At 58.3% G+C, this 109,232-nt stretch carries 120 protein-coding genes, 2 tRNA genes and 4 pseudogenes (2 of these 126 running past the window's edge); 64 read left to right on the top strand and 62 right to left on the bottom strand.

Annotated elements, in window-relative coordinates; all coding sequences use genetic code 11:
• Positions 1–108 carry the 3' end of a M48 family metallopeptidase gene (locus tag AC0V6U_RS14630; protein WP_472643865.1) on the top strand. 633 nt of this gene lie to the left of the window's left edge, so 108 of the gene's 741 nt are visible here — the last part of the coding sequence; its start codon lies beyond the left edge, outside the window; the stop codon is at positions 106–108.
• Here AC0V6U_RS14630 and AC0V6U_RS14625 read toward each other — a convergent pair.
• The 6 genes from AC0V6U_RS14625 to AC0V6U_RS14600 all read right to left on the bottom strand — a co-directional run bounded on the left by AC0V6U_RS14625 (position 98) and on the right by AC0V6U_RS14600 (position 7,154).
• Positions 98–1,009 (bottom strand): ArdC family protein, encoded by a 912-nt coding sequence (locus tag AC0V6U_RS14625; RefSeq protein WP_472643864.1) that lies wholly within the window; start codon positions 1,007–1,009, stop codon positions 98–100. The genes AC0V6U_RS14630 and AC0V6U_RS14625 overlap by 11 nt on opposite strands.
• Before the next feature lie 222 nt (positions 1,010–1,231).
• Positions 1,232–3,979: a MobF family relaxase gene (mobF, locus tag AC0V6U_RS14620; protein ID WP_472643863.1), complete on the bottom strand. Its 2,748-nt coding sequence runs from the start codon at positions 3,977–3,979 to the stop codon at positions 1,232–1,234.
• The gene (locus tag AC0V6U_RS14615; RefSeq protein ID WP_472643862.1) at positions 3,979–5,832 is read right to left on the bottom strand and encodes a type IV secretion system DNA-binding domain-containing protein; all 1,854 of its coding nucleotides are present in this window, start codon (positions 5,830–5,832) and stop codon (positions 3,979–3,981) included. Before AC0V6U_RS14615 ends, mobF begins: the two co-directional genes overlap by 1 nt.
• Positions 5,829–6,200 carry a hypothetical protein gene (locus AC0V6U_RS14610; RefSeq protein ID WP_298335617.1) on the bottom strand — a complete coding sequence of 124 codons (372 nt, stop codon included), beginning with the start codon at positions 6,198–6,200 and terminating at the stop codon, positions 5,829–5,831. The genes AC0V6U_RS14615 and AC0V6U_RS14610 overlap by 4 nt, the downstream gene beginning before the upstream one ends.
• A gap of 207 nt (positions 6,201–6,407) precedes the next feature.
• Entirely contained in the window at positions 6,408–6,920 is a 513-nt protein-coding gene (locus tag AC0V6U_RS14605; RefSeq protein WP_472643861.1) for a hypothetical protein, read from the bottom strand.
• A gap of 42 nt (positions 6,921–6,962) precedes the next feature.
• Positions 6,963–7,154 carry a helix-turn-helix transcriptional regulator gene (locus tag AC0V6U_RS14600; protein WP_081853374.1) on the bottom strand — a complete coding sequence of 64 codons (192 nt, stop codon included), beginning with the start codon at positions 7,152–7,154 and terminating at the stop codon, positions 6,963–6,965.
• A 378-nt stretch (positions 7,155–7,532) separates the two neighbouring features.
• Here AC0V6U_RS14600 and AC0V6U_RS14595 point away from each other — a divergent pair, with 378 nt between their 5' ends.
• The 4 genes from AC0V6U_RS14595 to AC0V6U_RS14580 all read left to right on the top strand — a co-directional run bounded on the left by AC0V6U_RS14595 (position 7,533) and on the right by AC0V6U_RS14580 (position 10,266).
• Entirely contained in the window at positions 7,533–8,165 is a 633-nt protein-coding gene (locus AC0V6U_RS14595; protein ID WP_472643860.1) for a tyrosine-type recombinase/integrase, read from the top strand.
• Positions 8,166–8,309: 144 nt separating this feature from the next.
• Positions 8,310–8,636, top strand: a complete 327-nt coding sequence (locus tag AC0V6U_RS14590; protein ID WP_472643859.1) for a metalloregulator ArsR/SmtB family transcription factor — start codon at positions 8,310–8,312, stop codon at positions 8,634–8,636.
• 95 nt (positions 8,637–8,731) lie between these two features.
• Positions 8,732–9,289, top strand: coding sequence for an SdpI family protein (locus tag AC0V6U_RS14585; protein WP_486169510.1), 558 nt, complete (start codon positions 8,732–8,734; stop codon positions 9,287–9,289).
• A gap of 32 nt (positions 9,290–9,321) precedes the next feature.
• The gene (locus AC0V6U_RS14580) at positions 9,322–10,266 is read left to right on the top strand and encodes a TraB/GumN family protein (RefSeq protein ID WP_472643857.1); all 945 of its coding nucleotides are present in this window, start codon (positions 9,322–9,324) and stop codon (positions 10,264–10,266) included.
• 238 nt (positions 10,267–10,504) lie between these two features.
• On the opposite strand, the gene AC0V6U_RS14575 is transcribed toward AC0V6U_RS14580, so the two are convergent.
• Both AC0V6U_RS14575 and AC0V6U_RS14570 read right to left on the bottom strand, forming a co-directional pair.
• Complete coding sequence (locus AC0V6U_RS14575) at positions 10,505–11,914, bottom strand: ATP-binding protein (RefSeq protein ID WP_472645783.1); 1,410 nt, start codon at positions 11,912–11,914, stop codon at positions 10,505–10,507.
• Positions 11,914–12,729, bottom strand: a complete 816-nt coding sequence (locus AC0V6U_RS14570; protein WP_472643856.1) for a response regulator — start codon at positions 12,727–12,729, stop codon at positions 11,914–11,916. Before AC0V6U_RS14570 ends, AC0V6U_RS14575 begins: the two co-directional genes overlap by 1 nt.
• Positions 12,730–12,743: 14 nt before the next feature.
• Between AC0V6U_RS14570 and AC0V6U_RS14565 the strand changes: the two genes are divergently transcribed.
• The 6 genes from AC0V6U_RS14565 to AC0V6U_RS14540 all read left to right on the top strand — a co-directional run bounded on the left by AC0V6U_RS14565 (position 12,744) and on the right by AC0V6U_RS14540 (position 19,049).
• On the top strand, positions 12,744–13,694 hold the full coding sequence (locus AC0V6U_RS14565; RefSeq protein ID WP_472643855.1) for an alpha/beta hydrolase: 951 nt from the start codon (positions 12,744–12,746) through the stop codon (positions 13,692–13,694).
• A 19-nt stretch (positions 13,695–13,713) separates the two neighbouring features.
• Complete coding sequence (locus AC0V6U_RS14560) at positions 13,714–14,994, top strand: serine hydrolase domain-containing protein (RefSeq protein ID WP_472643854.1); 1,281 nt, start codon at positions 13,714–13,716, stop codon at positions 14,992–14,994.
• A gap of 404 nt (positions 14,995–15,398) precedes the next feature.
• Positions 15,399–15,971, top strand: a complete 573-nt coding sequence (locus AC0V6U_RS14555) for an alpha/beta hydrolase (protein ID WP_472643853.1) — start codon at positions 15,399–15,401, stop codon at positions 15,969–15,971.
• A 48-nt stretch (positions 15,972–16,019) separates the two neighbouring features.
• The gene (locus tag AC0V6U_RS14550) at positions 16,020–16,994 is read left to right on the top strand and encodes an alpha/beta fold hydrolase (protein WP_472643852.1); all 975 of its coding nucleotides are present in this window, start codon (positions 16,020–16,022) and stop codon (positions 16,992–16,994) included.
• A 22-nt stretch (positions 16,995–17,016) separates the two neighbouring features.
• Positions 17,017–17,943 carry a hypothetical protein gene (locus AC0V6U_RS14545; RefSeq protein ID WP_472643851.1) on the top strand — a complete coding sequence of 309 codons (927 nt, stop codon included), beginning with the start codon at positions 17,017–17,019 and terminating at the stop codon, positions 17,941–17,943.
• Positions 17,940–19,049: a DUF4240 domain-containing protein gene (locus tag AC0V6U_RS14540; protein WP_472643850.1), complete on the top strand. Its 1,110-nt coding sequence runs from the start codon at positions 17,940–17,942 to the stop codon at positions 19,047–19,049. The genes AC0V6U_RS14545 and AC0V6U_RS14540 overlap by 4 nt, the downstream gene beginning before the upstream one ends.
• Positions 19,050–19,313: 264 nt before the next feature.
• On the opposite strand, the gene AC0V6U_RS14535 is transcribed toward AC0V6U_RS14540, so the two are convergent.
• The 6 genes from AC0V6U_RS14535 to AC0V6U_RS14510 form a co-directional block, all read right to left on the bottom strand.
• Positions 19,314–20,408, bottom strand: a complete 1,095-nt coding sequence (locus tag AC0V6U_RS14535; protein ID WP_472643849.1) for an alpha/beta hydrolase family protein — start codon at positions 20,406–20,408, stop codon at positions 19,314–19,316.
• A gap of 156 nt (positions 20,409–20,564) precedes the next feature.
• Positions 20,565–21,188 (bottom strand): GTP cyclohydrolase I FolE, encoded by a 624-nt coding sequence (gene folE / locus AC0V6U_RS14530; protein WP_472643848.1) that lies wholly within the window; start codon positions 21,186–21,188, stop codon positions 20,565–20,567.
• Positions 21,189–21,248: 60 nt separating this feature from the next.
• The gene (locus AC0V6U_RS14525) at positions 21,249–21,740 is read right to left on the bottom strand and encodes a c-type cytochrome (protein WP_472643847.1); all 492 of its coding nucleotides are present in this window, start codon (positions 21,738–21,740) and stop codon (positions 21,249–21,251) included.
• A 32-nt stretch (positions 21,741–21,772) separates the two neighbouring features.
• Positions 21,773–22,357 (bottom strand): ferritin-like domain-containing protein, encoded by a 585-nt coding sequence (locus tag AC0V6U_RS14520; RefSeq protein ID WP_472643846.1) that lies wholly within the window; start codon positions 22,355–22,357, stop codon positions 21,773–21,775.
• The gene (locus tag AC0V6U_RS14515; protein ID WP_472643845.1) at positions 22,354–23,058 is read right to left on the bottom strand and encodes an RNA polymerase sigma factor; all 705 of its coding nucleotides are present in this window, start codon (positions 23,056–23,058) and stop codon (positions 22,354–22,356) included. Before AC0V6U_RS14515 ends, AC0V6U_RS14520 begins: the two co-directional genes overlap by 4 nt.
• Positions 23,059–23,573: 515 nt before the next feature.
• Positions 23,574–23,650, bottom strand: a tRNA-Arg gene (locus AC0V6U_RS14510).
• Between the two features lie 171 nt (positions 23,651–23,821).
• Here AC0V6U_RS14510 and AC0V6U_RS14505 point away from each other — a divergent pair.
• The 15 genes from AC0V6U_RS14505 to AC0V6U_RS14435 all read left to right on the top strand — a co-directional run bounded on the left by AC0V6U_RS14505 (position 23,822) and on the right by AC0V6U_RS14435 (position 37,802).
• Complete coding sequence (locus AC0V6U_RS14505) at positions 23,822–24,196, top strand: hypothetical protein (RefSeq protein WP_486169509.1); 375 nt, start codon at positions 23,822–23,824, stop codon at positions 24,194–24,196.
• Positions 24,197–24,259: 63 nt separating this feature from the next.
• Positions 24,260–24,781 carry an MmcB family DNA repair protein gene (locus tag AC0V6U_RS14500; protein ID WP_486169508.1) on the top strand — a complete coding sequence of 174 codons (522 nt, stop codon included), beginning with the start codon at positions 24,260–24,262 and terminating at the stop codon, positions 24,779–24,781.
• A 78-nt stretch (positions 24,782–24,859) separates the two neighbouring features.
• Entirely contained in the window at positions 24,860–25,621 is a 762-nt protein-coding gene (locus AC0V6U_RS14495) for a sterol desaturase family protein (protein ID WP_472643843.1), read from the top strand.
• Positions 25,622–25,694: 73 nt separating this feature from the next.
• A complete protein-coding gene (locus AC0V6U_RS14490) occupies positions 25,695–26,060 on the top strand; it encodes a DUF2141 domain-containing protein (protein ID WP_472643842.1) in 366 nt (121 codons plus the stop codon).
• A 242-nt stretch (positions 26,061–26,302) separates the two neighbouring features.
• Positions 26,303–28,348 carry a PAS domain-containing protein gene (locus AC0V6U_RS14485; RefSeq protein WP_472643841.1) on the top strand — a complete coding sequence of 682 codons (2,046 nt, stop codon included), beginning with the start codon at positions 26,303–26,305 and terminating at the stop codon, positions 28,346–28,348.
• Between the two features lie 165 nt (positions 28,349–28,513).
• Positions 28,514–29,548 carry an alpha/beta hydrolase gene (locus AC0V6U_RS14480; protein WP_472643840.1) on the top strand — a complete coding sequence of 345 codons (1,035 nt, stop codon included), beginning with the start codon at positions 28,514–28,516 and terminating at the stop codon, positions 29,546–29,548.
• Entirely contained in the window at positions 29,482–30,873 is a 1,392-nt protein-coding gene (locus tag AC0V6U_RS14475; protein WP_472643839.1) for a M48 family metalloprotease, read from the top strand. The genes AC0V6U_RS14480 and AC0V6U_RS14475 overlap by 67 nt, the downstream gene beginning before the upstream one ends.
• A 67-nt stretch (positions 30,874–30,940) precedes the next feature.
• On the top strand, positions 30,941–31,654 hold the full coding sequence (locus AC0V6U_RS14470; protein ID WP_472643838.1) for a DsbA family protein: 714 nt from the start codon (positions 30,941–30,943) through the stop codon (positions 31,652–31,654).
• A gap of 53 nt (positions 31,655–31,707) precedes the next feature.
• Positions 31,708–32,676 (top strand): M48 family metalloprotease, encoded by a 969-nt coding sequence (locus AC0V6U_RS14465; protein ID WP_472643837.1) that lies wholly within the window; start codon positions 31,708–31,710, stop codon positions 32,674–32,676.
• A 228-nt stretch (positions 32,677–32,904) separates the two neighbouring features.
• Entirely contained in the window at positions 32,905–34,164 is a 1,260-nt protein-coding gene (locus AC0V6U_RS14460) for a sensor histidine kinase (RefSeq protein ID WP_472643836.1), read from the top strand.
• Positions 34,161–34,958 carry a LytR/AlgR family response regulator transcription factor gene (locus AC0V6U_RS14455; RefSeq protein WP_472643835.1) on the top strand — a complete coding sequence of 266 codons (798 nt, stop codon included), beginning with the start codon at positions 34,161–34,163 and terminating at the stop codon, positions 34,956–34,958. Before AC0V6U_RS14460 ends, AC0V6U_RS14455 begins: the two co-directional genes overlap by 4 nt.
• Positions 34,959–35,250: 292 nt before the next feature.
• A complete protein-coding gene (gene nadC, locus AC0V6U_RS14450; RefSeq protein WP_472643834.1) occupies positions 35,251–36,111 on the top strand; it encodes a carboxylating nicotinate-nucleotide diphosphorylase in 861 nt (286 codons plus the stop codon).
• A gap of 13 nt (positions 36,112–36,124) precedes the next feature.
• On the top strand, positions 36,125–36,571 hold the full coding sequence (locus tag AC0V6U_RS14445) for a hypothetical protein (protein ID WP_472643833.1): 447 nt from the start codon (positions 36,125–36,127) through the stop codon (positions 36,569–36,571).
• Entirely contained in the window at positions 36,555–37,265 is a 711-nt protein-coding gene (locus tag AC0V6U_RS14440; protein WP_486169507.1) for a ribonuclease T2 family protein, read from the top strand. The genes AC0V6U_RS14445 and AC0V6U_RS14440 overlap by 17 nt, the downstream gene beginning before the upstream one ends.
• A gap of 27 nt (positions 37,266–37,292) precedes the next feature.
• Entirely contained in the window at positions 37,293–37,802 is a 510-nt protein-coding gene (locus AC0V6U_RS14435; RefSeq protein WP_472643831.1) for a SixA phosphatase family protein, read from the top strand.
• 38 nt (positions 37,803–37,840) lie between these two features.
• Here the strand turns inward: AC0V6U_RS14435 and AC0V6U_RS14430 are convergent, their stop codons facing one another.
• The 3 genes from AC0V6U_RS14430 to AC0V6U_RS14420 form a co-directional block, all read right to left on the bottom strand.
• A complete protein-coding gene (locus AC0V6U_RS14430) occupies positions 37,841–38,311 on the bottom strand; it encodes a hypothetical protein (protein ID WP_472643830.1) in 471 nt (156 codons plus the stop codon).
• Between the two features lie 175 nt (positions 38,312–38,486).
• Positions 38,487–38,581 (bottom strand) — tRNA-OTHER (locus tag AC0V6U_RS14425).
• Positions 38,582–38,624: 43 nt separating this feature from the next.
• Positions 38,625–39,080 carry a nucleoside deaminase gene (locus AC0V6U_RS14420; RefSeq protein WP_472643829.1) on the bottom strand — a complete coding sequence of 152 codons (456 nt, stop codon included), beginning with the start codon at positions 39,078–39,080 and terminating at the stop codon, positions 38,625–38,627.
• A gap of 151 nt (positions 39,081–39,231) precedes the next feature.
• Between AC0V6U_RS14420 and rpmB the strand changes: the two genes are divergently transcribed.
• Positions 39,232–39,522, top strand: a complete 291-nt coding sequence (rpmB, locus tag AC0V6U_RS14415) for a 50S ribosomal protein L28 (RefSeq protein WP_472640163.1) — start codon at positions 39,232–39,234, stop codon at positions 39,520–39,522.
• A gap of 85 nt (positions 39,523–39,607) precedes the next feature.
• Here rpmB and AC0V6U_RS14410 read toward each other — a convergent pair whose 3' ends face one another.
• Genes AC0V6U_RS14410 through xseA form a run of 4 tightly spaced genes read right to left on the bottom strand, consistent with a single transcriptional unit; the run spans position 39,608 to position 43,405 of the window.
• Positions 39,608–40,663 (bottom strand): esterase-like activity of phytase family protein, encoded by a 1,056-nt coding sequence (locus AC0V6U_RS14410; protein ID WP_472643828.1) that lies wholly within the window; start codon positions 40,661–40,663, stop codon positions 39,608–39,610.
• 32 nt (positions 40,664–40,695) lie between these two features.
• Complete coding sequence (locus AC0V6U_RS14405; protein ID WP_472643827.1) at positions 40,696–41,670, bottom strand: M23 family metallopeptidase; 975 nt, start codon at positions 41,668–41,670, stop codon at positions 40,696–40,698.
• Complete coding sequence (locus tag AC0V6U_RS14400) at positions 41,667–41,870, bottom strand: DUF2093 domain-containing protein (protein WP_472643826.1); 204 nt, start codon at positions 41,868–41,870, stop codon at positions 41,667–41,669. Before AC0V6U_RS14400 ends, AC0V6U_RS14405 begins: the two co-directional genes overlap by 4 nt.
• 23 nt (positions 41,871–41,893) lie before the next feature.
• A complete protein-coding gene (gene xseA, locus AC0V6U_RS14395) occupies positions 41,894–43,405 on the bottom strand; it encodes an exodeoxyribonuclease VII large subunit (protein WP_472643825.1) in 1,512 nt (503 codons plus the stop codon).
• Between xseA and purD the strand changes: the two genes are divergently transcribed.
• Entirely contained in the window at positions 43,404–44,693 is a 1,290-nt protein-coding gene (gene purD, locus AC0V6U_RS14390) for a phosphoribosylamine--glycine ligase (RefSeq protein WP_472643824.1), read from the top strand. The genes xseA and purD overlap by 2 nt on opposite strands.
• Before the next feature lie 165 nt (positions 44,694–44,858).
• Here purD and AC0V6U_RS14385 read toward each other — a convergent pair whose 3' ends face one another.
• Positions 44,859–45,704 (bottom strand): hypothetical protein, encoded by an 846-nt coding sequence (locus AC0V6U_RS14385; RefSeq protein ID WP_472643823.1) that lies wholly within the window; start codon positions 45,702–45,704, stop codon positions 44,859–44,861.
• Between the two features lie 184 nt (positions 45,705–45,888).
• On the opposite strand from AC0V6U_RS14385, the gene AC0V6U_RS14380 reads away from it, so the two are divergent.
• Positions 45,889–46,284 (top strand): hypothetical protein, encoded by a 396-nt coding sequence (locus tag AC0V6U_RS14380; protein WP_472643822.1) that lies wholly within the window; start codon positions 45,889–45,891, stop codon positions 46,282–46,284.
• Between the two features lie 452 nt (positions 46,285–46,736).
• On the opposite strand, the gene AC0V6U_RS14375 is transcribed toward AC0V6U_RS14380, so the two are convergent.
• The gene (locus AC0V6U_RS14375; protein ID WP_472643821.1) at positions 46,737–47,741 is read right to left on the bottom strand and encodes an adenosine kinase; all 1,005 of its coding nucleotides are present in this window, start codon (positions 47,739–47,741) and stop codon (positions 46,737–46,739) included.
• 141 nt (positions 47,742–47,882) lie between these two features.
• Here AC0V6U_RS14375 and AC0V6U_RS14370 point away from each other — a divergent pair, with 141 nt between their 5' ends.
• The 3 genes from AC0V6U_RS14370 (at position 47,883) to AC0V6U_RS14360 (ending at position 50,070) form a co-directional block, all read left to right on the top strand.
• Positions 47,883–48,611: an EI24 domain-containing protein gene (locus tag AC0V6U_RS14370; protein WP_486169506.1), complete on the top strand. Its 729-nt coding sequence runs from the start codon at positions 47,883–47,885 to the stop codon at positions 48,609–48,611.
• Positions 48,604–49,032, top strand: a complete 429-nt coding sequence (locus AC0V6U_RS14365) for a hypothetical protein (RefSeq protein ID WP_472643819.1) — start codon at positions 48,604–48,606, stop codon at positions 49,030–49,032. The genes AC0V6U_RS14370 and AC0V6U_RS14365 overlap by 8 nt, the downstream gene beginning before the upstream one ends.
• 96 nt (positions 49,033–49,128) lie before the next feature.
• Positions 49,129–50,070 carry a hypothetical protein gene (locus AC0V6U_RS14360; protein ID WP_472643818.1) on the top strand — a complete coding sequence of 314 codons (942 nt, stop codon included), beginning with the start codon at positions 49,129–49,131 and terminating at the stop codon, positions 50,068–50,070.
• A gap of 2 nt (positions 50,071–50,072) precedes the next feature.
• On the opposite strand, the gene AC0V6U_RS14355 is transcribed toward AC0V6U_RS14360, so the two are convergent.
• The 15 genes and pseudogenes from AC0V6U_RS14355 to AC0V6U_RS14285 form a co-directional block, all read right to left on the bottom strand.
• Complete coding sequence (locus AC0V6U_RS14355) at positions 50,073–50,486, bottom strand: hypothetical protein (protein WP_472643817.1); 414 nt, start codon at positions 50,484–50,486, stop codon at positions 50,073–50,075.
• A 50-nt stretch (positions 50,487–50,536) separates the two neighbouring features.
• Complete coding sequence (locus AC0V6U_RS14350) at positions 50,537–50,899, bottom strand: HesB/IscA family protein (protein WP_472643816.1); 363 nt, start codon at positions 50,897–50,899, stop codon at positions 50,537–50,539.
• Positions 50,899–51,411, bottom strand: coding sequence for an SUF system Fe-S cluster assembly protein (locus AC0V6U_RS14345; protein WP_472643815.1), 513 nt, complete (start codon positions 51,409–51,411; stop codon positions 50,899–50,901). The genes AC0V6U_RS14350 and AC0V6U_RS14345 overlap by 1 nt, the downstream gene beginning before the upstream one ends.
• Positions 51,408–52,653: pseudogene (locus AC0V6U_RS14340) on the bottom strand (aminotransferase class V-fold PLP-dependent enzyme). The gene AC0V6U_RS14345 and the pseudogene AC0V6U_RS14340 overlap by 4 nt, the downstream one beginning before the upstream one ends.
• Complete coding sequence (locus AC0V6U_RS14335) at positions 52,650–53,408, bottom strand: SufD family Fe-S cluster assembly protein (protein ID WP_472643813.1); 759 nt, start codon at positions 53,406–53,408, stop codon at positions 52,650–52,652. The pseudogene AC0V6U_RS14340 and the gene AC0V6U_RS14335 overlap by 4 nt, the downstream one beginning before the upstream one ends.
• Positions 53,405–54,181: a Fe-S cluster assembly ATPase SufC gene (gene sufC / locus AC0V6U_RS14330; protein WP_472643812.1), complete on the bottom strand. Its 777-nt coding sequence runs from the start codon at positions 54,179–54,181 to the stop codon at positions 53,405–53,407. The genes AC0V6U_RS14335 and sufC overlap by 4 nt, the downstream gene beginning before the upstream one ends.
• Positions 54,182–54,223: 42 nt before the next feature.
• Entirely contained in the window at positions 54,224–54,733 is a 510-nt protein-coding gene (locus AC0V6U_RS14325; protein ID WP_472643811.1) for a DUF559 domain-containing protein, read from the bottom strand.
• A complete protein-coding gene (locus AC0V6U_RS14320) occupies positions 54,730–55,422 on the bottom strand; it encodes a hypothetical protein (protein ID WP_472643809.1) in 693 nt (230 codons plus the stop codon). The genes AC0V6U_RS14325 and AC0V6U_RS14320 overlap by 4 nt, the downstream gene beginning before the upstream one ends.
• On the bottom strand, positions 55,419–55,541 hold the full coding sequence (locus AC0V6U_RS14315; RefSeq protein ID WP_472643808.1) for a hypothetical protein: 123 nt from the start codon (positions 55,539–55,541) through the stop codon (positions 55,419–55,421). The genes AC0V6U_RS14320 and AC0V6U_RS14315 overlap by 4 nt, the downstream gene beginning before the upstream one ends.
• Positions 55,538–55,975, bottom strand: a complete 438-nt coding sequence (locus tag AC0V6U_RS14310) for a hypothetical protein (RefSeq protein ID WP_472643807.1) — start codon at positions 55,973–55,975, stop codon at positions 55,538–55,540. Before AC0V6U_RS14310 ends, AC0V6U_RS14315 begins: the two co-directional genes overlap by 4 nt.
• Positions 55,976–56,117: 142 nt before the next feature.
• Positions 56,118–57,629 (bottom strand): Fe-S cluster assembly protein SufB, encoded by a 1,512-nt coding sequence (sufB, locus tag AC0V6U_RS14305; protein WP_472643806.1) that lies wholly within the window; start codon positions 57,627–57,629, stop codon positions 56,118–56,120.
• A complete protein-coding gene (locus tag AC0V6U_RS14300) occupies positions 57,626–58,036 on the bottom strand; it encodes an SUF system Fe-S cluster assembly regulator (protein ID WP_472643805.1) in 411 nt (136 codons plus the stop codon). Before AC0V6U_RS14300 ends, sufB begins: the two co-directional genes overlap by 4 nt.
• 150 nt (positions 58,037–58,186) lie before the next feature.
• A complete protein-coding gene (locus AC0V6U_RS14295; RefSeq protein ID WP_472643804.1) occupies positions 58,187–58,558 on the bottom strand; it encodes a DUF885 family protein in 372 nt (123 codons plus the stop codon).
• Positions 58,551–60,038, bottom strand: coding sequence for a DUF885 domain-containing protein (locus AC0V6U_RS14290; RefSeq protein WP_486169505.1), 1,488 nt, complete (start codon positions 60,036–60,038; stop codon positions 58,551–58,553). Before AC0V6U_RS14290 ends, AC0V6U_RS14295 begins: the two co-directional genes overlap by 8 nt.
• A 75-nt stretch (positions 60,039–60,113) precedes the next feature.
• The gene (locus AC0V6U_RS14285; RefSeq protein ID WP_472643802.1) at positions 60,114–61,043 is read right to left on the bottom strand and encodes a helix-turn-helix domain-containing protein; all 930 of its coding nucleotides are present in this window, start codon (positions 61,041–61,043) and stop codon (positions 60,114–60,116) included.
• Positions 61,044–61,312: 269 nt separating this feature from the next.
• Here AC0V6U_RS14285 and AC0V6U_RS14280 point away from each other — a divergent pair, with 269 nt between their 5' ends.
• The 5 genes from AC0V6U_RS14280 (at position 61,313) to AC0V6U_RS14260 (ending at position 66,604) form a co-directional block, all read left to right on the top strand.
• The gene (locus tag AC0V6U_RS14280) at positions 61,313–62,359 is read left to right on the top strand and encodes a quinone-dependent dihydroorotate dehydrogenase (RefSeq protein WP_472643801.1); all 1,047 of its coding nucleotides are present in this window, start codon (positions 61,313–61,315) and stop codon (positions 62,357–62,359) included.
• A 10-nt stretch (positions 62,360–62,369) separates the two neighbouring features.
• Complete coding sequence (locus tag AC0V6U_RS14275) at positions 62,370–62,582, top strand: hypothetical protein (RefSeq protein ID WP_472643800.1); 213 nt, start codon at positions 62,370–62,372, stop codon at positions 62,580–62,582.
• Positions 62,582–64,105: a gamma-glutamyltransferase family protein gene (locus tag AC0V6U_RS14270; RefSeq protein WP_472645781.1), complete on the top strand. Its 1,524-nt coding sequence runs from the start codon at positions 62,582–62,584 to the stop codon at positions 64,103–64,105. Before AC0V6U_RS14275 ends, AC0V6U_RS14270 begins: the two co-directional genes overlap by 1 nt.
• Before the next feature lie 140 nt (positions 64,106–64,245).
• Positions 64,246–66,087 (top strand): AMP-dependent synthetase/ligase, encoded by a 1,842-nt coding sequence (locus AC0V6U_RS14265; protein ID WP_472643799.1) that lies wholly within the window; start codon positions 64,246–64,248, stop codon positions 66,085–66,087.
• 28 nt (positions 66,088–66,115) lie between these two features.
• Complete coding sequence (locus AC0V6U_RS14260; protein WP_472643798.1) at positions 66,116–66,604, top strand: hypothetical protein; 489 nt, start codon at positions 66,116–66,118, stop codon at positions 66,602–66,604.
• Between the two features lie 23 nt (positions 66,605–66,627).
• On the opposite strand, the gene AC0V6U_RS14255 is transcribed toward AC0V6U_RS14260, so the two are convergent.
• From AC0V6U_RS14255 to AC0V6U_RS14245, 3 genes are all read right to left on the bottom strand, one after another.
• Positions 66,628–67,158 carry a hypothetical protein gene (locus AC0V6U_RS14255; RefSeq protein WP_472645780.1) on the bottom strand — a complete coding sequence of 177 codons (531 nt, stop codon included), beginning with the start codon at positions 67,156–67,158 and terminating at the stop codon, positions 66,628–66,630.
• Between the two features lie 335 nt (positions 67,159–67,493).
• Entirely contained in the window at positions 67,494–68,486 is a 993-nt protein-coding gene (thiS, locus tag AC0V6U_RS14250; protein ID WP_472643797.1) for a sulfur carrier protein ThiS, read from the bottom strand.
• 121 nt (positions 68,487–68,607) lie between these two features.
• Positions 68,608–68,979 (bottom strand): MerC domain-containing protein, encoded by a 372-nt coding sequence (locus AC0V6U_RS14245; protein ID WP_472643796.1) that lies wholly within the window; start codon positions 68,977–68,979, stop codon positions 68,608–68,610.
• 194 nt (positions 68,980–69,173) lie between these two features.
• Here AC0V6U_RS14245 and AC0V6U_RS14240 point away from each other — a divergent pair.
• The 5 genes and pseudogenes from AC0V6U_RS14240 (at position 69,174) to rpsI (ending at position 72,676) form a co-directional block, all read left to right on the top strand.
• Positions 69,174–70,254, top strand: a pseudogene (locus AC0V6U_RS14240) (COX15/CtaA family protein).
• Between the two features lie 27 nt (positions 70,255–70,281).
• Entirely contained in the window at positions 70,282–70,632 is a 351-nt protein-coding gene (gene cutA / locus AC0V6U_RS14235; RefSeq protein ID WP_472643795.1) for a divalent-cation tolerance protein CutA, read from the top strand.
• Positions 70,633–70,654: 22 nt separating this feature from the next.
• Positions 70,655–71,377 carry a hypothetical protein gene (locus AC0V6U_RS14230; RefSeq protein ID WP_472643794.1) on the top strand — a complete coding sequence of 241 codons (723 nt, stop codon included), beginning with the start codon at positions 70,655–70,657 and terminating at the stop codon, positions 71,375–71,377.
• 238 nt (positions 71,378–71,615) lie between these two features.
• A complete protein-coding gene (rplM, locus tag AC0V6U_RS14225; RefSeq protein ID WP_472643793.1) occupies positions 71,616–72,095 on the top strand; it encodes a 50S ribosomal protein L13 in 480 nt (159 codons plus the stop codon).
• Entirely contained in the window at positions 72,095–72,676 is a 582-nt protein-coding gene (rpsI, locus tag AC0V6U_RS14220) for a 30S ribosomal protein S9 (protein WP_472643792.1), read from the top strand. Before rplM ends, rpsI begins: the two co-directional genes overlap by 1 nt.
• A gap of 126 nt (positions 72,677–72,802) precedes the next feature.
• Here the strand turns inward: rpsI and AC0V6U_RS14215 are convergent, their stop codons facing one another.
• The 3 genes from AC0V6U_RS14215 to AC0V6U_RS14205 form a co-directional block, all read right to left on the bottom strand.
• Positions 72,803–73,003 carry a hypothetical protein gene (locus AC0V6U_RS14215; RefSeq protein ID WP_472643791.1) on the bottom strand — a complete coding sequence of 67 codons (201 nt, stop codon included), beginning with the start codon at positions 73,001–73,003 and terminating at the stop codon, positions 72,803–72,805.
• A 132-nt stretch (positions 73,004–73,135) separates the two neighbouring features.
• Positions 73,136–73,891: a metallophosphoesterase family protein gene (locus tag AC0V6U_RS14210; RefSeq protein ID WP_472643790.1), complete on the bottom strand. Its 756-nt coding sequence runs from the start codon at positions 73,889–73,891 to the stop codon at positions 73,136–73,138.
• A 63-nt stretch (positions 73,892–73,954) separates the two neighbouring features.
• Positions 73,955–74,143, bottom strand: a complete 189-nt coding sequence (locus AC0V6U_RS14205) for a hypothetical protein (protein ID WP_472643789.1) — start codon at positions 74,141–74,143, stop codon at positions 73,955–73,957.
• A gap of 307 nt (positions 74,144–74,450) precedes the next feature.
• On the opposite strand from AC0V6U_RS14205, the gene AC0V6U_RS14200 reads away from it, so the two are divergent.
• Entirely contained in the window at positions 74,451–74,759 is a 309-nt protein-coding gene (locus tag AC0V6U_RS14200) for a UrcA family protein (RefSeq protein ID WP_486169504.1), read from the top strand.
• Between the two features lie 148 nt (positions 74,760–74,907).
• On the opposite strand, the gene AC0V6U_RS14195 is transcribed toward AC0V6U_RS14200, so the two are convergent.
• The 3 genes from AC0V6U_RS14195 to fumC all read right to left on the bottom strand — a co-directional run bounded on the left by AC0V6U_RS14195 (position 74,908) and on the right by fumC (position 78,421).
• Positions 74,908–75,663 (bottom strand): LytR/AlgR family response regulator transcription factor, encoded by a 756-nt coding sequence (locus AC0V6U_RS14195; protein ID WP_472643786.1) that lies wholly within the window; start codon positions 75,661–75,663, stop codon positions 74,908–74,910.
• On the bottom strand, positions 75,656–76,885 hold the full coding sequence (locus AC0V6U_RS14190; RefSeq protein ID WP_472643785.1) for a sensor histidine kinase: 1,230 nt from the start codon (positions 76,883–76,885) through the stop codon (positions 75,656–75,658). The genes AC0V6U_RS14195 and AC0V6U_RS14190 overlap by 8 nt, the downstream gene beginning before the upstream one ends.
• Positions 76,886–77,014: 129 nt before the next feature.
• The gene (gene fumC / locus AC0V6U_RS14185) at positions 77,015–78,421 is read right to left on the bottom strand and encodes a class II fumarate hydratase (RefSeq protein WP_472643784.1); all 1,407 of its coding nucleotides are present in this window, start codon (positions 78,419–78,421) and stop codon (positions 77,015–77,017) included.
• Positions 78,422–78,588: 167 nt separating this feature from the next.
• Here fumC and AC0V6U_RS14180 point away from each other — a divergent pair, with 167 nt between their 5' ends.
• The 6 genes from AC0V6U_RS14180 (at position 78,589) to AC0V6U_RS14155 (ending at position 83,912) form a co-directional block, all read left to right on the top strand.
• Positions 78,589–79,173: a protein-L-isoaspartate O-methyltransferase family protein gene (locus AC0V6U_RS14180; RefSeq protein WP_472643782.1), complete on the top strand. Its 585-nt coding sequence runs from the start codon at positions 78,589–78,591 to the stop codon at positions 79,171–79,173.
• A gap of 36 nt (positions 79,174–79,209) precedes the next feature.
• Complete coding sequence (locus tag AC0V6U_RS14175; protein ID WP_472645779.1) at positions 79,210–80,673, top strand: TolC family outer membrane protein; 1,464 nt, start codon at positions 79,210–79,212, stop codon at positions 80,671–80,673.
• A gap of 68 nt (positions 80,674–80,741) precedes the next feature.
• Positions 80,742–81,248 carry a DUF2497 domain-containing protein gene (locus tag AC0V6U_RS14170; protein ID WP_472643780.1) on the top strand — a complete coding sequence of 169 codons (507 nt, stop codon included), beginning with the start codon at positions 80,742–80,744 and terminating at the stop codon, positions 81,246–81,248.
• Positions 81,249–81,323: 75 nt separating this feature from the next.
• The gene (locus AC0V6U_RS14165) at positions 81,324–82,688 is read left to right on the top strand and encodes a TolB family protein (protein ID WP_472643779.1); all 1,365 of its coding nucleotides are present in this window, start codon (positions 81,324–81,326) and stop codon (positions 82,686–82,688) included.
• Position 82,689: 1 nt separating this feature from the next.
• A complete protein-coding gene (locus AC0V6U_RS14160) occupies positions 82,690–83,496 on the top strand; it encodes a S9 family peptidase (RefSeq protein WP_472645778.1) in 807 nt (268 codons plus the stop codon).
• A complete protein-coding gene (locus AC0V6U_RS14155; protein WP_472643778.1) occupies positions 83,493–83,912 on the top strand; it encodes a (2Fe-2S) ferredoxin domain-containing protein in 420 nt (139 codons plus the stop codon). The genes AC0V6U_RS14160 and AC0V6U_RS14155 overlap by 4 nt, the downstream gene beginning before the upstream one ends.
• A gap of 16 nt (positions 83,913–83,928) precedes the next feature.
• Here AC0V6U_RS14155 and AC0V6U_RS14150 read toward each other — a convergent pair whose 3' ends face one another.
• A complete protein-coding gene (locus AC0V6U_RS14150; RefSeq protein WP_472643777.1) occupies positions 83,929–84,243 on the bottom strand; it encodes a hypothetical protein in 315 nt (104 codons plus the stop codon).
• Positions 84,244–84,409: 166 nt separating this feature from the next.
• On the opposite strand from AC0V6U_RS14150, the gene AC0V6U_RS14145 reads away from it, so the two are divergent.
• The 3 genes from AC0V6U_RS14145 (at position 84,410) to xth (ending at position 86,091) form a co-directional block, all read left to right on the top strand.
• A complete protein-coding gene (locus tag AC0V6U_RS14145; protein WP_472643776.1) occupies positions 84,410–84,841 on the top strand; it encodes a CBS domain-containing protein in 432 nt (143 codons plus the stop codon).
• 63 nt (positions 84,842–84,904) lie between these two features.
• On the top strand, positions 84,905–85,234 hold the full coding sequence (gene erpA, locus AC0V6U_RS14140; protein WP_472643775.1) for an iron-sulfur cluster insertion protein ErpA: 330 nt from the start codon (positions 84,905–84,907) through the stop codon (positions 85,232–85,234).
• Positions 85,235–85,272: 38 nt separating this feature from the next.
• Positions 85,273–86,091 carry an exodeoxyribonuclease III gene (gene xth, locus AC0V6U_RS14135; RefSeq protein ID WP_472643773.1) on the top strand — a complete coding sequence of 273 codons (819 nt, stop codon included), beginning with the start codon at positions 85,273–85,275 and terminating at the stop codon, positions 86,089–86,091.
• A gap of 145 nt (positions 86,092–86,236) precedes the next feature.
• On the opposite strand, the gene AC0V6U_RS14130 is transcribed toward xth, so the two are convergent.
• From AC0V6U_RS14130 to AC0V6U_RS14085, 10 genes and pseudogenes are all read right to left on the bottom strand, one after another.
• A complete protein-coding gene (locus AC0V6U_RS14130; RefSeq protein WP_472643771.1) occupies positions 86,237–86,899 on the bottom strand; it encodes a cell wall hydrolase in 663 nt (220 codons plus the stop codon).
• A 205-nt stretch (positions 86,900–87,104) separates the two neighbouring features.
• A complete protein-coding gene (locus AC0V6U_RS14125) occupies positions 87,105–87,440 on the bottom strand; it encodes a DUF1491 family protein (protein WP_472643770.1) in 336 nt (111 codons plus the stop codon).
• A 1-nt stretch (position 87,441) separates the two neighbouring features.
• The gene (locus AC0V6U_RS14120) at positions 87,442–87,945 is read right to left on the bottom strand and encodes a PaaI family thioesterase (RefSeq protein ID WP_472643769.1); all 504 of its coding nucleotides are present in this window, start codon (positions 87,943–87,945) and stop codon (positions 87,442–87,444) included.
• A gap of 7 nt (positions 87,946–87,952) precedes the next feature.
• A complete protein-coding gene (locus AC0V6U_RS14115; protein WP_472643768.1) occupies positions 87,953–88,414 on the bottom strand; it encodes a PTS sugar transporter subunit IIA in 462 nt (153 codons plus the stop codon).
• 130 nt (positions 88,415–88,544) lie between these two features.
• Positions 88,545–89,111: a ribosome hibernation-promoting factor, HPF/YfiA family gene (gene hpf / locus AC0V6U_RS14110; protein WP_472643767.1), complete on the bottom strand. Its 567-nt coding sequence runs from the start codon at positions 89,109–89,111 to the stop codon at positions 88,545–88,547.
• Positions 89,112–89,183: 72 nt separating this feature from the next.
• On the bottom strand, positions 89,184–89,897 hold the full coding sequence (gene dnaQ, locus AC0V6U_RS14105; protein WP_472643766.1) for a DNA polymerase III subunit epsilon: 714 nt from the start codon (positions 89,895–89,897) through the stop codon (positions 89,184–89,186).
• Positions 89,898–90,003: 106 nt separating this feature from the next.
• Positions 90,004–90,603: a dephospho-CoA kinase gene (coaE, locus tag AC0V6U_RS14100; protein WP_472643765.1), complete on the bottom strand. Its 600-nt coding sequence runs from the start codon at positions 90,601–90,603 to the stop codon at positions 90,004–90,006.
• Positions 90,600–91,463 (bottom strand): shikimate dehydrogenase, encoded by an 864-nt coding sequence (gene aroE / locus AC0V6U_RS14095; RefSeq protein WP_472643763.1) that lies wholly within the window; start codon positions 91,461–91,463, stop codon positions 90,600–90,602. Before aroE ends, coaE begins: the two co-directional genes overlap by 4 nt.
• Positions 91,460–92,063, bottom strand: a pseudogene (locus AC0V6U_RS14090) (Maf family protein). The gene aroE and the pseudogene AC0V6U_RS14090 overlap by 4 nt, the downstream one beginning before the upstream one ends.
• Positions 92,060–92,905: a pyruvate, water dikinase regulatory protein gene (locus AC0V6U_RS14085; protein ID WP_472643762.1), complete on the bottom strand. Its 846-nt coding sequence runs from the start codon at positions 92,903–92,905 to the stop codon at positions 92,060–92,062. The pseudogene AC0V6U_RS14090 and the gene AC0V6U_RS14085 overlap by 4 nt, the downstream one beginning before the upstream one ends.
• Positions 92,906–93,287: 382 nt before the next feature.
• Between AC0V6U_RS14085 and hemE the strand changes: the two genes are divergently transcribed.
• The 5 genes from hemE (at position 93,288) to AC0V6U_RS14060 (ending at position 97,261) form a co-directional block, all read left to right on the top strand.
• Positions 93,288–94,304 carry a uroporphyrinogen decarboxylase gene (gene hemE / locus AC0V6U_RS14080; protein WP_472643760.1) on the top strand — a complete coding sequence of 339 codons (1,017 nt, stop codon included), beginning with the start codon at positions 93,288–93,290 and terminating at the stop codon, positions 94,302–94,304.
• Between the two features lie 42 nt (positions 94,305–94,346).
• Entirely contained in the window at positions 94,347–94,790 is a 444-nt protein-coding gene (locus AC0V6U_RS14075) for a CopD family protein (RefSeq protein WP_472643759.1), read from the top strand.
• A gap of 270 nt (positions 94,791–95,060) precedes the next feature.
• Positions 95,061–96,326, top strand: coding sequence for a transcription termination factor Rho (gene rho / locus AC0V6U_RS14070; RefSeq protein WP_472643758.1), 1,266 nt, complete (start codon positions 95,061–95,063; stop codon positions 96,324–96,326).
• Positions 96,327–96,341: 15 nt separating this feature from the next.
• Complete coding sequence (locus AC0V6U_RS14065) at positions 96,342–96,734, top strand: BLUF domain-containing protein (RefSeq protein ID WP_472643757.1); 393 nt, start codon at positions 96,342–96,344, stop codon at positions 96,732–96,734.
• Positions 96,735–96,856: 122 nt separating this feature from the next.
• A complete protein-coding gene (locus AC0V6U_RS14060; RefSeq protein ID WP_486169503.1) occupies positions 96,857–97,261 on the top strand; it encodes a BLUF domain-containing protein in 405 nt (134 codons plus the stop codon).
• A gap of 18 nt (positions 97,262–97,279) precedes the next feature.
• Here AC0V6U_RS14060 and AC0V6U_RS14055 read toward each other — a convergent pair whose 3' ends face one another.
• The gene (locus AC0V6U_RS14055) at positions 97,280–97,693 is read right to left on the bottom strand and encodes a nuclear transport factor 2 family protein (protein ID WP_472643754.1); all 414 of its coding nucleotides are present in this window, start codon (positions 97,691–97,693) and stop codon (positions 97,280–97,282) included.
• Between the two features lie 149 nt (positions 97,694–97,842).
• On the opposite strand from AC0V6U_RS14055, the gene AC0V6U_RS14050 reads away from it, so the two are divergent.
• The 6 genes and pseudogenes from AC0V6U_RS14050 to AC0V6U_RS14025 all read left to right on the top strand — a co-directional run bounded on the left by AC0V6U_RS14050 (position 97,843) and on the right by AC0V6U_RS14025 (position 103,973).
• Positions 97,843–98,118 (top strand): DUF6489 family protein, encoded by a 276-nt coding sequence (locus tag AC0V6U_RS14050; protein WP_472643753.1) that lies wholly within the window; start codon positions 97,843–97,845, stop codon positions 98,116–98,118.
• Between the two features lie 37 nt (positions 98,119–98,155).
• Positions 98,156–99,433 carry a tRNA uridine-5-carboxymethylaminomethyl(34) synthesis GTPase MnmE gene (gene mnmE, locus AC0V6U_RS14045; protein WP_472643752.1) on the top strand — a complete coding sequence of 426 codons (1,278 nt, stop codon included), beginning with the start codon at positions 98,156–98,158 and terminating at the stop codon, positions 99,431–99,433.
• A gap of 119 nt (positions 99,434–99,552) precedes the next feature.
• A pseudogene (gene mnmG / locus AC0V6U_RS14040) lies at positions 99,553–101,419 on the top strand (tRNA uridine-5-carboxymethylaminomethyl(34) synthesis enzyme MnmG).
• A complete protein-coding gene (gene rsmG, locus AC0V6U_RS14035; RefSeq protein WP_472643751.1) occupies positions 101,416–102,057 on the top strand; it encodes a 16S rRNA (guanine(527)-N(7))-methyltransferase RsmG in 642 nt (213 codons plus the stop codon). Before mnmG ends, rsmG begins: the two are co-directional and overlap by 4 nt.
• Positions 102,058–102,186: 129 nt before the next feature.
• A complete protein-coding gene (locus AC0V6U_RS14030) occupies positions 102,187–102,963 on the top strand; it encodes a ParA family protein (protein WP_472645777.1) in 777 nt (258 codons plus the stop codon).
• The gene (locus AC0V6U_RS14025; protein ID WP_472643749.1) at positions 102,960–103,973 is read left to right on the top strand and encodes a ParB/RepB/Spo0J family partition protein; all 1,014 of its coding nucleotides are present in this window, start codon (positions 102,960–102,962) and stop codon (positions 103,971–103,973) included. Before AC0V6U_RS14030 ends, AC0V6U_RS14025 begins: the two co-directional genes overlap by 4 nt.
• A 234-nt stretch (positions 103,974–104,207) precedes the next feature.
• Here the strand turns inward: AC0V6U_RS14025 and AC0V6U_RS14020 are convergent, their stop codons facing one another.
• Entirely contained in the window at positions 104,208–105,173 is a 966-nt protein-coding gene (locus tag AC0V6U_RS14020) for a glycine zipper 2TM domain-containing protein (protein ID WP_472643748.1), read from the bottom strand.
• A gap of 191 nt (positions 105,174–105,364) precedes the next feature.
• Complete coding sequence (locus AC0V6U_RS14015) at positions 105,365–105,859, bottom strand: GAF domain-containing protein (protein WP_472643747.1); 495 nt, start codon at positions 105,857–105,859, stop codon at positions 105,365–105,367.
• Between the two features lie 66 nt (positions 105,860–105,925).
• Between AC0V6U_RS14015 and AC0V6U_RS14010 the strand changes: the two genes are divergently transcribed.
• Positions 105,926–107,407, top strand: a complete 1,482-nt coding sequence (locus AC0V6U_RS14010; RefSeq protein ID WP_472643746.1) for a PQQ-dependent sugar dehydrogenase — start codon at positions 105,926–105,928, stop codon at positions 107,405–107,407.
• Positions 107,408–107,480: 73 nt separating this feature from the next.
• Here AC0V6U_RS14010 and AC0V6U_RS14005 read toward each other — a convergent pair whose 3' ends face one another.
• Positions 107,481–109,232: the 3' portion of an acyl-CoA dehydrogenase family protein gene (locus tag AC0V6U_RS14005; RefSeq protein ID WP_472643745.1), read on the bottom strand. The gene runs 21 nt beyond the window's last position; only the last 1,752 of its 1,773 coding nucleotides appear in the window; its start codon lies beyond the right edge, outside the window; its stop codon occupies positions 107,481–107,483.

Here is a 109,232-nt window from a genome sequence, read left to right as displayed (position 1 = left end):
GAGCACAATCACTCAAGGCAATTTTGGCGAATGCTTGAGACGATCATGCCTGACTACGAATTGCGAATTCAGCGCTTAGATGCATTGGGGCATCAGTTTAGCTGGTAGCTGACGTAGACGAGAACTCACGGCCCTTCTCCCGTAGAAACTCAGCCGCCTTCGCCGCTGCACTGGCTGCAGTGAAAATCGCCCGGTTGTCGGCCTTGAGCACCTTCAGCCAACAAGCGAGATAGCTGGCGTGATCTGGACGCGGGCTGGATGACAGACCCAGATCGGCGCAAAGGAAGGCCGAGCCCAACTCGGCTACCAACTCTTCCATCGCATAGGCATCGTCGCCAAAGCGCTTGCCAAACGTGCGGGCAAGGCGGTGCTCGGCACCGGTCCAGTGGGTCAGTTCATGAAGCAGGGTCGCGTACCAGTTCTGTTCGGCTGATCCGGTATCGGTCGCGAAGAACAGTTCCCGCTCGGGCATGGTGATGCGGTCGGCTGAAGGCGTGTAATGCGCGCTCTGTCCATGAATGCGGATGTTGGCACCGGTGGCGGCAACGAACGCCTCGGCGCTCGGGATGGGATCGAAACTCTCGCCGGTCGCGATTTCCGGCAATGCATACCCTTCGACCTGCTCGACATTGAACACATGCGAGCCGCGAGCAAAGATGCGCGAGCCGTCCTCGCGGTCTTCGGCATTCTCATCTTCCTGCCGGTCCAGCACTTTGTAGAACACAATCGGCGCAGCCTTCTCGCCCTTGCGGACCTGAGCCCCCAGCGATTGCCACTGGCGATAGGTGGCCCAGAGGCCGTGTCCAAAGTCCTGCGCTTCGGCGCATGCCCAGAGAGCGAGAACATTGACGCCGCGATAGGCTTTCCTGGTCGCCGCATTGATCGGGCGGGTCAGCGGCGAGGTGCTGCGATGCCAGGGAAGCGAGAACTCACTGGTTCCGGCTTCAAAGGCAGTGATGATCTGGTTGGTGATGGCGTCATAGATGCTGGCTGTTTGTGTGCGGGCCATGGCGATAATCCTTCGTCCTGTCGTTGGGAATGCGGGAAAAAGGACGGGCCGGAATGGCCGTTCGGGTCAGCCGGTTACGCGAAACAGCCAACACGGGAGGGCACAGCCCGAATGGAGCGGGCAGGCTGTTGATCCCGCCCGGCACGGCCTGTCGAAGAGGAGCAGTTCATTCCAACGGCAGGGCAAAGGACGCCATGGTCTGCCACCGCCGGGGCTATTCGATCAGCCCAACCCGGCACCCATCGCCTTTGACTTTCCGGCTTCGGGCGTGCTCGCGGTCATGGCCGTCTGCTTCTCGCCAGCGCGCTCGTAGATTGCCCGGACAAGCTGGGTCTTATCGTCGGTGACAACCACCGCCTCGGCTTTGGCGCGCGATAGCGCTACATAAAGCATCTTCTGGTCGACCAGATTGGTTGACCGGCTGTCCGCGTGAATCAGGACCCGCTCGGCGGTCTGGCCCTGCGCGGCGTGAGCGGTCTGGACGTAGGCGTGACGCAAATGGGTGTCGCGAGGATCAGACAAATCGAGTTTCTGCTCGCGTCCGTTGGCGAGCTTTACCGTTGCCCGGCCACTGTTGGTATCGATGCTGGTGACGGTCCCGCCAAGGCCATTGACCCGCCCGGCCACGCGGTCGTTGCGGGTGAACTGCACGCGGTCGCCGGTGCGCAGCTCCATCGGCTTTGGCTCGAACACCTCGGCATTGCCCGCGCCCCATTGCCGGGGATGCCAATCCAGCAACCGTCCATCGCGACCTTCCAGAGCGATGCGCCCGCGCTCAGGATCGACAGCGGAAATAGCAAAGTTCTCGCCTCGTCGCACGCCCTTGGCAGCATAGTCGCGGCTGAACCTAACGACATCGCCGATGGCATAGCTTGCTGCCTCGCGCGCTTCCGCACGGGTGAGACCTTTCGCTTCAAGCGCATCGAACCGTACCGCCTCTGCCGAAAGCTCGCCGCGCTCGGTCAGTTTCGCGCGTATCATGCCGGTGAGCTGGTCGCGGCCTTCGCGCGATGGCTCGATCACCAGCGTTCTTGCGCGCTCTGAGGGCGACAAGGCCAGATAGTGCCGGGCCATCTTCTCAAGGCGCTCGCCCGGTGTTGCGCCTTCGATCACCTCGCCGCCGCCACGTTCCAGCGCGGCGAGAGCCTTGCCTGCGTGGCCTTCGATCGACGCCATGACGGCTTCGCGGGTGTCGGCATTGGTCTGCCGGACCACATCGGCAAGCTTCGCGGTCGCCATGCCTGCCTGCTGCAACTGGGCAAAGGCAGCGCCTGCACCGACCGATCCCAATTGCTTGACGTCACCGACCAGGACGAGCCGGGCTCCGGCCTTGTCGGAGCGGGTCAAGAGTTTCGCCATGTCGTGCGCCGAAAGCATTGAGGCTTCATCGACAATCCAGACGGCCTCCTTGCCTGTCTTCTTCACTTCCGGTGCGAGCAAGTGTCGCGCCACCGTATCGCCTCGTAAACCGAGTGCTTCGCCCAGAACGGTCGATGCCGATGCGGTTGGCGCAAGCGCGGTCACGGCAAGTCCGTGACGCCGTGCTTCGCGCGCGTAGGTGGCGAGAACTGTGGTGGTTTTGGCGGTCCCGGCATAGCCCTGGACAGCGGCGACGCGATCCCGCGAAGTAAGCAGGTCCGCGGTCGCGCGCTTCTGGTCAGCGGTCCAGGCATAGCCGGATCGCGCTGACTGCCGTGCAGCGCGCTCGATGGTCCGTGCTGCCGCCACCGGACTGGCGAGTGATTGCGCCATGCCGCGCCCCGCTTCCTCCAGGTGCAGCATGGTGCGCTCGGTTGCGATGGCCTGCGGTGTCGTGAAGCCCGCAAATTCCGCGCCGCGCCGGTCAAGGAATGTGCGCGGGACAAGCTCGCCGCGTTCTCCCGCCACGGCAATCGCTACGCTGATTGCGCCATGCCCGGATTTGCCAAAGGTACAGTCTCCGGCCTCGCGCGCCAGCGTGCTGGCCGCAAAAACGGCCTCGCGTTCGGACAGCTTGGCAGCGGCCCAGGCCACGGCCTGCCGTGCCAGCAATTCCGGGCTGGCAGTCTCTTTGCCGGTGTTGGCCCGCTCTCTCGCTTCAACGATCAGCCTGTCTCGCGCTGCCCTGTCGAACCCGTTGGTATCGGCTGTTGCCCGCCAGTCAGCGCGAAGCGTACGGTGATTCGCACTGGTCTTGGCCTCGCGCGTATCGAGTGCGGCGATCTGCTTTTCGGCGGCGCTGGCTTGCTCGCGGTTCGTGCCGCGCTCGGCAAGCCGGGCATCGATTGCTGCGGTGCGCTGGCTGAGCGCTTCGATGGCATTTTCCGGCACGCCCGCAATCTCAAAGAGCGCATCTTTCCCAGCATCAATCCGATAACCCAGCTCGGTAACACCATGGGCTAGCTCCTGCCGGTAGATCGCGCCGATCTCCTTTTGCAGCTGATAGAAGGCACGCGGCTCAAGACTGCGCCAATTACCATCCTTGTCCTGCGTCGCGTTGAGGATGACGCCGTGGGTGTGTAGCTGCGGGTCCTGCGCCCGGCTTGTTGCATGACGGAAAGTGGCGATGGCGAGATTGCCGGTTGCCTCGCGCCGGACCTCGCCGCCCTGCCTGATCCGGGTTGCCGCCATGTGCTTCTCGACATGGGCGAGCGCCACTTTCACCGCTGCACCATGCGCCTTGATCAGCCGCTTGTCTCCGGCAACCTCGGCCATGATCGAGACGGACTTGGGCGCAGAAAAGGTAATGTCCCAGCCTGGCCGGTGCTCGACCTTGCCATCGCGGGTAGTGCCAAGCTGCTGCCCGGCAATCCGGCCTTCAAGCATCTCGCCGAATTGTTTGCGGTCGACCTCTCCAGAAAGGCCAAGCTTCTCAGCAGCCTCACCAAACCACTCTGAGGGAGCCATGCCGCCTTCGGCATAGTAGTCGTCGGCCTCATAGTAGCTCGCAGCCTGAGCTGCGCTTGACAGGGCAGAGACAGTGGCGACCATTACACCGGCCCTTGGTGTTTAGCCCGGCCATTCTCGCTTTCAGCCTTGCCCTCGTCGACCTGTGAGCCTTTGGCGATCTCACTCACCTTGCTCCAAAGCGTGTCCGCAGGATCGCCAGGGATGTAGCCAGGCTGGCGCGCTTCTCCGCGCTGCGTGATGTGGTCAGCGGTAAGACTGATCTTGGCGACCGGCAGGCCATCTGGCAGCAGCAAATAGCCTTTGTAGGGACTAAGCCGCAGATCACTTTCAAGCACCGCTGCACGAAATTGGCGCTGCGTTGCCATGGTTGTTCGCGGACCCTGATTGTTGATTGCCAGCGTATCGGTTGCAACACGCATTTCGATCTCGCACTGGCCGATGGTGGCGCTCGCCCACTTGCGGGTTTCCTGATCGACCGTTTGCAAAAAGAGCTTGGTGTTGCAGCAGGCAAGCATGGCTTCGGCAATGTTCGCACCGTAGCGATTGCGCATCTGGCCGAGCGCCTGGAAGGTCAGCACAATCGCTGCGCCAAACTTGCGGCCCTCTGGCAAAAGACGCGCAAGGTTCTCGACACGGGGCAGGTCAGCCAGCTCGTCGAGCACGAACCAAATGCGCCTGTCAGAGGATGGCGAAAGCCCTAGCACCGCGCTCGCTGCGCATTCGAGCCAGCAGGCCATAAGCGGCTTGGAAGCCTCGAAATAGTCTTCCTTGCGCGGCACAAATATCCAGGGCTTTGCGCCCTTGCATTTGTCCAGATCGACAATGAAATCGCGGAAGGCAAAAGGGTCGCCCTCATCCTGCTTGATCTTCAAAAACTGGATAAGGTTGGCAGCCTTGGCCAACATAAACAGCACGCTGCCGGTGGCCCGATCTGCATCATCAGCAAAGGTGCGGGCTGACGATGTGTTACCCAGCCATTCCTTCAACTGCTCTTTGCTTTTGACCTGTAGGGCTTCCAGCAAGGCTTCGAGGCTGCAGTTCTTTTCCGCCCATAAGGAGCGCATCATATTGGCGACAAGAATACGGCTTGTCTCAAGCCAGACATCATCATCCTCGCTGCCTGTTTCTGCCACCAATTGGCGTGCGATACGGTCCGCATCAGCCGGGTGCGAGATCTCGTCAAAAGGGGACCAATAGGTGCAGCGCGCATCAAAGGGATTGAGGATGATGTCACCGCGCGCAGGGTTGTAATAGTGGGCGATGAACACGCCGCTTGTGTCATAGACAAGAGCGGCTTCGCCGCGCGCTTCTATGCCATCCAGCATTTGCCGCAAGACAGTCGTCTTCCCGCTTCCGGTCGTGCCCAGAAAAGCAAAGTGACGGGTCTCCATGCGCTGCGGGATCGGGACTGGACCGATGCGAAGAGCATCCCTTCCACTAAGCAAAGTGGTCTGAGCAGCCACATCCGCTTCATCCGCCACACGGGTACCACCAATGACCCTGTCGGCGAGCGTATCTTTGCCTTGCTCGGACATGGTGCGCTTGATGAAGTGGGACACCAAAAAGCCCGCGCCGATCCCAGCAAGCGCTCCGCCCATGACCAGTTTTATCGCCTTGCTAAAGGTCGCGGCGACAAGTGGCTCGCTGGCAAAAGCCGATGCGGATACAGTCCAGCTTTGGCCGTCCATCGACACCTTCATCATCATGTCTTTGCCAGACAGATCACCCAAAAGGGTGAGCAAGTTTGCGCCCACGTATTGAGCGGCGACGGCAAGCTCTTCGGGCATCAGACGGAGCTGAGGGACAACTATCGCCCCAGCCAATGCCGAGATGAGAATAAGCTTGGCAAAGAAGCCAAAGCGCTGCTGCCAGTGCGCCATACGCACCCGCCAAAGGGCATGGGCGCGGGTGACAAAATCGGTCCCAAAACTCATGACTCGGCCTCCAGCGCAAGGGAGCGTTGCCGCTCAAAAGCAGCCCGTGCTTCAGCGGCAATAGCCTCATCAGACTGCTTCTTTCCAAGCGCTGCACTTCGCGCATAGGCATAGGCAGCGCAGGAGGTGAACAGAGCGCGGTCAAGCACCCTTTCGGTCTCTGCCAGGCGCTCCGATATCGAACCGATCTCGCCTGCCAGCTCAGCCAGATCGGTCTCTTTGTCGGTGCCGTGCAGCAGCGAAAGCAAGCCCGCTTCCACCACTCTTGCGAGCATAGCATATTGGGTCAGGCCGCGCCGTTTCGCAAAGTCCGCAAGCAGCCTGTGTTGTGACGGATTGAGGCGCACCGTCTGCGCCCGCGCACTCATCGGTTCGCCTCGATGGAGATGCTATCCGCCATCGCGAAGAATGGCGGAATTGCGAAGGTCTGCAACAAGCTATCGTCGCGAGGTGCTATCAGCATCTCACTAAACCCGCAGAAATCCTCGATGCACCCGTGCGTGGGGTGTGTATCCACTTTCTGGGCTCGATGCGTAGCATCGCGGCCCTCTCTCCCTCCTGTCTTTGTGAGGCCATTAGTCATGACGCTCATCCTCCTGATTTGCTTTTGGAGGCGTCGCAGACCGGATCAGATTGCGGGCGACATCGTCGTCGAAATAACGCTCGCGGGACTGGCGGGAAGGCAACTGGCGATCCGCCATATCGGTACACGTGAACCAGCGAAGCAATGCGTGGTCGATCGCCGTTCGAACTTCATCTGCGAGCAGGTTGGTCTCTTCTGGCGTGAGGTCGAGCCACCCGAATTCGGTGCGAAGCTGGCTACCAAGCGGATACCCGGTTCCATCTCTGCTTTGGTAGATTGGTCCCTCGACAGTGAGGCCGCAATCGTGGCCCTCAAACCGATCTAAGACGGGACGCTCATACCAGAGCCAAGGCCCTAGTGTATGCCTCCGGGAGCGCCCATCGGCGTTTTCTTCAACAAGCAGCTCAACAAGTTGGGCAGTGCGCTCCTTGTCATCAATTGGAGCGCGGACGATGATCCAGCCCTGCTTCAGCAAGGCCGTCTTGATCCATGATCGGATAGACATTTGGGAGTATCTTTCTGCGAACCATTGCCCGCATTAGCGGGGTCAATAGCGGCGCAGAGGGAGGGCCTCGATCCAATCGTCGATATCCGTCGACCGCCAGCGGATACGTCCGCCGCCAATATCTATCGGATGAGGAAAGACACCCTTGCGAATGCGTCTCCAAATTGTGGTTCGGCTGCGAATGCCCGTGAGGCGCATGACCTCATGGCAAGTGAGTAGTTCGATATTCGACATGACAGATTCCTTTTCTTGAAGGGTCTGTCACCGTTGCCGCACTCCCCTGCGACGTTGGGTTGGTTCTCAAATTGCTGTTGCGGACCTTGCGATCAGATACTCAACTCAGCGCCACCCTTGGCTTAGGTGACGTCAGGCAACCTACGCGAGTCGCAAAGGTGTAGGAAAGAACAAAAAGAGATCAAACGCCGTTCCAACTATTCACGGAGACGACTTCGAACGCGTTTGGATGCTGTGAGACGCGAAGGAAATTGCGTCTTGCTTTCAATCGCCAGAGAGCGGGTCAGCTTTGCGCTCCAATCCAAGACGTGACCATTCGAGATCTTAGCGCCCGAAAGCAGACATTCTCCGAGGCCATTCCGGCCAAGGAGAACAGCAATGACTTACTCACACTTCGATCCCGCTGCGCAGAACAGGGTGCCTTGGAACTTTGGAGCGAAGATTGGCCCCAAGCGACCATTCAATCAAAAGCAGATCTGGGCGATCCGATTCTTCCTTGATCGCGAGGAGCGCATTCGAGATCGCGCGCTGTTTGACTTGGCAATTGATAGCAAGTTGCGAGGTTGTGATCTCGTCGAGTTGAAGATCGGCGATCTGGTTAGTGGTCCCGAAATTAGAACGCGAGCGACAATTACGCAGCGCAAGACCGGACGACCTGTCCAGTTCGAGATTGCGCCAGACGCGCGTTCAAGTCTTTTCGCCTGGCTGGAGGTCAGAGGTGGTGACGTCGAGGACTTTGTCTTTCCGAGCCGAGTTGATCCCGCTCGCCACTTGAGCACGCGACAATACGCTCGGCTTGTTGATGAGTGGGTTGCGGCCGTCGGCCTGCGACCGGAGGAGTACGGCACCCACTCGCTGCGCCGAACCAAAGCCTCGATCATCTACAAAGCCACAGGGAACATCCGGGCAATCCAGATCTTGCTTGGTCATTCCAAGATTGAGAATACAGTCCGTTACCTAGGAGTCGACATTGAAGACGCTCTTACGCTCGCGGAGAAGACTGAAATCTGACTGGAGTTGGGCGCTGGCCTCGAATGACCCAGCGTCCGCTTCTGCGGGTGGAAACGGACAGTATGCTCCGCCAATTTTTCATCTTTAGATCCGATTTTCTTAATTAGCCTTGACTCTAATTAGTCGTAACCCTAATTAAGGGTCATGAAACTCGCCGAAGTCCTGAAAGCGCTCAACCATCCGATCCGCCGCGATATTATTGCGCGGCTGAAGGATGGTCCTGCCACCGCTGGAGGCCTCGCTAAGGCGTATCAGGTTTCCAAGCCGACCATGTCGACCCATTTCTCCGTTCTTAAAGAAGCTGATCTCATCCGAGGCGAGAGAGATGGGGTGACCATCACATATCATCTGAACGCAACTGTTGCTGAAGAAGCGATGTCCGCTTTGATGGATTTGCTTGGCCACAATGATGCGGCCGCCAGCAAAAGCAGTTCAGCATCCAATTCAAGAAAACCGGAACCAAGCCCATGAGACAATCCCTCTTCACCGCCGCAATCATCGTGGCGCTCACCGCCTGTATCGGCATCACCCTTTGGGCCAATGGATACCCGCCAGAGAAGGTGGGCTTGACTGAAGCTAAGTCACAGATCCGAAGCATTGTAACCTTCCCCCTGTTTTGGGCGGGCTTCGGCCTCTTGCTCACGGGCCTCGCCATTTGGATTAAACGTGAACGCCTTGCTGAGGTATCCGGAAAATCTGCATTGATCCCGGCAATGTCTGTGCAATTTCCGGCCTTGATTGGACTGCTGATGCAAGTTTTGATCCCGCTGGACTTGTACGATTATATCGGATCAGACGGTTCACAAATTGCGTTCTTCTACTTCATCGCGCTCGCATTCGGCCTGATCGGCAATTTTGTCGTAACGGTGCCATTCGGAGGCAAGGTCGGGTTTCGCACTGCCGCTACCCTTTCTGACCATTCGGTTTGGACGAAAACGCATCGCATGCTCGGACGAAGGCTTGTGACAATCGTCCTTGTTACATTGCCGCTGCCGTTTTTGGTCGGCGGGCAAATGGCGCAGTGGATTTTCATCGGACTGGTGTGCGCGCTCAAGGCTGTAACTTGGCTGCAGGCGCGTCAGCTTGCTGCCCGCCAGAGCCTCCGCCGTTCAATAACAAACTGACCCCTTAGCCACCTAACATTTGGAGAATTTTCATGGTGCTCTCACCATACAGGACAGCTGCGCTCAAACTTCTAGCCATACCTCTGCTTGCAGGCGCGCTCACAGCCTGCGCGACCGCACGCCCAAGCGAGCCGGCTTCGGCAGTGGAGGACGCGCCAACCGCGGGTCCCGCGCTTTGGACAATCAGCGATGAAGATACGACCATTCATCTGTTTGGATTTGCGCCGGTTCTTAAACCTGGCACTGATTGGCAAAGCAAACTGATCTCGGATTCCCTCACTGACGCCAATCTGTTTGTGATTGAAACCGATAGCAGCTCTCCTGAAGCGCAGGCCGCTGTCCAGTCACTTATTCCGCAGATAGGCCTTAATACGGACGGGCGCAGCCTCAGCTCGCAACTTGATGAGAATGAGCGCGACGAAATCAACGCCATCTCAACCGCAATTGGAGCACCTCTGTCAGCTCTTGATCAGTTAAGGCCTTGGCTTGCTTCCATTCAACTTGGCGTATTGGCGATCTCACAGGGTGGCTATGATCTGGAGAACGTTCCATCGAACCAACTGCTAGGCTTGGCGAAAGATCGTGCCATCGAGGTTAGATCGCTGGAGGGCCCGGCAGATCTGATGCAAGTCATAGCGAGGTTTTCGGAAGAGGCACAAGTGGGCATGCTCCTGCATAACGCGCGGTCCTTGCGCGACAGGCCGGACCAGCAAGCGATGATCGCTGATGCATGGCTTGGTGGAGATGTCGAACTGATAGGACTGCTCTTGCACGGAGAGGAAGGAGCTTGGTCGAGCGAGGCAATTTACAAGACAATGCTGGTAAGCCGTAATGAAACCTGGCGTGATCGGATCAAGACCCTGATGGCAGAACATGAAGGCACCGTGTTCTTTACCGTCGGGCTTGGTCACCTCGCTGGCGAAGACAGTCTGATTGCCATGCTGGAAGCGGATGGTTTCGATGTGGTGCGAAGATAGCCTCTTTCGAGGGGGCGACGTTTAATCTGCCCAATCGCGTTGAAGCGGACGAGCAGTCTTTCAGGCTTGCAGCTTGCTACAACGGAATTGCTGCTCGTTCCGCTCTCGCCCCAAAAGGAAGTGTTTTGAGAGACTGCACGTCTGACACCAAAGACTATAGATTTGCCATTTTTCGTCTTCGGATTTTAGCTTGAGCTACGGCAAAGCGATGCAACTATTTTCCGAACAAGCGGCTAAGTCATGCAGCGCGGCATCGGTCAAAGGGCAGCAGAATAGCGACCTTCAAGCCCTTTGGCTCATTGCGCTCAAGCTTCAAAAGTCCATCGTGGCCGTCGACGATAGCCTTGGTTATTGCGAGACCGAGGCCAAGACTTCCCTGATCACTTTCTCGTGCTTCTGAAAGACGAGTAAAAGGGTCAAGGACCTTAGCTCTTTGATCGTCTGGAATACCAGGTCCGCTATCTAGGACCCAGATTGCGATGCACTCATCGCCTTTGACCAGTTCTACCTCTGCGCTTCCTGCATATTTCACCGCATTGTCAATCAGGTTTCTAATCGCACGAGCAAGAGCGATGGGGCGACAGTCGTAGTGCATGTCACCTTCGCCTTTGAAGCTAACCTGATGCCCGAGTTCCTCAAACTCGCTGCACTCACTTTCAATGAGCGCCCGTAGATCGACATGCTGCTTGGACTCAGATCTCGACTCGCCACGCACGTAGTCGAGCGCGGACGCAGTGATGCGCTCTATTTTTTCAATGCTGGCGATTATCTCCTCACGCGCTTCCTCATTTTCAATCAGCTCGGCCTTTACCCTCAAAGCCGTAAGCGGTGTACGAATATCATGGCCAACTGACGCTAGCATTTGTGTACGCCGCTTCATCTCGTCACGCACTTCGCGCTGCATCATGTTGAATCTTCTGATCGCATTCCTGATATCGCCCGGCCCGTTTTCCTCAACATCCTCCACTTCCAGATTTGAGCCAAACCGCGACACGGCTTTGGTCAAGCGAGAAAGCGGCTGCGTAAGACGGCGAACGAAGAAGATTGCGATGATGCCGACTAAAAGGAAGAAAAGATCGATCCGTATGGCAGAAAGAATTGTATCTCCACCGAAGTCGAATTTTTGCTCAGTGACGCCCAGATTGAACCATTCTCCTGTTTTGAGCCGAATACTGATCACCACGCCTTCAATCGGAAAGTTGATCTGGTCAGGTTCGCATTTGAAAAAAGCAAAATCGCGCTGGGTGAATGCGGCGTTCGCGACAGAAACGTCGTTCATCGACTTATCCAAGGATATGGACTTCGGCATCTTTCCGAAATTTGCCAGAACAGAACGCCGAATGTCCTTTGCAGCCGCTGTCTCCGACGGGTTCGCGTAGGGCTTATCCGTTACCGTGAAGCCTTCATCGCAGGACGAAGCTGTCTCAACAAATCCCGGTATTTCTTCCGGCCTCATTCGGTCTAAATTGACGACTCTAAATATTATCGTCTTGGCGATGTAATCGCTTTTCGCCCACTCCTCCGCAGAGCGAATTTGGCTGACTTGATAGACAGTAGACGCAATCAATAGGACTACAAAAGCCGACGCAAGAATCACGAGAATCTGGTTCTCAGCCGTGCCCAATGAGAAGCGAGAGCGTTGTTCCATCACGACCAAGCAAGCTCCGCTGCGAACACATAACCGCCGCCCCATTTCGTCTGAATTATCGTTGGATTCTTGGTGTCTTCCTCCAGTTTTCGCCGCAATCGACTGATCTGATTATCAATCCGGCGGTCAAACACAGGTGCGCTGACACCGCGTGTCAGGTCCATAAGCTGATCCCTCGTCAGGGCAGTGCCTGCATGCTCGATAAGAGCCAAAAGGAGGGCATGTTCTCCGGAACTTAGCGGCACCATCAGATTTTGTGGCCCGACAATCTGCTTTTGGGAAAGATCGAAACGCCAGCGATCAAACTCGACTGTACCATTCAGCCGTTCAGACCGCGGAGGGAGCATCTGCGTGCGCCGAAGCACGGTCTTTATTCGTGCCTTAAGCTCTCTTGGATTGAAAGGCTTTGCAACATAATCATCTGCGCCCAGTTCCAGTCCGACAATTCGGTCGGTATCGTCTCGCAATGCCGTCAGCAAAATGATGGGTATGCGAGTGGCGGCTTGCAATCGCTTGCAGATAGAAAATCCGTCTTCGCCTGGCATCATCACATCAAGCACAATCAGATCGATACGCGCCTTGGCCATGATTTTGTCCATTTCGCGCCCGCTCTCGGCATGGCTCACGCGGTAGCCACTCTCGCCCAGATATTTTGCAAGCGGGCGGCGGATGTCTCTCTCATCGTCGATGATTAGGATATGTGGGCTCTGCATCTCGGTCATTGGTTTAAGCCTGGCATTTGCGACGGTATTACTGGAACGAACCGCATCACGGCCAGATCTTTTGTATCCAAATGTCTCAAAATCGAATTTCAAGAAACTCTGAGACAATGTTGGCGTTGGACTGGCAGCGCTCAACCCATAGCCTTGGTGAAACGGGGATCGACAGCATCGTATCCACACATACTTGGCAAGAAGGAAGAGGAAACACCATGCATAAACTCGGCGTATTTGAGCTGAAAACGGCCCTGTATTGCTTGATTTTCGCAATCGCAGCCGTCTCCCCGGCTTCTGCGCAACAAGAATTCAGCATCGAGTCTGAAAGCACTCAGGATACTCGAGAAATTGTCGTTCATTTGCCGACGAATTATGATGCGAACAGCGAGAAGGGTTATGCTGTCATCTATATGCTGGATGCCGGTGCGGCAGATAAGATGACGGCGGAGATGGCCAGCTATTACCATTGGGGTGATTTAATGCCCGAAGTAATCGTGATTGGCCTTGAAAACGTCAATCGCGGACCAGACTTTCTGCCGCATTATTACAGTTTTGAACGTGATGGCGAGCAGGTATCTGGCAACGGTCGCAGATTGTTGTCCTATATTGAAAGCGAACTCATTCCTTTTGTGAACAGTCAGTTCAACACCAATGGCAATGATGTCTTCGCTGGGCATTCATGGGCCGGGCAGTATTTATCTTACGCACTGAGCCAATCGCCGGGTCTGTTCGATGCTTACTTCATAACCAGTCCTGCGTTTGGAGATACTGGCGAATGGAGCGACAAGACTTTTGAGGCGCTGGAAGAGGCCTTGGCACAGAATCAAGATTTTCCGGACCTAATTTATCTCAGCTCCGGCGGAGACGGATCGTCAGGGCCGTTGTCAGACGCGGGATTGCTGCCGTCTTACTATCGTTTAGCCGCCCTGCTAAGACAATATCTGCCTGACGAAGTGAAATTGGTCCATGAGATCCATGATAGTGCCAATCACACAAGTAATAGCGCATTATCCATGGCCAGAGCACTAGAGTTATATTTCGCCACTAGCTCAGAAACAGAGTGAAATAATCCAGGAGAATGGAATGACCATCAGCGAGAATTTCAAGACTCTGCTCATCTACATTCTGTTGAGCGTCGCCTCTGTAGCAAGCGCCGAAGAAGGTAATGGCCTTGAACAAGAGGTTGCTGCTGATCAGGTTCATCATGGTTTTTGGGATAATCCAGATGCAGACTATGTCTCGACAGCGTGGCCAATTGAGGAAGACAGCGATCTATTAGACATCCGAGAGGTGCCCGTACTCGGTAGCGGCTTTTTCGAGGTTGCTCCTCAGGACAGAGACGACGGCATCGCCGTCGGCGAATTGGGCGTAGACGGCGGCGACCGACAGATGGTTTTGGGTCTGGCGGAGGAATTGTCCCTCGGTCAGCATGGTGCAGTCGACAGTTTGCTTATCTCTCACAAAGGCAAGCTTGTTTTTGAGTCCTATTATCAACGGGGGCGGATCAATCTTAGCCACCCACAGGCATCAGCAACGAAAACCTACACCAGCCTCGCGCTGGGGCGCGCGATCCAGCTAGGCTATCTGACCATGGACGATCTGCACAAACCCGTGATCAGCTTCCTAAACGATATTGATCGGTCCGACCTTGTCGAAGGCGCGGACAAAGTCACGTTGCACCAAGCACTGACCATGCGCTCCGGTATTCGCATCGAAGGTGAAAAGGCAGAGGAATTTGAGCGATATCGTGACCTAATCGATGGGCAAAAACTGGTTCAGTCCATACTCGAACAGAGCGATCCGATAACCGATGAGGTGCTGACCGAGTTTGCTTACGGGAACTACAGCAGCATGATCGTGATGCAGGTTATTGATTCCGTTGTGCCCGGCAGTGCCGAGAACTTTATCAAAACCGAACTCCTCCAGAAGATGGGCATTGCGGGTTACGAATGGCGGATTGGTCTGGGCGGCCTACCTGCAGGAGGGTGGAAATCCAGTTTCACTTCGCGCGATATGCTCAAGTTTGGCACCCTCGCGATGAGCAAGGGCCAATGGAACGGTGAGCAGCTGATCGCCGAAGCGTATATCGCCAAAGCAACCAGCAGAATTCTCTATAATGGTGATGATCGTATTTATGGCGGTGGCAAAGATGTCTCTGGTCAGGGTTATGGTTACTTCTGGTGGAGCGGCGACCTGAGAGTTGGCGACAAAACCTATTTCGCGTCATCCGCGCAAGGGGGCGGTGGGCAGTTCATCATTCTGATTGAAGAACTCGATCTAGTCGTTGTGACAACAGCAGGCATGCGAGAGCCAACAGCATTGCAGATAGCGGCGGAAAAGATCGTGCCAGCTTTCGCGGACTGAGATGCCAACGTTGGGTCGCAGTGGGCGATGGTCGCAATGATTTGCACGCGAAGACTGCGGCACTGTTTCAACACAAAGAAAGGCCAAAGGAATGCAACAAAATCCAGGGTCGTATACCGCGATGATTTCCCGATCTTTGCTTGCTATCCGCGCTCTCCCAAGGATGCGTGTTTCACTCATTACAATGTTCGCGGTTTTGATTTCAGCATGTTCAAGTGACTTTTCTGTGGAGCCAACCGACGCGCGTCAGACACGTTTTGCCACTGAGTCGATACATCGGGGCACGCCATGGCACGTTACCGTCACACTTCCTGAAGGCTATGATGCCGCAAGTGAGGGTAGATATGCCCTGCTCGTGCACTTCGCGTTTGATCAGGAAAGCTATGACTGGACGCGCGAAGTGGTTGACGATTTCAACGCCGCACGAAGGTCAGCATGACATCATTCTTGCGTCGCTTGACTATGTTGATGGCTCCGTTGAAGTCGGCGACGAACAGGCGAACGAAAACGCCAACAAGACTCTGGCGCATATTGAAGATGTTGTCATTCCGTTTCTGCGTGAAAAATATCGCGTTGATGGGAACGTAATCTTTGCCGGATGGTCACGCTTTGGTCGCTTCGCCACCCATGCTCTAGCGCGCAAGCCGGAATTATTCGACGCAGCTATCATCAGGAGCAGCGCACCTGATGATAGCGACCTTCATGATCGAGTGCGCGAGATGCTGGAGAACAAGCCCCAACTCGAACTCTTTGTCTATCATTCGATCGGCACCGAAGGGAATGAAGCGGACAGACGACCAATCTTTGAGCGGTTCAAACAAGTCCTACAGGGTGCAGCCCCGAACGGGGTTCGGTGGCAGTCTGAGGTTATTGATGCGGCCGATCACGTGGATACCTTTAAACTAGGTCTGCGCTCCGGTCTCTCAGCCTATTTTGAGGCCTCCGAACAATTGCTCGACCATGACGGCGAACCGTAGACGTGAGGGCTTTCTAAAGTGGGAAGCGTCGTTAGACCCAAGAAAGTAATGCTCGTCCTCGTGATGGCAGTCACACTGTTGCCAGGGGTCGGCACACTCACTCAGTCCCATCTTGAACGCAAAGATGCGGCCCAATATCCAGCGCCAGGTGTTTTGATAGATGTGAATGGCACACGGTTGCACCTTCGTTGCATCGGTGAAGGCAGTCCGACGGCTGTAATGATTGCTGGTGCTGGCGCGCCATCAGTTGTGTCGTATGAATTGCAGGATCGCATTACGCCGCAGACAAGAGTGTGTTCGTATGACCGGACCGGGCTTGGTTGGAGCGAGCCTGCGAACCGCGAACAAGGTGTCGCCGAGGTGACACGCGACCTCCACGATCTGCTTGCCCAAGCCGGAGAAAAAGGTCCCTTCATTCTCATTGCTGAATCATTTGGAGGAATGATCGCTTTGCTAGCTGCATTGGACTGGCAAGATAACGTGGCTGGCCTTGTTTTGATTGATGCCTCAGAACCTGATCTCTGGTTTGAGAAAACAGCAGATACAATGGATGCGCTTGGGCGGCACACAGCCTTGATGAAATTTGGATGGCGTACCGGCATAGTTCGCGTTGGCCTGGAGTTAGGCCAGCCTGATTGGATTGACGAAATGTCGGTCCAGAACAGGGAATGGTTCCAAGCGATCTATTCCCGCGACATGCCCGGTTACGGAGAATACCGATCAGCTTTCAGACTCACGGATCCGACGATCTATGATCGGCTTACATCGGAAGGATTGGGGAGCCTTCCAATCACCGTTCTGGCGCATGGGAAAGTGCCGAGTGGTCTGCCCCCTGAATTTGAGGACGGATGGATGGCTGCGCAAGAAAAGCTGGCAGCATATTCAAACGCGTCCGAGCTGATCATTGCGAAAAATTCAGGTCATGCGATCGCGGGCGAAGACCCGGATCTTGTCGCGGCACAGGTCCTGCTCATGATTGAGCATCTTCGGGACCAAGACACGACAGGGTTCATCAAACAGTAGGATAGAACAGGAGCATGATAGATTGCTGAGACCCACCTTACCTTCAGTTCTGATCTTACTCGGCGCAGTGATCTCGAGTGGCTGCAGCCCAGATCAGAATGACAGCGGAGAGCTTACGGAGCCCTACTTTGGGCAAAAGCCCCCGGGCCTGGTCCCCGAGGTGTTTGCGCCCGGCATTGTATCCCTCCCCGGACGGCACGAAGGCTCCGTCTCTTTTTCTCCAGATCTTGATGAGGTCTATTTCAACGCGAACAACGAAGCCGGAGAAACGAGCATCTACTTTTCGAAGTTTGCAAGCGGCGAATGGTCTACTATTCGCAAGGCGGACTTCACCCGCGGCCGAATTGACGAAGAGATACATCCTTCCGTCACACCTGACGGCAAGAGGCTCTATTTCGCAGCGATCAGCTCAGATCTGACATACAACAAGGTTTGGTATGTTGATCGAAACGAGCGCGGGTGGAGCGAGGCAATGGAGTTGGATTCACTGATCAATGAGGATCAGGTTTTCTTTCCTAATCAATCGGCAAGCGGCGACCTTTATTACTTCAGTCTGTCGAGTTTTCAAAGTTTCCGAGCCTCTGCCCAAGGGAATGGCTTTTCTGGGATTCAACCTGTCGGGCTAGCGTTCGGTGTTCATGCCTTCATGGCGCCATCGGAGGACTATATCGTGCTGAATGCTCGGAACCAGGAAAACGAGGATCGAAACGACAATGATATCTATGTTTCTTTCAAGGCGGGTGATGGTGGATGGACCAGACCGATCAATCTGGGCGACGATATCAACTCTTATGCGGACGAAAGAGTCCCAACTATCTCCCCCGATGGAAATTTGCTCTTCTTCGGGAGAGACGAGGAAGGAGGCGACGGCGACGCTGATATCTACTGGGTCAGTACGCAGATTATCGAAAACCTGAGGCCAATGGCAAACCAAGTCGATCTACCATGATGCTGAGAGATCCGCTTGCTGCATTCTTTGATCTCGACGCGATTAAACCCTTCATCGAGACCCAGGACCCTGAAATTTCTGCAGAGCTGACCGATCTGCGAAGCAAACTGCAGTTTCGTTCATGGAGTCACGATCAAGACGCGTTGTTCGAAGACCTTGATCGAAAGGTCTACAACCAGAAGGGCTGCACGCCCTACGCTATCGCGACCTACATCATGATCGAGGCCTATTACGCAAACAAGGCTTGGGAACCGCTCGCCACAGCCTACCGTGGCCACTACTGGCCCGTGCCTGAGTGGGTGAATGTTTTTGTTGAGCATGCGAGCGCGGACGGCAGATCCGACTTGGTCGAGAAAATCTGGCGCGATGTCGCCGAGAAAACGAAGCTGCAGTTTCTTGAGTCGTACGCGGAGCGAGAAGCGTATCCCAATCTTGAGGATGTTCGAAACGGATCTGAACAGGCGAAGATCAATGCTTTGGCCGCATATGACAACTTGGCAGCGTTCTATCGAGCCACGGGGATTGAGGGCAAGCTTGTCGAGACGGTCGCGGCGCGCGAGGTTCTAAAACGGGAAGCGTTTCGAAAGCCTCTCGCAGAGCCCCTTCATCTTAAGATAGACGAGGTTGCCTTTTGGGAACTTCTTCAAGATGTCCACGCCAACTCTGCCTCTGACGAGCTCGATCCCACAGCATTGTTGGTGCGATTGGAAGAATTCAGCGGGCCAAGCATCCGTAAGTTCTATTCGCTCTACGCCAAGAATATGAAACGCTTATATCACTGGAATGTTTGGGCGCTTGCCTATGCTGCAAGAGGGGGATGCTCTGATGATGCATTTCACGACTTCCGCGTAGCCTTGATAACAAAAGGCAATCCCGATTTAGTCGATCTGGCAATTGAGCACCCAGAGGAGGCCGCAAGATATCTGATCAAAGGCGAAAACATGGTTGAATGGTCGATGTATTCCACATGCTTGGCCGCTTACCTCGCCCGCACCGGGAAAGTGCTTAAAGGCATTACTGCAGATCTATCAAAGCCCAAAGGGCGTGAATGGGATGAGGATGAATTTGAGAAGTCTCACTCAAATCTCCTAGCTGTCTTCGCCTGATTGCCAATGTCGCGAAGGTCAGAAATTAGGTCGCAGGAAGTGATTCAGATCGCATCGAAACCACGTTCGCTTTGATGGCCTTTAGCACAATAGGTAGTCCATCCGCTTCCCATCGCAGCCTAGGCCCTTAGCTTGGCCGCTTTAAAAACAGTTGGGTTGCCCTGCTGGGCAATTAAGAATACCGGAACTCTAAATCGACCGGTAGATCACTCCGATGGGGCAAGTCAGCGGACAAAGTTCGCCAGACTTCATTGTCATGACCCGTCAATTGTCATTCAAAAATCGAACAATCTGGTCTGCAACTGAGTCATGGATGAGCGATCTATCGATTTCCGCTGGATCTGCGCAAATCACGACAAACTTTACTCCCTTCTCGCTACATCGACTTAAGAAAACATAGTGGTGCGCATTAGGGATAGGGATCACTTTTGAGCTGGGAATTCGCTCGCCTAAATATCGTGCATTTGTGTCGAACGGCGCGATGGTATCCTGCTCGCCAGCAACAATCATAATCGGCTGGTCGATCTCTGCCAGCGAAACAGGTGTGAACACCTGACCAATCGCCGGTGCCAGTAGCACAAACTTCTTTATGCGCTCTTCCAAATACGAGTTGCTACTTTGTGATTGTCTAGCCCGCAAATCAGGGTCGGCCTGCAACATCAGTTCGAATTGTTCTTGAGCATCGACGAACTCGGGTTGCGGATCACAAACCGCATCCCTCGATGGACTGTCACAGAAGATGGCCAATTGCTCGAAATCAGAAATTCCTCCGGCAAGGCCAAGCATTGTGTGTCCGCCCAACGAGTAACCAACGCCGAATATGCGTTCCCGATCGATGAGATGCCCATAGACTTCGTGCCTGAAGAGCTCATCTAGCGCTACGCTGATATCTGGCATTCGTTCCCAGACCATACGAAAGCCTCGCGGATCAAATGCGTCCTCAGCAGCTGAATTTCCGTGGTGATCAACTGCGGCGACAATGTAGCCCTGCGCCGCTAGGCGCCGACCAAGCCACATCATCTGAAAAGCGGAGCCACCGGTTCCATGTGACAACAGCACTAGAGGACGCTTTCCAGTAGAATCGGCGATTGGAGCTTCGCGTGCTGCAACTCCACCCAGAAAAATCGGGTCATCCGGGGGAACTGCTATCATTTGCTGCCCAAGAGGTGTTTTTGTGGGGTACCATACTGTGACAGCGACTGGCCTTGAAGCATCGCCAGCCCAGTTACGTCGCGCATGATCTTGCAAATCATGACGCTGCATACCGACCGATGTTTCTGAATGGTCGGCTTTTGTTGGAGATTCACCAACGAGCACTAAGCCTAAAATCAACGCAGTTAGAGCTTTGATGCCTTGCAAAATTCCATCTCCGATAAATGCTACTCTTAGCCTAGACGCATTCATGGCTCTCAACGAGGGTCTCGCGGAAGTCGCTTGCCTTAGTCCTCGCACCAAGTTTCGTGCGCCTACACCTGTCAAGACTATTCTATGCAGCACTTGCAAATACGCAGCCGTCTATCCAATCGAGCTCATGAATCGAGCTCGCAGACCTGCATCAGCCTCGAATGCACCGGTGAACTTGTTCGTTATTGTATCCACCCCATGTTTGTACACACCACGCGTCGACATGCACTGGTGTTCCGCTGAAATCACAACAGCGACACCTCGAGGGCTCAGTATGGTTTCCAGCGCGTTTGCGATCTGAGAAGTCATCTTCTCCTGCACTTGTAGCCTTTTGGCATACAAATCGACCACGCGAACAAGCTTTGATAGACCGACCACTCGAGTGCTCGGTAAATATGCAACATGAGCTGAGCCGATGATCGGTGCCATGTGGTGCTCACAATAGCTTTCGAACCGGATCCCACGAAGCAGGACCATATCATCATACCCGTCGACCTCTTCGAACGTTTTTGCCAGGATTGCCGTTGGGTCGCCACTATAGCCGCTAAACCACTCTTCAAATGCTCGGACGACTCGCGAGGGTGTCTCGATAAGGCCTTCCCGGTCGGGATCATCGCCAATCCAACGGATCAGCTGGCGCACACAAAATTCTGCATCCGCCCGGGAAACAGGCGGCTTGCATTCGTCACCAGGTTCCGTGAGTTGTCTTACCTGCTCAAAAGTAGTCGATTGCATTGTAACCTCAAGCTTCTCTCTCTATGGAGCCGGGATCGGCATTTTCGGTCGGCGCTGTTGTTAGTTGAGATCTTGCGAGACTGATTTGAGGTAAGCGATGATGGCTTCTCGTTCCTTCGCGTCGCTCAAGCGAAAGCCCATTGATGTCCCTGGTGCCAATTGTGAAGGGTTTTGGAGCCAAGCATCAAGGTTTTGGGTGCTCCATTTCAAATCGAGCTCTTGAAGTGCCGCACTGTATCGAAAGCCAGGGACAGTTCCTGCTCGCCGATCATATATATCGCCGTGGCGTGGTCCCACTCGATTTTGATCCAGCGAGTGGCAAGCTCCGCACTTCTCTTGATATAAGGTTTGACCGGCAACTGACTCATCATTGGTGGACACCGTTGGGAGCGGCAACACAACCTGCTCTGGAGGGGTTGAGGTCTTTGGTGCGTTACCCGCCACCTGTCTGGCGATGGCATTATCTTGAAGCGATGAAGCTAGCTTGAGCCCTGCAAGGATTGTTACGGCCAACAGGCCCACGCTAAGCCACGCCTTCGTTCTATTTGTCATGATCGAATACCCGAACCAACTGACTTCCGTTCTCAACCAAACATGAGTGGAGCTTTGGGGATCGGTTCCCCGAGCGCGTTGGCAAGAATCGCCGCATGGAATGCTTCGTCGCCAGCCATTTGGGCAGCTACTTGATGGTAGTCATTGCCCAGCGAAGGGATCAGCCCGAGATATGCGTTGGCCGCACCGCGCTCTAGCTTCAGCGCAAGTCTTAGGACATCTTCCTGGTTCTTCAATGATCCCGCATCAAGCACCTGCGCGTAGTGGTCGAGTGTTTCTTCCTCAACCGCGCTGCCACCAAGTTGCTCAACTGCACTGATGAGCGCATCTCTGTGGCCCTTGTGATGTCCTTGAAATGTGACCCCGATATCGACTGCCGCTGGCTCCAATAGCCCGCTGGTCGCTGCAATCTGATATGCAGCAATACCCTCATGCTCTAGCGCAATAGCTGCGTTCAGAATTTCGATGTCCTGCGCTCCATTATCTGAAGGCGCGGCTTTTTCCTCGGATCGGGAGCAGCCCCCAATAAGCATAGCAATTCCTACTGCTGAAAGCGTCTTTCCAGCACCGCCCAATACGGACCGCCTCGTTGGAATAACCAGTTTTGATGAGCTCATCTTCTCGTCTCCTGCTTGTTGTCACAAATGGCTTCGACAATTCGTGCGGTCATCGCCGCGCAATCTACCCCAGCGAAGGGAATGACGTCCTCAAAGGCATCTCCGAAGCTGGCTTCCAAGTCTTTTCGAAGGAGGCGCCGGGCGCGAAATAGTCGGGATTTCACTGCCGGGGCAGTCAGACCGAGAATTTCTGAAGTTTCCGCGATGGAGATGTTTTCGATGTCCCGTAGGACAAACACCGTCCGATACTCAGACGACAGGCGAGAGATTGCTATCTTCAGCAGCTTGGAAAGTTCTGATAGCTCGATCGCCGCGCTCGGTAAATCACGCCCATCTCCGCTTGAGCTATAGTTGGCGCGGTATGCTTCAATCAGCGCAACGTCTTGGCTTTCTAGCGCGGCCCTTTGCGCGCTCAATGAACGCTTTCGATCGATTGAGGCGTTCAGCACAATCCGCGTGAGCCACGTTGAGATAGAGGACTTGCCTTCGTATTTGGTAATTGATCGGAATGCCTTGATGTAGGCTTCTTGCACGACGTCTTCGGCTTCCGAATGGTTGCGCAGGACGCTCCAAGCCGTTCTGAACATCCGCTGGTTATTCCGGGTCGTAATCAGGGCAACAGCGCGGGCATCTCCGTCCTCTGCGTATCGAGCGAGCTCACGATCTTCCATGTTTTCGTAGTCGACAGCTAGCTTGTTCATCGGCCTATTCTGATCTCTTGTTCAACTGTTTGACGGAACGTGCCGCAAAAAGTTTCAGAGTCAGAGCGTTTTCGTTGCCGTCAATTGTGGATCCTACAGCGATTTCGCGGTGCTAGTGGCTTATGATAATTTTGCGAAAGTCTTCGCAAAGCACTCTATTGCTTCAATCGACCGCCTAGAATGTCCGAATTTGGGTCGTAAGCGGAGCGTCGGCTTTTCAGGCTCTGCCTGCCTAAACCAGACATTCTGCAATCGGCCCAGAAGTTGCCATCTGAAGCCAAGTCGATGGACGAGCCCGAAACGACTGAAACTGAGCCGCTTGCCGAAGGTCTGGAAGTCATCGCACTGTCCAGAGAAGAGCCGATCCGAACAATTTTGGACAGTTGCGAACTTTTATGGACGTACGAGCTCGCAAAACCCGCTGATTTTCTGGGGAAAAATCACGGTTTGCACTTATATTTCACTTACGGGCCTCCTCGGCGAAATTGTGCAGCGCGGCAAGTGCTTGAAAAGGCTGGCGCACCCGACAGGATTCGAACCTGTGACCTCTGCCTTCGGAGGGCAGCGCTCTATCCAGCTGAGCTACGGGTGCCGTGACGCCTCATGGCATCTGGGGCGCGCCTCTAGCAAGCTCCTCAGCGCCGCACCACCCAAAAACGCGTGCTAGCGCGCATTTGGCCGCGCGCGGTTAACCGATCGGCAACTCGCGCAGGCTAGTCCTGATGGCCTTATGTCAGCATTCTATCCCGACCAAGCCCGCGCCATGCGCCGCACCGCCGCCGCGCCCAAGCCACACGCCCAATTTGCGCAAAATTGGCAGCGCCTGCACGATCAGGCTGGCGAAGTGGCGGAGCTTGCCGGAATATCTCGCGAGAAATTTGAGGGCGAGATCGCTGCGTTCCCCGGTCATCTCTGTGATGCTGGTGAAGCAGCCCAAGAACTCGCCTGGCAGGGGATCGAGGACATTGATGCAATGCTGCAGCCGGGGCTAACCGCTCTGCGCACAATCACCGCGCGCGGCCAGGATGCGTCGGTACCGGCGCTGGCGCTGTGGCGGGAATTTCACTGCGCGCGCGGCGCGATCCTGCGTCTGACCGGCGCGGATCACAGCGCCGCTATCGGGCGCAATGCCGCCTGAAAATTGAGCCGAATATGACGCAAGAGGCTTGACCAAGTTCTTGCTATGTTCCAGTTTCACTGAATGACCAGTGAGACCTCCACCGTTATCGATTCGCAGCGCCCCACCGGCGCGGCGGCCAGCCCGCCCCCTGTGACCGCCAAAGAAGCGGCGCGCGGGATCATGCGGCTGTTTGCGCGCAATGGCATTTGGTGCCTGCCGGAAATGCCGCTCAAAAACGGGCGGCGCGCGGATTTAATGGGGGTCGATGCCAAAGGGCAGATCGTGATCGTCGAGATCAAGGTCGCGCGCAGTGATTTGCTCGGCGATAGCAAATGGCCGGATTACCTCGATTTTTGCGACCGCTTTTTCTGGGGCCTGGCCCCGGGATTGGATCGCAGCCCGCTGGACAGTGAGGCCTATCAGCCCGATGTCTGCGGCGTGATCGTTGCCGATGGCTATGACGCAGAAATCCTGCGCCATGCGCCGTTGCAACCGCTCGCCCCGGCGCGCCGCAAAGCTCAAGTTGAGCGCCTGGCCAGAGCGGCGATGCGGCGGCACACGGCGATACTCGATCCTGATTGCAGTGATCTGGCGCTCGGTTAGGTCTGCGAGCAGCCGGGCGCACAAGCCCATGGGCAAAGCGGCCATTCTCAGTCATACTCGGCGCGATGGGCACGGTTTATGATTGAAGGCTACAGCATCCCGGCCACGATTGCGCTGGGCAGTGCGGCGGTGACGGTGATCATCGCCCTGCGCTATCTGCTGACCAGCGGATTGTTTGACCTCATAACCCGCAAGGTGCGGCCCGGATTGTATGACGGGCAAGGCAAGCAGATCGCGCGCGAAATACGCTGGTCGCTGCTGTCCGCTGGCATATTCGGCGTGCCCGCCGCCGCCGCGATTTGGAGCTGGCGGCATCACGGCCTCACATTCCTTTACAGCGATGTGAGCGATTATCCGCTGTGGTATCTGCCGGTGTCGCTGGTGCTGTATCTGCTGGCGCATGACACCTGGTTTTACTGGACCCACCGGCTGATGCACCGCCCGCGCTGGTTCAAGCTGGCGCACCGCGTCCACCATGACAGCCGCCCGCCGACCGCCTGGACCGCGATGAGCTTTCACCCGATTGAAGCGGTGAGCGGCGCGGTGATCATCCCGCTGCTGATGTTTATCATCCCCATTCACGTCGTGACTTTGGGCATTGTCCTGACTGTGATGACGGTGATGGGCGTGACCAATCACATGGGGTGGGAGATATTTCCGCGCTGGGTTGTTCACTCTGCGTTGGGGAATTGGGTGATAACAGCCAGCCACCACGAGCGACATCATGAGGATTATCGATGCAATTTCGGGCTTTATTTCAGAATATGGGACAGAATTTGCAAAACCGACACCGGATTGTCGCGCCGCATAGTCGAACAGGCCGGACGCGCGCCGGGATGAGCCGGATCATCGCCGCCAGCCTGATCGCGGGCACCGCTGCGACCGGCTTGGCTGCGCTTACCAGGCGAGCGAGGTGGAGATTTCGGTCACCAATATTCGCTCGACGAAGGGCGTGGTGCGCGCCTGTCTGACCAAGCAAAAACAAAGCTTTCCCAATTGCCGCAAGGACCCGAACGCCCTGCGCGTGGTCGTGCCCGCCACCAAGAATGCGAAGATCCGCTTCACCGGCGTTGCCCCGGGCAGCTATGCGATTGCGCTGCTGCATGATGAGAATGACAATGGCAAAGCGGACCGCGCGCTTGGCATGATGCCTAAGGAAGGGTTCGGCTTTTCTCGCGACGCCAAGGTTCGCATGGGCCCGCCCAAATATAAGGACGCCGTGTTTGAGCATGGCACCGCCAATCAGGCGATGACGATCAAGATGCGTTATATGCTCTGAATGATTGCAGTGGGCACTTTGGCTGGCTGACGCCAACGCGCCGATGAGCTCTAGACGAGGCGCGTTCTTAACCGCCAGACTAGGTAAAACCCCGCGACGTCAATCCAGCAAAGCGGCGGCGTGCGAGCGCGAAGATGTCAAATTTTATGACGGCACAACTTTCCCGCGCAACTTAACGACATGTTTACCATGCACCTTCAAAACGCTTCCAAGAACCGTTTAACAAGGGGCAAATACGGGCCATGGACAATCTTCGGGGCGCTTTCGATTCTACGGAACCAGCCGACGACAATCAGGATTGGGATACCGGTGAAGAGCAGGACGCACGCGACCTGCCGCCGGATTCGATCGGCCAGGATGAGCGCCGCATGCAAGTGCGCGCCTATAATCACTGGGCCAGCCTGCTGGGCGAGCGCAACTTCCCCGCGATTGATTCGCTAGAACCGGAAAATCTGCCCGATTTCGGGCCCTATTCCGTCGTGCTCGATTTCTCGGGCGGCATTGATGATCCCGCTGTGCGCTTCCTGGGCGGCCTGCTCGCCGAAGAATGCGGCGCAGAAGGCCATATCTCCCAGCTTTCCGATGTTCCGCCGCGCTCTTTGCTGAGCCGGATCACCGATCACTACATGCAAATTCTCGCCAATCAGGCCCCGATTGGTTTTGAAGCAGAGTTTGTGAACCAGCGCGGCATTGCGATCCTCTATCGCGGTATTCTGCTGCCGTTTTCCAGTAATGATGACACCATCGATTTCATCTATGGCGTGATCAATTGGAAGGAAATGGCCGACCAAGTGACAGCCGATGAGCTGCTGCTTGAGATCGATCAGGCGCTGGAAAGCGAAGAAGAAATCGAAGCTGAAGCGGATGAACCGCAAAAGCATGCTGCCGACGCTCTGTCTGAGTGGGCCGATTCGCCTGCGACCGAAATGAGCGAAGCAGCAAACGCCGAAGCTCCTGAGCCAGCAGTGCTGGGGCTGAATGAGACGGCTGAAGAGAAAAAGTCACCGCTCGACCTCGGCGAATTTGCCAGCATGGCCTCCATTGGCGGCGCGGCAGGTTCCACTGACGACTATGACGACGAAGACGAGGATTACGGCGAAGAGGACAGCGAAGATCTGCCTATGCCGACCTTCGGCGATTACGGCCTCGACGAGCCGGACGAAGAGGAAGAGGACGAAGACTCCTCAGCCGATTACAGCTTTGCCTCGCTGACCGATTACATCGAAGCGCCGACCAAAAAGGCCAAAGCGCTGGAAATGGATCCGGACGAGCTTGAAAGCGAAAACGCTGAGATGGGCTCAGGCGAATACAATCCAGCCGATTACGATCCGAGCGATTTCACTCCGGCAGAATACAATGCTGGCAATGATGATGCGGCGGATTACGCCGATGATCACGCAGAGCCAGAGCATGCAGAGCCAGCCAATGACCTGCGCCCGCTCAACCCCGTTCCTGCTGAGCCCATTGTCAGCGAGCCTGAGCCAGTGGCTGAAGAAGCCCCTGTGGAAGAGCCTGTCGCTGACGAACCAGAGATCACTGCGCCTGAGCCAGTTGCCGGGCCTGTGGCCGAAACCCCTGCTCCAGCAGTGGTAGAGGAATCGCCCGCCGTGCCAGCAGTGCCGCAACCCGCCTCGCTCGACGAAGTGGCTGATGCGATCAGCCTTGCTGACGATCTGCCAGAGGACGCAGGCCTTTACGATTGCCTCGCCTCAGCGCGCGAACTCGCTGAGACCGCGAACGCAAGCGAAGATCGCAGCCGTCAAGCGCTCTATGCCGCTGTTGGCCGCGCCTATGACTTTTCGCTCGCCGCCAAGGATGCGCCAGAGGATTATGAGGAACTGATCGCGGAAAGCGGCCTAACCGTCCAAGAACGCGCGCCAATGACCCCGGTTGTGAAACTGGTGTTCGGCAGCGATTACGACAAAACGCGTCTCACCGAATATGCGACCGTCCTGACCCATGCGCACCGCGTTGGTCTGGAGCGGGGCAGCCTCGCTGGCTTCCTGCGCGAAGCGGAAGGCGGCCTTAAAGGCGTCGTCAGCACAGAGCGCCGTCTGCGCCGCGAAGAAGCGGGCAAGCCAGTGGAAGACGCTGGTCAAGTCCGCGCTGAGCTGGCCAATAAGCTGCGCGAGCTTGAAGCTCTCACCTTGGAAGCGTTGGGACATGAAGGGCCAGAATTTGGCCTGGTCATGGTCCGCCGCAATGAGCTCGGCGAAGTCGAACTGCTGGGCGAGATTGAGCAAGACATTCCAATGATCGAGCGCGCTGCTCGCAAGCTGATCGGCTAACACCGCCTCAGCGCATTTACAGCCTCGCGAATTTTTGACGCCTTCGGCCCTATACGCATGGGACCGGAGGCGTTATCGCGCGCGCTCAATTCAATCGAGAACCTCGCGGCGAACGCTGGCACAATTGGGTGTGCCGCGCTGCGCCAGAGGCCTTTGGGGCATGCAATGAAAAGCAAGAAGGTGCGCATTATGCTGTGGGTGCTTGCCGCGATCGTGGCGCTGGTTTTGGCAGGCGGATTGGCGCTGCAATTTGCGATTTCACGCAATGGACCCGCGGTGCTGACTGCGGTCGACCGGCTGACCGGCGGCACGCATAATGTTGCGCTGCTCACCGAGGCCTCTTTCGGCGAGAGCGAGGCGCAAAACCTGTTTGTCTGGGGCCCCGAAAATGCGGGCGATGACGCAGCGAAGCGCCCGGTCCTATTGTTCGTTCACGGAGGCAGCTGGCGCTCCGGCGATCCGGCAGACTATGGGTTTATGGGACGCGCCTTCGTGCCCAAGGGCTTTGTCGTCGTGCTCGCCGGATACCGCATGCACCCGGACGTGGTCTATCCCGCCATGCTGGAAGACGCCGCCGGTGCAATCGCCTGGACCAAGGCGGAGATTGAGCAATTTGGCGGCGATCCAGAGCAGATCTTCGTCGCTGGCCATTCTGCCGGGGCTTACAACGTGATGATGGCGGCGCTGGAAGAGCAATGGCTCGGCGCGCGCGGGCTAGCCATCAGTGACATCGCTGGCGTGGTCGGCCTGTCTGGCCCTTACGATTTTTATCCGTTCGACAGCGATTCGACGATCAACTCGTTCGGCCCGGCTGAAGATCCAGAGGCGACCCAGCCGGTCAATCACATTCGCGGCGATGCCCCGCCGATGCTGCTGATCCACGGCGAGGCGGACACGGTCGTCAACCCGCGCAACACCCGCGAGTTGGAGAAGCGGATTACGGCGGCTGGCGGCAGCGTGCAGACCAAATTCTATCCTGAAATGAACCACACGGACCCGCTGGTTTCGATGGCCGCGCCATGGCGAAATTCACGCGATGTGGACGATACAATCGCGCAATTTGCGAAAGAAGTTGCCGCGCGGGCAAAGACTTCAGTTCCGGTTCAGGACGAGATCGCGCTAGTCCTGCGGGCATGCGCGCGCTTTTGCACCCTTTCGCCCAGCCTTCCTCTCGCCTCGCGGCGGCAGCGTTTGCGCTGATTGCCAGTTTTGCGCTGGCAGTAGAGACTGCCTCTGCGCAATCGATCCTGCGCGATGCGGAGACTGAGGCGCTGCTGGCCGATATGGCCGCGCCGCTGATTGAAGCCTCGGAGCTGGAGCCGGGCAATGTCGATATTGTCCTGATCAATGACCCCTCGATCAACGCCTTCGTTGCAGGCGGCCAAGTGGTCTACATCCATTCCGGCCTGATCGATGCGGCCGACACCGCCAATGAAGTGCAGGGCGTGATCGCGCACGAGCTCGGCCACATCACTGGCGGGCACATCGTGCGCTTTAACGAGGGCACCACCGCTGCCAGCAACATCTCCATCCTCTCGCTGCTGATTGGCGTTGGCGCGGCTCTGGCCGGGGCCGGCGATGCCGCGATCGGCGCGATTATGGCGGGCCAACGCGCGGCACTTGGCCGTTTCCTGGCCTTTAGCCGGGTGCAAGAAAGCGCCGCTGATGCCGCGGGCGCACGTTACCTCTCAGAGGCGGGCATTTCGGGCCGCGGCTCAATCGCATTCTTTGAGAAACTCCAAGGTCAGGCGCGCCGTTATGGCTATGCCCGCGATGACGAAGCCGAGTTCACCCGCACCCACCCGCTTTCAAGCAATCGCATCGCCCGCCTGCGCGAGGTCTACACGGTCGATCCCGCATGGGACGCACCCGATGATGCCGCGCTTCAGGCCCGGTTCGAGCGCGTGAAGGCCAAGCTTTATGGCTTTTTGCAAGATCCCAAGCGCACGCTCAACCGTTTCCCTGAAAGCGACACGAGCGTGGCGGCGCGCTATGCCCGCGCCTATGCCTATCACAAGGATGCGCAGATCGAGCGCGCTCTGGCAGAGGCCGACGGCCTGCTCGCCATCAATGCGGACAATCCGTATTTCCTCGAAGTGAAGGGGCAAATCCTGCTCGAATCCGGCAAGCCGGAAGAGGCGCTGATCCCGCTGCGCCGCGCGACCGATATCACGCTCAACCAGCCGCTGATCGCATCGATGTTTGGCCACGCTCTGATCGCGACCGAGGATGATGCGAACTTTGCCGAGGCAGAGCGCGTGCTGCGCGCCGCCGTCTCGCGCGACCGGCTCAATCCGTTCGCCTGGTATCAACTCGGCGTGGTCTATGCTGCGCGCGGGGACATGCCGCGTGCCCGCCTCGCCAGCGCAGAGCAGCAGGTGATGACCCGGCGATACCCAGAGGCCTTGCGCAGCGCGCAGGCCGCCGAAGCAGGATTACCCGTGGGCACGCCCGATTGGATCAGAGCGCAGGACATTTCACTGCAAGCGCGCAGCGAACTGGAACGGCTGCGCGATAGCCGCTAAAGCTCAGGCAAAAGCAGCCCAGAGCAACCATGCTTTTGCTGGCCGCACAAAAATTGGGAACAGCATTTTGATCAAGACATTCGCAACCGCGTTTCTGGCGCTCGTCTTTGGCTTTTTGGGCGCGGCGACCTGGTCCTACACCGGCCTTGCCGACAATCGCACCCGCGCATTCATGATGGAAAACCCTGAAATGCTGCCCGAAATGGTCGAGGCGCTGCGCAATAAGGAATCCGCTGAGCAATTGGCCGATGTCCGCGAGGAAGTGGTCACCCCCTTCCCCGGCGCAGTGATTGGCAATCCCAATGGCAGCAAGATCTTGGTCGAATTTACCGATTACAATTGCCCCTATTGCGAGGCGAGCCTTGAGGATGTGAACCGTTTGGTCGCGGAAGACCCCGAATTGAAGGTGGTCGTGCGCGAATGGTCGATCTTTGACGGCAGCGAAGGCGCCGCGCGCATGGCGCTGGCCGCTGCGATGCAAGGCAAATACGCCGCTTTTCACGAGGCGATGTTCCGTCTGGGCCCAGCAACCCCTGAAACGGTTGAGGCCGCCGCGCGCGAAGCAGGCCTCGACTGGGAAAAGGCGCAGGCAGACGCCGTGTCCGATCCGGTTAGCGTAGAGCTGGCCCGCAACCTCTCGCTCGCTCAGCAGCTTGGCTTTTCCGGCACGCCTGCATGGGTCACTGGCAATCAAGTGATCGGCGGCGCGGTTGGTTATGACGGGCTGAAAGAAGCGTTGAGCGAGGCTGGCGCAGAAGCGCAATATACCTCTGGCGCCTAATGCTTAGGCAGGGTCAATTTCGGCGCCGCGCGCTGGCTGGCTTGGCTGCCTGTTTGATAGGCACGCCGGGCTTCGCGCAGACCGAGGCCGCATCTTTCGAGCTGAAGCCTTCTGCAAAACTGACCGCACTCCAAGAATATCACGCGCTCGACCAAAGGCTCCAGGATGTCGGTTGGAAATTGGTGCGCGGCAATGCCGATTACTGCCCAAAAACGGTGCAATCGATCGGCCTGCAATTGCAGGATATGGTCGCCTTTAAAGAGCCAAGCGAGCCGCGCGCCACCCTTGGCCTCATCGACGATTTTGCGGTTCAAACGGTCGCCCATGGATCGCCCGCCTCAAATGCAGGCGGCCTCAGCTTTGGACGCGAGATTGAGCGGCTGAACGCTGAAAAGATCAATCAATGGCCCGCCGAGGAGCGCTCTCATTGGCAGCGCCTGACCCGCGCGCATGATTACATCGATGCTGCGCTGGCTCAGGATGGCCGGATCATGATCGGGCTGGCAAGCGGCGGCGACCTGCTGGTCCCCTCGGTAAAAGCCTGCGCCACCCGCTTTGAACTTGCAGGCGGTAGCAAGCGCGCCCTGGCAGAGGGATCGCGCGTGGTGATCGGCTCGAAATTTGTCGGCTTTGACTACCCAGAGGACGAATTCGCCGCCGCGATTGCGCATGAACTGGCGCACAATCTGCTGGGTCACCGGGCGTGGCTTGATGCCAATGGCCGCACGCGCAAAAACGTGCGCCTGACCGAGCGGGAGGCCGACCGGCTGATGCCGTGGCTGCTCGCCAATGCGGGCTATGAGCCGAGCGCGGCGCACCGGTTTATGCTGCGATGGGGACCAAAGCATGATGGCGGCCTGTTTCGCGGGCGCACGCACGACGGCTGGGACGAGCGCGCCGAATTCATTCAGGCCGAGGTTGAATTGATCGAAGCATTGCAAAAATCGCCCACATTTGCAGGCGCCGATTGGCGCACGGGGTTTCGCCGCGAGATCGATCCCGGTGCTGCGCCTAAGAAATAGGCAGGGCGCGAAGCCCTGAAACTCGCAGCTCACGGCGTGCTCAAATTTGAGGCAGCACCCGCATCAAGACAGCTCGCTAGCGACTAACTGACTAACCTTTAAGCAGGCCAAACCGCTCAATTCTCTACGCAATCGGCGGTTTTCCGGGGCAGAAAGTGCGGCCCACGCGATCACCCGCAGGCAAAACTAGCTGCCATCCACCGCACAATTCGTCTACAAGGGTCGGCCATGGTCATGCTACCTATTCAGCCTACGCCGTTCTTTGCCAGTAAGAACAGAGCGTTCTGGACTCTCCAGCTCTCCGGCTGGGGCGGGTATTTTCTGCTGAGGACCGTCGTCGCGGTGGCCAATGATCAGCCGCTCGATCTGGTGGTCTTGCTGCTGCTCACGACCATTACCGGCTTTTCCATCACGCTCGTTCTGTCGGTGATCTATCGCCAATTGATTGGCCGCCAACCGATTGTAACCTGGGGAACGACAGCTGCGGTGGTGCTTGCGGCGGTCATCATCCACGCCTCGATCGATGCCTGGGTGCAGAGCCTCTATATCGGCGGCGCGAACGAGACGAGCTTCGTCCAGCGCTTTATCGGTATTTCCTTCATCCCGCTGACCCTGCTCGGCGGGTGGAGCGCACTGTATTACGCGATCAGCTACTTCCTCACCGTTGAAGAACAGGCCGACCGGCTTGAGCGGCTCGAAGCACAAGCGACCAGCGCTCAGCTGGCGATGCTACGTTATCAGCTGAACCCGCATTTCCTGTTCAACACATTGAACTCGATCAGCACTTTGGTGCTGCTCAAACAGACCGAGCCCGCCAATGCGATGCTCACCCGCCTCTCCAGCTTCCTGCGCCACACTCTGGTCAGCGAGCCCGGCAGTCAGGTGACCCTAGCGCAAGAGGTCGAAACGCTGCAGCTCTATCTCGATATTGAGCGGATGCGGTTTGAAGAGCGGCTGCGCACCAAATTCGCCATCGAAGACGACGCGATGGATGCGCGCCTGCCCTCCATGCTGCTTCAGCCCTTGGTCGAAAACGCGGTGAAATACGCCGTTTCCACTCAGGAAGAGGGCGCGCAGATCACGCTGGCCGCCCGGATCATGGCCGGACGCCTGCGTATCACCGTGGAAGACACCGGCCCCGGCGCGAATGCCCCCGTGCGGCACGAATTGCTCGATTATGAGCAAGACAAAGCGAACCAGCCGGTCTCCACCGGCGTTGGCCTCGCTAATATTCGCAACCGCCTGATGCAGGCGTACGGCCCGGATCATAAGTTTGAGACTCGCTCTGATCCGGGCGGCGGTTTTGCCGTCACGATTGAAATCCCCTTCCAGATGGAAGACGAATTTGCACTTGGCCCAGATGCTCAAGCTGCAAGCGCAACCGGCTCCGACCCCGCGGATGCCAATTCTGCCGCCCCCGGCACCAACCCCCAGCCAGCGTCGGTGATTACTCTTAATCCCAGACGCGCCATTGGACCTGCTGCATGACCATACGCACAATCCTAGTCGACGATGAAAAACTGGCCATTCAAGGCCTGCAACTGAGGCTCGAGGCGTTTGACGATGTCGAAATTATCGACACCTGCTCAAACGGCCGCGAAGCCATTCGCAAAATCAAGACGCAAAAGCCCGATCTGGTGTTTCTCGACATCCAAATGCCCGGCTTCGACGGATTTTCTGTCGTCAAAGGCGTGATGGAAATCGAACCGCCCCTGTTCGTGTTCGTCACCGCCTTTGAAGAGCACGCAATCCGCGCGTTCGAAACCAATGCGGTGAATTACCTGATGAAGCCGGTCGACGAGGACAAACTCGCCGATACGCTGGAGCGGGTGCGCCAACGCATCACAGAGAAGAAATCGGCGGAAGAGGCCGAGAAGCTCAAAGACGTGCTGGCCGAAGTTGCGCCGGATAAGGCCGATGAGTTCTGCGAGGCTGCTGGTGAAACGTCTGAGCGGTTTGAGAAGCTGATCAATGTGAAGGATCGCGGACAAATCTTCCGCGTGGAGGTCGAATCGATCGAACATATCGAGGCAGCTGGCGATTACATGTGCATCTACACCGGCGACAATTCGCTGATCCTGCGCGAGACGATGAAGGATCTGGAACGCCGCCTTGACCCGCGCAAGTTCCAGCGCGTGCACCGCTCGACCATCGTCAACCTTGACCAGGTGCGCCAAGTGAAGCCGCACACCAATGGCGAATGCTTCCTGGTGCTGGATTCAGGCGCTGAGGTGAAGGTGAGCCGGTCTTATCGAGATGTCGTGGCGCGGTTTGTGCATTAGGTTTTGTGTTCGCCCATCCGGGCGAACTCCTCGGTGCAGCTCCTCCGCTTCGCTACGGTGCACCTGCGGGCGGCCAGTCGGCCTTGCGGTCCGCTGGTCGCGGACCGGGGGTCGCGGCTAGGCCTAGCTTTTGGGACTGACTTCGGCACGACGCATCGCAAGGACAGGTTTTAAGGCCCTTTTTTGCAAAACCGTTCGTGCTGAGCTTGTCGAAGCACTGCTTTTCCTCTTAGCTTCGTGCATAAGTTGAAAAACAGCCCTTCGACAGGCTCAGGGCGAACGGAGATATTGAATGACGTTCACCATCCCTGGCTTCGACCTCGACCAATTCGTCCGCAGCACTCTGGCAGAGGACTTGGGCGAAGGATTGATCGGCGGTGGGCGCGATGTCACCTCGGAAAGCGTGATCCCAGCAGACGCGCGGTTTGCTGGCGTAATGGACAGCCGCGATGCGATCGTCGTCGCCGGCCTACCCATTGCCGAGGCGTTTTTCCGCGCGCTGGAGCCAGAGATCGAGATCGAACTGCTCGTGCAAGATGGCGATGCGGTGGAGCCTGGCACTGACCTTATGCGGCTAGCGGGCAATGCGCGCGGGCTCCTCACCGCAGAGCGCAGCGCGCTCAACACTGTCCAGCACCTCTCGGGCATTGCCACCATGGCCCGCGAATATGTCACCGCGATGGACAATCCCGATTGCACCCTGCTCGACACGCGCAAGACCATTCCCGGCCTGCGCCATCTGGAAAAATACGCCACTCGCATGGGCGGGGCGAGCAACCACCGCATGGGTCTGTGGGATGCCGCGATGATCAAGGACAATCATGTCGCCGTCGCGGGCTCTGTTGGCGAAGCCGTGCGCCGCGCGTGGGAGGCAGGGGTTGAGCACATCATCTGCGAGGTCGACCGGCTCGACCAGATCGGCCCGGCCCTGCAAGCGGGCGCGCATCACCTGCTGCTGGATAATATGTCGCCAGAGACCCTGCGCGAGGCGGTGGCGATGGTCGATGGCCGCGTACCGTGCGAGGCATCGGGCGGGATCAACCTCGACACGATCAAGGCCAAGGCCGCCACGGGCGTGCAATTCGTCTCTGTTGGGCGCCTGACACAAAGCGCACCAGCCGCGGACATTGGTCTGGACTTCAAGCCGGTTTAAGGCCGCATAGTCGATGAAACTGGCGCAAGGACCCCGCCCGCTATCGATCAAGCTGTTTGCGGCGTTCTTCCTGACCGCAGCGATATCGACCTATGTCCTGAATTTGACCAATCTGCCGGTCCAGCAGCAGATATTTGCGCTGTATCTTCCCTGGTCCGGATGGTCGCAAGATTGGACGATCGTTGCCCTTTCCGCGATCCTCTCGATCGCTTTCATTCCGGTGGCCTGGATCTATCTGCGTGCCAGCCGGGTGGCGCGCTGGCTCGTGACCGGGTTCTCACTGCTCAAGCTCTTAAGCTTCCCGCGAATGTTCATGCTGTGGTTCTCTGACCCGTACATCAACATCATGTATCTGCGCGAACCCGTCCTGATCGCGCTGGCGCTCATCATGCTGTTCACGCCAAGCGCCAATCGCTGGTTTCGCCAAACACAGGAGCCTGATCTTGCGGTATTTGACTAGCGCCATTTGCACAGGCGCGGTGCTCGCCCTCCTCCCGGCTCAGGCCAGCGCTCAGGCCTATCAATGCCAGATGCCCCGGATCAGCAGCGTGCCGCAGGTCTCACCCAATGGGCAGACGCGCAAATTGCCGATCACCGGCTACACTATGGCGCTGAGCTGGTCTCCGGCCTTTTGCCGCACGCGGCAGGACAATCGCTCGCATTCAACCCAATGCAGCGGCGACAACGGCAGTTTTGGCCTGATCGTCCACGGACTATGGCCGGAAAGCGGGCGGACATGGCCGCAATGGTGCCCGACGCAGGGCCGCCTGACCCCCACAGAAACCCGCCGCAATATGTGCATGATGCCCAGCGCCCGGCTGGTCGCGCGGCAATGGGCCAAACACGGCAGCTGCATGACCAAACGGCCCGACACCTATTTCAAGGTGACGCGCATTTTGTGGGAGAGCCTGCGCATTCCCGATTATGACCGGATCAGCCGCGAGGATGGCCTCACCGCCGGGCGCATCCGCCAAGCGTTCGCCGATGCCAATGGCGGGTGGAGCGCCAGCCAAGTGGGCGTGAAGCTAAACCGCCAAGGCTGGCTGGAGGAAATCCGGCTGTGCTACAACAAACGCTTCCGCCCGACCCGCTGCACATCCAGCCGCTACGGCGCAAAGGACGGGGTGCGCGCAAAGATCTGGCGCGGGCTGTAAGAGTGCCCAGCAAAACGGAGACAAGCTATGACTAAATTGCGCGCGATGGTTTTGCTTTTGGCGCTCTCACTGGGGGCATGCATGTCTGCTCCTTCGGGCAGTTTAGATGCAAGCGCATCAAACATAGATGCAGGCGCGGTTTACATCATCAGGCATCTGCAAAAGGCGAAAGGCGACGATCCAGCGCTCACCAGCGAGGGAGCCACAAACGCTCAGCGCCTTGCCGCCATGCTGGCCGATACAAACATCACCGCGGTCTACGCCACCCGCACGCGCCGCGCGATGGAGACCGGCGCGCCGCTTGCGGGCCAGATCGGCATTGCAATCACACCGTACGATCCGCGCAATCCCGATGCGCTGATCGCTGAGGTTGCGGCGCACAATGGATCAGTGCTGGTGGTCGGCCATAGCAACACCGTTGGCGACCTGGTGACGCGTTTCGGCGGCAACACCGCGCCGGAGCTGACCGAGCAGGATTACGGCACGCTGTTTATGGTGGATGAGGCGGGGAATGTGAGGGAGTTTGCGGTCGAGTAGGGGCTGTGAACTGGAGCACAGGACCCACCAGATCGACTCTAACTGCAGTCAGAAGGCCGTGCGTCAGGCTCACCCTTGGCAGCATAGAACATAGAATACAGCTCACAAGGAACATCGCCGGTCGGTCGGACCATCTCCAACATCTGGCCGCCACTATCGACAAAGAAGGTCGCTGCTTTCGCAGATCGACCATTAAAATCGGCGTTCAAGATAAGTATCCCATAGGCGCCACTCCTTGCGGCTTCATGCACATCTAAATCGCTCGCAGCCTCCGCCATCAGTGCCTTAAATGCCGCATCACCCATCTGAGCTTGCGCATCCGTCATTTGCCGTTCGAAGGTCGCAGGATCGTCTGTCAGCTGGGCGGCTTCCGCAATTTTCCCTTGGGCTGCATTCTCTCGCACGCTTACATAAACCGTCTGCATATCATCAGAGGTAGCAAGGGCTTCAGAACCGCAACTTGCTAGCAAGCCTGCGAGACCAGCCACAAAGAGGATGGAGTGGCGCATATTGGCATGTCCCTTCGTTGGAATTCGGCATAAGCTAGAGCCACTGCGTTTGAGCTTTATTAACGGGAATGCCAATTTTCCGGATCGCAAAGGGCCAACGATCATTGTGACGCGCTTAAGATCAAGCCGTTAAGGTCCACAAGAATGCGTGCGGGGAAAACTGGTTTAGGCTCTAGCGAGACGACGGGATTCGAACCCGCGAGGGGTCAATCGACCCCTGAGCGCTCCCTTTCGGGTGGCGCCCGCATTCAGCCACTCTGCCACGTCTCGCAAATGGCCTTACAACTTCGAAACTGAGAGTCACTCAAGAACGCTAGCGCCGCTCCTTAAAAAACGCGCGGAGCAGATCCGCTGCCTCTTCCTCGCCCATGCCGGAATAGACCTCTGGCCTATGCAAACATTGCGGATGTTCAAACACGCGCGCGCCGTGCTCCACTGCGCCTCCTTTGGGGTCGCTCGCGCCGTAATAGACCCGCGCAATCCGCGCATGGCTGATCGCGCCTGCACACATCGCGCATGGCTCCAGAGTGACGTACAAATCGCATTTGCCCAGCCGGTCTTGCCCCAGCTTTGTGGCGGCTTCGCGCAAGGCTCTGATCTCTGCGTGCCCGGTGGGATCGGGTGGCTGGCGCGTGGCATTGGCGGCCACCGCAATCACTGTGTCACCCTGCATCACCACCGCGCCGACTGGCACCTCGCCTGCGCGTGCGGCCTCGCGCGCGGCCTCTAGAGCGTGCATCATCGGTTGCGGAATGGGCCAGCGGGTCATAGGTGGTCGCTATACGGCGCGGCGAATAGGCGCAACTTTGCTTGACGATTCGCATTGTGAAGGCTATCCGCGCGCCTTTCCGGGAACACCCGAACTTTTTAGGCGGCCGAATCGCTTGGCCACCTGTCACTGTGAACAGACGAGAGATATCATGTCGCGCATTTGCGAACTGACCGGCAAAGGTCGTTTGACTGGCAACAACGTTAGCCACGCTAATAACAAGACAAAGCGCGTGTTCTTGCCGAACCTGCAACACGTCACTCTGCTCAGCGAAACGCTGGAGCGGGGCTTTAAATTCCGCGTGTCGACCCACGGTCTGCGCTCGGTTGAGCACAATGGCGGGCTCGACAATTGGCTGCTGAAGACCAAGGACGACAAGCTGTCTGCCAATGCACGCAAAGTGAAGCGTGAATTGGTCAAGGCGCAAAAAGCCGCCGCTTAAGGCTGGCAGGCGGGCCGGGTTTACCGGCTGCGTTTCCTTGACGGATTTTGAAAAAGGCGTGCGGGCGAAGGCCTTGCGCGCCTTTTCATTTGTTTGCGGTAGATTCGCTTTCGCCCGATTGCGGGCGGCCCGCGTCGCCTTGCGGTTCGTCTGGCGGCCAAGCCAGCTTTAGCAGCAAGGTGCGCTGAAACGCGGAGACATTGTCATCGGCGATGAGGTAGAGCGAGCCGGTTTGGGCTGCGCCCTCATCCTCGGCATCGTCTGCAGGGGCAGGGTCCGGGACGAACTCGATGCCCTCAAAATTCTCGCCCCAATAGGCCCGGCCAAGCGTCGCCAGCACGCCGCCGCCCCACACTTCGCCCTCGGCAATCTCGTCAGGATCAGCGCGCACGAGGCGGGCGTAGAACTTGGCTGGGAAGGCGTATTCGACCCGGCGCTCTAGAATGATCACATCGCCATCCGGCAGCAGCGCGGCATCGACCGGCGAATAGCCTCTCGTCGTGAAGAAGCGGAATTCGATCGCCTCGGCCCCATCGACTGGATCGCCTGAAAACAGCAGGCCCGGGCGATTGGTGCGCCCCTCGCCCTCTGGAGCCTCTCCCAGAACCAGAAAGCGCCCATCGTCCAGCCGGACAATAGTCTCTGGCCCGCTGTTGCGTGACCAGCTGGCCATTTGCGGCGGTTTGGTGCGCTTGATCGTGCCATCGGGCGCGATCCGCTCGATCACATTGCCATGCTCATAGGCCGCCCAGATAGTGCCGGTTTCCGGATCGCGGGTGAACCCCTCTAGATCGGCAATGCCGCGCCTGACCTGGCCATGCCCGGGCGGGAAATCGAGCACTGTGCCATCCGAGGCTGGAGCACCGTCCACCATCCGCAAATGCATGATCCGGCCGCGATCACTGCCCGCGTACAGATCGCCATTGCCCAGCAGGATGAGCGCGGAATAGCCGCCAAAATGCGCGTTTTGCGAATCGAGCTGCCACGCGCCAGTGATCCTCAGCGGCCCGGACACGCCAGAGCGCTGATCAATGTCGATCACTTCAATCGGCGTATCGAACGAGGTCGACAGATTGGTGCGCAGCCATGTGCCCGGCGCAAGGCCAAGCGCGACCGCTAAAATCAGGAATTTGCGCCCCATTGTGGCTGGATGTCCTTGCCGTTTGAGCCGCTTTACTGTGGGCCGGTAAACAGCAGCGGGTCGAGGCGCGTGTCATGCCATTTCAGGCCCCAGTGCAAATGCGGGCCCGTCGCGCGGCCGGTGGCGCCGACATTGCCGATATATTCGCCTTGCTTGACCGCTTGCCCCTCGCGTACGGCGATCTTGGAAGCGTGCAGAAACGCGCTGTTGAGCCCCGCGCCGTGATCGATGATGATGAGGCCGCCCTCCAGGCTAAATCCGGTGCGCGCCAGCACCACGACGCCATCGGCGGGGGAGACAAACGGCACGCCATTGCCCGGCGCGATATCGATCCCGGAGTGGTAAGAGCCCGGCTCGCCGCGATAGATCCGCTGGCGCCCGAAGAGGCCCGAAATCCGTCCCTTCACCGGCCAGATAAAATCCTGCTTCCACCCCTCAGCGCCGGTTACCTTCTCGCGCGCGGCCTTGATCGCCAGCCATTCCGGCTCACGCTTTTTCCACCAGGCCTCGCTTGATCGGCCCGTACCGCGCGCCACATTGACGCGCTGGATCTTCCATTCACGCGGAGAAATGGCGAGCTTTTCAGTAACGGTCTCGCCGCTCTCCAAGGTCGCGGACAAAGTCAGATTGCCAGGGCTGTCGCGGTCGAAAGCGGCGAAGAAATTGCCGCCGCCCTCGCCAATGCTGAGCGTCTGATCACCCAAGGTCGCCGACACCGTCCCGCGCGGCAAACGCCCGCGGATATAGCCGCCTTGGGTGAGCTCGCCTGAAAAGCTGAGCTGCGGCTTGGTCTTCGCCATAACCGAAGCGGGCGCAGTGCCGATCCGATCGTTTGCCGGTTTCGGCTGCGGCCGTGCGTCTTCGATGGTCGCAGTATAGGCAGGCTGCTCTTTGGCAGGCTCCGCGCCCGCACTTTCCGGCGTACTCGCCTCTCCCGAGGCGCAGCCAAGCAGGCCAAGCGCCGCAGCGAGAGCGGCGCCGCGCAGATTGCCCAGCATCGCGATCATATCTCGCCCAGAAGACGCTTGGTTGAGATCTCGCAAGTCGCATACGCCTCTTGCAGATCCGCGCTCCAATAGCGCAGCTCTTCCAATGGGATGGCCTCACCGCTGACCGCGCACAGCACGTGTTTGCCGGGCCTCAGAACCCGAAAGGTGGAGGGGCCGTAATGGAGTTTTGCGGCGTTATCGCCCGATGACATCAACATGATTTTTTCTCTAGCATGGCGCGTTAATCAAACAAATCCGTTTGCGCCGCGTTCTCAGGGTTAGACGGTTTCGCGCGCCGTTTCGCAGGCTTAGGCGCGGGCGGCGGTGTGGGTGGCGGTGCAGACTGCGCAGAGGGGTCAGCTTCACCGCCTGTGCTCACCCCTAGCTCGCCGTCCTTGAATTGAAGCTTAAGCGCCGTTTCCTGCTCCGCCTGCGCTTTGCCGGTCAGCGCGCGCCCGGCGGCGTCGCGAACAATCGCATAGCCGCGCTCCAGCGGTTTTTCCGGGTGAAATTGACTGGCGAGCCGCGCGAGCGCATCCAAAGTCTCGCGCTTTCGCTGCATTGGCTGCTCCACCAAGGCTGGCACCAAGCGCACTTGATCGAGCCTGCGCCGCGCATCCTGCGCCCCGCGCCGCAAGATGGCGGGTGACAGCCGCGCAGAGACCCCGGCCAGCGCCTCTCGCCCCTTACCCGCGCTCATCGTCAGGCCGCGCCGCAGGCGTTCGGCCAAATCATCGAGCCGCTGGGTCTGCGGCTGAAGCAGGTTTTCTGGCAGCGGCAAGCGCTGAACGCGCGCCTCCAGCCGTTCGCGCCCCAGCTCCACCGGACGGTGCACCGCGCGGCGTTGGCGCGTGGCAAAGTCAGAGAGGGTCGCGGCAAGGTCCGCTCGCACTGGCACGGCCATTTCCGCCGCAGCCGTGGGCGTCGGCGCGCGCCGATCCGCTGCGTAATCGACCAGCGTCGTATCGGTCTCGTGCCCGACCGCCGAGATTACCGGGATCGAGCAGTCCGCGACCGCGCGCACCACCTCTTCCTCGTTAAAGCCCCACAGGTCTTCGATAGAGCCGCCGCCGCGCGCCACAATCAGCAGATCAGGACGCGGGGTTGGCCCGCCCGGCCCCATCTCGGAAAAGCCCCGGATTGCGCCCGCGACTTGCGCCGCAGACCCCTGCCCTTGAACCAGCACCGGCCACACCAACACGTGGCTGGGAAAACGATCCGCCAGACGGTGCAGAATATCGCGGATCACAGAGCCTGTGGGTGACGTCACCACGCCAATCACGCGCGGCAGATAGGGCAAAGCGCGTTTGCGGTCGCTGGCAAACAGGCCCTCTGCCGCCAGTTTTGCGCGGGTCTTTTCCAGCAGCGCCAGCAGCGCGCCCTCGCCCGCCAGCTCCAGATTGTCGATCACGATCTGATATTTTGAGCGGCCCGGATAGGTCGTCAGCTTGCCGCTCGCGATCACGTCCAGCCCGTCTTCCGGGTTAAACGCCAGCTTCGACGTATTCCCGCGCCACATCACCCCGTCGATCACGGCCTTTTCGTCTTTCAGGGCGAGGTACATATGGCCCGATGCCGCGCGCTTCACCCCCGACATTTCCCCGCGCAGCCGGACATAGCCAAAGCGATCCTCGACCGTGCGCTTCAGCAGACTAGAAATCTCGGTGATCGACAGCGGCTGAGCGTTGTCGCCCTCCCGCTCTCGCGCTACGAGATTGGCCTGTTTGTCACTATCAATCGGCGGGGAAGCCATGAATATCCTTTTACTTGGGTCGGGCGGGCGCGAACATGCGTTAGCGTGGAAGCTGGCGCAATCCCCGTCATGCACAAAGCTATACGCTGCCCCCGGCAATCCTGGCATTGGCGAGGAGGCGCAGCTCGTCACGCTTGATGCCAGCGACCATTTGGCGGTCGCGGCGTTCTGCGCGGAAAAGGCGATTGATCTGGTTGTGATCGGGCCAGAGGCCCCGCTAGTGGACGGCCTGGCCGATAGCCTGCGCGAAGGCGGCACCGCCGTGTTCGGCCCCTCTGCCGCCGCTGCTCAGCTGGAAGGCAGCAAGGGTTTTACCAAGGAGCTGTGCGACCGGGCGAATATCCCCACCGCTGGCTATGTCCGCACGACTTCGCTTGATGAGGCAGAGGCTGCTCTGGCGAGGTTTGACGCGCCGTACGTGCTGAAGGCCGACGGGCTGGCAGCGGGCAAGGGCGTGGTGATCGCCGAAACACGCGCGGAGGCCGAGGCGGCGCTGGCCGATATGTTCGGCGGACGCTTTGGCGCGGCGGGCGCAGAAGTGGTGATCGAGGAGTTTATGCGCGGCGAAGAGGCGAGCTTCTTCGCGATCACCGATGGTACGACGATCCTGCCATTTGGCACTGCTCAGGATCACAAGCGCGTGGGCGAAGGCGACACCGGACCCAACACCGGCGGCATGGGCGCCTATTCGCCTGCGCCCGTGCTGACGTCAGAGCTTCAAGCGCGCGTGATGGACGAGATCATCAAACCCACGGTTGAGACCATGCGCGCAGAGGGCATGCCCTATTCCGGCGTGCTCTATGCGGGCCTGATGCTGACCGAGGCGGGGCCAAAGCTGATCGAATACAATTGCCGCTTTGGCGATCCGGAATGCCAGGTGCTGATGACGCGGCTGACCAGCGATCTGGCCAAGATCATGTTGGCCTGCGCCAAAGGCGAGCTCGCCGGACACGAGGCAAACTTCTCACCCGCGACCGCGATGACGGTGGTGATGGCGGCAAAGGGCTATCCCGGCACGCCGGAGCAGGGCGGGCGGATCGATCTGGGCCTGGCAGAGGCGCTGCGCGATGGCGGCGCGGCCAAGGTCTTCCACGCTGGCACCGCAATGGTCGACGGGCAGCTCGTGGCAAACGGCGGGCGCGTCCTGAACGTGACGGCCAAAGGCATGAGCGCCACCGAGGCCCAGAAAACCGCTTACGGCGCGGTTGATGCTTTGGATTTTGAGAGCGGCTTTTGCAGGCGGGATATTGGCTGGCGCGAGGTTGAGCGGGAGGCGAAAGCTCAGTGAATTTTAAGGTGCGACAGGGTATCAGACGGTGCCTTTTTTCCTGCGTCGCGGCGCCGATCTACAGACAATGAATGCCCGCCAGTGTCTCGGTACTCATAGCGAGGCATTGACGGATCAAAAACAACCCGTGGCCTTGCGACTACCTTGGCTTCCTTTTTTGGCATCTCAGTTCTCCGCAGGATTGAGTGTAGTATCGAAATAGTGCTTTCGACGTACCCATTTAAAGCCTTCGTGCTTCGTGACAACGCAGATATCCGTATCGCCACCTACAGTATCTGCTCCAGGCATAAACCGCACGTAACCCTTCGTCGTCTCGACCAGGTAGTCAGCCAGCGCTATAGCGTCTTGGACCGGCATGGCCGGGGAAATTAGCTGTGCATACGTAGCAGATTCAATATGACTCAATACTGAATCAAGGCTCTGCTGCTCTAAACCCAAGTCTAGCAATGCCTTGGGCAGGAACTGACTATACCCATTCACGATGCGATTGATAGCCTCAGGTTGACCGTCGTAAAGGATGTCAAAATCGCCCTCAGAGGCTAAACATGTAGGTTCAGGACATTCGCCATCCACTATCTTGATACGCCAAATCTCGCCATGCGTTTGACCTGCTCCGTTGCCTGCAATCCAAAACTGAAACTCGTGAGGACCTTGGGGAGGTTGATCCAAGCCACAGTAATGCTCATCAAAAAAGAAACGTTTTGCCTTCTGGATCACATCTTCCATTGTGTAATTTTGCGGATCAATGCTCCAATCAGGATCGTCAGAGCAAAAGCGATCTCTAAGATCCTTTGCTAGTGTGCTGATAGAAATCGGACCGATGTTACCCATGCCGCAAGTCATCGCAGCAATTGGCAAACCCTTCTTGAGATTGAAAACTTTATTGCCATGAGCATAGACGTTGGCAATCAGAGGATGACCATCACCGGCCGATCCATCGAGGAGGGAAGACGCACTATCGGCAGCGAATACTATACAATCGTGTACTTTTACTGCAACGCAAACCGTCATTTACACACTCCAAGGTTGATCGCTTGAATCACAATAGATTCTGCGAGTCAAACCACGCACCCAATTGATTGAAATGACTCATTTTTCAAAAATGAGCTCCATATTTTCTAGGCACCATATTTTTACTTGAAGCGATTTGACCTAGATCAATGCGGCGGCGCTGCTGCCATGCTGAATGGAGGGCATGGTCAAACACACATCTTTTGTCGCCCTTGGTCTCACCGCGCTCTCGCTCGCCGCCTGTCAAACCTCCGCTCCAACCGGGGGGCTTGCTTCGGCTGATACCTCACAGCCCGAGCAGAAAGCGCAGGCACAAGATGCGGCGTTGACGTTCTCTCAGGCGGCGTGTGGGGGATGCCATGCGGTCGAATATCCCGGCGCATCGCCCAATCCCAACTCGCCGACATTTGCCGCCATCGCCAATCGCGAAGGGGTGAGCGATGAGACGCTCGCTGAGTGGCTGACCAATGCTCACAATTATCCAGAGGTGATGGATTTTGATCTGACGGCGGAGCAGGTGGAGCTGATCGCGCAGCACATGCGGACCCTGCGGCGGGATGATTACCGGCCGGAGATTTGAGTGGTTTTCTCTTGGGTCCACACAGTTCGGCGGAGAATTTTCCTACTCGGGCCGGCTTTGCTAGGAAGCCCGCGCTCTTTCACATCGTCAGACCCCAGCAGAGCTTGATCGATAAATCCGATCATGCGCGCCAGTATTAATCGAATGCATTTTCGGCCCTAGACTGTGTTCCAGCCGTTCCAAACGTGCCTCATTAGCGATGAATGGAGTGAAGCTTAGCGGTAGCACCAGCTAGCCAGTTCGAACCCGACAGGGTTCGCAAGGCCGCATTGGCCGCCCGCAGCGATGCGGCCTTCAGGCCGTGAGAGCGAGGAGACGCAGGTCCGGATGGACCTGCGTGTTACCAAATGCCGAGCCACCCGCGCCCTCCACCCTTCCACCCGGATGGTATCCCGGTAGACTCAGTGTGGAAGGGTGGAGGGAGCGGGTGGGTAGGCCGCTAAGCGCACAGCCTACAACCGCTCTTCCATCATCGCCTTCATGTCCGCTTCAAGACGCGGGCCATAATGCGAGATCACCTCAGCGGCTGCAATCGCGCCGCGCTTAAGGCAGCGCGCCAGCGGCTCATCCTTGGCATAGCCAGAGAGGAAGCCCGCCGCGAACTGATCGCCAGCACCCGTGGTATCGACGACCTTGTCGACCGGCTCGGCTGCAACCTCGGCGCGCTCGCCATGGGCAACGGCAATCGCGCCGTGCTCTCCGCGCGTTGCGACCAGAACCGGCACCTTACCAGCCACTGCGGCAACGCCTGCTTCAAAGTCATCCTCGCCCGTCAGCGTCGCCAGCTCGCTTTCGTTGACGAACAGAATGTCGATCAAGCCAGCGTCAATCATCGCCCTGAAGTCGTCGCCGTGGCGATCGATTACAAAGCTCTCACTCGCAGTAAAGGCGATCTTGCGGCCCGCTGCGCGCGCAAGCTCGATGGCACGGCGCATGGCGCGGCGCGGCTCCTCTGGATCCCATAGATAGCCTTCAAGATAGAGGATCGAGCCGCTCGTAATCAGCTCTTCATCGAGGGCGGCGGCAGGCAAGAATTGGCCCGCGCCAAGGAAGGTGTTCATCGTGCGCTCGCCATCAGGCGTTACGAAGATGAGGCAGCGCCCGGTTGCAGGCTCGCTGCTGCGCGCGGGCGTATCAAAATCGATGCCTGTCGCGCGCATATCATGGCGAAACACCTTGCCCAGCTGATCTTCTGCGACCTGGCCGATGAACGCGCATTGCATGCCCAACGTTGAAAGGCCCGCCAGTGTGTTCGCCGCTGACCCGCCAGACATCTCGCGCGCTGGCGGCATCGCCTTGTACAGCTCTTCCGCGCGGGGTTCGTCGAGCAGCATCATACCGCCGCGATTAAGATCAAGCTCTTCGATCAAATCGTCTTCGCAAGCGGCGATCACATCGACCAAGGCATTGCCAATGGCGATCACATCATAGCGCGGCTCGTTTACGGGTTCTGGCACAGCAAAGTCCTGTTTGGCTAAAAGTCTGAATTGCGCCGCAGCGCCTAGCCCGCTTGAGGGCGCAGGCCAAGTGTTACCGCATAAGGGATTGCACCAAGCCCGAGTTTGACTTGCAGGGGCGCATCTCGCAACGATGGCGATATGGGAGCAGTGATCACGGCATTGGCGAAGGGATTTGCGCAGCTAACCGACCGCGCCGTGCTCAAAGTGCTCGCAAAATCGCTGCTCATCACCTTGGCAATCTTCGCTGTACTTGGGACCAGCATGTGGTTCGCGATTGAAGCCATGGTGGAGCGCTGGATCGCGCCCTACAACAGCGAGGACTACACCGGCACGATCACAGCGGGCGTGACGGTGGTGATCACTTTGCTGATGGGCTGGTTGCTGTTCCGTGTCGTCGCCCTCGCCGTGCTGCAATTCTTCGCTGATGAGATCGTGCGCGCGGTGGAGCAGCGCCACTATCCAGATGCCGCCAACACCGCCCGAGACCTGCCGTTTCGCGAAGACCTCAGCAACAGTCTGCGCGGGATTGGCCGGGCCTTGGGCTTCAACCTGCTCGCCCTACCCATCGCGATCATCCTGTTGTTCACAGCCATCGGTCCCGCCTTGGTTTTCCTAATCGTCAACGCGGTGCTATTGGGGCGCGAACTCACTGATATGGCGTGGCTTCGGCACCGCCAGCCGGATGATACCGGCACTCCGGTGGGCGCGTTTCAGCGATTGGCGCTGGGCGGTGTGATTGCGGGATTGATGCTGGTGCCTTTTGCAAATCTGCTTGCCCCAATCCTCGGCGCCGCTGCGGGAACGCATTTGACTCACCATGCGCGCGGCCGCTCAAGCTTCAATCAAAGGGATGCCGTTGATGCGTAAAGAGCTTGGGCTTGCGGCAACCTTGCTGCTTGGCGCCTGCGCCAGCACTTCCAGCGGCGGGGCCAAGCACACCCCGGGCGTCACCCGCACCGGGCCGATGACCACAACGGTACGCGGCGAAGACTTGCCAGCGGGCGGCGGGTTCAGACCACCTACAGTGCAGAACGCGGGCAAACTGGGCGGCGTGATCGGCGCGCGGGCAGAACAGCTCACCGCCAGCTTTGGCGATGCCCGCATTGACTTGGTCGAAGGGGACGCGCGCAAGCTACAATTCGCAGGCGAAGGATGCGTGCTCGACGTCTTCCTCTATCCGCTCGAACCAGGACAGTCGCCGACCGCGACTTATGTCGAGGCGCGCAACCCCGAGGGCGGCACCAGCGTGGATGAGGCGAGCTGCGTGCGTGATCTGGCGCGCCGCTAAGGGCCCCTCAGCTTCGGCGCAGCACACTATGGTAACCCGACTTTAAGCACTTTTGCGGTAAGACTTCGCGCAATTGCGAAGGGACTTTGACACGCCATGACAACCCAATTTGCCGATCTCGCCCGCCGTGCCAGTGAAGACGGGCACATCTCTGCCGAGGAATTGCTCTCCTTGCGCCAGCTTGGCTGGGGCGATGGCATCATCCACCGCGCAGAAGCCGAAGCGATTTTCGCGATCAACAATGTGGTCGAGAACCCGAGCGCGGAATGGACCGACTTCTTCGTCGAGGCGATTGGCGAATTTGTCCTCAATGGCACCGACCCGCGCCTGATGTGCGATGAAGACGAAGCCAAATGGCTGATTTCTCAGATCGACCATGACGGCAAAGTCGACAGCATGGCCGAGCTCGAAGCGATCGTTCGCATCGTTGAGCGCGCGCAAAACGTGCCAGACACGCTCAAGCATTACGCGCTGAAGCAGGTTGAAAACGAAGTGCTGACCGGCACTGGCCCTACCCGCGATGGCGGCGAATTGTCGGATACACATATCAGCGCTGCGGAATGCAAGATCCTGCGCCGCCTGATCTTTGCCAGCGGCGGCCACGGCACAGCGGCCGTCACTCGGTTTGACGCAGAGATGCTGTTCCGCCTGAAAGACGCGACCAAGGACGATGCGAATGCGCCAGAATGGGCCGATCTGTTCGTCGATGGCATCGCGAACTATCTCAAGGGCTTCCACCTCGCCCATGCTCAGATCAGCCACGAACGCGCCAAAGAGCTGGAGGCGTTCATCGCCGACAACAAGGCGAATGTCGGCCGCTTCATGGGCAGAATGGCGCAGTCAGCGCCGGACGTCGCCAACAATTTTGGCAAAGTGTTCGGCAAAAAGGGTTCAAATTCTCAGTTCGAAGAACGTGCCGCAGAAGGCAATATCGTAACCCAAAACGAGAACGCCTGGCTGCAAGGCATGGTCGATGCAGACGGCGAATTGGATGCGCTTGAACAGGCGCTGATCAAACGCCTCAGCGAAGAAGGCTAAGCTCAGTCGCTAAAGTCCAGTGGAGCCGCAGCTCCGCCTTGCTTCGGCGCAGGCCCTCTTGGGGGCACAGCGGGGACAGCGATGCCCGCTTCAGGCGGTTTGCGGCGACGGAGATTGATCCTGTCACGCAACTTCTGAAGATGCGTGACTTCAGACTTCAGCAGCAGCCTCTCTTTCCCTTGGGTTGAGCGATCAATTCTCTCGGACAGGTTCGCTATTTCACGATCAATCGCGATCAAAACTCTCTCAATCGCCACAGCCTCTCCGCGCCTGATTTTGCTGGATCGAACGCTGGGTGACACATGGAGGAATGTTTCACGCAAGCGTGCAAGTCGCCTGATTTCACGTTTGCGCTTTTCAATGTCGCGCATGACAGCTTGGTAGCGCTTTTTAGGATCTCTTTGCTTGCCTGTCATGGTGGTGTATTACCACACTAGCACACAAAAGACCAGCAAATCGGCTAAGCCTAGACCATAAAGCTCTCGCCGCAGCCGCAAGCGCCCTTGGCATTGGGGTTCTCAAAGGTGAACCCGGCGGTGAAATCATCCTCGACCCAATCCATGATTGAGCCGACCAGATAGAGCACGCTCGCGCCATCGATGTAGAAAATGCCGCCTGGCGTCTCGATCTTCTCATCCATCGCGACCTCTTCGGTCACGTAATCAACCGAATAGGCGAGGCCAGAGCAGCCGCGACGCGGGGTCGATAGCTTTACACCAATCGCATCCTCCGGCGCTTTGCTCATCAGTTCGGCCACGCGCGCCTCTGCGCCCTTGGTCAGGGTGACAGCCGCAGGGATTTTGCGCGTCTTGGTTTTGGTATCGGTCATCACAGCATTCCTAACTCTAGCCGCGCTTCATCCGTCATCTTGTCCGGGCCCCAAGGCGGATCCCATACCAGATCAACTTCGGCATCGCGAATGCCCGGCACGCTGGCCGCGCGCAATTCAACCTCACCCGGCATGGTTTCCGCAACCGGGCAATGCGGCGTTGTCAGCGTCATGGTGACAGTCACATCGGCTTCGTCATCGACTTCCACGCCGTAGATCAGGCCAAGGTCATAGATGTTGACGGGTATCTCGGGATCGTAAATTTCCTTGAGTGCATCGACCACTGCCTGTTGCAGATCGCTGCCCGCGCCGCCGACTTCGCCGGTCGCGGGAGCCTGAGCCAGAAAGCCCTCTAGATAGTCGCGCTTGCGTGGCTCGTCAGACGCGGCCCCAGCCTCAGCATCAGGGTCAATCGCATCATCCACCCGCGCACGTTTTGGCTTGTTGGCCAATACGTCTTCATTCGGCGCAGGGGCCGCGACAAACTCGGTGTCATTTTCTGGCTTGTTCATTGCGAAGTTCCCAAAAACAAACGACGCGTCCGCGCAATGCCTTCGAGCAGCGCATCAACATCATCATCATTCGAATAAAGCGCGAAACTGGCCCGCGCTGTTGCAGGCACACCCAGATGCTCCATCAGGGGCTGTGCGCAGTGGTGCCCCGCCCGGATCGCAACATTGGCCTCGTCGAGGATGGTGCCAAGATCATGCGGGTGAATATCATCGATCGCAAAGCTGACGATGCCCGCGCTATCCGCAGGGCCGAACAGGCGCACATCATTCATCGCGCCCAGTTCTTGGCGCAGCCGAGCGACCAAAGCGCTCTCGCGCGCGTGGATCTGGTCCAAGCCCACGTCGCTGACATAATCAGCCGCCGCCGCAAAGGCGATCGCCTCAGTAATGGCCGAGCGTGCCTGCCTCAAACCGCTGCGGCGCAGGGGCATAGGTGGTCTTTTCAAAGGTCACGCGGTCGATCATCGCACCGCCGCCCTCCCACGGGGGCATGGCGTCCAGAATGTCCGCCCTCGCCCACAGCGCGCCGATTCCGGTCGGGCCGTAGAGCTTATGCGCGGAGAAGACGTAGAAGTCGCAATTGAGCGCCGCCACATCGACCAGCATGTGCGGGGCCGACTGACAGCCATCGAGCAGCAGCTTGGCGCCGACTTTGTGCGCCAGATCAGCCGCGCGTCTTGCGTCCAGAACGGAGCCCAAAACGTTGGAGACATGACCAAAGGCGACGAGCTTGTGCCGCTCAGTCAGCATGGCTTCGGCGGCGTCCAGATCAATCTGGTGATCATCGGTCAGCGGGCACACGTCAATATGCGCGCCGACACGCTCGGCCAGCATTTGCCACGGGACGATATTGGAATGATGCTCCAGCTGAGAGAGCAAAATCCTGTCGCCAGCGCCGATATTGGCCTGGCCCCAGGTGTTCGCGACAAGGTTGATCGCCTCGGTCGCGCCGCGCGTGAAGACCAGCTCGTTTTCTTGACCGCCAATGAAGCGCGCAATCGTGCGCCGCGCGCCTTCATAGGCCGCCGTCATTTCCGCAGAGCGCGCATAAACACCGCGGTGAACGGTGGCATAATCCTCGCCCATCGCGCGGGCCATCGCATCAATCACCGCCTGAGGCTTTTGCGAGGTCGCAGCCGTATCCAGATAATGCCACGGCGCGCCGCCCCGGCCAACCAGGCCAGGAAAGTCAGCGCGGCGCAGATCGCCAGCGTCGCGGGTCAAAGAAGCAGGCGCGTTCACAGCGCGCTCCTCTCCAGCGCGGCCAGTGCCACATCTAGCAGTTCGCCCTGAGCATCGGTGTCGCCCATTGCCACCAGAGCATCGCCCAGGAAGGCCTGCACCAACAGCCGCTGCGCCACATCAGGGTCGATCCCGCGTGCGGCCATATAATACCGTGCGCTCTCGTCGAGCTGGCCCATGGTTGCGCCGTGTGCGCATTTCACATCATCAGCGAAGATCTCAAGCTGAGGGACAGCGTTTGCGCTCGCGCCTTTTTCCAGCAGCAGTGCTTTAAAATCCTGCGCAGCATCGGTCTTTTGCGCATGGCGCGCGACGTTGATCTCGCCCAGGAAATTGCCAGAAGCGGTGCCCCAATGCACGCTGCGCACGGTCTGGTTGCTGGTCCCTTCGGGCTCTGCATGCACGGTCTTGGTCACGAATTCGCGGGTGGCGTCGCCGCCGCCGATCGTCACGCCGCCAAACTCGAAATGCGCGGCGCGTGCCAGCGTTACCTCGATCTCTAGCCGGGCCGAGCCGCTTGCCGCGTTGACCGCGAAGAACTCTGCCCGCGCCCCTTCGCCCAGCGCCACGCGCAGCCGCGTCACCGCAGGCGCATCGCCGTCCAGCACAAAGGTCTCACGGTGCGTCTCGCCCGCGGCTACGGAAACCTCACGCCACGTGTTCAGCGCTTCAGCACCAATCGCCTCTGCCGCCGAAATATCGGCATAGCGCCAGGCCTCATCGTGCCGGGTCGGAAGAGTGGCCAGTTCGCTCACGCCGCCGCCCCGAGGTTTTCCGCCATAACCGCGTCATAGCCTTCGTTCTCAAGCCGCAGGGCAAGCTCTGGGCCGCCGGTTTCGATAATCCGGCCATCGGCCAGCACGCTAACGAGGTCAGGCTTCACGACGTCAAGCAGACGTTGATAGTGGGTGATGAGCAGCACGCCCTTATCCGCCGCGCCGCCTTGTGGGCGCATGATGGCATTGATGCCCTCGCCCACCACGCGCAGCGCATCAATGTCGAGGCCGCTATCGGTCTCGTCCAGCACCGCTAACGACGGGGCGAGAATGCCCATTTGCACCATTTCAGCGCGCTTTTTCTCACCGCCCGAAAAGCCCACATTCACGTGCCGCTTCAGCATGTCCATATCCATGCCGAGTAGGCCCGCCTTTTCCTTGGCAAGCTTCAGAAACTCGCCGCCGGACAAAGGCTCTTCGCCGCGCACTTTGCGCTGAGCGTTCAGCGCCTCGCGCAGGAATTGCACGTTGGAAACACCCGGGATTTCAACCGGATATTGAAAGCCGAGGAACAGGCCAGCAGCGGCGCGCTCATGCGGGTCCAGATCAAGCAGGTCTTGGCCCATGAACTCGACGCTGCCACCGGTCACTTCGTAACCCGGCTTTCCGCCCAGCACATTGGCGAGCGTCGATTTGCCCGCGCCATTGGGGCCCATAATCGCATGCACCTGGCCGGGGCGAATTTCGAGGCTCAGCCCCTTCAGGATCGCTTTGCCGACGGTTTCGGCGTGGAGGTTTTCAATCTTCAGCATTGGAATTGTTCTCTTTGCAAAATGGTTGGTCGCCAGCTCGGCTCAATCGCGGCGGCGGGGGTAATCTTGGTTGGGGTTCTCTTCGCGGTGGGCCCGCGCGGCGTCTTTCCTATCGCCAATGCGCATGCGCATGCCGATCGTGATGCGTTCCAGCACCTTGTCCATGTTTTCCAGGATGTGCTCAGCCTTGATCCGCATCACGCGAATGCCGACCGCCTCAAGGCTTTTGTCGCGGCGCTTGGAGATCGCCAGATCGTCATCTTCTTCTTCGATGATGATCGCCATTCCCAGATTGTGGCAGTTGAAGTCGACAATCGCGCTGCCGACGACGGCGAAACGTTTGAAGGTGTATTTGCCCATATCGGCCTCGGCAAATCGCTTAGCGAGCGCCTTGTTGGCGGGCGAGGCGAAGCGCCGCATTTCGCGCGCGCGATCATGCAGCGCATCGAGGCGCTTATCCGAGATTTTCCACCCGCGGCCCTTTTTGTTGAGGGTCTCAGGATCAATCGCCTCGTCAGAAGGCTTAAGGGCGAGTTTCTTGCGTTCGGTCATGCGCCCGTTCCCGTGAAATTGTAGATGTTCTTGTCAACGAATTCGGCCAGCAGCAGCATGACCACGATCACAGCCAAAGTGCGCCACAGGGGAAAGCCCTTTTTCTGCTTGGCGGCGGCCTGCGCATTCGCCTGTGCGACCAAAGCGGCATCGGCCTCTTTTCGTGCTTTCGCAGCAGCGCTGGCGGCCTGCTTGCGCTCGTACTCAATAGTGCTCTCGGCACTATCAAGCAGCTCCTGCGCCCAGTCCATCCGCCCAAAAGAAGGGCCCTGGCCTTCATAGCCATAACCACCAAAATCGCACACCAAAGTTCCCATAAGCAGGCAATAGGGAGCAAAGAATTTTTGCGGAATGCGCGGGCCAAAGCCGACATTCATATTGTGATCGCCATCTTTGACGCGAAATTCAGAACCGATCTCTTCGAGATGTTCGTTGGTGTCTTCAGTAATCCGGTGATCCGGAAATTTGGGGCCATAGGGCTGGCAGTAAACTTCCATCTCCTGAAATTCACCCATGAACTCGACGTGGAAGCTCAGGAAGCCGTCAAATTCCTGCATCGGATCATCGAGTTTTTGATCGCCTTGGAGCAGCACACGCAAAGGGTAGCCGCGCTGCTGCAGCGCCGCATTCATCTGTCCAAAGCTTGGCCATTTGCCCTGTGGGACAGCGACTTCGTAACAGAGGCTCACCGGTCGCTCCTGTGGAGGTGCTGGGCGGGCATATTCTGACCGAAGCCCATTTTGGTGAGAGTCTCGAGATCAATCGCTTCGTCGGAAGGCTTAAGGGCGAGTTTCTTGCGTTCAGTCATTTCGCGTTCCAGCCTGAGTTCATCGAGAAATGCTTCGTCCCCCACAGCGCTTGCGCTGCTTCAGAGATGATAAGCCCAATGTCCTTAGGAAGGTCAGTTTCATCGCCAGGATCGAGGTATAAACCGTCCGGTCCCTTGAGCGAAACCATGCCGATCAACGACCCAAATTCTAACTCAACTTTGGCTTCGGGGCCTAGAATCGTGCGCGGCTCCCATTCGTCTTCAGCGACCTGCACAACCTCAAATTCCATATCGTGGTAGCGCCCCACAATGGGAGTGACGAGTTCCCATTCGTTGGATGTTAGCTCCATCATTTTCGCGATCTGGGGTTTTGACACTTGATTGAAATCGATAGTGAGCCGAGCCTTCAAATCTCGCTCTTCATCGATCACGAAAGTTCCATTGGGTGTTGAAGGTTGTTCCTTGAAAGTCACCCCACGCTCCCCTCAAGCGAGATCGCCTTGTCGTCACCCCGGACTTGATCCGGGGTCCAACTTACTTCGGGCGCCGCGCCAGCAAGAAGCTGGACCCCGGCTCGGGGGCCGGGGTGACGGTGGTTGATGAGGTTGAGCAGAATCATCCAACCGACCCTTCCAAGGAAATCGCCAGCAATTTCTGCGCCTCAACCGCAAATTCCATCGGCAGTTCTTTCAGCACATCTTTCGCAAAGCCGTTGACGATCAAGGCCACGGCCTCTTCCTCGTCCAGCCCGCGTTGCTGCGCGTAGAACATCTGCTCTTCGCTGATCTTGCTGGTGGTCGCCTCGTGCTCGATCTGAGCGCCGGGGTTCTTCACCTCGATATAGGGCACCGTGTGCGCGCCGCATTCATCGCCGAGCAGCAGGCTGTCGCACTGCGTGAAATTGCGCACGCCGTCGGCGTTCGGGCCAACCCGCACAAGGCCGCGATAGGTGTTGTTCGACTTGCCCGCCGAAATACCTTTGGAGATGATGGTTGAGCGCGAGCCCTTGCCATTATGGATCATCTTCGTACCGGTATCGGCCTGCTGGAAATTGTTGGTGACGGCGACCGAGTAAAACTCGCCCACGCTGTCTTCGCCATTGAGCACGCAGGATGGATATTTCCACGTCACGGCAGAGCCGGTTTCCACCTGCGTCCAGCTGATTTTGGAGCGGTCGCCTTGGCACAGCCCGCGCTTGGTGACGAAATTGTAGATCCCGCCCACGCCTTCGCTGTTGCCGGGGTACCAGTTTTGCACGGTCGAATATTTGATCTCGGCATCTTCCATGGCGACCAATTCGACCACGGCGGCGTGTAGCTGGTTCTCGTCGCGCATCGGCGCGGTGCAGCCTTCGAGATAGGAGACGTAAGAGCCCTTTTCAGCGATGATCAGCGTCCGCTCAAACTGGCCGGTGTTCTCCGCATTGATGCGGAAATAGGTGCTGAGCTCCATCGGGCAGCGCACGCCCTCTGGCACATAGACAAATGTGCCATCGGAAAAGACCGCGCAATTGAGCGTCGCGAAGTAATTGTCGCGCTGAGGCACGACCTTGCCGAGCCATTTTTTGACCAGCTCTGGATATTCCTTGATCGCCTCGGAAATCGACAGGAAGATAACGCCCGCCTTCTTCAGCTCTTCGCGGAAAGTGGTCGCAACGCTGACGCTGTCAAACACCGCATCGACCGCGACCTTTTTCGCGCCTTTGACCCCGGCCAGCACTTCTTGCTCGCCCAGCGGAATGCCGAGCTTATCGTAGACCGCCTTGATATCGGGATCGAGGTCATCGAGCGAATCGAGCTCAACCTTCTTCGTCGGCGCGGCGTAATAATAGGCGTCTTGATAGTCGATTTTCGGATAGCCAACCTTGGCCCACTCCGGCTCTTCCATCTGCTCCCACATCCGGAACGCCTTCAGACGCCAATCGAGCATCCATTCCGGCTCACCCTTTTTGCCCGAAATGAACCGCACCGTATCCTCGGTGAGGCCTTTTTCGGCAAACTCAGTGTCGATTTCCGCCGACCAGCCATGCTCATATTCCGCCGCATTGGCCGCTGCCTCTTTGGCCTCGGCGTCCATTTCAGGCGCGTCGGACAGTGGGTTTTCCTGAATATCGAGATTATCGCTCATGCCAGTTCCTCTGCATGCACCAGCTGCGTCAGCGGGATATCCGCCAAGGCGCCGCGCAATGCGGTGTTGATGATCGGCCAATGCGGTTTCATTTCGCAAGCGGCCTCAAAGTCGCAATCGTTGGAATCAATACAGGCGGTGAGGGCGATCGGCCCTTCCACCGCTTCGATGATATCGGCCACGCTGATTGCGGCGGCCGGGCGCGCCAATTGCAATCCGCCATGCGCGCCGCGGACCGAACGCAGCAATTGCGCACCCGTCAGCTTTGATACGAGCCGCTGAACCGTGGGGACGGGCAGGCCGGTTTCCTTGGCCAGCTCAGCCGCGCTCACGCGCCCATCGCCGCAATGGCTGGCGGCTTGGCGCATGATAATCACGGCATAATCGGCAAGGTTTGAAAGGCGCATGGCTCGCTACGTTTTACAGAGTGATGACACAGCCAAAACTCTTAATCGGACAGATTCGTTCCGAATTGCAATTAGGAGCGATTTTGTCCGAATTCAACGCAAATGCGTCTGTTGCGAGTCGTTAGCGCCTGGCGCGCTGCTCGTCTCCGATCACGACCCGTCTGTCATGATGGCCAGGCGTTTGTTGATGTAGCTCTCAACATTCTCTTCCAGAATATCGAGCGGAACCGGGCCGGATTCCAAGACCACATCGTGAAATTCGCGGATGTCGAATTGAGCGCCAAGCCGAGTCTTGGCCTGCTCGCGCAGCTCCATGATCTTCAGCTTGCCGATGGTGTAGGCGGTCGCTTGGCCAGGATAAACGATATAGCGCTCAATCGCCTTGCGAATGTCGCCATCGGGATTGGGCGTGTTGTCGGTGAGATATTGGATCGCCTTCTCACGGCTCCAGCGTTTGTCGTGAATGCCGGTGTCGACCACCAGGCGGCAGGCCCGCCACAGCTCCATGCCGAGCTTAGCCAAAATCGGAATAGGGATCGGTGTAGAAGCCCATGTCCTTGCCCAGCTCCTCAGAATACAGCCCCCAACCTTCGGTGTAAGCGGTCACCCCGCCAAACCGGCGGAAAGGCGGCAGGTCGCCCATTTCTGTTTGAAGGGCGCGCTGAAGATGGTGGCCGGGTGAGCCCTCGTGATAGGCCAGCGCCTCCAGCTCATTCTTGCTCATATCGCGCAAGTTGTAGAGGTTCACATAATAGGTGCCAGGGCGCGAACCGTCCGGCGCAGGGCTCTGGTAAAACGCTTTGCCCGCGCTCTTTTCGCGGAACGCCTCGACCGGTTTGATAACCATTGGAGCCTTGGGCAAGCGGCCAAAATAGTCTGGCAGCTTGGCCTCCAGCTTGCGCAGCGCCGCATTGGCATCAGCGAGGTAATCCTCACGGCTCGTATAGAAGAAGCGGTCGTCATTGCGGGTGAATTTGAAGAAGTCCTGCAGGCTCCCCTCAAACCCGACCTTGGCCATAATCGCGCGCATCTCACCGTGGATTCGCTCGACTTCGCTGAGGCCGATATTGTGGATCTCATCCGCTGTCAGATCGGTGGTGGTGTAGTTTTTGAGCAGCGCGCTGTAATAATTGGCGCCATCCGGCAGGCGCCATACGCCGTCATCGGTTGGCGCGATGGCTTCCTGGCGCTTCATTTCAGCCAGCAGGCGCTGCAGTGCGGGTTCAGCAGAACCCTTCCACGCATCGCGCGCTCGTTCGTAAAGGATGGATGCCTCCGCTGCCTCTGCCGCGTTGTTTTGATCAACATCCGGTAGCCCAGCCACCTTGGCTTTGAAGTCGACTAAGACCGCATTCTCATCACCAGCATTCAGCAGGTTCTCGATATCCGAGATGACATAGGGATAGACCCATTTGGGCGGCATCACGCCATTTTCGGCTCGCTCGCGCGCCTCCGCGGTCAAGGTGTCGACCACAGCCCCCATGCGTTCAATCCGGCTGACATAAGCCATGGCATCATCGTCTGATGAAACCCGGTGAATGTTGATCAGGAACGCTGGCAGGCCGCTCTGCGCGCCGCGCATCTGATTGAACAGATAGACATTCTTGCGGTATTTATGCGTGCGAGCGCTGCGCTGCGCCATCGCTTCAAACAGGCGGAAAGACAGCGCATCGTCGCCTGACAAGTCATCAAGATCGTAGTTCCTGCGCATATAACCGACCGCGGCTTGCAGCAATTCCTGCTGGATAGCCGCGCCAACATCGCTGTAATCATCCCATGTGCCGTAGGATGCGTCGCGAATACCGCGGTAGGCCTTAGCCTCAGGCGAGAGCTCCAATTGCGCTTCGTCATATTGCTTGAAAAACTCACTCAGCGAAAGCGCGGCCTCGGCGGTGTCCACGGACGCATCCGCGCTGGCCAATGGCTGCTGAGCTGCGGTGGGTGCGCAAGCAGCGAGAGCCAGAGCAATAGTGGAGCTAAACAGAAGGGCAGAGCGGCGCATAGAAATCCTCATAAGTGGTAGTGTCATAGGCTAAGCGACCGGACGCGAGTTCCGCGGTGCAAATCACCGCAGTTCCTACCCCAATTCGCGAAAATTCTTCAGGTCGATCATTTCATTCAGGAACGGACTTTCATCATCGCTCAGCCGCGCCGGTGTGCGTCCGGCGAACCGCTGAATCTCTCGGATCATATGCGATTGATCGAAAAATGCATCGGCCAATTGCGCTTCATATTCAGGCGTGAGCTGCGGGAAAGACAGCCATGCGGCCGCTCGCAAGGCGCGATACTTGCGCGCGAGCGCTTGCGGGGGAAGGCCGAAATACCTTTCAACGAGGCGCTGAACCTGCCGCTCAGAATAAGACGCCGCCGCCATTAGATCAGCCAAATCGGGATTGAGCGATGCGCCCAACCACTGATTGACCGTTCGGATAAGCTCATTGTGGCGCGCGTTGAGCGGCCGCGCGCGGCCCTCGATAAAGGCGCCCAGTTCCAGCGCGCATTCGCGGCCGCTAAATTTGCCCGCGCGGTATCCCGCATTCAGGCGTTCGCCCAAGGCGACAACTTCGCTGCCGAGCACAGTGCGCGCCTCAATCATCCGGTCACGATGCTCGCCCGCGTGCAATCCGGTGAGCGCGCCCCAGCCCTGCGGCGTGAGCGCCGCGCCGACCACATGAAATGGACCCTCAACAACAATCGGTGTCGCTGTTGAGAGCGGCGTAAGCATCGCAATTTCTGGATTGGGGTCGCGCCGTCCGCTGGCAAATAGCATTTCGCCCTTGCCATAGGGGAAAAGCGAAAGATGCCCGATCGAGGCGGGCTGAATGTCCCGGATCTCCGCTTCTTCACAGCGGAAATGATAGAGCGTCGTCACATAATCGCTGATCGCGGAGGGCGGCGCGATGTAGTCGATTGAAATGAGCGATGCCGGAGTGAGCGCAAACCCGGTGTCGGACTCGGGAAAGTCCGGTTCGCTTTGACCCGCCGCTGAAAAGTGATGGTCAACCATTACGAGCGCCTCATGGACGCGGGCCTAGCCGCTTCCCCTATGATTTAACACAAAAAAAGGGCGGCTCTCAAATGAGAACCGCCCTATTGAAGTTGAGGAACTCTTCGCATTGCTGCTCCGAGCCCTTCGGGTCGCACGCATTATGTAGGATAGAAATGCGGCGAATAATTGTATGCAAACGACAAATCGCAGCCTCGCCCAAAATTTTTCTGAATTCTATTGCGCAAGCACCCTCGACAAGAACACGAATATTACGGTAGCGCGCAGTTATGTTGTTTCACCTCTTACGCCCCGCAATTTTCTCGCTTGATTCGGAAAAGGCTCACCGACTCGGTGTCGCCGCGCTCAAGGCGTCGCCGCTGCGTGCAAGCTCACAAACAGGGCCCGGCGCGATTGAGATCGCTGGGCTCCAATTCCCTAATCCGGTCGGAGTGGCGGCGGGCTTTGACAAGGATGCAGAGGTTCCCGATCAGCTGCTCGGCCTCGGCTTTGGCTTTACCGAAGTCGGCTCGATCACGCCGCGCCCGCAGGCTGGCAATCCCAAGCCGCGCCTGTTCCGTCTGGTCGAGGATAAGGCGGTCATCAATCGCATGGGCTTTAACAATGGCGGCGGCGCCGCGGCGCTTGCGCGGCTCGAGCGGCGCAAAGACAACCCCGGCATCGTCGGCATAAATATCGGGGCCAATAAGGACTCAGAGGACCGCATCGCCGATTATGCAGCGATGGCCAGGATGATGACGCCACTCGCCAGCTATCTGGCGGTGAATGTTTCCAGCCCCAACACACCTGGCCTGCGCGCTCTGCAAGATGAAGGCGCGCTCAGCGCATTGATCGACGCGGTGATCGAGGCGCGCGAAGAGGCGGGCGCAGACCTTCCCAAGCTGCCGCCAATTTTCCTGAAGGTCGCCCCTGACCTGATGCAGGATGATATTGATGCGATCGCTCGGATCGCTCTGGACAAGCAGCTCGGCGCGCTGATCGTCTCCAACACGACCATTGCGCGCCCAGCGCTGCGTTCACACCATGCAGGTGAGACCGGCGGGCTGTCCGGCGCACCATTGCGCGACCTGGCATTGCAGCGCGTGCGCGATTTCCGCGCAGCGACCGGCGGCGCTATCCCACTGATCGGGGTCGGCGGCATTGCCAGCGCAGAGCACGCATGGGAGCGCATCCGCGCGGGCGCCAGTCTGGTCCAGCTCTATTCCGCCATGGTCTATGAAGGCCCGGGCCTGGGCGCTCACATTGCGCGCGGGATTGAGCGGCTAATGCAGCGCGATGGTTTCACACGGCTTGAAGAGGCGGTCGGAACCGAATAGCGAAGGCGCCATGATCAAACGCCTTTCTGCAAGTCTCGCCGCCGCCGTTCTTCTCACCGGTTGCTCCGCCTACAGCTCTCAAAGCTCAGCCAGCAGCACCGCTGCACAAGCTGAGCCTGTTCGCGCTGGCGCAGTTAGCAGCGCCGATCCGCGCGCCACCGCCGCCGGCATGAAGCGATCCTGGCCAAAGGCGGCTCAGCCACCGATGCCGCGATTGCAGTGATGCTGGCGCTGACCGTAGTGGAACCGCAAAGCTCCGGCATTGGCGGGGGCGGCTTTCTGGTCCGGGCAGATGGCGCAGGCGGAGATTTGCTGACCTATGATGGCCGCGAAACCGCACCTGCTGCGGCAACGGGAACCCGTTTCCTCGATGAGAACGGCGAACGCCTGCCGCGCGAATTGCGCGTCCTCTCCGGCTTGAGCGTTGGTGTGCCGGGCAATCTGGCGCTGGCCGCCAAAGCCCATGCAGCGCACGGCAAATTGCCTTGGGCCGATTTGTTCGGGCCCGCTATCACCTTGGCTGAGGATGGCTTCCGCATGAATGTACGGCTCAACGAGTCGCTGTCTGGTCGCAACAAGGCCCGCGCTGGGCTGACTGAAGAAGCACGCGCTGTTTTCTTTGGCACGGATGGCGAACCGCTGCCAGTTGGCTCAATGGTCCGCAATGGCGAGCTAGCGGAGGCCCTCACCGATCTGGCCGATACCGGCGCAGAGGCATTGTATGACCGCAATGCAGAGGATTTGGCAAAATATATCGCCGAAAAGACCCCGCAAGATGGCAAGATGACCACGGCGGACATCACCCGCTATCAGTCCAAACTGCGCGATCCGGTGTGCGCGCCGTACCGCGAATATCAGATCTGCGGCATGGGTCCGCCATCATCAGGCGGCGTTGCCGTTGCGCAAATGCTGGGACAGCTAGAGCGCTTTGATATCGCCGCGCTTGGCCCGGAAAACCCCACATTCTGGCACCTGTTTCTGGAATCCCAACGCGTCGCCTATGCCGACCGCGAGCTCTACATTGGCGACAGCGATTTCGTGAGCGTACCGGTCAAAGGGCTAGTCGACCCCACCTATGTCGCGAGCCGCAGCGCGCTGATCAGCCCATCGTCCACTATCGCTGACCTGAAACCAGGCACGCCTCCGGGTGCCCCGCTCGCCCGCGCAGATGGGGACGAGCCGCTAGAGCAAGGCACGACCCATTTCTCCGTCGTAGATGGCGAGGGCAATGCGGTCAGCTACACCTCAACCGTCGAAGGTGCCTTCGGATCGGGCCTGTTCTTTGGTGGGTTCTACCTCAACAATGAACTGACCGATTTCAGCTCCACGCCGGTCGTCGATGGCAAGCCCGTCGCCAATGCGGTTGAGGGTGGCAAACGCCCGCGCAGCTCCATGGCGCCGACAATTGTCCTGGATCAAAAAGGCGAGATCGTTCTGGTGATCGGCGCGGCGGGCGGACCAACTATTCCGGTACAGGTCGCACGCTCCATCATCGGCGTCATCGATTTTGGACTGAGCGCGCAGGATGCGCTGGCTTTGCCGCTGATCATGTCATTTGGTGAAACCGCCGTGATTGAACAGGGCACCATGTTGGAGGATATGCAGGACGAGCTCACCGCGCTGGGTCATTCGCAAATCCGCGCCTTTGGCCCGCCGCTTAAAGCCAATGCCTTACGCCGCACGGAGGATGGCTGGGAAGTGGCCACCGACCCGCGCATCGCGCCGAAGCTGGTCTACACCCGCTAGGGCTTTCGCGCGGCTGGGGAACTCGGCTCACCGCCAGTGCATTACCTCTCCACACCCGCGAGCACCTTTGGCGCTTGCGCTAACGCTGGGCGCGCCTAATCTGCGCAAAACAAGAAAACTGGTGGGGGAGCCAAATTTCAGTGCCGCAAGACACGCATCTCAACGACATCGATAATGCGAACAATCTCGTCGAATTGTTCCTGAAACGCGCGGATGAAAAGGGCGACGCGCCATTTCTGGGCCGCAAAGCCAATGGCGAATGGACGACGCAAAGCTGGCGCGAAGTGGCAGAGCAGGTCTGCTTGCTCGCAGAGGGTCTGCGCCGGATTGGCCTGAAAGACGGGGACCGGGTGGCACTGGTATCAGAAAACCGCCCCGAATGGTGCATTTCTGACCTCGCCGTGATGGCCGCAGGCTGCATCACCGTGCCGACCTACATCACCAATACCGAGCGCGACCATTGCCACATTCTCGATAACTCCGGCGCGCGCGCGGTGATCGTCTCGACCGAAAAGCTGCTGGCACCGGTGCATGGCGCGATCCAGTCGACCGGCATTGCCGACCATGTGATTGGCATCGAAGACCTGCACCGCAAGCAAGCCAGCGGTTTTGAGTATCACAACTGGGACAGCATGATTGCAGGCGACCCGGTTGAGGCCCGAGCGGCCGTGGAAGAACGCCTAAAGGGCATCACGCGCGACACCACCGCGTGTCTGATCTACACCAGCGGCACCGGCGGCGCGCCGCGCGGGGTGAAGCAGCATCACGGCGCGATCCTGTGCAATGCGGGCGGCGCGGCTGAAATCCTGATTGATGACTTTGGCATTTCCGACGAACGCTTTTTGTCGTTCCTACCGCTCAGCCACGCCTATGAGCACACCGGCGGACAATATCTGCCGATCTCGGTCGGGGCAGAGATCTATTATTCTGAAGGCCTGGAGAAACTCGCCAGCAATATCGAGGAAGTGCGCCCGACCATCATGGTCGTCGTCCCGCGCCTGTTCGAAGTGCTGCGCAGCCGGATCCTCAAGCAGGTGCAAAAGCAGGGCAAGCTTGCCAATTACCTGATGGACCGCGCGCTCACGATTAGCGAGAAGGCCGCCGAGCGCGGGAACAAGCGCAAGCGCGATAAGCCCATGGACTTCATCGTCGAGCGCACTTTGCGCCCGAAAATCCGCGATAAATTTGGCGGCCGGATCAAGGCGATGGTGTCTGGCGGAGCGCCGCTAAACCCCGACGTTGGCACGTTCTTTGAGGCGATGGGCCTCACCATGCTGCAAGGCTATGGCCAGACCGAAAGCGGCCCGGTGATCAGCTGCAACCGCCCGGCGACCGGCCTGAAGATGGATACCGTTGGCCCGCCGATGCGCGGGGTGGAGATCAAGATCGCTGATGATGGCGAGATCCTGTGCCGCGGCGAGCTGGTGATGCATGGATATTGGCAGAATGACGCCGAAACCGCGCGCACGCTGATGAAAGATCCAGGTGATCCCGATGGTGCGCCGTGGCTGCACACTGGCGATATTGGCCATCTGGATGAAGCGGGCCGGATCGTGATCACCGACCGTAAGAAGGACATGATCGTCAACGACAAGGGCGACAATGTTGCCCCGCAAAAGATCGAAGGCATGCTGACCCTGCAACCGGAAATCGCGCAAGCGATGGTGAGCGGTGACAAGCGGCCTTATGTCGTCGGCCTGATTGTGCCGGATGCGGAATGGGCAGTGGAATGGGCGCGCAACAATGACGAAAAGTTCGACATGGCCGCCCTGCAAGACCTGCCCGCCTTCAAGACCGCCGTTCGCGCAGCCGTTGACCGGGTGAACAAGGATTTGTCCGTGATCGAGAAGGTGCGCCAGTTCACCTTCGCCGACGAAGCGTTCTCAATCGAGAACGAGGAAATGACACCCAGCATGAAAATCCGGCGTCATAAGATCCGCGATCGCTATCAGGATAAGATCAACGGGCTTTATCGGGGGTGACCAGAGGCGCCGGTTTGAAGCTGAGCAAATGACCACAGAGTCAGATCTTCGACGGATTTGCCGGGCCATTGTTGAGTCCGACGAGACATTAACGCACTTCAAGTTCGAGAATTGCCAGAGCCTTGCCGGGCCAATCGATGCACTGACACCTTTCTGTTTTCTCAGCGCGAGGAAATCAGGAGATGAGTACAGGATTGACTATGACATGGGGGTGGCTTCTCTCGGAAGCGATGAAAAGACGCTTTGGGGGTTAGAGAGAGCGATCGAAGCAAACCGTTGGCTCTGGAAGCATAATGTCTATTCGACTGCTTTTTTCTCGGACAGTTTTACCGATGGGAAGCTACCGAAAGACAGTTTGAAATCGCGGATCGTTAGCTTTCTACGGCAGCATTCCAAGTCTGAGCATGAAGCCTCCCAGTTCCTTAAGGAGGGAGGGACCTCGTTCCTAAACGATTGCCGTCGCCTGAAAGCATCCGAGCTTGAAGAGTTTCTTCAGAAAACTATCGTCCGCAACTAATCAGAATTCATCGACGCGCTCACTCAAACCAATTCAGCTTCCTCGACATATTCCGGATAGAAGCTCGGGGTTTCATCGGACCATGCCGGAGCCGTTGCTGCCGCTTCACTAAGCGACTGCAGCAGGACCTTGCGACGTTCCGGCTGAATTTGCGGCAGAGCGCTGGCTGCGCAGAAGGCTGCGGGCAGAAACGGGCGCGCTTCTGCGCCGAGCAAGCGCTCATAGAGAAAGCGAAACGCGGAAAAGCTGGTGATCGCATCGGCTTGCAGATCGAAGGTCGCCATGCGGATGAGCTTGCCGATAAAGACTTCGGTATCGGCCATGCCGTGCTGGGCAGGGATCAGAGCGCGCAGCGACTTGAGATCCTGATAGGCGACATATTGGCGGCGGATCGCAGCGTTTTCACGCGCATCACGGGCCCACAGTTTAAAGGCGTCCTTGCGGCTCAAACCAATGTCGAGGCTGCACTTGATATAACGCTGCTCAGCGGCGCTAAAGCCTGCAAACTCGCGCATTTCGCCGATTGCCATTGATGTACTGCCCACGGTCGCCATGAAAGTCTCCTCTGCGTTGAAGACGGTCATCGCGGAACTTGGTTAATAGGTAGTAACCTGTAGGCATTTTTTTGCGCTTCAGACGCCAGCGTTCGCATCCGCTCGCTTGGCTATCCTCGCTCATACGACCTGAAGGTCGCATCGCTGCGGGCGGCCGGTCGGCCTTGCGATTCACTAGCGTGAACCGTGCTCCGCGACCAAGCCAATCAGTTAGTACATTAGAGTCCTAGCCACCCGCGCCCTCCACCCTTCCACCCGGAGCCTACCGGAAACTATCCGGGTGGAAGGGTGGAGGGCGCGGGTGGCTATGGCACGCTAAACCAAACCGGCGGTTCCTAAATCAACCCAGCCAAAGGCGAGCTGGGATCGGCATATTTGCGCCGTCCCATGCGGTAAGCCAGATAGGCCTCGCGCCCCGCCTCCACCGCCAGTTTCATTGCGCGGGCCATGCGGATCGGATCTTTCGCCTCAGCAATTGCAGTGTTCATCAGCACCCCGTCACAGCCGAGCTCCATCGCCACCGCCGCATCAGACGCCGTGCCAACCCCGGCATCGACCAGCACTGGCACACTAGCGCCTTCAACGATCAGGCGGATCGTCACCTGGTTTTGAATGCCGAGGCCAGAGCCAATTGGCGCGCCGAGTGGCATGATCGCCACCGCGCCCGCTTCTTCCAATTGCTTGGCCGCAATCGGATCATCGACGCAGTAAACCATCGGGTGAAAGCCCTCTTTGGCCAGCACTTCGGTGGCTTTCAGAGTCTCGCGCATATCCGGGTAGAGCGTGCGCGCTTCGCCCAGCACCTCAAGTTTGACCAGATCCCAACCGCCCGCCTCGCGCGCCAGGCGCAGCGTGCGGATCGCATCATCCGCGGTGAAGCAGCCCGCAGTGTTGGGGAGATAGGTGGTGACCTTCGGATCGATAAAGTCAGTCAGCATTGGCGCTTTGGGATCACTCACATTGACCCGGCGCACCGCTACAGTGACGATTTCCGCGCCGCTCGCCTGCAAGGCATCGGCATTCTGCTGAAAGTCTTTGTACTTGCCCGTTCCAACAATCAGGCGCGAATTGAAGGTCCGGCCCGCCACGCTCCAGCTGTCATCGCCAGAGCTGTTTTGCTCACCGCCGCCGACGAAATGGACAATTTCCAATGTGTCCCCATCGGCCAATGGCGCCTGCTCAAGGGTTGAGCGAGGCACAATCTTACCATTGCGCTCCACTGCCACTTTTTCAGGCAAGAGCTCCAATTCGCGCACCAGGGTGGCGATTGTGTCGGCGCTAGTCTGGCGGGTGTCACCATTGAGGGTGATGCTTTTTTGTGCAGTCATGCGCGCCGAGATAATGGCATAGCCGCGCGGCGCAAGCATAAGCGCAAACTGGATCGTTGAGGATGCAGTTGACGAACGTGAATTTACAGAGAAAGCAGCGTATTAATGCGCCACTGCTCAATTAGTGAGCATGCCGCAAGTTGAGCACATGGCCGCAAGTCACGAGCGCAACGCCGATAATCGTCAGCACAGCCTCTTGAATGCCATGCGGCACAGCCAGGGCGCCGCCCATGAAAGTGAGCCCAGTCATCGCGATCACAAACGGTGCGGCCTGACGGTGCTTAAGCGCGCCCCAACCAATCGCCACAGCCGCCACAATCAGCGCAATGACCAGGCCATAACGGTGGAGGTCCGGCGAGAAAAAGAACTGCCCGCCCGCGCCCAGACTCGACACAATCAGGATCGTCGCGACGCAATGCAGCGCGCACAGGCCCGAGAGCCAGATGCCGACCCGGTCAAACCGGCCGCGAATCGAGGTGTTGGTGTCGCTCATGACGTTGATCGGCTATGTATGTAACATTATACCATTCCGCAAGGGGTGCTGGAGCGAGCGATCCAATTTCTTCGTAAAACCGCCGCAGTTCGCCGCCGGATCCAGCGGCCCTACCCTAATTGCAGCGCGCGCAAGGTCATTTGCGATCTACAGGCTTGCACTTCGCCGCCTCGCGGGACAGTTAGGCGCTCGAAATGGCATCCTCGCTTCACCCTGCATCATCCTCGCTGGCATCCAGCACTGTGCTCGGCCGCCCACTAGCGCTTGTGCGCTGGCTAATGGTGGTAGCCGCGATGGTGGTGATCATTGTGATGGTGGGCGGGATTACGCGCCTAACAGAGAGCGGCCTTTCGATTACGCAATGGGATTTGGTGTCTGGCGTTTTGCCACCGCTGAGCGAAGAGGCTTGGCAGGCTGAGTTCGATCTGTACCGCCAAACGGGGGAATACCGCTTTGAGAGCGGCCCGGCTAAGCATGGATTTGGAGGCGTTCAAATTCATCTATTTCTGGGAGTGGTTCCACCGCAATCTTGGCCGATTGATTGGGCTGGCGTTTGCGCTTCCGCTCGCATGGTATTGGATCAAAGGGGCAATCCCCACTGGATATAAGAGCCGCCTGTTCGCGCTGCTTTCCTTGATTGGTTTTCAAGGGGCGCTGGGGTGGTACATGGTATCGTCTGGCGTGGGCACAGACCTGACCGATGTCAGCCATTTCCGCCTTTCCGCCCATTTGCTCACCGCCTTCTTCCTGCTGAGCGGGCTAGTTTGGACGGCGCTCGATCTGAGAGCATTGGCGCGCGATCCGCAGGCAAAGCTGGCTCCGCTGACCGGCCCAGCGATGATTGTTGCAGGTATTTTGTTTGTGCAATTGCTGCTCGGCGCATGGGTTGCGGGGCTCAATGCTGGACATGCGGCCTATGATTGGCCGCTGATGAATGGGAAGCTGATCCCGGAGGTCAATTTCTCGCAAGGCGTGCTCTGGACGCTGACCCATGACCCATTTCTGCTGCATTGGCTGCACCGTTGGTGGGCCTGGATCGCGGTTGCGGCGCTCGTTTGGATTGCGCGGCGCGTGCGCAAGACGCACCGGATGGCATCTGTCGCCGTGCACAGCGCATTCGGCGTCATGGTGCTGCTCGGGATTGCCACTGTGCTGAGCGAAGTTTCGCTATGGATCGCGGTCGCGCACCAGCTGACCGGTGCTTTGCTGGTCGCCAGCCTCGCCTGGGCTATGCACAGCGACGGGCAAAATTCACTGGCAAGCACGCGGGCATAGCTCACGAAATTGCGCTACACTGGGCCAATGACTGATCTAGCGACCGAAACAAACCCAGCCTGCTCAACCTCGCTCATCTGGTGCCCCTTTCCGGATCGGGAAGCCGCCCGTAGCGCAGCAAACATATTGCTAAAAGAAGAACTTATTGGCTGCGCAAATATGATCGGCGGGGTCGAATCTATCTTCAAATGGGAAGATAAAGTCGAGACCAGCACTGAAGTGGCAGTGTTGCTAAAGACACGCAGCGGCTTGCTCAAACACGCTATTGATCGCCTAGGTGTATTGCATCCCTACGATAGTCCAGCAATACTTGGCTGGAACTGTGACGCGGCCCACGAAACAACGGAAACATGGCTGGCCGCGCTGCAGCCGCGATAGGAAGAGTTTGGGGTAAGGGGTCATGACTAAATTCACTCGCAGAGCCGCTATCGGCTCGGCGCTTGGAGCATTTGTGGTGGGGGCGTCCGCGTTTAGTGTGCCAGCTATGGCGGCAGGCCGCCTGACGATCCCAGAAAACTCTATGCGGCTTATGCGGCAGATCGAACGAGAGCTGCGCGATGGCCGAATGCTGACTGTGACCCGCGAATGGCAAGTGGATTTTGCAGCCCAAGGGCGCGGCATTGTGATCAATGGCGAGCAGGTCTTCGCGAAAGTCGACGCGCCTGAGCAGCTCGCCCGGCTTGCCGCGATTGAGGAAGCGCGCTCAACCGACAGTATGTTTCCCATTATGCTTGGCGAGGGCGGGGAAATCCTCGCAGCTGACATCTCGACCAAGCAGGAAGACCTGGCTGCCGCGATCAGAGAAGCGGAGGCTATGATCAAGCTGAACAGCAGCTCTGCCACGCAGCGAGCGCAGCGCATGGCGTATCTGGCGCAATTGCAGCAGGCAGGCGGAACCTTGCTTGAGCAGATGCCGCGCGATCTGTTCTATCCCAGCGAAGAGAAGGTTCATTCGATAAAGCCGGTCAACCTGCCCGACGGGTCGCGCGGGGAGTTTGAATTCAGCTTTTTGGCGCGCTGCGCACCGGGCGAGCGTTGGCTTGCCCATGCCGAGCGGCAGATAATCACCCGGATTGGCGATGATGAGCGCCGCTCTAGCGAGACCTGGGCTTTGAACGCTTAGCGTCCGGACAAGCCCTTCTCAGCTGACGCAAAGCTATTGCGGTATTATTTTACCTCCCTTGAAACGCCCGGTTTTGCTTGACTTTGAGCCGCCTTAACGACAAATCGCGCTTCATATCGATAGGGATGCGCTGCAAGGTGCACCTTTCGATTCGCAGCCGCGGCCCAAACGCCCGGCTGTTTTGATTTTTCAGGCCTCTTTTCTTCCGAATGGCGGCCTTAGGTTTAAGGAAAAGCCCATGAAGGCGCTCAGCAAGCAGACCCGGTCGATCAAACCGGCCGAGGTCGATAAGAAATGGCATATTATTGATGGCGAAGGACTGGTTGTTGGTCGTGTTGCTTCTCTCATCGCCAATATCCTGCGCGGCAAGCACAAGCCGAGCTACACCCCGCACGTTGACTGCGGTGATCACGTGATCGTCATCAATGCCGACAAGGTGAAATTCACCGGCAACAAGATGGCCAACAAGATTTATTACAAGCACACCGGCCACCCTGGCGGCATTAAAGAAACGACCCCGAACAAGATTTTGGAAGGTCGCTTTCCAGAGCGCGTGCTTGAAAAAGCTGTCGAGCGTATGATCCCGCGTGGTCCATTGGGCCGTGCGCAAATGCGTGCGCTGCACCTCTACAACGGCACCGAGCACCCACATGATGGGCAAAACCCAGCTGTGCTCGACGTGGCATCCCTGAACCGCAAGAATAAGGTCTCTGCATAATGGCCGACGAAAAGAACACCGAAACCGAAACCGCGCCAGAAGCTGCGACTGAAACGCCAGCAACTGAAACCGCGGCGGAAACCGTGTCTGATCTTGCAGATCTTAAAGACATCGCTGGTGATGCACCTGCAGCGGATGCTGCGGAAATCGCTCAGAATCCGGCTGCGCCTCTGCGTGAGCAAGAGCTCGACCAATACGGCCGCGCTTATGCCACTGGTCGCCGTAAGGATGCGGTTGCCCGCGTTTGGCTGAAGCCAGGCACAGGCAAGGTCACGATCAATGGCCGCGAGCAGGAAGTGTATTTTGCACGTCCGACCCTGCGTCTGATCATTAACCAGCCGTTTTCGATCACGGAACGTGAAGGCCAGTATGACATCGTTGCTACCGTTCGCGGCGGCGGCCTGTCCGGCCAAGCTGGTGCGGTGAAGCACGGCATCAGTCAGGCTTTGACGAAATATGAGCCTGCGCTGCGCTCTACGGTGAAGGCCGCTGGCTTCCTCACTCGCGATAGCCGTGTGGTTGAGCGTAAGAAGTATGGCCGCGCGAAAGCCCGCCGGAGCTTCCAGTTCTCGAAACGCTAATCGCGTTCACTGCGAACCAAATACGAAAAGGGCGGCTCTCCGATGGGAAGGCCGCCCTTTTTCTTTGTGCTGCGTAAAGGTGGGTCAGGCCGCGATCTTGTCCAACCGCCGCCAATCCGCATTCATCTATTCTGGTTGCAGCAGTGTCATCGCCCAGGCCAGACCAGTTCCAGCTAGGAACAGCGGCCAAGACCACAGAACGGCATAGTCGCCCATGCGCATATTGTGGATCGCCAAGAAGCCTCCACTCGACCCTTGAGAGCCAATCACCAGCGCCACAACATATGTTAGCACGCCGCCCAAAATCATCGCTTTGATAGCATTCATGACCAACACTCCTCAGCCAAATCACATACGATCCATAGTGCCGCAAATCTGCGGTTCGGCGAGGGATTAGCGAGATATGCCTAACATCTGGTTTCCAAACCACTCATTGGAAAAATGCAGCAATGCGCTGAATTAGGCCGGTGGCGGGTCACCAACGACGCGCAATTCCACCGCAATTGATCCGCCCGGCTTGCATTCGAGCACCTGATAGCATGGGGGTGCCCCATGGCGCAGGCGGGTCGAGAGCGTGCCAATGCCGATCATCCGCATGGAATGGCCACTACGAGAACGCACCTCGTCAAATGGCGTGTGCACATGCCCCGATATCACGGCATCTGCGCCTGCTGATGCAAGCGCTGCGAAGGCCTCATCGCCGCCGATCGTCGGATTCCCGCCCGCATCCTCTGGCCCGAGCAGGGGGTGGTGGCACATCACAATCTTTGTACGCCGATCACCTTTCAACTGTTCGAGCTGCGCCACAGTGCGGGCCAAGGGCGGCTTGCGCACAAATCCGTCCGACCAGGGAAAACGCGGCTGCGCGCGCACTGTCGAGACCAGCGGAACGAGTACAACGTCGTCCGATTCAATTTCCGCGCCAGCCTGATCATTCAGCGCGCGGTAGCGGCGATAGGGATCAGTGAAGCGCTCCCACAAATTGTAATAGGGCATGTCGTGATTGCCGGCCTGCAACACTGTCGGTACGCCAAGCGAACGAAACCACTTCGCCGCATCAGCATATTCGCTGTGCTTGGCCCGCTGGGTCAGATCGCCTGTGCAAACCACCGCATCGGGGCGCTCTTGTTCTATCGCGTCGGCCACTGCGCTAAGCGCAGCGCGGTCCTCAACGCCAAAGTGCACATCGCTGATATGAAAGAGCCGCGTCGCCATGGTCCAAAGTGACAAGCGGGATTGCGGCAAAAGCGCAAGCCCAATCTGCCTCTCGCCTTCCCCTTAGACCTGATCGGACAGGATCAACCACGCCGCCAGCGCATTGAGCCCGCTATATCCCAGATAGACCCAGACGAGCATGGGCCAGCCATTGGCGGCCAGCATCATCGCGGCAAGCAAGACCATGAATTCCGTCGCAAGCGTCAGCTTTCCGCCGAGCATATGCACAAACCATGGCATTTGCCCCAGCATTGGGTGCCTGCTTTTCAGCACCGCCTGATGCAAAGCGAAATTTCCCACGCCAAGGGCAAAGATGATGATTACAGGCAGCACAGCGGCACTATGGCGCAAACGCTGGTCTGCTGGAAAGGGTCATTCGTCGGGCAGTTTATCGCATCTGTCTGAAGCGCGCCGCACCAGTCGAGCGGCATTCTGCGGCGAACGAGCACCGAATGACCGCTGCCCCCCATTCCCCTATTTCTGATTGTGCAAGGGCGGTTACGGCACCCCATTCGAACCCCCGCTCGAACCGAGCCGCATCTTGCAAATGGAGGAATTTATGCTGAAGACAGTTTTGACCACTGCGGCGCTTGGCCTTGCAGTCGTTTCCACCCCCGCCCTCGCTGGCCCTAGTGATGTCCCGAGCGTTGAGATCGCAATTGCAGATATCAATCTCGCGACACCTGAAGGTCAGGCACGACTTGATCGCAGGGTTAAAAAAGCCGCACGCACCATCTGTAGGGTCGATGATCAACGTTCTGGCACCCGGCTTAAGTCGATGGACAATCAGCGGTGCTACGCCAAGGCAATGAAAAGCGCCCAGCGCCAAGTCGCCACCCTTGTGGAAGCGCAACAACGCGGCGGTTGATCGCCGATAGCCACAACAAGACCCCTATGAGCCTGCATTCAGGTCCATAGATGACGGCTCGGACCCTATCCAGTCCCAGGGTTCGGGTCGTCTTTTAGTATGGATTTTGACGCGGCCGCACGCGCATTCGTGACGGCTCGAGCACACCTTAGCGCCCGGCCATGCCTTTCACTTTTGAAAGATAGGTCCGGCCAATCCGCAAGGCGTCGCCGTTCTGCAGCTCAGCTGACCAAACCCCCAAACCATCATGGCGCAGGCCGCGAATGTTATCGCGCCGCAAAATGGTTGAACGGTGAATGCGAATAAATTCATCAGGATCCAACCGTTTTTCAAGCCCAGCGATAGTTTGGAGCAACAGGTAAGACTGAGGCGCTTCATCCGTGCCAATATGAAGGCGCACATAATCACGCTCAGCATCAATCTGATGCACTTCGCTTACCGCGACGCGCAGCAATTCTGAGCGATGCGGAACCCACAGCTCATCCAGCCATTTGCTGGTTTTCTTGCCCGTCTCACCGTGACGGGCAACGGCGCGCTCAATTGCGCGGCCCAATCGGTCAGCAGAAACGGGCTTCAGGACATAATCGATCGCCTCGAGGTCAAAAGCCTCGACCGCGAAGTCGTCATGCGCCGTCACAAAGATAACCGCGGGCGGATTTTTCATTTTGCCGAGCTTCTTCGCGACCCCGAGGCCGTCGAGCTCTGGCATCGTCATATCGAGCAAGATCAAATCTGGGGTCAGCGCCTCGACCAGCCGCAAAGCCGCGGCCCCATCGCTGGCCGTGCCAACCACATTGATTGAACCAAGTTCAGCGCAAATCACCTGAATGCGCTCAACCGCAAGAGGCTCATCATCGACAATGAGGGTGCGCAAGGCACTGCTGGTTTCTTCGGTGTCAGCCATTTTTGGTCAGTGGTATCCGCAGTTCTGTTTTGTATCCGCCCTCAATAGGGCTTGAGCTTAGAACAATATCTGAACCGAAGCGCGCCTCCAACCGGTCGCGGACATTGGCAAGACCAATGCCAAAGCCGTGGCTGGCATTTTCAGGAACGCCGGGTCCATCGTCGCTGACTGTCACAACCAGCCGATCAAACTCTTCGCGCGCTTTGACAGTAATGGTCACTGGTCGGTTTACGGCGGACACCGCATATTTGACCGAATTTTCAACCAGAGGTTGCAGGATCATGCCCGGCACGCGTGCATCCGCAAGATCATCAGGAAGGTCAAAATTGCAGACCAATCGCTCTGGAAAGCGCACTGCCTCAATGTCGAGATAGAGTTGCTGGAGGTCAAATTCGTCCCTCAGCTGAACGTCAGAGGTTGGCTCATCCGCCAGGCTGTGGCGATAAAACCGCGACATGGTTTGGATCATGCGCTCTGCACGTTCCGCCTTGCCAGTCATCACCAGCGCGGACAGCGAGTTTAGCGTGTTGAACAGGAAATGCGGGTTCACCTGATAGCGCAAAGATCGCAACTCTGCCGCCTCCGCAGCGGATCTGAATTCTTGTCCTCGCCGCTCTGCCGCGCGCGCTTGATAGCCCGCTAGAATAGCGAAATAGAGCGACGCCCAGGCGAGCAGCAGAAAATAACGGCCAAGCGCGATATCGAACACGGCTTTCCACACATCCGCGCTTGTTTGCGCAGGCACCAGGATAACACTCTCAGAATCGAGGATCGTATCGGCGCCATTCGCACCATCCGGCGCTACGCGCGTCACCGGTACATCAACCAGCAGATTGCCCGCCTCATCACGGCGCAGATTGATGCCGTTCTTCTCAGCGTATTTTCGTTCTTCCACTTCCTGCATGTCTTGGAAAACCAGGTGATTGGTTTTCCCAATCGCAATCGCAACCGGGACCGATAGGATGATCGCGGCCATCACCTTGAGCCATACGGCTTTGTGATCGAACAGGCGCAGCATGCCCCACAAGGCAATCGTCAGCGCTATGCCCACCATGGTCACGATGCCGCGTCGCCACGCCATTTCGATTTGCAGTTCGTAGTCCATTACGAAGCTGCGCATGGTGATGAGGACGAAATAAGTCGACCACATCACGATCATCGACAACAACACCATGCGGAAGGGCACTGTTGGCCGAGTTTCAGGGGTTTTCGAGATAATCATTAGACTTACGCAGATAGCGCGCGCGCGAATGCATGGCCAATTTCTCGTCGGACATGATCATGCATTGGTCGAATGCCGGTCTAGGCGTATCAACCGTTCAAACTGGCATTCGGGCCTGACTTCCCGCGCTTAAGCCCTGGGCTTGATCATTTCCGCAGGCACGATCCACTGCGCAAATTGCTCCTCGGTGAGCAGACCAAGTTCCATGCCCGCCTCTTTCAGAGTTGTGCCATCAGCATGGGCCTTTTTCGCGATTTTCGCCGCATTGTCATAGCCGATATGCGGGTTGAGCGCGGTGACGAGCATCAGGCTTTCGTTCATCAGCTTATCAATCCGATCAGTATTCGCGGTAATCCCGGTCACGCAATTGTCGGTGAAACTCCGCGCCGAATCGGCCAGCAGGCGTATCGATTGCAGCACATTGTAGATCATCACCGGCTTGAAGACGTTGAGCTCCAAATGCCCGTTCGATCCCGCAATGCTAACCGTCGTGTGATTGCCCATCACCTGAGCGCAGACCATGGTCAACGCCTCGCACTGGGTCGGATTGACCTTGCCCGGCATGATCGAAGAGCCCGGCTCATTTGCTGGCAGGGCAATTTCGCCAAGGCCGCTGCGCGGGCCAGAGCCGAGCAGGCGAATGTCATTGGCGATCTTCATCAGGCTGACGCCCACCGAATTGAGCGCGCCAGAGAGTTCCACCAGCGCATCATGCGCCGCCAAAGCTTCAAATTTGTTCGCTGCCGTCACAAAATCATGTCCGGTCAATTTCGCTGCATGAGCCGCGAATTTCTCTGCAAAGCCGGCCTTCGAATTGATCCCGGTGCCGACCGCAGTCCCGCCCTGGGCCAGCTCCAACACTCGCGGCAAAGCGTTTTCGAGCCGCGCAATCCCATATTCAACCTGCTTAGCGTAGCCTGAGAACTCCTGACCCAAGGTCAGCGGGGTCGCGTCTTGCAAATGGGTGCGGCCAATCTTGACTATATCCGCAAATGCCTGAGCCTTGGCGTCAAGTGCGGTGTGAAGCGCGCCGAGCGCCGGTATGAGCTGCTCCACCGTTTCGCTCGCCGCGGCAATATGCATTGCCGTCGGAAAGGTGTCGTTTGAAGATTGGCCCATATTGCAATGGTCATTGGGGTGCACAGGTTCTTTGCCGCCATGCTGGCCGGTCAGGATCTGGTTCGCGCGGCTGGCGATCACTTCATTGGCGTTCATATTGCTCTGCGTGCCAGAGCCGGTCTGCCAGACAGAAAGCGGGAATTGATCGGCCAAAGTGCCATCGATCACCTCATCCGCTGCCGCGACGATCGCCTCGCCCAATTTCGCATCGAGCACGCCCAGCTCCATATTGGCGAGCGCCGAGGATTTCTTCTGAATGCCCAGCGCCTTTACCAACGGCGCAGGCATAATCTCATCGCCAATTGCGAAGTTTGCGAGGCTGCGCTGGGTTTGCGCGCCCCAATGGCTGTCAGCCGGAACAGAGACCTCGCCGAGCGAGATCGGTCTCGATGCGCACTGCGCCTTCGCCTGCTGCACCCATATTTTTAACGTCGCTCATCGAAGACATACTCCATTCGGTCTATTTTAGGCTCCCATAAGCACTGCTAATCGTGAACGTCAAAGCCCTTGGCGCTAGCGGTGCGAACAGCTAAACGTCTTGACGCGCTGTATTGCTGGAGTAATACAGCTCTCGTGGAGTGAACATGACTGAGTTAAATGCACCTGTCGCCCGCAAGGCTATGATTGACAGTCAGCTGCGGACCAGCGGCGTGAATGAAGAATATGTGCTGGCGCGCATGAATGCTGTGCCGCGTGAGAATTTCGTGCCGGCTGAGGCGCGTCCTATTGCCTATATGGACCGCGCCGTGCCGCTGGGCGATGGCCGCTATCTCTCATCACCGGTTGTGCATGGGATGATGCTGACCGAGGCCGCGCCAACCAAGGACGACAGCGTTCTGGTGGTCGAAGGCGGGACGCAGTATTTGGCGGAGCTTATCGGGCCGCTGGTGGCGGACGTTCAGCAAATCAGCGCCGAAGAGGCTTTGGCCAAGAATTCGCGCAAGACATTTTCGCTGATCGTGATCGATGGCGCGATTGAGCATTTGCCCGACGGCCTTGCGAAACGCCTCGCCGAAAATGGCCGGATCGTTACCGGTATCGTTGAGAACGGCATCACCCGCATCGCATCGGGCCGCAAGGTTGCTGGTGCAGTTACCCTGCAAGCGGTGCACGATATCGGGATCCCGGTGCTGCACGAATTTGACCAAGCGAAAAGCTGGAGCTTTTAACGCATGACACGCGCGCCTCTGCCAAACATCCGCCGGATGACCTCTCTGGCCAGTATCGCTGCGGCGCTCGCTGCCGGGGCGATAGCTGTGCCTGCTCAAGCGGATACGCTGCGCGATGCCTTGGTTGAGGCCTATAACACCAATCCCACACTGCAAGGCGCACGAGCTGATCAGCGCGCAACCGATGAAGGCGTGCCAATCAACCGCGCCAACGGACTGCCGACCGCGACAGTAACGGCGACCCATATCGAGTTTGTGCGGCGCTCCGCCAACTCATTCACCGCGCCGGAACGCAACCTTGGCGTCAATGCGGCGTTGCTCGTCCCGGTCTATTCTGGCGGTGCCGTGCGCAATGCAGTGCGCGCCGCCAAAGAGCGCGTGGCCGCTGGCCAGGCCACTTTGCGCAATACCGAAAGCACCGTGTTCAGCCAGGTCGTTGCCGCCTATATGGATGTGCTGCGGACGGAATCGCTGGTTGCGCTCAGCGCCAATCAGGTCGAAGTGCTGCGCATCAATCTCGAGGCAACCAGCGACCGTTTTGAGATCGGCGATCTGACGCGCACGGACGTCGCGCAATCGCAATCGCGGCTGGCTTTGGCCGAGGGTGATCTGAGACTGGCCGAGGCCAATGTCATCTCCGCGCGCGAGGTCTATTTGCAATTGGTTGGCAAAGCGCCCGGCACGCTGATGGCGCCGCCGCCGCTGCCTGGATTGCCCAAAAATGTTGGCGAAGCTATCGTAGCCTCGCTTGAGAACAACCCCAATCTGATCGCCGCGAAAGAACGCGCAGAGGCCGCTGGATACGACACAGAAGTTGCTGGCGCCGGGCGTCTTCCCACCGTCGGCCTGTTTGCCAATGGCGATTACAGCGATTTCTTCGGAACACTCGGCGGGCCGGTTTCATCCGACTTTTCGCAAAGTGAGAAGACCGCGAATGTCGGCGTCCGCGTGACGATCCCGATTTTTCAGGGCGGACTAACGGCTGCACGGCAACGCCAAGCGGGCGCTCGTGAAACATCAGCCCTGGAGGCGGTGATCGCCTCTGAACGCAGCGTCATTCAGGAAACCCGCTCAACCTATTCCAATTGGCAGGCCGCCAATGCGGTGATCGAAAGCTCGCAAGTGGCCGTAGAAGCCGCTGAGCTCAGCCTGGAAGGCGTGAAAGCGGAAAATTCGATCGGCAATCGCTCGATCCTGGATGTGCTCAATGCTGAGCAGGAATTGCTCTCTGCCCGGGCGCAATTGGTGACCGCACGGCGAAACGCCTATGTCGCTGGCTTCTCCCTACTCGCCTTGATGGGGCAGGCCGAAGCACGCGACCTTAACCTTGATACCGGCGGCGTGCTTTACGACCCGCAAGTTAACTATGAGCGGGTTCGCGGCAAGATCTGGGACTTTGATCGCGACCCAGAACCTACGCCAAATTCGACCAGAACCGTTGACATTCCGGCGGCTGACGCGACAATTGGCCCGACATTGGATTCAGGCGAAGGCAATTGACACGCGGCTAACTATCCGTAACTGCGTCTGAAACTTAGTTAACAGTATCAGCGAGCTAAGAGCACAAAATGGCGCAAGATAACGAAGCTTCGGTCGAGGAAATCCTCGAATCAATCAAGAAAGTGATCGCCCGCGACAACCGTGAGGGTGCGCTGGAAGCACGCCGTCGGCGCGAGGAAGAGGCCGAACGCGCGGATACAGCCATTGTCGCTGAAGACGCTGACGAAGTGCTCGACCTGGCAGAAATGGAATTCGCCGAAGATGTGGATGCCGATGATCAGGTGGGCGACGACGGAGAGTTTCTGCTCAGCGCCAGCCAAAGCGAAGATCACGATCCGCAGCTGACCAATGAGGCGGTCCGCGGCGCGATGCGCGAAAACCTGGAGGCCTTGGCGATGCTGGCGGAGCCTGGCGCGCAGCCGCAGATCGTTCGCTCTGGCGAGACCTCACTCGAGGGGCTGACCCGCGATCTGATGCGTCCAATGCTGGCCGAATGGCTCGAGAAGAACCTGCCCGGTATTGTTGAGAAGCTCGTCCAAGCTGAAATCGCCCGGATCGCTGGCAAGCGCGGCTAGTTTTTGCGTCTGCGCGCGCTTCGCCGCGCGTGAAACTCTAGCCAGAGACGAAGCGAGGCGTTAGGCCCCGTCTCCATGACGAAATTCATGCCCAGCAGCGCCGCTTTCGCTGCACTTTGCATCGCTCTTTTCCCGCATTCGCCTGCCGCCGCTGATGACCATGCCAAGGTCATTCCGGGAGTGGAAACCACCCCAATGTCGGCGGAGGACTTAATCTCCACGCCGCGTCTTGGCGGGCCGATCGTTACGAATGATGGGCGCTTTGCGATTTACCAAGTCACTCGGACCGATCCTGAGAGTTTTGAGCGCACGCCGAGCCTCTATCTGCTGGACCTGAAAGAGCCGGGCAAGGCTCCTGTTTCTCTGGACCTAGGGCTCTCGGCCAATTCACTCGCCTTCGGCTCCGACGACAACCTCTATTTTCTCTCCTCTGAGCACACCGACGAAAGCGAGGAAGAGCGCAGCCGCGTTTGGAAGGTCGCATTGGAGGCCGATGGCATTGTCACTGGCCCGATCTTGGTCGCTGACACGCCGCTTGCCGATATTCACGGCTTCAAACTGTCGCCCGATGGTGACCGGATCGCGCTGTGGGCACCAATCGCTCGTGATTGCCCGACATTTGGCTGCGAAGGTGATGGCGAAGCCCATCTTCCCGGACCGGGAACAGGAAGGCTCTACGAGGGCGATGGTGGGTTCTTCCGCCATTGGGACACCTGGTCGACGCCGGGCACTTACAACCGCGTGTTCGTATTCGATATCCACCGTGGGCGGGTCATCGGCGGCGTTCCGATTGACGGTGTTGATCCGGAAACTGGACTCACCGGCAACACACCCACCATGCCGTTCGGCGGCGGCGAGGATATTGTCTGGGCACCGGACGGGGCGGGCATCTATTTCGTTGCCCGTGAGAGCGGCGCGGCAGAGCCCACTTCGACCGATTTCGACATCTACTTCTCCGACCTTTCGGGCGGAGCGCCGAGCGAGCTTACCGCCGCGAACCAAGCGGTCGATACCGGCCCAGAGCCGTCGCCTGATGGCAGATATCTCGCCTATGTCGCCATGGCCCGGCCCGGCTACGAATCTGATCGCACTGTCGTGCATCTCCGCGATCTCAAGTCCGGCGCAACCCGCCCGCTGACCCAGGAATATGACCGCAGTTTTGGTGGACTCTCTTGGACGCCAGACAGCAAAGCCATTCTGGCCACCGCCGCTGATGTTCTCGACACTCCCGTGTTCAAGATCGATCCAGAGACCGGCGCGGTTGAGAAGCTTGATCTGATGGTCAGCAATGAGGCGCATATCGGCAATGTCACGCCATTGCCCGGCGACCGTTTGCTGTTCACGCGCGATCTCGATTGGCGCGCCCGCCGAACTGTTCCTCTCAGACGGATATGGACAGGCCCGGCCGCTGACCGATGTCGCCACCACCCGCACTGGTAAGATGGCCTCCACAGTGACCACACGCTTCAGCTTTCCGGGCGCTGGCGGTGAGACTGTCTGGGGCCAGATCACGCGGCTAGAGCAGCAAACCGGCCCCATCCCGGCGATCCTCTACATCCACGGCGGCCCGCAGGGTACATTCCGCGATGGATGGTCCAGCCGCTGGAACCCGCGCGTTCTTGCAAGCCAGGGCTACGCAGTAATCTCGGTCGATTTTCACGGCTCTGCTGGATACGGCCAGGACTTCATGGATGCGATCAACAAGGATTGGGGCGGCAAACCACTCGAAGACCTGCAACTCGGCCTTGAAGCAGCGCTCAAACTCGACCGTCAAATCGATGGCGGCAATGCCTGCGCCATGGGCGCGAGCTATGGCGGCTATATGGTCAATTGGATCGCAGGAAACTGGCCAGATCGCTTCAGCTGTCTGGTCCAGCATGACGGCCTGTTCGACATGCGCAGCTTCTATTACTCGACCGAAGAACTGTGGTTCCCCCGCTGGGATTTCGGCGGATCATACAGCGAAGCGCGCGAAACCTATGAGCGCTGGAACCCCGTCAATCACGTCGACAAATGGAAAACGCCAATGCTCGTGATCACCGGTGAGAAGGACTACCGCGTACCATACAGCCAAGGCCTGCAGAGCTTCACCGCGCTGCAGGAACGCGGCATCCCTTCGCAATTGCTGGTGTTCCCAGATGAGAACCACTGGGTGCTGGGCGCGGAAAACTCGCTGCAATGGCATGGTACCGTGTTCAATTGGCTCGACCAATGGCTGGTGCAGAACGTCGAGACTGTAAAAGAATGACGGAAAGCCCGAACGAACTGAGCCTGCTCGCGGCGCAAACCGCATTGTCCAAGAAATACGGCGCAGAGACTGAGCGTCATATCTTCCTATGTGCGCTCAGCGAGAAGCAAAAGTGCTGCTCACCAGAGGCAGGCGAAGAAGCCTGGACCTTCCTCAAGACGCGGATGAAGGAACTGGGCCTGATCGGCCCCAAGCGCACGTCAGAGCATCCGCGCGGGCCGGGCGGCGGCGTTCAGCGCAGCAAAGCCGATTGTTTGCAGATCTGCTCCCACGGACCAATTGCCGTCGTTTGGCCAGATGAGGTCTGGTATCATTCCTGCTCGCCCGCCGTATTGGAGCGGATCATCACCGAACATCTAATTGGCGGAGAGCCCGTTGAAGAATTCCGACTGCAACCGGCACCGCGCGCGGTTTAGCCAACTGAGCTAGCGCTCAATCCTCGTCGCGCTTGCCCCACAGCTCATCAGGATCGGGCAGCTTGTTGTCGACCGATTCGTCATGCCCGGTCCCATTGGACAGGAACACCAGCCCCATCAGCCCGCCGCCGAGCAGCATCGTGAAGCTGATGCCAAGCGCCACCGCGATGTAGAAATGGACCGAAATCGCGCCGTTGAACTTATACAACAGCGCCAGCGCGATCACGACGACGCCGATCGTCACCCCCATCAACAAACGCATGATGCGGCGATAGCGCGCCCAAGCGTAAGCGGCGTTTTCTGGATCGTCGAGCGGGGATTTGTTGACCATTGCCCACACATGCGCCGGGGCAGGGGAGGATTCAATAGGCTTGCGATGGACCCGAAGGCTGTTTGAGGCGGCTTATGCCTGCCCCGCGCCCTAAGTGACTCGCCAGATTCGCTTTTTTGCGATTCAAGTGGCATGTTTTGCAAGTCGTCACAGGAGGCCGCGCAACATGACCATCGCCAAAATCATCGCCAAACGATCCGCTTCGGATATCATCGCCTGCAATGTCGATACGCCGGTCTCGCAAGCGGTGGCGATGCTAGCGGGTAAGAAGATTGGCGCTTTGCCGGTGCTCGATAGTGGCGCGGTCGCAGGAATTCTGTCTGAAAGAGATGTGATTTACCGCATGGCAGAAGAGGGCGCGAGCTGTCTCAACAAGACCGTTGGTCAAATCATGACCTCACCTGCGGTGACGGTTGAGCCCTCGACGACGATCGATGATGCCTTGGCGCTGATGACCCGGCGGCGGTTCCGCCATTTCCCCGTGATCGACAACGGTGCGCTGTGTGCCTTCATCTCCATCGGCGACCTGGTGAAGAGCAAAATTGACGAGGTTGAGCACGAGGCCGAGGCTCTGCGGACCTATATTCAAACCGGCTAATGCAGGGCCACGTGCGCGGTAGTGCTTGAGGAATGGGGCAAGGCCGCCTAAATTAGACGCATCATGGCCGAAACACTCAAACTTACACCCTCTGCTGCGAAGCGCGTTGCGCTGATCGCTCAGAAGCAGAATGCGCCCGCTATTCTGCGCCTGTCCGTCGAGGGTGGGGGATGCTCTGGTTTTCAGTACAAGTTTGATCTGGCCAATGCGCCCGACAATGATGACAGCGTGAGCGAGACCGACGGCGTGAAACTGGTTGTGGATCCGGTCAGCCTCGACCTTGTCGGCGGCAGCGTGGTGGATTTTGTCGAATCACTGGGCGGGGCGGCATTTAAGGTCGAAAACCCCAATGCGGCGGCCGGATGCGGATGCGGCTCCAGCTTCGGGATTTGAGTTAGACCCGCGCGGCACTTTGGGCCATTACGGCTTTCATGAAAATTGCGACCTACAATATCAACGGGATCAAAGCCCGTCTGCCGCGCCTGAAGGAATGGCTCGCCGAAACGCGCCCCTCTGTGGCCTGTCTGCAAGAGATCAAAAGCCAGGACGAAGGCTTTCCAGCCAGCGAGTTTGAAGAGCTCGGCTATCACGCGATCTGGCATGGGCAGAAGAGCTTCAACGGCGTTGCCATTCTGACCGATGGCAAAGCGGGCTATGAACCGCCCAAAGAGATACAGCGCGGCCTTGGCATTGATGGCCCAAAGGAAGGCGAGGGCGAGCAATCGCGTTATCTCGAGGCCGACATTACGGACACAGACGGGAATACGACCCGGATCGTGTGCATCTATCTGCCAAACGGCAATCCGCTGCCCGGGCCGAAATTCGACTATAAGCTTGCCTGGATGGAGAAACTGCGCACTCGCATGAACGAGATCTGGGCTGAAGAAGTGCCGGCGGCGGTGCTGGGCGATTACAACGTGATCCCAGAGGACGATGACGTCTTCGCGGTCAAGGCGATGGCCAGCGATGCTCTGATGCAGCCAGAATCGCGCGCCGCCTACGCCAGATTTCTGGGTGATGGCTGGACCGATGCGGTGCGCACGCTCAACCCGCGCGGCGGCGTGTGGACCTATTGGGACTATCAAGCCGGTGCATGGCAACGCGACCATGGCTTCCGGATCGACCATATCCTGCTCTCGCCGGAAATGGCGGATCGGCTAACCGCCGTTGGCGTGGACAAGGAACATCGCGGGCGCGAGAAGGCCAGCGATCACGCGCCTGTCTGGGCCACCTTGAAAACTGAGACCTAGCTGCCCGCGCCCTCCACCCTTCCGCCCGGATTAATGTCCGGTAGGCTCCGGGCGGAAGGGTGGAGCGCGCGGGTGGCGGAGGTTCTCCAAAACAAAAGCCCCCCGCTGTTTCCAGCGAGGGCCTGCTAAACTCTTGAAGATCAAACTACCGGTAGAAGATATGGGTGTTGATCGAGGCGCGCTGCGTCTTTTTTCGGCTCCATGAGGGCCGCACATATTTCGCGTGGAAATAGAGCGAATCGTCCACCTCGGATTCCCACATGGCATCATGCGCGATTTGGGCGATCGCTTTGGCGCGCTTCCAAGCAGCGGTGCCGGTGCGAATGTTCGGCATTCGGCCGCCCTTTACGAAAGAGAATTGCGCGCGCTGGTAGACAACGCCGCAATAGCTCGCCGGGAAGCGGCGATCATCGGCGCGGTTCATCACAACTTTTGCAACGGCGAGCTGGCCAGCAAGGGGCTCACCGCGCGCTTCAAAGTAGACCGCGCCAGCTAGGCAGCGCAGTTCTTCGGACAAAGTACCAGAGGTATCGATTTGACCAACAAGCTGGCGCAGCGAATCCGCTGTTGGTGCTGCTTGAGGGATCAAAGAAGCTTTCTCGTCGTCTTCCAATGTTTCCGCGGCCAGTGGCTGAACCACTTCCTGCGAAATGAAGACGGTGTCGCTGCTTTCAGCGACTTCAGGAACGGACACCACTTCAGCGTCGCTTTCCTGAGCGACAGCGCCGGACATGTCGGCACTGGAGAAACTGATGGTGCCGATCGCGACAATCGCGGCTGCACTCAAAGAATAAGTCTTACGACTCATGAAAAATCACATTCTGTGCGGTGAGCAAGCTCCGACGCAGGCTTAGACCTGTTGCGAGCGTTTTCGCGGATTAAGAGAGGGGTCTAAATATGCCTACCGGCTGCCCCCCGTCTGCGTGCTAGTCTGCCGGCCTTATCGCCGCGTCAAACCGCCTACGCTCTTGGAAGCTGTGCAGCCAAATAGTCACAGCTGAAACTATGTCAAGTTAATGGAGGTTGGATGCGACGAAGCGTTCCGGGTCCGCGACGTCCACCTCCAGGATCCAATTATCGGGGTCTTGCGCGCCTCGCCGTTCCAGATATTCGGTAAATTCATATCTCTTTTCAGTATCTTGGAACTTTGTCGCAACGAAAGAGCGGGACCCGTCTAGCTGCGGCATCCGCTCATAAAGTGTTGCGTTTTCACCGCGATACATGGTTACCACGAGGATCGTTCCAGCGTCCTTTTCACCCTTCGAAAGCACCATCGCCGTGCCGCCCTCCGCCTCGGCAGCGCGGATCAAACCGGTGATTTCGATATGGGCAGGCAGCCGCGCGTCCATTTTACTGGCCTGAGCTGTCCGGATCAGAGGTGTATCCAGAAAGGCTGGAGAGCGCGATCCGCGAGCGCATGAATGTGCCCGTGCCGCGGCCAATTTCATCGCCCTCGGCATCGACCAGCCGCGATTCGGCGACAAACACCCGGCGTTTTCCGCTGACCCACCGCCCCTCGGCCACAACCTCTCCCGCCCGCACAGGCTTGGTGAAGTGCAGGTTGAAACTGGTCGTGAGCAGAAAGCGATCGGTTGCCAGCGTGTTGGCCGCGTAAAAGGCCGCATCATCGAGCATTTTGAAATAGATCGTGCCGTGGGCCGCGCCAGCGGCGTGAAACACATCTTCAGTGATAGTGAAGGCCAGACGCGAGCGCCCTTCCTCGACAATCGCGAGCTCAGAGGCGAATTTCGCGTTGATCGGCGCGGAGTTATACAGCCGCTCAAGCGCGCGGTAATGCCGCTCAGCGCCTCCGGAAGAGGCCTCTGCGCCCGAACCAGTCGCAGGCTCACTCATGTGATCCTCAGGCGGCATCACGCAGGAATTGATTGGTCAGAACGGAATAAAGCGCATCTGCATCCGGTGCCTCTAGCACCGCATCTAGAATCGCATCATCGCGCATCAACCGCGAAATGGTCGCCAAAGCGTGCAGATGAGTAGCGCCCGCATCTTCTGGTGATACCAGGCCGAAAATCAGGCTGACAGGCATGGCATCAGCCGCAGCGAAATCGACCGGCTGTTCCAGGCGGAGCAAAACCACAGTCGGGCGCTTTACCTCGCTTGAGCGGCAGTGGGGAATCGCTACAGCCCGGCCGAAGCCGGTGCTACCAAGCGCTTCACGCTCTTCTAAACGCTCAAGGATATCCGCGCGATCAAGTCCATGAACGTCCGAGAACATCTCGGCAATTCGGCTCAGGACTTCCTGGCGCGTTTCCAAACGAGCCGAGGCAACCGCCTCGGGCAGCAATCTCAGATTTACATCCATCGCAAAAATCGTGATCCTAATTCAGTCACTCACATTTCATAACCACATCACTGGGGTTGCCGCTGTCCAGCGCGGCGTTTCTCCTGCGGTCATGAAGGGGCAATTCTGTCAGCGGGGGTGCTGCGCTGCCCTATCGCGGCTCAACCCAACCGATTGAACCATCTGAGCGGCGATAAACCATATTATGCCTCTCAGTGCCAGCATTTTTGAAGAACAATGCGTTCGTATCGCGCAAATCCAGCATCATTACAGCGTCCGCAACGCTGTAAGATGGGATGTCTGTGCTGGTCTCTGCGACCACCAGCGGCGCGTCCGCCACAACCTCTTCTTCAGGCTCCTCAGCGGCGGCAAAGATGGTGTAGGCCGCCTCTTCTTCACGCTTTGCATGGTCGGCTTGCTCATGCCGGTCGTTTAGGCGGCGTTTGTAGCGGCGCAGCTGCTTATCAATCTTGGCCGCGGCATTATCCAGCGCTTGGTGGGCGTCATGCGCATCCCCCCGAGCCTTCAGGATCAGGCCCTGCATCACATGCGTCACAATGTCGCATGAGAACGCGCCGCCCGGCGCTTTGCCAAAGGTCACATGAGAGGAGATCGCTCGGTCGAAATATTTATCGACGATGCCGCCTAAACGGTCTTCGACATGCTCTTGCAATGCCGCGCCAGTTTCCACTTGATGCCCTGAAACCCGGATATCCATTGTGGCTGTCTCCTTTGTTGTGTTCGACCCAAATGCCCCAAACCCAATGCGCGTGTTATGATGTGAGAGAACTCAACGCGCCCAAATTGCCTTTTCAATTCCGTCAACGAACGCCTTGTGCCGCGCCAATTCTTCGGCTGTCGCGGCATGCGGGCGCGGTTCACGGCGATCGCGCCGCTTTGCCGCTGCCGCCAAAGCCGCCGCTGGCACGCTGACATCTTCCCGGCCGCTCGCCGCGTCAAATCCTACGTCCGCTGCGAGCCCCAAGCCAATCTGGCGGCCACCGGTCAGCTCAACATAGACCTGCGCCAGCAATTCCGCATCAAGCAGCGCCCCGTGCTTCACTCGGTGGCTGCGATCGATGCCGTAGCGAGTGCAAAGCGCATCCAATGAGAGCTTTGAACCCGGATGCTTCTTGCGCGCCAGAGCAACCGTATCAACCATCCTCTCGAGCGAGATCGGCTCCATCCCGATCAGCACCAGCTCGTTGTTCAAAAAGCCAAAATCAAAGCTGGCATTGTGCGCAACCAGCGGCGCATCGCCAAGAAACTCCAACAATTCGCCCGCCGTGTCCTTAAACAAGGGCTTTGTCTCTAGGAACGAGATCGAGAGGCCGTGAACCGCCTCTGCGGCCTGCGGCATATCGCGCTGAGGATTGTAATAGGCGTGATAGCTGGCGCCCGTCGGCACCCGCCCCACCATCTCAACACAGCCAATTTCAACCATCCGGTCGCCTGTCTTAGGATCGAGGCCGGTGGTTTCTGTATCAAAGACGATTTCGCGCATTGGCAGTACTATCGGACCAAGATTGCGAAGGCGCAAGAGGTCAATTGCAGCAGCTTAACCCAAATTGGTGTCATTAGCAGGCGGTTAGCCAAAGCCGCGCCGCGCGTCAGGCGTTGTTAGTGGTAAGCTGCGCAATCAAATCGCTCACCGCCGCCTCGGTTTCCTCCAGCGAAGTGCCTGTATCAATCACATAATCTGCGCGTTTGCGCTTTTCGCTGTCGGGCACTTGCAGGCCGAGAATGTGCTCAAATTTCTCCGCCGTCATGCCGGGGCGGGCAAGCACCCGCTCACGCTGCGTCTCTGCCGGGGCGGAAACAACCACAACGGCATCGACCGCTTCATTGCCGCCGCCTTCAAACAAGAGCGGTATGTCAAACACCAGCAGCGGAGAGCCTACATTGTCTTGCAGGAACTCGGCGCGTTTCTGGCCAACCGCCGGGTGCACAATGCCCTCTAGCTGCCGCAGCTTTTCCGGGTCAGCGAACACCAGTTTGCCCAGCGCCTCTCGCTCAACTCCGTTTGGCCCAGTTGAACCGGGAAAGGCAGCCTCAATCGCAGGCAGCAAGGATCCGCCAGGGCCCTGCATCGCGCGCACCTGCGCATCGGCATCGAATACGGGCACGCCTTGCGCCTCAAACATGGCGGCTACGGTCGACTTTCCCATGCCGATTGAGCCGGTGAGGCCGAGGATGAACGGCTTGCTCACTGAGATATCACCTCGCGCAGCTGTGCATCGTGATCGCGGGGCGGGGCCTGCCCGAAAAACTTCTCAAACGCCGCTGCTGCCTGGCCAATCAACATGGAAAGCCCATCAATTGTCGGAAATCCTGCCTTGGCCGCGCGCTGCAAAAACGGGGTTTCAACCGGGTCGGTGACAATATCATAGGCGATGCTTCCGGGCGGCGCGTGGCTCCAGTCAAACACGAGCTCTTGGCTGCCGCGCATACCCAAAGGCGAGGCGTTCACCACCAGATCGAGGCACCTGTCGCGGTCATCAAAGGCAAAGTCTGTGGGTTTTGCGAAATGATCGAGTGGGGCGGTGTAATGCTCCCCCTCAGGGTGCAGCTCTTTCAGCACTTGCTTTGCCTTGGCTTGATTGCGCGCGGCGATCACGAGGGTGAAGCCATGCGCGGTGAGCGCGGTGATGATCGCCCGGGCCGCTCCGCCGGTCCCAATGATGCGCGCCATGCGAAACAGATGCTCGCTGGCCAAAATGTCCTGCAAGGGCTCTGTAAAGCCCACCGCATCGGTGTTCGCACCGATCAGCTCGCCATTGTCGCCGCGGTAGACCGTGTTGACCGCGCCGATCGTTTGCGCATCGACCTCAACCTGATCGAGCAGCGGGATCACCTCTTGCTTTAGAGGCATAGTGATGTTGCAGCCGCGCCAAGCCGAATCCTCGCGGCGCTCAGCGATATAGCTAGCCAGATCAGCGCTGGTGACGCGGTAAGAGCGATAATCCGCCTCAATCCCAAGCTGTTTTAGCCAAAATCCATGGATCAGAGGCGATTTCGACTGCGCAATCGGGTCGCCAATCACCTCGGCATAGGGTTTTGGCGCACTCATGAGGGCAGCACATCCAGTTCGCGCAGCGCGCCAAGCACAGGCAGAAGCGGCATGCCCAGCACGGTGAATTGATCGCCTTCAATTTCCTCGAACAATTGCACGCCCATGGCCTCAATCCGGAAACACCCAACGGTGAAGCCAATCTCTGGCCATTCGTGGCTCAGATAATGCTCGATAAAGTCCTCTGACAGCTCTCGAACGTGCAATTTGGCCAGCGAAGTCCCGCTCCATTCGCATGTATTTGCCCGCACCAGCGCCGCTGCGCTGTGCAGCTCAATCGCTTTGCCAGAGAAAAACCGCAAATGCTCCGCCGCATTTGCGCGGTTGGTCGGCTTGTCGAAGCGTTTGCCGCTCGGCAACAACCAAAGAATCGCTGCCCAAAACCAACGCATCAGGCTCATGCGCCGCAATCGCCGCCGCTTTCGCGACCGCTAGCGCTTCGGCAATCTCATGCGGCGCGGAGCCCGCCATCTCGTCCTCAAGAGCGCGCTCATCTATTGACGCCGGGCGCGCTTCATAGGTCACACCGGCAGCATCGAGCATCGCACGGCGAGAGGCCGACTTGGAGGCCAATATGAGTTTCAGAGAGGGTGCGTTCATATCGGCTTAGAGGTCCCATCAACCGGGCGATCGCGGCGCTGGCGCTCTTGCACCAGGCGAATAATCGCCGCCGCGCTTTCCTCAATCGAGCGGCGCGTCACGTCGATTACGGGCCAGCCATTGTCGGCAAACATCCGGCGCGCAAATTGCAGCTCATCCTTCACGCGGTCACCGTCAACATAGGAGGTCTCCGTGCCCTCATTAAGCGACAGCAGGCGGTTGCGCCGGATTTGGACCAAGCGCTCTGGTGCGGTGGTAAGGCCGACGACCAGTGGATGCCGCAGGCCAAACAGCGCCTTGGGCGGGGGGCTTTCTACCACGAGCGGGATATTTGCGACCTTATAGCCGCGATTGGCGAGATAGATGCTGGTGGGCGTCTTTGAGCTGCGCGAAACACCGGCCAGGACAATGTCCGCCTCTTCCCAATTCTCCCAGCCAATGCCGTCATCATGCGCAATGGTGAACTGGATCGCCTCAACCCGCTTGAAATAGGCCTCGTCCATCAAGTGCTGGCGGCCCGGGCGACCATGCGCCTCTTCGCCCAACTGCGCCTCTAAAGCCGCCGTGACGCCATCCAGCACTGGAACGGCTGGCAGGCCGAGCTGTCGGCAATGCTCCTCCAGCCGGGCGCGGGTGTCAGGATTGACGAGTGTGAAGAGCACCAGACCAGGATTGTCGGCCAGATCAGGCACGATCCGGTCCAAATGCTGGCGCGAGCGCACCATCGGCCAAAAGTGCCGGTTTACCTCGGGGTTGTCGAACTGAGCCAAAGCCGCCTTGGCAATCATTTCCAAGGTTTCGCCGGTGGAATCCGATACGAGATGCAGATTCAGCCGGTTCATAGCGTTTGGTGTTTGATCCTTAGGCGGCGCGGTGGCATTTTGTGCTGCTTAGTGGCCATGCTTTATCAGCGGCGCAGGCATGTTGATAGACATAGGTATAAACCACGGGAGAAACCGGTCGACAAGATCGGGGATGGGATTCATGCCCAGTGACAGGCTTGGAGCTGCCCATTTGTCGACACGGGACAGCGAGTTTGAACAGGCTGGGGAGAGCGGGGATAAGAATGGCTTGACCGCACAAACACCTAGATTCGCGTTCACCTTTGGGTCTGTTCAGAGCCGGAGAAATCAGGCAGAGGCTGGTAATTCCCGATTTCCACAGGGCCAACAAACTCCTACAAACCTTATATAAATATATATATTTATTGATTGGAGCCGTTCTATGCCGGGCATCTTGCTCGAAACTCTTAAAGGAACCAAACAGGAAAAGGTTCCCATTTGGCTGATGAGGCAAGCCGGTAGGTATTTACCCGAATACAGGGAGTTACGTGCCGAAAAGGGCGGTTTCCTGGAGCTTGTGTACGACAGCGAAGCGGCCGCTGAGATCACGGTTCAGCCTATTCGCCGGTTCGGCTTTGACGGGGCGATCCTGTTTTCTGATATTTTGATCGTGCCCCATGCGATGGGCCAAGGCCTCGCATTTCTCGCGGGCGAGGGCCCCAAACTGAGCCCTACTTTGCTGGAGGCGAAGCTTGAGGATTTCACTGCGGCGCCGGAGCGATTTGATCCGATCTATGAGACCGTGCGGCTGACACGCGGCATGATCAGCGACGAGGTCACCATGCTCGGTTTTGCGGGCAGTCCGTGGACCGTTGCGACCTACATGATCGCTGGCGAGGGTAGCAAAGATCAGGGTCCAGCGCGCTTGCTCGCTTACCGCGATCCGGCCCGTCTGCAGGCGATTTTGGACGCGATCGTCGATGTCACCATCGGCTATTTGCGCGGTCAGATCGACGCTGGGGCAGAGGCGGTCCAATTGTTCGACAGCTGGGCAGGCAGTCTCGCGCCAGGTGAGTTCGAACGCTGGGTTATCGCGCCGAACGCAAAGATCGTTTCAGCGGTAAAGCAGTCACATCCCGACACTCCGATCATAGGATTTCCGAAGGGTGCGGGGGCGAAATTGCCGAGCTATGCCCGCGAGACCGGGGTCGATGCGATCGGGATGGATGAGACGCTGGATCCAGACTGGGTCCATTCGGTTTTGCCCGACGGGATGCCGGTCCAGGGCAATTTTGATCCTCTGTTGCTGGAAGCGGGCGGCGATGCCGTTGGTGCCCGTGCAAAACTGATCCTTCGCGCCTTTGCTGAGCGTCCGCATGTCTTTAATTTGGGGCATGGCATTGGCCAATTCACGCCGATTGAGCATGTCGAAAGCTTGCTTGAGACCATTCGGGGCTGATCAGGGGATGAAATTCACGCCAAGTCTCCCTACACAGGCTGCATGCAGGATCCTCTTTCGTTGATGTACGTGTGGCTCAAAGCAGGCCATGTGATTTTCATGGTGTTCTGGCTAGCGGGGCTGTTCATGCTGCCGCGCCAATGCATCTACATTCTCGACCACGCCAGCGGCTCTGAGGGTGAGGCAAAATGGGCCGAGCGCATGGGTAAGCTGCGCAAAATCATCATGACGCCCAGCCTGATAATCGTGTGGGTCTTGGGCCTGACTTTGGCCTATTCCACCGGCGCATTCACGCAAGGCTGGTTCCACGCAAAACTAGCCCTGGTGCTGTTGCTGACGGGCTATCACGGCTGGCTGGTGGGCCAGACGAAAAAGATGGCGCGCGGCGAGCGGCCGCTTACCGAAAAACAATTGCGCATGTTCGGTGAGGTGCCCGGTCTGATCCTCGTTGTGGTCGTGGTGCTGGTCTACACACGGCCGTTCTAAGCGCGGCGATTGTTGCCCGGTCAGGTTTTCCGCAGACTTATCCGGCGCCTTACACCTGCCTTTCTCAGCCCAGCGGCAATTCGGCAATTGACCTGAGCGCGCGGCTCTCATATTTTGCAATTCATCAACCCGGCTTTGATGGCGCGGCAATCGCGTTATCAGGTCTGCTTTCTCCAAGCCCAAGCCTGCTCGCAAATCTGCGATCTGGCACCTCTTTTCAAAAAGAGGCACTGACCCGCCGGTCATCTCCAAGACGGAACCTAAATTACTATGCATCTTAAAGACTTAAAACTGAAAACCCCCGCTGAACTCGTCCAGATGGCCGAAGAATTGGGCGTTGAAAGTGCCTCGACCATGCGGCGGCAAGATCTGCTGTTCAGCATCCTGCGCGAGCTGGCTGAGGACGAAGAATACAACGAAGACATCATGGGGATCGGCACGATCGAAGTGCTGCAGGACGGCTTTGGCTTCCTGCGTTCGCCAGATGCGAACTATTTGGCTGGTCCTGGCGATATTTACGTCTCGCCTAACCAGATCCGCAAGTGGGGCCTGCGCACCGGCGACACCGTCGAGGGGCAAATTCGCGCGCCAAAAGAGGGCGAACGCTATTTCGCGCTCACCGATCTTACCAGCGTGAACTTCGAAGACCCTGAAAAGGTGCGGATGCGCACCAATTTTGACAACCTTACGCCGCTCTATCCGGATGAGAAGCTGACGCTCGATCAAGCCGATCCGACTGTCAAAGACAAATCCGCCCGGGTGATCGATATCATCTCACCCCAGGGCAAGGGCCAGCGCGCATTGATCGTTGCGCCGCCTCGGACTGGTAAAACGGTTCTGCTGCAGAATATCGCCAAGGCGATCACTGATAATCACCCTGAAGTGCACCTTCTGGTCTTGCTGGTGGATGAGCGCCCGGAAGAAGTCACCGATATGCAGCGCAGCGTGAAGGGCGAGGTTATCTCCTCCACCTTTGACGAACCGGCCAATCGCCACGTTCAAGTCGCTGAAATGGTTATCGAAAAGGCAAAACGCCTAGTCGAGCATAAGAACGACGTGGTGATCTTGCTCGATTCCATCACGCGCCTTGGCCGGGCCTACAACACGGTTGTGCCAAGCTCTGGTAAGGTTCTGACCGGCGGTGTGGATGCCAACGCTCTGCAGCGCCCTAAGCGCTTCTTTGGTGCTGCGCGCAACATTGAGGAGGGCGGCTCGCTTTCCATCATCGCGACCGCGCTGATCGATACCGGTAGCCGGATGGACGAAGTGATCTTCGAAGAATTCAAAGGCACCGGTAACTCTGAAATCGTCCTGGACCGTAAGGTTGCCGATAAGCGCATCTTCCCAGCGCTCGACGTTGGTAAATCGGGCACGCGTAAGGAAGAGCTGCTCGTCGAGAAGGACAAGCTGTCCAAAATGTGGGTGCTGCGCCGGATCCTGATGCAAATGGGCACGGTCGACGCGATGGAATTCTTGCTCGACAAAATGAAGGATTCCAAGACCAACGAAGATTTCTTCGAAACGATGAACCAGTAGAAGCTGATTGGCGATATGCTGCGGCAATATCTCTATATCAGCACTGCGCCGAGCCTCTCGCGCGAGGAAGTGGAATCGATCTTAGGCAGCAGCGCTCGTAACAATCCCGCACGCGGGGTGACGGGCCTGCTGCTGTATAATGGACGAAACTTCCTCCAACTGCTTGAGGGGGAAGAGGCGGAGCTGGTCGATTTGATGCTGCGGATTTCCTATGATCCGCGTCATTCCGGCGTTTCCTTGCTGGATCGGCGTAATATTGCTGAGCGGGCGTGCTCGGACTGGGCGATGAAGCGAATTTTGATCGCAGAACCGGTTGAGGAACGTCAGCGCTTGCTCGAGGCTGAGCTTCCGCAAAGTTTGGAGCCAGAAACGCGCAAACTGATCGTCAATTTTGCGGTTTTGAACTGACCTCTGGGCGCAAGACGCTCGGTTTGGTCAAATATGCGCCCCGCAAGCAAACCGCTTAAGCCGCGTTAACCGTTCATTTTCACTGAGACGGTATTTGGAACCCAGCCAAGGGGACAAAGACCGTGCGTCAGATCATATATAGGAGTGTGCAAACGCCTGAACTGGGCGAGGGCGGCGTGTTTGAAATCATCCAAACATCCGTTCGCAACAACACCGCAAATCAGCTGCGCGGCTTTCTAATCTACTCAGGGCAATCGTTTTTTCAGGTCCTGGAGGGGCCGGAGGATGCGGTGAGCGCCGTCTTTGAAGTAATCTGCAAAGATCCTCGTCATATGAATATCGAGGTCTTGCGAGATCAAACCATTCAACAGACACATTTCGAGCGCTGGGCGATGCAGCGGATTGCCGTTCAAGGTGGTGATGATTGGGCTGCCAGTCTTGGAGCCCTGGAAGAGCCGGTCCGCGAAGCCGGTATTCTGCCATTTGTTGAAGAGTTCTTGGGATCGAGCTCCGCCAAAGCGGCGTAGACACGCAGTTTCGCGGGTTTAGCTCGCTGCTTCTTGCGCTTCCAATTGCGCGCCCATCATTTCCCAGACCTTGTTCACGGCCTTTAGCGGCCTGATCATAACCTTGAAATCTTTGATTTTTCCTTCTTCATCGAAGGTGATCATGTCTATGCCGTTCACTTTGATGCCGTCCATCTCGGTCTCAAACTCGAGGACGGCTGTGTCGTCGCCAACGACCTCGCGAATATAGCGAAAATTGGCATTGCCGAGCGTCTGCCCCGCCGCGGAAAGATAGGCGACGACGATCGGACGTCCTTCTTGCGGAGTGTGCACGACCGGAGAGTGAAAAACCGCGTCTTCGCGCATGATACTAGCCAATTCAGACGCTTTGCTGCCGTTTTCAGCGATCTGATGCCATCTTTTGAGGGCGTCGTGGGCGGTCATGCTTGTCATATTGGAAGGCATCCTTGGATCATTAATTTCGTTTGGCATTCGGTTGATACTATGCATTGCGCTTCGCCAATGCCAAACCAAATGTTACAGCGCAAAGCAGAGCATAAATGCCAGGGCGATGGGCCCCGTGAGGATGGAGAGGACACCCTATGAAGGTCAATATTGAGATTGATTGCACGCCAGAAGAAGCGCGCAGCTTCATGGGCCTGCCTGATGTGACAGAAGCCAACAACGCTTACGTCGATAACATCACCAAAGCGATGAAGGGCGTATGCAGCCCTGATCAATTGCAAGAATATGCTCAGGCCTTGGCGCCCATGGGTCAGATGGGGCTGAAGATGTTCCAGAACTTTGTCGAAAACGGCATGCGGGCAGGGGCGATGGGCGGATCGCCGCGTTCCAAAAAAGATAAATCAGACGACTAAACCATTGAATACACTGTTATACTTAGGCCAGCATTGAATGAGTGACACCATCTTTGCGATTTCCAGCGGTGCGCCTCCCGCTGCGATTGGCGTCATCAGAATTAGCGGGCCTGAGGCAGGGTCCGCCTTGCGCAAACTGGCGGGGCGAGACTTTACGGCGCGCCGCGCATCACTTGCGACATTGCGAGACGCGGATGGTGGGCCGCTCGATCAGGCTCTGGTTCTGTGGTTTCCCGGTTCTGCGACGGCAACTGGCGAAGATTTGGCGGAACTGCATTGCCACGGGGGCAGGGCGGTCTTGGCTGCTGTTTCGAGCGCTTTGGAGACGATTCCAGGCCTTCGACCGGCCGAAGCAGGCGAATTCACTCGGCGCGCCTTTGCCAATGGGCGGATTGATTTGGCTGAAGCGGAGGGGCTGGGCGAACTGCTCAGCGCTGAGACGGAGCTTCAGCGGGCGGCGGCGATCCAAATGGCAGGCGGTGCGTTTTCGGCGCAAGTAGAGGCATGGCGTACATCTGTTTTGCGGCTTTCGGCACAATTGGAGGCGGCGCTCGATTTTTCGGACGAGGACGACGTGTCAGAATTGCCCCCGCAGTTTGCCGAGGACATTGGTGCGTTGTCGCAAGAGCTGGACGAGTGGCTGAGCCGCCCGCGAGCGGAGAAATTGGGCGAGGGCTACCGAGTGGTGCTCGCCGGGCCGCCCAATTCCGGCAAATCCACGCTATTTAATGCTCTGATAGAAAGCGAAGCGGCGATCACGTCGGACATCGCCGGCACCACGCGCGATGTGATCGAGCGGAATGTCGCCATTGCGAGCGTCCCCTTTAGTTTTGTCGATACGGCGGGCCTGCGGGATGAGAGCGATGATGCCATCGAGCGGATTGGTATCGACCGCGCTCGTGAGCAGCTTGGGCGAGCGGATACAATCCTATGGCTTGGGCCTGAGGGCGAGGGACCCGATGGCGCTTGGGAAGTGGCGGCCAAGAGTGACGCGGATGATTATGAGGCGAAGCTTTCTGCCAATTACGTGCTTTCGGCAACAACGGGTACGGGGGTCGATGCGCTAAAGCAGGGCTTGGTAGTGGCAGCGAGGGCGGCTTTGCCGAAGCCCGGCGAAGCAGCGCTGAATGCAAGGCAGCACTCGGTCCTATCAGACGCTGCTCAGGGGCTGCGTGGGGCGATTGGGCAAGGTGATCCGTTGTTATGCGCAGAGGAGCTCAGGCAGGCCCGAGGCGCGTTTGACAGGCTCATTGGCCGCACAACCACCGAAGATATGCTGGACACGCTGTTTGGGCGTTTCTGCATCGGGAAATAGGTCTATTGGTGGGCGAAGCCGTAAGATCTCAGCGCTTCGCTCACAAATAATCCAAGCCGAGCAGTGTTTCACGTGAAACAGCTTTGACGCAGGCGGCGTGACACCCTATCTGGCGCAGCATGCATAGCTTTGATGTCCTGGTTATTGGCGGCGGTCACGCCGGTGTGGAGGCTGCCTGTGGGGCGGCCCGTATGGGCGCGCGCACTGGGCTGGTCAGCTTCGATCTCGGAGCCATTGGGGCAATGAGTTGTAATCCGGCAATTGGCGGGCTGGGTAAGGGCCATCTGGTTCGGGAAGTCGATGCGCTGGATGGCGTAATTGGCCGGGCAGCCGATGCAGGTGCAATTCACTATCGCATGCTCAACCGTTCCAAGGGTAGCGCCGTCTGGGGTCCGCGTGTTCAGGCCGACCGGGTGCTGTTCAAAGCTGAAGTCCAGCGGATTGTTAAGGCTCAAACAAATCTGACCTTGATCGCGGGGGAGGCTGCTGCACTCCGGTTAGAGGGCGGACGTGTTGTGGGTCTAGAGCTTGCCGATGGCACGGCACTGGATGCGCCGCGTGTTATCCTTTGCACCGGTACTTTCCTCGGCGGGACTTTGTTCCGGGGTGAAGAGCGCTTTACCGGCGGGCGCATTGGTGAAAACTCCGCTCAGCGTCTGGCTGAGCAATTGCGCGGGGCCGACCTGCCTATGGCGCGGCTCAAGACGGGTACGCCGCCGCGAATTGACGGGCGCACGATTGATTGGGCTGTTTTGCCAGAGCAAGCCTCCGATGATGAGAGCTGGACGATGTCTGCGCTCACCAAAAGGCGCGCCAACCCTCAGGTGTTTTGCGCGATCACGCGGACCACGGAAGCGGCGCATGACGCTATTCGCGCAAACCTCCATCGCTCTCCGCTGTTTTCGGGAGCGATTGATGCGGCGGGCCCGCGATATTGCCCATCGATTGAAGATAAGATTCACCGGTTTGGCGATCGAGACGGGCATCAGGTGTTCCTGGAGCCGGAAGGGCTAAACACGCATTTGGTCTATCCGAATGGGATCAGCACCTCCCTGCCGGTGGATGTTCAGCACGATATGGTTCGCGCAATGGCAGGTCTGTCTCGGGCGGAAATCGTCGAACCGGGCTATGCGGTGGAGTATGACCACATTGATCCACGTGCGCTGACACCAGACCTCCAGTTGCGAGCTGTCCCAGGCCTGTATTGCGCCTAGCCAGATCAACGGGACCACGGGTTATGAGGAAGCCGCTGCACAGGGCTTGATTGCGGGCCTTAACGCAGCAGCCGCCGAGACTGACCGCGAGGCGCCTGTCCTGGATCGCGCGAATTCCTACATTGCCGTGATGGTGGATGATCTCACTCTACAAGGGGTGAGCGAGCCATATCGAATGCTCACATCACGCGCTGAATACCGATTACGGCTGAGGGCCAACAATGCTTCCACGCGCCTGACTAAGTTGGGCATTGGGGCGGGATGCGTTGCTGATGAGCGCGCCCAGTGGTTTGAACACCGTGAGGCTATGCGAGCGGTATTAGGGCCCTTGTTCGCGCAAAAGCTCCATTCAAAAGAGCTAGCTGACTCTGGCCTCCCCGTTCGGCGTGATGGCGGTGATAAGCCCATCTCAGAATGGCTTCGTCACGACGGTGTCGAGTTCGCTGATCTGATGACTTGGGTTGATGCCGAACTTGTCGAGGCGCTTTGTGCAAATACGGACCTTGCTGATGAGATGGCTGAGGATGCGGCTTATGAGCCCTATCTCGCGAGGCAGGATGCGGAGCTGCGTGATCTGCGCGCGAGTGAGAATCTGGCGCTCGCAGGGGACTTCCCATTTGCTGAGGTTCCTGGGCTCTCCTCAGAGATGATCGAACGGCTGACCTCTGCGAGTCCACCAACGCTGGCCGCTGCGGGCCGCGTGCCTGGCGTTACGCCTGCTGCTCTGTCGGCTTTGCTGGTTTACGCGCGCCGGTGGCAAACCGCCGCATGAGCGATGACACCATCATTGAGACAGAAGAGCAGGCGCGCGCGTTCGTTGGAGAGTGGGGCGATGCTGCGGCGATCGATCGATTGGAACGCTTTTCCGCCCTCCTTCTTTCTGAAAACAAACAACAAAACCTGATTTCCAAGCCTTCAGAAAGTCAGCTGTGGCAACGCCATATCGCTGATAGCGTTCAGCTCCTACAGCATGTTCCACGTGAAACACGTGAAGATCGTACCGGAACTCCATGGCTCGATCTGGGAACAGGCGCAGGCTTTCCGGGGATAATTTTGGCAAGTCTGTTACCTAACATACCGATGGTTCTGGTTGAATCTCGGGCACGCCGCGTTGAGTTTCTGGAGCGTATGGTCACCGAACTGGACCTCAAGCGATGTCGGGTGGTGGGTGAGCGTTTGGAAAAGATAAAACCATTTCCAGTCAATGTGATAACTGCGCGCGCCTTTGCTCCGCTGGACAAGCTCCTGCGCCTTTCGCACCCGTTTTGCACTGCGCATACGCGCTATGTCCTGCCCAAAGGTCGCTCCGCATCGGATGAGTTGGCGGGACTAAAAGCTCGCAATCGGCGGAAGTTCCACGTGGAACAATCATTGACCGATCGCGACGCAGGTATCATCGTCAGTTTGTGAATTGAGATCGCCGCGTCGAATTGCTTCGTTTGCGGCGATTTTAGACTCACTTGAGCGCAAATACCCCGCAATTGGCGGTTTTTGTGCATAGAGTTTGCTCGTTCGAGCATGAATAAGGAACGCGTTAAGATGCTGACAATCGCCATTGCAAACCAGAAGGGAGGGGTTGGGAAGACGACCACTGCCATCAATATTGCAACAGCGATGGCGGCGACGGGTTGGCGGACCTTGCTGATTGACCTCGATCCCCAGGGCAATGCGTCGACCGGTATGGGTGTTGATGCCAATGATCGGGGCCTTTCGAGCTATGACCTCTTAGTTGATGAAATTGCGTTGGAAGATGCAGTTGTGCCGACCAGCATCCCAGGCCTGGATCTGGTTCCGGCGACGGTGGATTTGAGCGGCGCTGAGGTTGAGCTCGTTTCTGTCGAAGAGCGGACTGGGCGTCTGAAAGCGGCTTTGGCCAATCACGGCGAGCATGATATTTGCTTTATCGACTGTCCACCGTCCTTGGGTCTGCTGACGCTCAACGCTCTATGCGCCGCTGATACTCTGCTGGTACCATTGCAATGTGAGTTCTTCGCGCTCGAAGGTCTGAGCCAATTGCTTCAGACGGTCGAACGCATCCAACAGCGTTTCAATCCTGATTTGGGCATTATCGGTGTGGCGCTCACGATGTTTGATCGCCGCAACCGGTTGACGGATCAAGTTGCTGACGATGTGCGTGATTGCCTCGGCAATTTGGTGTTTGAAACGGTTATTCCGCGCAATGTCCGTTTGTCGGAAGCGCCGAGCCACGGGCTGCCAGCCCTTGTTTATGATCATTCCTGTACGGGCAGCCGCGCGTATATCGCGCTGGCCCGCGAATTAATCGGACGATTCCCACCAGAAAGGAAAGCCGCATGAGCCGCAATGTGAAATCAGGTTCGAACCCGTCTGGCGAGAAAATTGAATTCTCTGTACCGCATCGAGGACCTGGCGACCGGAAGAAGAAGCTCGGTAAGGGTCTAGGAGCGCTATTGGGCGAAACTCAGCGTGAGGAGCCGCTCGTCCGTAGCGATGGGTCTCAAGGTTCTGATAACAAGCCGGAAAATGGAAATGCGAAGCCCGTTTCTGGGCTAGCCGCTCTACCAATTGCTTCCATTAGCCCACTCCCAGGGCAGCCGCGCAAGCACTTTGATGATGCGGCGCTTGCAGAGCTGGCTGCTTCGATCGCGGCGCGCGGTGTTATTCAGCCAATCATTGTTCGGCCGCGCGGCGAGGGCCGCTATCAATTGGTTGCGGGCGAACGCCGCTGGCGGGCTGCGCAAAAGGCGCGTCTGCATGAGATTCCAGCGCTTGTTCGAGAGCTCGATGACCGCGAAGTGATGGCGCTCGCGCTGATTGAGAATATTCAGCGTGAAGATCTCAATCCGGTAGAAGAAGCGCGCGCTTATCAACGCCTTGCCGACAGTGAGGGTATGACCCAAGCGGAAATCGCTCGCATGGTCGACAAATCACGCAGCCATGTGGCGAACTTTCAACGTCTTTTGGGCCTGCCGAGCGCTGTGCTTGACCTGGTTGAGAGCGGCAGGCTGTCGATGGGGCATGCACGCGCGCTTATCGGGCAAGAAAATGCGGCGAGCCTCGCCCAGCAGGCCGTGAACGACAATCTGTCCGTGCGTGAAATTGAGCGTATGGTGCGTAAGGTTGCTGGCAAAGTCGCGACCAAGGCGCCTAAAGCGCAAGTGGGTGGGCGCGATCCGGCGAATGATGCCGATATCGAAGCGGTGCAGCGCCATCTGGAGGAATTTCTGGGCCTGACCGTGCGGATTAAGGCCGATGCAGATCCGCGATCTGGTGCGGTTACGATCCGCTACCGGACGCTCGATCAGTTGGATCTGGTGTGCCAGAGGCTGACGGGCGGCGATATTTAAGGCCGGTCCAGTCTCACTTTCTGCAAAGCGCCGCTAGATCAATGGTTTGATCTGCTTACGCAACGCAATTAGCGTGCGCTCAAGAGTTGCGCCGCGCAACTGCCTCCCCCCTTTTTTTGTTTGACCCGCCGAACGATCCTCTATTCGCAGATGACGCAAACAAAAGCGCGCGAAACCCGCTAAGAGTCCCGCGCGCTGGTATGTTGGTATGTCGCGGGGTCAAAGCCCGCTGAGCTACCTTAGTTCTTGATCATTTTGACCGGGCGTGGTGCCGAGCACAACCCGTGTGGGCTGCTTGATCATTTGTGGCTCAGGAATTGTGCGTTCGCGCACTGGCTCTGGCACAAATTCCTCGCGGACATTCTCGCGAACGATCACGCGCTGGCGCTGAGTGGTCTGAACCGGGACCAAGACCGTCTGTTGCACTGGCTGTGCCTGGTAGCAATTGCAGCCTCCGTAGCCATAAGCGGCGAGTGCAGGTGCATATTGCGGATAGGCATAAGCCGGTGCGGCAATTGTCCGGCTAGCAAAACGCTGAGGCGGTGCAGAGACCAACCCGTTGTTCTGCTGAAGATAATCGTTGAGTGCGGCCTCACAATCATAGCCATCATCATCGTCGCCATCGCCGATCAGGGTGCCGATCGCCAGGCTGGCCAAGCCGCCAGTGCCTGCACCAATCAAGGTGCCAGCCAAACGCTCACCGCTGGATACCCGGTTCCCGATGATACCGCCGGTGATTGCCCCAAGCAGACTGCCAATGATGCCGCCTTTTTCCTTGCCATTGCGGCCGTCAGTGCGGCGGCGGCATTCCGCGAGCCATTGTTCGCGCTCAAATACGACTGGTTGAGACGCTGGGTAATATTGAACCGGGGCGGGTTGGCCGAAACCACCATCCGCTGGCGGGATCGAGCGAGTTGCCGTGCGCGGCGTGATGTAACGCGTGCGAATGACGGTTTCGACCCCGTCTTCGCCCATGATGATCTCTTCAGTTTCACCGAGGGTCCGGCCACCAGTTTGCGCCGGAGCGATCGAGGTCTGAGGCATTGGGGCTGGTGCGGTTTGAAGATCCGCCGGGAGCGATTGAATCTCTCCCTCGGTCATCACAACCTCCGCCTGCGCGAAAGCCGGTGCAGCGCTGGCCAAAGCCAATCCAGCGACCGGAGCGCTGAGGCTGCGAAGCGCGAAATGGAGTGTCGACATCAAAAGTTTCCCCTGTGCTTATAGAGCGATCATGGGGCGCGATATCGTGCGATTCGCACGCCGAGCCCATGGCAGATCGTTAGCTACTATCAACTAACACACCAAACCAGCCAAACAGGGGAACTGTCTCTTTTCGGGGCGATTGAGCGCGGTGCTTGAGTAGCCAGACAAAAATTTTAGCTGAAAGGGAGCTAAATACGCTCGCTCAGTAAGGCGGCGAGGGCTTCTAGCCCGCGTGCATCTTCCTTCGTGAAGCGGGCAGCCTCCGGACTGTCGCAATCGATCACTGCGATCACTTCGCCATTGCGCGTCACGGGCACGACAACTTCGGACTGGCTGGCCGCATCGCAGGCAATGTGCCCTGGGAATGCGTGGACATCCTCGACCAGCTGGGTTTCGCCGCTTGCCGCCGCGGCGCCGCATACACCTTGGCCAAAAGGAATGCGAATACAGGCCGGTCGGCCGACAAACGGCCCAAGCACCAGCTCTTTTTCCGTCCCGTTTTGCACCACGCGGTAAAATCCTGCCCAATTGAGGCGGGGCACAAATTCCCAGATCAGCGCGGCCACATTGGCCATATTGGCGATGCCATCGCTCTCCCCGGCGGTAAGGGCGTCGGCGGCATCGCCCAATTGCCGATAGAGTTCGGCGGGCGCGAGGGTTTCGTCGGGTTGGAAATCATACATGGCGTTAGGCTGTCTAATCGCTTCCCCCATTGCCGCAAGGCCAAGCCTCTTATATCGCGGGAACCTATGGCTATTATTCGCAAAATTCTCATCGCTTTGGTCGTCCTGCTTGTGATCTTGGGCATTGCCGGTTTCTTTTTGACGCGCGGTGACACCGCTGAGCTGTCGGTTGACGAGGTCGCTGGCACCGATCCCACCTTGGAAGAGCCCGATCCGGAGAGTTTTCCGACGGTGCAGATCGCAAAGCCGGTTGGCTGGGAAGAGGGCGCTTTGCCGGTGGCGGCTGAGGGGTTGGCCGTGACGCGGTTTGCTGAAGGCTTGGACCACCCCCGCGTGCTATACGGCCTGCCGAATGGCGATGTGCTGGTCACATTGACCCGCTCGCCCAAGGCAGTGGATGATGGCGAAGGCGGCATCATGGCCAGCATTCGCGGATGGGTCGCGGAATATCTGTTCTCAGAGGCGGGTGCGGCGGGCGATTCGCCAAACCAAATCGTTCTGCTGCGCGATGAAGACGGTGATGGTGTCGCTGAAAAGCAGACCGTGATTCTGTCCGAAGGGCTCGATTCCCCGTCTGGCATGAGTTGGAACGATGGCACGCTCTATGTTGCCAATCACAACGCCGTGTTGGCGTTCCCTTATGAGCTGGGTACGGAAGCGGTCACGGGCGAGCCGACCAAACTGATGGATCTGGCGCCGGGCGGCGGGCACTGGATGCGCAATATGGAGCTGCACCCTGATGGTAATCGCCTCTATGTCGCGGTCGGTTCGGTCAGCAATATCGGCGAAAGCGGGATGGAGGTCGAAGAAGGCCGGGCGATGATCTGGGAATACGATCTGACGGCTGGGCGTCAGCGCCAGTTTGCCGTCGGTCTGCGCAATCCCAATGGTCTCGACTTCAGCCCATGGTCGGGCGAGCTGTGGACCACGGTGAATGAGCGCGACATGCTCGGTTCTGACCTGGTGCCGGATTATCTGACGAATGTGCCAGTTGGCGCGCAATATGGCTGGCCGTGGCTGTATTATCGGACCAACATTGATCGCCGGGTTGAGGCGCCTATGCCGGCCTATCTGATGGAATATGCGCGCTATCCGGAATATGCGCTTGGCCCGCATGTCGCCGCGCTTGGCTTGGTCTTCACTAAGGAGGGCCACCGCATGGGCGATGGCTTTGCCAGCGGCGCGTTCATCGCGCGCCATGGTTCGTGGAATCGCAAGCCGCCGTCCGGCTATGACGTGGTCTATGTCGCCTTTGACGAGCGCGGCAATCCTATCGGCAAGCCCGTGCCCGTGCTCACCGGCTTCTTGAACGAGGATGGTACCACAAAGGGCCGCCCAACTTGGGTTGAATGGGGCGGTGATGGCTCTTTGCTGGTGTCAGACGACACCGCTGGGATCATCTGGCGCGCAATCGCACCCGATGCAGAAGCGGGCGCGGGCATTGCGCGCTTGGAAGGACGCCGCTTGGAGCCTCAACGCGAGCTTAGTGGTAGCCCCAATGCGAGCTTTGGCGAAGACGATTATGCGCGGATCCAGCCCGCTGAGTAACACTCAAGCGTAGATCGGGCCTTCGCGCAAAAGTCGCACGGCGCAACTTTGCCGCGTCGACTTGCCGCTCGGCTCAGCCTGCGAGTTTGTCCGCGCTTAGGGCGTAGAGCAGATCTGAACCGCTGATCGCGCTGGCCCTCAGGCCCGCGGCTTCTGGCACGATATGATCGAGGAAGAAGCGGGTTGTTACCGGCTTAGTTTCCGCCAGAGCAGGGGCTGCGCCTTCAGCAACTGCGCGCACCTGGCGCAGCATTTGCCAACCTGCGACCGCCACCGCAGCCATGGTGCAGAACGCTGTGCTGCCAGCCAAACGATCATCCAGGCTTGCCTCATCACGCATCCAGCGGGCGATATTCGCGCAATCGCTGGCGAGGCCAGCAAGGCCCGCTTCGTTGCTCGCGTCTTGGGCGATTTCGTCAAACAGGCCAATGACAGCTTCGCCGCCCGACATGCCGAGCTTGCGCGTCACCAGATCGGCGGCCTGAATGCCATTGGTGCCTTCATAGATCGGGGCGATCTTGGAATCGCGCCAATGCTGTGCAGCGCCGGTCTCTTCAACGAAGCCCATGCCGCCATGCACCTGAATACCAATGCCTGACACCTCGACGCCGATGTCTGTGCCCCAAGCCTTGACCAGCGGAACCAGCACTTCGGCGCGTTCGCAAGCGGCTTCATCTCCAATCGTGCCGCGATCCACTTGGCCGGCGCAGTAATAGAGCAGCGCGCGAACGCCCTCGGTCAGGGCCTTCATGCGCAGGATCATGCGCCGCACATCGGGATGCTCGATGATCGCAACGGGGGTTTTGTCAGGCGAGCCAGCGCGGGCCGATTGCACCCGGTCCATCGCATAATAGATCGCCTGCTGGGTCGCGCGCTCAGCGATTTGCGCGCCTTGGTTGCCGACATTGATCCGCGCATTGTTCATCATCGTGAACATGGCCATCAGCCCGCGGTTCTCCGCGCCGACCAGCTCGCCGATGCATTCGCCATTATCGCCGTAGCTCATCACGCAAGTGGGCGAGGCGTTGATGCCGAGCTTATGCTCCAGGCTGACGCAGCGCACATCATTGCGATTGCCGAGCGATCCGTCGTCATTGACGTGGTACTTCGGGACGAGGAATAGCGAGATGCCGCGTGAACCCTCTGGCGCATCGGGCAGCCGTGCGAGCACCAGATGGATGATGTTCTCAGCCAGATCGTGCTCACCCCAGGTGATGTAGATCTTCTGGCCAGCAATCCGGTACTTCCCGGCGTGCTCACCCTCAGTGATCGGCTCTGCGGTAGAACGCAGCGCGCCCACATCGCTGCCCGCGGCTGGTTCGGTCAGGTTCATGGTGCCAGACCATTTGCCACTGACCAGATCCGGCATGTACTTCGCCTGCTGATCTTTGCTGCCATGGTGGCCAATCGCTTCAATCGCGCCGACCGACAGCATCGGCAGCAGCGTGAAGGCCATGTTGGCGGACCCGAGGTTCTCCAGCACATTGCACGAGAGGGTGAAGGGCAGGCCTTGGCCGCCAAATTCCTCTGGTGACGCAATTGCGTTCCAGCCTTGCTCGACATAGGCGTGGTAGGCGGGTTCAAATCCCTCTGGCAGGCGCACCACGCCATTTTCCAGCTCCGCACCCTCAAGATCCCCCACGCGGTTAAGCGGCGCGAACTCGCCCGCCGCAAACTGGCCCACGCCATCGACAATCGCCTCGACCAAATCGGCCTCCGCATTGGCAAAGCGCTCGCTTTGCGCCAGCTCTTCGATCCCGGCATTCACTCGGATGGCGAGCAATTGGTCTTGGGTAGGGGGCGTGTAAGGGGTCACGGGCGTTGG

The sequence above is a fragment of the Erythrobacter sp. W36 genome, assembly GCF_057364935.1.
Note: the sequence above shows the minus strand (reverse complement) of the source record. Positions and strands in the feature narration are given on the sequence as shown.

What these genes read in the sequence shown, in the direction of transcription:
- AC0V6U_RS14625 (WP_472643864.1), bottom strand. Translation starts at nt 1,009, where the DNA reads ATGGCCCGCACACAAACAGCCAGCATCTATGACGCCATCACCAACCAG.
- mobF (WP_472643863.1), bottom strand. Translation starts at nt 3,979, where the DNA reads ATGGTCGCCACTGTCTCTGCCCTGTCAAGCGCAGCTCAGGCTGCGAGC.
- AC0V6U_RS14615 (WP_472643862.1), bottom strand. Translation starts at nt 5,832, where the DNA reads ATGAGTTTTGGGACCGATTTTGTCACCCGCGCCCATGCCCTTTGGCGG.
- AC0V6U_RS14610 (WP_298335617.1), bottom strand. Translation starts at nt 6,200, where the DNA reads ATGAGTGCGCGGGCGCAGACGGTGCGCCTCAATCCGTCACAACACAGG.
- AC0V6U_RS14605 (WP_472643861.1), bottom strand. Translation starts at nt 6,920, where the DNA reads ATGTCTATCCGATCATGGATCAAGACGGCCTTGCTGAAGCAGGGCTGG.
- AC0V6U_RS14600 (WP_081853374.1), bottom strand. Translation starts at nt 7,154, where the DNA reads ATGTCGAATATCGAACTACTCACTTGCCATGAGGTCATGCGCCTCACG.
- AC0V6U_RS14595 (WP_472643860.1), top strand. Translation starts at nt 7,533, where the DNA reads ATGACTTACTCACACTTCGATCCCGCTGCGCAGAACAGGGTGCCTTGG.
- AC0V6U_RS14590 (WP_472643859.1), top strand. Translation starts at nt 8,310, where the DNA reads ATGAAACTCGCCGAAGTCCTGAAAGCGCTCAACCATCCGATCCGCCGC.
- AC0V6U_RS14580 (WP_472643857.1), top strand. Translation starts at nt 9,322, where the DNA reads ATGGTGCTCTCACCATACAGGACAGCTGCGCTCAAACTTCTAGCCATA.
- AC0V6U_RS14575 (WP_472645783.1), bottom strand. Translation starts at nt 11,914, where the DNA reads ATGGAACAACGCTCTCGCTTCTCATTGGGCACGGCTGAGAACCAGATT.
- AC0V6U_RS14565 (WP_472643855.1), top strand. Translation starts at nt 12,744, where the DNA reads ATGTTGGCGTTGGACTGGCAGCGCTCAACCCATAGCCTTGGTGAAACG.
- AC0V6U_RS14560 (WP_472643854.1), top strand. Translation starts at nt 13,714, where the DNA reads ATGACCATCAGCGAGAATTTCAAGACTCTGCTCATCTACATTCTGTTG.
- AC0V6U_RS14550 (WP_472643852.1), top strand. Translation starts at nt 16,020, where the DNA reads ATGCTCGTCCTCGTGATGGCAGTCACACTGTTGCCAGGGGTCGGCACA.
- AC0V6U_RS14540 (WP_472643850.1), top strand. Translation starts at nt 17,940, where the DNA reads ATGATGCTGAGAGATCCGCTTGCTGCATTCTTTGATCTCGACGCGATT.
- folE (WP_472643848.1), bottom strand. Translation starts at nt 21,188, where the DNA reads ATGCAATCGACTACTTTTGAGCAGGTAAGACAACTCACGGAACCTGGT.
- AC0V6U_RS14525 (WP_472643847.1), bottom strand. Translation starts at nt 21,740, where the DNA reads ATGACAAATAGAACGAAGGCGTGGCTTAGCGTGGGCCTGTTGGCCGTA.
- AC0V6U_RS14520 (WP_472643846.1), bottom strand. Translation starts at nt 22,357, where the DNA reads ATGAGCTCATCAAAACTGGTTATTCCAACGAGGCGGTCCGTATTGGGC.
- AC0V6U_RS14515 (WP_472643845.1), bottom strand. Translation starts at nt 23,058, where the DNA reads ATGAACAAGCTAGCTGTCGACTACGAAAACATGGAAGATCGTGAGCTC.
- AC0V6U_RS14505 (WP_486169509.1), top strand. Translation starts at nt 23,822, where the DNA reads ATGCGCCGCACCGCCGCCGCGCCCAAGCCACACGCCCAATTTGCGCAA.
- AC0V6U_RS14500 (WP_486169508.1), top strand. Translation starts at nt 24,260, where the DNA reads ATGACCAGTGAGACCTCCACCGTTATCGATTCGCAGCGCCCCACCGGC.
- AC0V6U_RS14495 (WP_472643843.1), top strand. Translation starts at nt 24,860, where the DNA reads ATGATTGAAGGCTACAGCATCCCGGCCACGATTGCGCTGGGCAGTGCG.
- AC0V6U_RS14485 (WP_472643841.1), top strand. Translation starts at nt 26,303, where the DNA reads ATGGACAATCTTCGGGGCGCTTTCGATTCTACGGAACCAGCCGACGAC.
- AC0V6U_RS14480 (WP_472643840.1), top strand. Translation starts at nt 28,514, where the DNA reads ATGAAAAGCAAGAAGGTGCGCATTATGCTGTGGGTGCTTGCCGCGATC.
- AC0V6U_RS14475 (WP_472643839.1), top strand. Translation starts at nt 29,482, where the DNA reads ATGCGCGCGCTTTTGCACCCTTTCGCCCAGCCTTCCTCTCGCCTCGCG.
- AC0V6U_RS14460 (WP_472643836.1), top strand. Translation starts at nt 32,905, where the DNA reads ATGGTCATGCTACCTATTCAGCCTACGCCGTTCTTTGCCAGTAAGAAC.
- AC0V6U_RS14455 (WP_472643835.1), top strand. Translation starts at nt 34,161, where the DNA reads ATGACCATACGCACAATCCTAGTCGACGATGAAAAACTGGCCATTCAA.
- nadC (WP_472643834.1), top strand. Translation starts at nt 35,251, where the DNA reads ATGACGTTCACCATCCCTGGCTTCGACCTCGACCAATTCGTCCGCAGC.
- AC0V6U_RS14445 (WP_472643833.1), top strand. Translation starts at nt 36,125, where the DNA reads ATGAAACTGGCGCAAGGACCCCGCCCGCTATCGATCAAGCTGTTTGCG.
- AC0V6U_RS14435 (WP_472643831.1), top strand. Translation starts at nt 37,293, where the DNA reads ATGACTAAATTGCGCGCGATGGTTTTGCTTTTGGCGCTCTCACTGGGG.
- AC0V6U_RS14430 (WP_472643830.1), bottom strand. Translation starts at nt 38,311, where the DNA reads ATGCGCCACTCCATCCTCTTTGTGGCTGGTCTCGCAGGCTTGCTAGCA.
- AC0V6U_RS14420 (WP_472643829.1), bottom strand. Translation starts at nt 39,080, where the DNA reads ATGACCCGCTGGCCCATTCCGCAACCGATGATGCACGCTCTAGAGGCC.
- rpmB (WP_472640163.1), top strand. Translation starts at nt 39,232, where the DNA reads ATGTCGCGCATTTGCGAACTGACCGGCAAAGGTCGTTTGACTGGCAAC.
- AC0V6U_RS14410 (WP_472643828.1), bottom strand. Translation starts at nt 40,663, where the DNA reads ATGGGGCGCAAATTCCTGATTTTAGCGGTCGCGCTTGGCCTTGCGCCG.
- AC0V6U_RS14405 (WP_472643827.1), bottom strand. Translation starts at nt 41,670, where the DNA reads ATGATCGCGATGCTGGGCAATCTGCGCGGCGCCGCTCTCGCTGCGGCG.
- AC0V6U_RS14400 (WP_472643826.1), bottom strand. Translation starts at nt 41,870, where the DNA reads ATGTTGATGTCATCGGGCGATAACGCCGCAAAACTCCATTACGGCCCC.
- purD (WP_472643824.1), top strand. Translation starts at nt 43,404, where the DNA reads ATGAATATCCTTTTACTTGGGTCGGGCGGGCGCGAACATGCGTTAGCG.
- xseA (WP_472643825.1), bottom strand. Translation starts at nt 43,405, where the DNA reads ATGGCTTCCCCGCCGATTGATAGTGACAAACAGGCCAATCTCGTAGCG.
- AC0V6U_RS14385 (WP_472643823.1), bottom strand. Translation starts at nt 45,704, where the DNA reads ATGACGGTTTGCGTTGCAGTAAAAGTACACGATTGTATAGTATTCGCT.
- AC0V6U_RS14380 (WP_472643822.1), top strand. Translation starts at nt 45,889, where the DNA reads ATGGTCAAACACACATCTTTTGTCGCCCTTGGTCTCACCGCGCTCTCG.
- AC0V6U_RS14370 (WP_486169506.1), top strand. Translation starts at nt 47,883, where the DNA reads ATGGGAGCAGTGATCACGGCATTGGCGAAGGGATTTGCGCAGCTAACC.
- AC0V6U_RS14365 (WP_472643819.1), top strand. Translation starts at nt 48,604, where the DNA reads ATGCGTAAAGAGCTTGGGCTTGCGGCAACCTTGCTGCTTGGCGCCTGC.
- AC0V6U_RS14360 (WP_472643818.1), top strand. Translation starts at nt 49,129, where the DNA reads ATGACAACCCAATTTGCCGATCTCGCCCGCCGTGCCAGTGAAGACGGG.
- AC0V6U_RS14355 (WP_472643817.1), bottom strand. Translation starts at nt 50,486, where the DNA reads ATGACAGGCAAGCAAAGAGATCCTAAAAAGCGCTACCAAGCTGTCATG.
- AC0V6U_RS14350 (WP_472643816.1), bottom strand. Translation starts at nt 50,899, where the DNA reads ATGACCGATACCAAAACCAAGACGCGCAAAATCCCTGCGGCTGTCACC.
- AC0V6U_RS14345 (WP_472643815.1), bottom strand. Translation starts at nt 51,411, where the DNA reads ATGAACAAGCCAGAAAATGACACCGAGTTTGTCGCGGCCCCTGCGCCG.
- sufC (WP_472643812.1), bottom strand. Translation starts at nt 54,181, where the DNA reads ATGCTGAAGATTGAAAACCTCCACGCCGAAACCGTCGGCAAAGCGATC.
- AC0V6U_RS14325 (WP_472643811.1), bottom strand. Translation starts at nt 54,733, where the DNA reads ATGACCGAACGCAAGAAACTCGCCCTTAAGCCTTCTGACGAGGCGATT.
- AC0V6U_RS14315 (WP_472643808.1), bottom strand. Translation starts at nt 55,541, where the DNA reads ATGACTGAACGCAAGAAACTCGCCCTTAAGCCTTCCGACGAAGCGATT.
- sufB (WP_472643806.1), bottom strand. Translation starts at nt 57,629, where the DNA reads ATGAGCGATAATCTCGATATTCAGGAAAACCCACTGTCCGACGCGCCT.
- AC0V6U_RS14300 (WP_472643805.1), bottom strand. Translation starts at nt 58,036, where the DNA reads ATGCGCCTTTCAAACCTTGCCGATTATGCCGTGATTATCATGCGCCAA.
- AC0V6U_RS14290 (WP_486169505.1), bottom strand. Translation starts at nt 60,038, where the DNA reads ATGCGCCGCTCTGCCCTTCTGTTTAGCTCCACTATTGCTCTGGCTCTC.
- AC0V6U_RS14285 (WP_472643802.1), bottom strand. Translation starts at nt 61,043, where the DNA reads ATGGTTGACCATCACTTTTCAGCGGCGGGTCAAAGCGAACCGGACTTT.
- AC0V6U_RS14280 (WP_472643801.1), top strand. Translation starts at nt 61,313, where the DNA reads ATGTTGTTTCACCTCTTACGCCCCGCAATTTTCTCGCTTGATTCGGAA.
- AC0V6U_RS14275 (WP_472643800.1), top strand. Translation starts at nt 62,370, where the DNA reads ATGATCAAACGCCTTTCTGCAAGTCTCGCCGCCGCCGTTCTTCTCACC.
- AC0V6U_RS14270 (WP_472645781.1), top strand. Translation starts at nt 62,582, where the DNA reads ATGCTGGCGCTGACCGTAGTGGAACCGCAAAGCTCCGGCATTGGCGGG.
- AC0V6U_RS14260 (WP_472643798.1), top strand. Translation starts at nt 66,116, where the DNA reads ATGACCACAGAGTCAGATCTTCGACGGATTTGCCGGGCCATTGTTGAG.
- AC0V6U_RS14255 (WP_472645780.1), bottom strand. Translation starts at nt 67,158, where the DNA reads ATGGCGACCGTGGGCAGTACATCAATGGCAATCGGCGAAATGCGCGAG.
- thiS (WP_472643797.1), bottom strand. Translation starts at nt 68,486, where the DNA reads ATGACTGCACAAAAAAGCATCACCCTCAATGGTGACACCCGCCAGACT.
- AC0V6U_RS14245 (WP_472643796.1), bottom strand. Translation starts at nt 68,979, where the DNA reads ATGAGCGACACCAACACCTCGATTCGCGGCCGGTTTGACCGGGTCGGC.
- cutA (WP_472643795.1), top strand. Translation starts at nt 70,282, where the DNA reads ATGACTGATCTAGCGACCGAAACAAACCCAGCCTGCTCAACCTCGCTC.
- AC0V6U_RS14230 (WP_472643794.1), top strand. Translation starts at nt 70,655, where the DNA reads ATGACTAAATTCACTCGCAGAGCCGCTATCGGCTCGGCGCTTGGAGCA.
- rplM (WP_472643793.1), top strand. Translation starts at nt 71,616, where the DNA reads ATGAAGGCGCTCAGCAAGCAGACCCGGTCGATCAAACCGGCCGAGGTC.
- rpsI (WP_472643792.1), top strand. Translation starts at nt 72,095, where the DNA reads ATGGCCGACGAAAAGAACACCGAAACCGAAACCGCGCCAGAAGCTGCG.
- AC0V6U_RS14215 (WP_472643791.1), bottom strand. Translation starts at nt 73,003, where the DNA reads ATGAATGCTATCAAAGCGATGATTTTGGGCGGCGTGCTAACATATGTT.
- AC0V6U_RS14210 (WP_472643790.1), bottom strand. Translation starts at nt 73,891, where the DNA reads ATGGCGACGCGGCTCTTTCATATCAGCGATGTGCACTTTGGCGTTGAG.
- AC0V6U_RS14205 (WP_472643789.1), bottom strand. Translation starts at nt 74,143, where the DNA reads ATGCTGGGGCAAATGCCATGGTTTGTGCATATGCTCGGCGGAAAGCTG.
- AC0V6U_RS14200 (WP_486169504.1), top strand. Translation starts at nt 74,451, where the DNA reads ATGCTGAAGACAGTTTTGACCACTGCGGCGCTTGGCCTTGCAGTCGTT.
- AC0V6U_RS14195 (WP_472643786.1), bottom strand. Translation starts at nt 75,663, where the DNA reads ATGGCTGACACCGAAGAAACCAGCAGTGCCTTGCGCACCCTCATTGTC.
- AC0V6U_RS14190 (WP_472643785.1), bottom strand. Translation starts at nt 76,885, where the DNA reads ATGATTATCTCGAAAACCCCTGAAACTCGGCCAACAGTGCCCTTCCGC.
- AC0V6U_RS14180 (WP_472643782.1), top strand. Translation starts at nt 78,589, where the DNA reads ATGACTGAGTTAAATGCACCTGTCGCCCGCAAGGCTATGATTGACAGT.
- AC0V6U_RS14175 (WP_472645779.1), top strand. Translation starts at nt 79,210, where the DNA reads ATGACCTCTCTGGCCAGTATCGCTGCGGCGCTCGCTGCCGGGGCGATA.
- AC0V6U_RS14170 (WP_472643780.1), top strand. Translation starts at nt 80,742, where the DNA reads ATGGCGCAAGATAACGAAGCTTCGGTCGAGGAAATCCTCGAATCAATC.
- AC0V6U_RS14165 (WP_472643779.1), top strand. Translation starts at nt 81,324, where the DNA reads ATGACGAAATTCATGCCCAGCAGCGCCGCTTTCGCTGCACTTTGCATC.
- AC0V6U_RS14160 (WP_472645778.1), top strand. Translation starts at nt 82,690, where the DNA reads ATGGCCTCCACAGTGACCACACGCTTCAGCTTTCCGGGCGCTGGCGGT.
- AC0V6U_RS14155 (WP_472643778.1), top strand. Translation starts at nt 83,493, where the DNA reads ATGACGGAAAGCCCGAACGAACTGAGCCTGCTCGCGGCGCAAACCGCA.
- AC0V6U_RS14150 (WP_472643777.1), bottom strand. Translation starts at nt 84,243, where the DNA reads ATGGTCAACAAATCCCCGCTCGACGATCCAGAAAACGCCGCTTACGCT.
- AC0V6U_RS14145 (WP_472643776.1), top strand. Translation starts at nt 84,410, where the DNA reads ATGACCATCGCCAAAATCATCGCCAAACGATCCGCTTCGGATATCATC.
- erpA (WP_472643775.1), top strand. Translation starts at nt 84,905, where the DNA reads ATGGCCGAAACACTCAAACTTACACCCTCTGCTGCGAAGCGCGTTGCG.
- xth (WP_472643773.1), top strand. Translation starts at nt 85,273, where the DNA reads ATGAAAATTGCGACCTACAATATCAACGGGATCAAAGCCCGTCTGCCG.
- AC0V6U_RS14130 (WP_472643771.1), bottom strand. Translation starts at nt 86,899, where the DNA reads ATGAGTCGTAAGACTTATTCTTTGAGTGCAGCCGCGATTGTCGCGATC.
- AC0V6U_RS14125 (WP_472643770.1), bottom strand. Translation starts at nt 87,440, where the DNA reads ATGGACGCGCGGCTGCCTGCCCATATCGAAATCACCGGTTTGATCCGC.
- AC0V6U_RS14120 (WP_472643769.1), bottom strand. Translation starts at nt 87,945, where the DNA reads ATGAGTGAGCCTGCGACTGGTTCGGGCGCAGAGGCCTCTTCCGGAGGC.
- AC0V6U_RS14115 (WP_472643768.1), bottom strand. Translation starts at nt 88,414, where the DNA reads ATGGATGTAAATCTGAGATTGCTGCCCGAGGCGGTTGCCTCGGCTCGT.
- hpf (WP_472643767.1), bottom strand. Translation starts at nt 89,111, where the DNA reads ATGGATATCCGGGTTTCAGGGCATCAAGTGGAAACTGGCGCGGCATTG.
- dnaQ (WP_472643766.1), bottom strand. Translation starts at nt 89,897, where the DNA reads ATGCGCGAAATCGTCTTTGATACAGAAACCACCGGCCTCGATCCTAAG.
- aroE (WP_472643763.1), bottom strand. Translation starts at nt 91,463, where the DNA reads ATGAGTGCGCCAAAACCCTATGCCGAGGTGATTGGCGACCCGATTGCG.
- AC0V6U_RS14085 (WP_472643762.1), bottom strand. Translation starts at nt 92,905, where the DNA reads ATGAACCGGCTGAATCTGCATCTCGTATCGGATTCCACCGGCGAAACC.
- hemE (WP_472643760.1), top strand. Translation starts at nt 93,288, where the DNA reads ATGCCGGGCATCTTGCTCGAAACTCTTAAAGGAACCAAACAGGAAAAG.
- AC0V6U_RS14075 (WP_472643759.1), top strand. Translation starts at nt 94,347, where the DNA reads ATGCAGGATCCTCTTTCGTTGATGTACGTGTGGCTCAAAGCAGGCCAT.
- rho (WP_472643758.1), top strand. Translation starts at nt 95,061, where the DNA reads ATGCATCTTAAAGACTTAAAACTGAAAACCCCCGCTGAACTCGTCCAG.
- AC0V6U_RS14065 (WP_472643757.1), top strand. Translation starts at nt 96,342, where the DNA reads ATGCTGCGGCAATATCTCTATATCAGCACTGCGCCGAGCCTCTCGCGC.
- AC0V6U_RS14055 (WP_472643754.1), bottom strand. Translation starts at nt 97,693, where the DNA reads ATGACAAGCATGACCGCCCACGACGCCCTCAAAAGATGGCATCAGATC.
- AC0V6U_RS14050 (WP_472643753.1), top strand. Translation starts at nt 97,843, where the DNA reads ATGAAGGTCAATATTGAGATTGATTGCACGCCAGAAGAAGCGCGCAGC.
- mnmE (WP_472643752.1), top strand. Translation starts at nt 98,156, where the DNA reads ATGAGTGACACCATCTTTGCGATTTCCAGCGGTGCGCCTCCCGCTGCG.
- rsmG (WP_472643751.1), top strand. Translation starts at nt 101,416, where the DNA reads ATGAGCGATGACACCATCATTGAGACAGAAGAGCAGGCGCGCGCGTTC.
- AC0V6U_RS14030 (WP_472645777.1), top strand. Translation starts at nt 102,187, where the DNA reads ATGCTGACAATCGCCATTGCAAACCAGAAGGGAGGGGTTGGGAAGACG.
- AC0V6U_RS14025 (WP_472643749.1), top strand. Translation starts at nt 102,960, where the DNA reads ATGAGCCGCAATGTGAAATCAGGTTCGAACCCGTCTGGCGAGAAAATT.
- AC0V6U_RS14020 (WP_472643748.1), bottom strand. Translation starts at nt 105,173, where the DNA reads ATGTCGACACTCCATTTCGCGCTTCGCAGCCTCAGCGCTCCGGTCGCT.
- AC0V6U_RS14015 (WP_472643747.1), bottom strand. Translation starts at nt 105,859, where the DNA reads ATGTATGATTTCCAACCCGACGAAACCCTCGCGCCCGCCGAACTCTAT.
- AC0V6U_RS14010 (WP_472643746.1), top strand. Translation starts at nt 105,926, where the DNA reads ATGGCTATTATTCGCAAAATTCTCATCGCTTTGGTCGTCCTGCTTGTG.